The organism is Candidatus Liberimonas magnetica (assembly GCA_020523885.1).
In the GTDB taxonomy this organism is placed as follows: Bacteria; Elusimicrobiota; Endomicrobiia; order Endomicrobiales; family JAFGIL01; genus Liberimonas; species Liberimonas magnetica.
On the sequence record JAJAPY010000008.1, the window covers coordinates 1 to 114,280 of the forward strand.

111 protein-coding genes and 2 tRNA genes are annotated in these 114,280 nt (G+C 40.1%); 67 read left to right on the top strand and 46 right to left on the bottom strand.

Annotated elements, in window-relative coordinates; translation table 11 throughout:
• The 10 genes from LHV68_07775 to LHV68_07820 form a co-directional block, all read left to right on the top strand.
• Nucleotides 1–1,169 (top strand): tetratricopeptide repeat protein (locus LHV68_07775; GenBank protein ID MCB4791771.1); only part of this gene is annotated, 1,169 nt, incomplete at its 5' end.
• 462 nt (nt 1,170–1,631) lie between these two features.
• Nucleotides 1,632–2,987 carry a putative DNA binding domain-containing protein gene (locus tag LHV68_07780; protein ID MCB4791772.1) on the top strand — a complete coding sequence of 452 codons (1,356 nt, stop codon included), beginning with the start codon at nt 1,632–1,634 and terminating at the stop codon, nt 2,985–2,987.
• A 174-nt stretch (nt 2,988–3,161) separates the two neighbouring features.
• Nucleotides 3,162–4,691, top strand: a complete 1,530-nt coding sequence (gene istA, locus LHV68_07785) for an IS21 family transposase (protein ID MCB4791773.1) — start codon at nt 3,162–3,164, stop codon at nt 4,689–4,691.
• Nucleotides 4,688–5,476 (top strand): IS21-like element helper ATPase IstB, encoded by a 789-nt coding sequence (gene istB / locus LHV68_07790; GenBank protein ID MCB4791774.1) that lies wholly within the window; start codon nt 4,688–4,690, stop codon nt 5,474–5,476. Before istA ends, istB begins: the two co-directional genes overlap by 4 nt.
• 64 nt (nt 5,477–5,540) lie before the next feature.
• Complete coding sequence (locus LHV68_07795; GenBank protein ID MCB4791775.1) at nt 5,541–5,885, top strand: CsgG/HfaB family protein; 345 nt, start codon at nt 5,541–5,543, stop codon at nt 5,883–5,885.
• 171 nt (nt 5,886–6,056) lie between these two features.
• A tRNA-Leu gene (locus LHV68_07800) sits at nt 6,057–6,141 on the top strand.
• A 138-nt stretch (nt 6,142–6,279) separates the two neighbouring features.
• Entirely contained in the window at nt 6,280–7,158 is an 879-nt protein-coding gene (locus LHV68_07805; protein MCB4791776.1) for a hypothetical protein, read from the top strand.
• A gap of 18 nt (nt 7,159–7,176) precedes the next feature.
• Nucleotides 7,177–7,893: a metallophosphoesterase gene (locus LHV68_07810; protein MCB4791777.1), complete on the top strand. Its 717-nt coding sequence runs from the start codon at nt 7,177–7,179 to the stop codon at nt 7,891–7,893.
• 52 nt (nt 7,894–7,945) lie between these two features.
• Nucleotides 7,946–8,019, top strand: a tRNA-Met gene (locus LHV68_07815).
• 149 nt (nt 8,020–8,168) lie between these two features.
• Nucleotides 8,169–8,369, top strand: a complete 201-nt coding sequence (locus tag LHV68_07820) for a hypothetical protein (protein MCB4791778.1) — start codon at nt 8,169–8,171, stop codon at nt 8,367–8,369.
• Nucleotides 8,370–8,941: 572 nt separating this feature from the next.
• Here the strand turns inward: LHV68_07820 and LHV68_07825 are convergent.
• The 4 genes from LHV68_07825 to LHV68_07840 form a co-directional block, all read right to left on the bottom strand.
• Complete coding sequence (locus LHV68_07825; GenBank protein MCB4791779.1) at nt 8,942–9,346, bottom strand: biopolymer transporter ExbD; 405 nt, start codon at nt 9,344–9,346, stop codon at nt 8,942–8,944.
• A complete protein-coding gene (locus tag LHV68_07830) occupies nt 9,330–9,974 on the bottom strand; it encodes a MotA/TolQ/ExbB proton channel family protein (GenBank protein MCB4791780.1) in 645 nt (214 codons plus the stop codon). Before LHV68_07830 ends, LHV68_07825 begins: the two co-directional genes overlap by 17 nt.
• A 185-nt stretch (nt 9,975–10,159) precedes the next feature.
• The gene (locus LHV68_07835) at nt 10,160–10,756 is read right to left on the bottom strand and encodes an energy transducer TonB (GenBank protein ID MCB4791781.1); all 597 of its coding nucleotides are present in this window, start codon (nt 10,754–10,756) and stop codon (nt 10,160–10,162) included.
• Nucleotides 10,757–10,767: 11 nt separating this feature from the next.
• Nucleotides 10,768–13,080, bottom strand: coding sequence for a TonB-dependent receptor (locus tag LHV68_07840; GenBank protein ID MCB4791782.1), 2,313 nt, complete (start codon nt 13,078–13,080; stop codon nt 10,768–10,770).
• A 353-nt stretch (nt 13,081–13,433) separates the two neighbouring features.
• Between LHV68_07840 and LHV68_07845 the strand changes: the two genes are divergently transcribed.
• The 24 genes from LHV68_07845 to LHV68_07960 all read left to right on the top strand — a co-directional run bounded on the left by LHV68_07845 (nt 13,434) and on the right by LHV68_07960 (nt 41,435).
• Complete coding sequence (locus LHV68_07845; GenBank protein MCB4791783.1) at nt 13,434–14,024, top strand: RNA polymerase sigma factor; 591 nt, start codon at nt 13,434–13,436, stop codon at nt 14,022–14,024.
• Entirely contained in the window at nt 14,014–14,934 is a 921-nt protein-coding gene (locus tag LHV68_07850; protein ID MCB4791784.1) for a zf-HC2 domain-containing protein, read from the top strand. Before LHV68_07845 ends, LHV68_07850 begins: the two co-directional genes overlap by 11 nt.
• 456 nt (nt 14,935–15,390) lie before the next feature.
• Nucleotides 15,391–15,606: a hypothetical protein gene (locus LHV68_07855; GenBank protein ID MCB4791785.1), complete on the top strand. Its 216-nt coding sequence runs from the start codon at nt 15,391–15,393 to the stop codon at nt 15,604–15,606.
• Between the two features lie 268 nt (nt 15,607–15,874).
• A complete protein-coding gene (locus LHV68_07860; protein ID MCB4791786.1) occupies nt 15,875–20,254 on the top strand; it encodes a hypothetical protein in 4,380 nt (1,459 codons plus the stop codon).
• Nucleotides 20,255–20,503: 249 nt separating this feature from the next.
• Nucleotides 20,504–20,794 (top strand): GIY-YIG nuclease family protein, encoded by a 291-nt coding sequence (locus tag LHV68_07865; protein ID MCB4791787.1) that lies wholly within the window; start codon nt 20,504–20,506, stop codon nt 20,792–20,794.
• Nucleotides 20,795–20,962: 168 nt separating this feature from the next.
• Entirely contained in the window at nt 20,963–23,584 is a 2,622-nt protein-coding gene (locus LHV68_07870) for a PorV/PorQ family protein (protein ID MCB4791788.1), read from the top strand.
• A 316-nt stretch (nt 23,585–23,900) separates the two neighbouring features.
• Nucleotides 23,901–25,052 carry an AI-2E family transporter gene (locus LHV68_07875; GenBank protein MCB4791789.1) on the top strand — a complete coding sequence of 384 codons (1,152 nt, stop codon included), beginning with the start codon at nt 23,901–23,903 and terminating at the stop codon, nt 25,050–25,052.
• Nucleotides 25,053–25,194: 142 nt separating this feature from the next.
• Nucleotides 25,195–26,175 carry a tRNA lysidine(34) synthetase TilS gene (tilS, locus tag LHV68_07880; GenBank protein MCB4791790.1) on the top strand — a complete coding sequence of 327 codons (981 nt, stop codon included), beginning with the start codon at nt 25,195–25,197 and terminating at the stop codon, nt 26,173–26,175.
• Entirely contained in the window at nt 26,175–26,729 is a 555-nt protein-coding gene (gene hpt / locus LHV68_07885; GenBank protein MCB4791791.1) for a hypoxanthine phosphoribosyltransferase, read from the top strand. The genes tilS and hpt overlap by 1 nt, the downstream gene beginning before the upstream one ends.
• The gene (ftsH, locus tag LHV68_07890) at nt 26,719–28,662 is read left to right on the top strand and encodes an ATP-dependent zinc metalloprotease FtsH (protein MCB4791792.1); all 1,944 of its coding nucleotides are present in this window, start codon (nt 26,719–26,721) and stop codon (nt 28,660–28,662) included. Before hpt ends, ftsH begins: the two co-directional genes overlap by 11 nt.
• 162 nt (nt 28,663–28,824) lie before the next feature.
• Nucleotides 28,825–29,382 (top strand): GTP cyclohydrolase I FolE, encoded by a 558-nt coding sequence (gene folE / locus LHV68_07895; GenBank protein ID MCB4791793.1) that lies wholly within the window; start codon nt 28,825–28,827, stop codon nt 29,380–29,382.
• Between the two features lie 12 nt (nt 29,383–29,394).
• Nucleotides 29,395–30,597, top strand: coding sequence for a dihydropteroate synthase (gene folP / locus LHV68_07900; GenBank protein MCB4791794.1), 1,203 nt, complete (start codon nt 29,395–29,397; stop codon nt 30,595–30,597).
• A 108-nt stretch (nt 30,598–30,705) separates the two neighbouring features.
• Nucleotides 30,706–31,485 (top strand): diadenylate cyclase CdaA, encoded by a 780-nt coding sequence (gene cdaA / locus LHV68_07905; protein MCB4791795.1) that lies wholly within the window; start codon nt 30,706–30,708, stop codon nt 31,483–31,485.
• Between the two features lie 165 nt (nt 31,486–31,650).
• A complete protein-coding gene (locus LHV68_07910) occupies nt 31,651–32,379 on the top strand; it encodes a pyridoxine 5'-phosphate synthase (GenBank protein MCB4791796.1) in 729 nt (242 codons plus the stop codon).
• A gap of 77 nt (nt 32,380–32,456) precedes the next feature.
• Nucleotides 32,457–34,289: a glutamine--fructose-6-phosphate transaminase (isomerizing) gene (glmS, locus tag LHV68_07915; GenBank protein MCB4791797.1), complete on the top strand. Its 1,833-nt coding sequence runs from the start codon at nt 32,457–32,459 to the stop codon at nt 34,287–34,289.
• A 225-nt stretch (nt 34,290–34,514) separates the two neighbouring features.
• Nucleotides 34,515–34,847 (top strand): holo-ACP synthase, encoded by a 333-nt coding sequence (gene acpS / locus LHV68_07920; GenBank protein MCB4791798.1) that lies wholly within the window; start codon nt 34,515–34,517, stop codon nt 34,845–34,847.
• Nucleotides 34,848–34,852: 5 nt separating this feature from the next.
• Nucleotides 34,853–35,761 (top strand): NAD(P)H-hydrate dehydratase, encoded by a 909-nt coding sequence (locus tag LHV68_07925; protein ID MCB4791799.1) that lies wholly within the window; start codon nt 34,853–34,855, stop codon nt 35,759–35,761.
• Nucleotides 35,754–36,920, top strand: coding sequence for a M20 family metallopeptidase (locus LHV68_07930; protein ID MCB4791800.1), 1,167 nt, complete (start codon nt 35,754–35,756; stop codon nt 36,918–36,920). Before LHV68_07925 ends, LHV68_07930 begins: the two co-directional genes overlap by 8 nt.
• An 85-nt stretch (nt 36,921–37,005) precedes the next feature.
• Entirely contained in the window at nt 37,006–37,215 is a 210-nt protein-coding gene (locus tag LHV68_07935) for a hypothetical protein (protein MCB4791801.1), read from the top strand.
• Between the two features lie 8 nt (nt 37,216–37,223).
• Nucleotides 37,224–38,240, top strand: coding sequence for a thiamine-phosphate kinase (thiL, locus tag LHV68_07940; protein ID MCB4791802.1), 1,017 nt, complete (start codon nt 37,224–37,226; stop codon nt 38,238–38,240).
• A 22-nt stretch (nt 38,241–38,262) separates the two neighbouring features.
• The gene (gene tsaE / locus LHV68_07945) at nt 38,263–38,670 is read left to right on the top strand and encodes a tRNA (adenosine(37)-N6)-threonylcarbamoyltransferase complex ATPase subunit type 1 TsaE (protein ID MCB4791803.1); all 408 of its coding nucleotides are present in this window, start codon (nt 38,263–38,265) and stop codon (nt 38,668–38,670) included.
• Between the two features lie 90 nt (nt 38,671–38,760).
• Entirely contained in the window at nt 38,761–39,405 is a 645-nt protein-coding gene (gene tsaB / locus LHV68_07950) for a tRNA (adenosine(37)-N6)-threonylcarbamoyltransferase complex dimerization subunit type 1 TsaB (protein MCB4791804.1), read from the top strand.
• Nucleotides 39,406–39,512: 107 nt separating this feature from the next.
• Complete coding sequence (lsrF, locus tag LHV68_07955) at nt 39,513–40,304, top strand: 3-hydroxy-5-phosphonooxypentane-2,4-dione thiolase (protein ID MCB4791805.1); 792 nt, start codon at nt 39,513–39,515, stop codon at nt 40,302–40,304.
• Between the two features lie 99 nt (nt 40,305–40,403).
• On the top strand, nt 40,404–41,435 hold the full coding sequence (locus LHV68_07960) for a zinc-dependent dehydrogenase (GenBank protein ID MCB4791806.1): 1,032 nt from the start codon (nt 40,404–40,406) through the stop codon (nt 41,433–41,435).
• A gap of 10 nt (nt 41,436–41,445) precedes the next feature.
• Here LHV68_07960 and LHV68_07965 read toward each other — a convergent pair whose 3' ends face one another.
• From LHV68_07965 to tmk, 6 genes are all read right to left on the bottom strand, one after another.
• The gene (locus LHV68_07965; GenBank protein ID MCB4791807.1) at nt 41,446–42,459 is read right to left on the bottom strand and encodes an SGNH/GDSL hydrolase family protein; all 1,014 of its coding nucleotides are present in this window, start codon (nt 42,457–42,459) and stop codon (nt 41,446–41,448) included.
• Nucleotides 42,460–42,490: 31 nt separating this feature from the next.
• Nucleotides 42,491–43,249, bottom strand: coding sequence for a TatD family hydrolase (locus LHV68_07970; GenBank protein ID MCB4791808.1), 759 nt, complete (start codon nt 43,247–43,249; stop codon nt 42,491–42,493).
• Between the two features lie 55 nt (nt 43,250–43,304).
• Complete coding sequence (gene metG / locus LHV68_07975; GenBank protein ID MCB4791809.1) at nt 43,305–44,840, bottom strand: methionine--tRNA ligase; 1,536 nt, start codon at nt 44,838–44,840, stop codon at nt 43,305–43,307.
• A gap of 142 nt (nt 44,841–44,982) precedes the next feature.
• A complete protein-coding gene (locus LHV68_07980) occupies nt 44,983–45,795 on the bottom strand; it encodes a stage 0 sporulation protein (GenBank protein MCB4791810.1) in 813 nt (270 codons plus the stop codon).
• A 19-nt stretch (nt 45,796–45,814) separates the two neighbouring features.
• Entirely contained in the window at nt 45,815–46,753 is a 939-nt protein-coding gene (locus tag LHV68_07985) for a hypothetical protein (protein ID MCB4791811.1), read from the bottom strand.
• A 114-nt stretch (nt 46,754–46,867) separates the two neighbouring features.
• Nucleotides 46,868–47,548, bottom strand: a complete 681-nt coding sequence (gene tmk, locus LHV68_07990) for a dTMP kinase (GenBank protein ID MCB4791812.1) — start codon at nt 47,546–47,548, stop codon at nt 46,868–46,870.
• A gap of 248 nt (nt 47,549–47,796) precedes the next feature.
• On the opposite strand from tmk, the gene LHV68_07995 reads away from it, so the two are divergent.
• The 3 genes from LHV68_07995 (at nt 47,797) to LHV68_08005 (ending at nt 51,366) form a co-directional block, all read left to right on the top strand.
• Nucleotides 47,797–49,443 carry a hypothetical protein gene (locus LHV68_07995; GenBank protein ID MCB4791813.1) on the top strand — a complete coding sequence of 549 codons (1,647 nt, stop codon included), beginning with the start codon at nt 47,797–47,799 and terminating at the stop codon, nt 49,441–49,443.
• Nucleotides 49,444–49,607: 164 nt separating this feature from the next.
• The gene (locus tag LHV68_08000; protein MCB4791814.1) at nt 49,608–50,273 is read left to right on the top strand and encodes a response regulator; all 666 of its coding nucleotides are present in this window, start codon (nt 49,608–49,610) and stop codon (nt 50,271–50,273) included.
• A 178-nt stretch (nt 50,274–50,451) separates the two neighbouring features.
• Nucleotides 50,452–51,366 carry a response regulator gene (locus LHV68_08005; protein MCB4791815.1) on the top strand — a complete coding sequence of 305 codons (915 nt, stop codon included), beginning with the start codon at nt 50,452–50,454 and terminating at the stop codon, nt 51,364–51,366.
• Nucleotides 51,367–51,529: 163 nt separating this feature from the next.
• Here LHV68_08005 and LHV68_08010 read toward each other — a convergent pair whose 3' ends face one another.
• The 3 genes from LHV68_08010 to LHV68_08020 are packed head-to-tail and all read right to left on the bottom strand — an operon-like array spanning nt 51,530 to nt 56,399.
• Nucleotides 51,530–53,041, bottom strand: a complete 1,512-nt coding sequence (locus LHV68_08010) for a LysM peptidoglycan-binding domain-containing protein (GenBank protein MCB4791816.1) — start codon at nt 53,039–53,041, stop codon at nt 51,530–51,532.
• A complete protein-coding gene (locus tag LHV68_08015; GenBank protein ID MCB4791817.1) occupies nt 53,034–55,190 on the bottom strand; it encodes a HAMP domain-containing protein in 2,157 nt (718 codons plus the stop codon). The genes LHV68_08010 and LHV68_08015 overlap by 8 nt, the downstream gene beginning before the upstream one ends.
• 36 nt (nt 55,191–55,226) lie before the next feature.
• Nucleotides 55,227–56,399, bottom strand: a complete 1,173-nt coding sequence (locus tag LHV68_08020; GenBank protein ID MCB4791818.1) for a M23 family metallopeptidase — start codon at nt 56,397–56,399, stop codon at nt 55,227–55,229.
• 117 nt (nt 56,400–56,516) lie between these two features.
• On the opposite strand from LHV68_08020, the gene LHV68_08025 reads away from it, so the two are divergent.
• The 7 genes from LHV68_08025 (at nt 56,517) to LHV68_08055 (ending at nt 63,512) form a co-directional block, all read left to right on the top strand.
• Complete coding sequence (locus LHV68_08025) at nt 56,517–57,218, top strand: DNA alkylation repair protein (protein ID MCB4791819.1); 702 nt, start codon at nt 56,517–56,519, stop codon at nt 57,216–57,218.
• A gap of 62 nt (nt 57,219–57,280) precedes the next feature.
• Nucleotides 57,281–57,637 (top strand): hypothetical protein, encoded by a 357-nt coding sequence (locus LHV68_08030; protein ID MCB4791820.1) that lies wholly within the window; start codon nt 57,281–57,283, stop codon nt 57,635–57,637.
• A 24-nt stretch (nt 57,638–57,661) separates the two neighbouring features.
• Nucleotides 57,662–58,738 (top strand): hypothetical protein, encoded by a 1,077-nt coding sequence (locus LHV68_08035; GenBank protein ID MCB4791821.1) that lies wholly within the window; start codon nt 57,662–57,664, stop codon nt 58,736–58,738.
• 100 nt (nt 58,739–58,838) lie between these two features.
• Complete coding sequence (locus LHV68_08040; GenBank protein ID MCB4791822.1) at nt 58,839–59,318, top strand: lipocalin family protein; 480 nt, start codon at nt 58,839–58,841, stop codon at nt 59,316–59,318.
• 131 nt (nt 59,319–59,449) lie between these two features.
• On the top strand, nt 59,450–61,495 hold the full coding sequence (locus LHV68_08045) for a T9SS type A sorting domain-containing protein (protein MCB4791823.1): 2,046 nt from the start codon (nt 59,450–59,452) through the stop codon (nt 61,493–61,495).
• A 196-nt stretch (nt 61,496–61,691) separates the two neighbouring features.
• Complete coding sequence (locus LHV68_08050) at nt 61,692–62,267, top strand: hypothetical protein (protein ID MCB4791824.1); 576 nt, start codon at nt 61,692–61,694, stop codon at nt 62,265–62,267.
• Nucleotides 62,268–62,519: 252 nt separating this feature from the next.
• A complete protein-coding gene (locus LHV68_08055) occupies nt 62,520–63,512 on the top strand; it encodes a hypothetical protein (protein ID MCB4791825.1) in 993 nt (330 codons plus the stop codon).
• A 337-nt stretch (nt 63,513–63,849) separates the two neighbouring features.
• Here the strand turns inward: LHV68_08055 and LHV68_08060 are convergent, their stop codons facing one another.
• The 5 genes from LHV68_08060 to LHV68_08080 all read right to left on the bottom strand — a co-directional run bounded on the left by LHV68_08060 (nt 63,850) and on the right by LHV68_08080 (nt 66,417).
• A complete protein-coding gene (locus tag LHV68_08060) occupies nt 63,850–64,296 on the bottom strand; it encodes a hypothetical protein (protein MCB4791826.1) in 447 nt (148 codons plus the stop codon).
• Nucleotides 64,297–64,434: 138 nt separating this feature from the next.
• The gene (locus LHV68_08065; protein ID MCB4791827.1) at nt 64,435–64,872 is read right to left on the bottom strand and encodes a hypothetical protein; all 438 of its coding nucleotides are present in this window, start codon (nt 64,870–64,872) and stop codon (nt 64,435–64,437) included.
• Nucleotides 64,873–64,957: 85 nt separating this feature from the next.
• Complete coding sequence (locus LHV68_08070; GenBank protein ID MCB4791828.1) at nt 64,958–65,785, bottom strand: metallophosphoesterase; 828 nt, start codon at nt 65,783–65,785, stop codon at nt 64,958–64,960.
• Nucleotides 65,782–65,997: a hypothetical protein gene (locus LHV68_08075; protein MCB4791829.1), complete on the bottom strand. Its 216-nt coding sequence runs from the start codon at nt 65,995–65,997 to the stop codon at nt 65,782–65,784. The genes LHV68_08070 and LHV68_08075 overlap by 4 nt, the downstream gene beginning before the upstream one ends.
• Before the next feature lie 183 nt (nt 65,998–66,180).
• A complete protein-coding gene (locus LHV68_08080) occupies nt 66,181–66,417 on the bottom strand; it encodes a hypothetical protein (protein MCB4791830.1) in 237 nt (78 codons plus the stop codon).
• A 158-nt stretch (nt 66,418–66,575) separates the two neighbouring features.
• On the opposite strand from LHV68_08080, the gene lexA reads away from it, so the two are divergent.
• The 6 genes from lexA to LHV68_08110 all read left to right on the top strand — a co-directional run bounded on the left by lexA (nt 66,576) and on the right by LHV68_08110 (nt 73,117).
• Nucleotides 66,576–67,208: a transcriptional repressor LexA gene (gene lexA / locus LHV68_08085; GenBank protein MCB4791831.1), complete on the top strand. Its 633-nt coding sequence runs from the start codon at nt 66,576–66,578 to the stop codon at nt 67,206–67,208.
• Between the two features lie 12 nt (nt 67,209–67,220).
• Nucleotides 67,221–67,427 carry a hypothetical protein gene (locus tag LHV68_08090; GenBank protein MCB4791832.1) on the top strand — a complete coding sequence of 69 codons (207 nt, stop codon included), beginning with the start codon at nt 67,221–67,223 and terminating at the stop codon, nt 67,425–67,427.
• Between the two features lie 26 nt (nt 67,428–67,453).
• Entirely contained in the window at nt 67,454–68,560 is a 1,107-nt protein-coding gene (locus tag LHV68_08095) for a PDDEXK nuclease domain-containing protein (protein ID MCB4791833.1), read from the top strand.
• A gap of 59 nt (nt 68,561–68,619) precedes the next feature.
• Nucleotides 68,620–69,030 carry a hypothetical protein gene (locus LHV68_08100; protein ID MCB4791834.1) on the top strand — a complete coding sequence of 137 codons (411 nt, stop codon included), beginning with the start codon at nt 68,620–68,622 and terminating at the stop codon, nt 69,028–69,030.
• Between the two features lie 23 nt (nt 69,031–69,053).
• On the top strand, nt 69,054–69,269 hold the full coding sequence (locus LHV68_08105) for a hypothetical protein (protein MCB4791835.1): 216 nt from the start codon (nt 69,054–69,056) through the stop codon (nt 69,267–69,269).
• A 350-nt stretch (nt 69,270–69,619) separates the two neighbouring features.
• Nucleotides 69,620–73,117 carry a DNA polymerase III subunit alpha gene (locus LHV68_08110; protein ID MCB4791836.1) on the top strand — a complete coding sequence of 1,166 codons (3,498 nt, stop codon included), beginning with the start codon at nt 69,620–69,622 and terminating at the stop codon, nt 73,115–73,117.
• Between the two features lie 254 nt (nt 73,118–73,371).
• On the opposite strand, the gene LHV68_08115 is transcribed toward LHV68_08110, so the two are convergent.
• The 18 genes from LHV68_08115 to LHV68_08200 form a co-directional block, all read right to left on the bottom strand.
• A complete protein-coding gene (locus LHV68_08115) occupies nt 73,372–73,605 on the bottom strand; it encodes a DUF2442 domain-containing protein (protein ID MCB4791837.1) in 234 nt (77 codons plus the stop codon).
• An 11-nt stretch (nt 73,606–73,616) separates the two neighbouring features.
• Nucleotides 73,617–73,877, bottom strand: a complete 261-nt coding sequence (locus LHV68_08120) for a DUF4160 domain-containing protein (GenBank protein ID MCB4791838.1) — start codon at nt 73,875–73,877, stop codon at nt 73,617–73,619.
• A gap of 333 nt (nt 73,878–74,210) precedes the next feature.
• On the bottom strand, nt 74,211–74,516 hold the full coding sequence (locus LHV68_08125; protein ID MCB4791839.1) for a DUF2442 domain-containing protein: 306 nt from the start codon (nt 74,514–74,516) through the stop codon (nt 74,211–74,213).
• 8 nt (nt 74,517–74,524) lie between these two features.
• Entirely contained in the window at nt 74,525–74,785 is a 261-nt protein-coding gene (locus tag LHV68_08130) for a DUF4160 domain-containing protein (protein ID MCB4791840.1), read from the bottom strand.
• Between the two features lie 117 nt (nt 74,786–74,902).
• Complete coding sequence (locus LHV68_08135; GenBank protein MCB4791841.1) at nt 74,903–75,478, bottom strand: YdeI/OmpD-associated family protein; 576 nt, start codon at nt 75,476–75,478, stop codon at nt 74,903–74,905.
• Between the two features lie 223 nt (nt 75,479–75,701).
• Nucleotides 75,702–75,950 (bottom strand): hypothetical protein, encoded by a 249-nt coding sequence (locus LHV68_08140; protein MCB4791842.1) that lies wholly within the window; start codon nt 75,948–75,950, stop codon nt 75,702–75,704.
• Nucleotides 75,947–76,204: a toxin gene (locus tag LHV68_08145; GenBank protein ID MCB4791843.1), complete on the bottom strand. Its 258-nt coding sequence runs from the start codon at nt 76,202–76,204 to the stop codon at nt 75,947–75,949. Before LHV68_08145 ends, LHV68_08140 begins: the two co-directional genes overlap by 4 nt.
• Before the next feature lie 159 nt (nt 76,205–76,363).
• On the bottom strand, nt 76,364–76,834 hold the full coding sequence (locus LHV68_08150; GenBank protein MCB4791844.1) for a DUF2975 domain-containing protein: 471 nt from the start codon (nt 76,832–76,834) through the stop codon (nt 76,364–76,366).
• A gap of 97 nt (nt 76,835–76,931) precedes the next feature.
• Nucleotides 76,932–77,144: a BrnA antitoxin family protein gene (locus LHV68_08155; GenBank protein ID MCB4791845.1), complete on the bottom strand. Its 213-nt coding sequence runs from the start codon at nt 77,142–77,144 to the stop codon at nt 76,932–76,934.
• A complete protein-coding gene (locus LHV68_08160; protein MCB4791846.1) occupies nt 77,141–77,434 on the bottom strand; it encodes a BrnT family toxin in 294 nt (97 codons plus the stop codon). Before LHV68_08160 ends, LHV68_08155 begins: the two co-directional genes overlap by 4 nt.
• A gap of 90 nt (nt 77,435–77,524) precedes the next feature.
• Complete coding sequence (locus LHV68_08165; GenBank protein ID MCB4791847.1) at nt 77,525–78,241, bottom strand: hypothetical protein; 717 nt, start codon at nt 78,239–78,241, stop codon at nt 77,525–77,527.
• Nucleotides 78,242–78,307: 66 nt separating this feature from the next.
• Nucleotides 78,308–78,571 (bottom strand): hypothetical protein, encoded by a 264-nt coding sequence (locus LHV68_08170; protein MCB4791848.1) that lies wholly within the window; start codon nt 78,569–78,571, stop codon nt 78,308–78,310.
• A complete protein-coding gene (locus LHV68_08175; GenBank protein MCB4791849.1) occupies nt 78,568–78,765 on the bottom strand; it encodes a hypothetical protein in 198 nt (65 codons plus the stop codon). Before LHV68_08175 ends, LHV68_08170 begins: the two co-directional genes overlap by 4 nt.
• Before the next feature lie 183 nt (nt 78,766–78,948).
• Nucleotides 78,949–79,524, bottom strand: a complete 576-nt coding sequence (locus LHV68_08180; protein MCB4791850.1) for a YdeI/OmpD-associated family protein — start codon at nt 79,522–79,524, stop codon at nt 78,949–78,951.
• 116 nt (nt 79,525–79,640) lie between these two features.
• Nucleotides 79,641–80,267 (bottom strand): hypothetical protein, encoded by a 627-nt coding sequence (locus LHV68_08185; protein MCB4791851.1) that lies wholly within the window; start codon nt 80,265–80,267, stop codon nt 79,641–79,643.
• Between the two features lie 93 nt (nt 80,268–80,360).
• On the bottom strand, nt 80,361–80,969 hold the full coding sequence (locus tag LHV68_08190) for a hypothetical protein (protein ID MCB4791852.1): 609 nt from the start codon (nt 80,967–80,969) through the stop codon (nt 80,361–80,363).
• Nucleotides 80,970–81,146: 177 nt separating this feature from the next.
• Complete coding sequence (locus LHV68_08195) at nt 81,147–81,695, bottom strand: hypothetical protein (GenBank protein MCB4791853.1); 549 nt, start codon at nt 81,693–81,695, stop codon at nt 81,147–81,149.
• 64 nt (nt 81,696–81,759) lie between these two features.
• Nucleotides 81,760–82,485 (bottom strand): hypothetical protein, encoded by a 726-nt coding sequence (locus LHV68_08200; protein MCB4791854.1) that lies wholly within the window; start codon nt 82,483–82,485, stop codon nt 81,760–81,762.
• A 216-nt stretch (nt 82,486–82,701) separates the two neighbouring features.
• On the opposite strand from LHV68_08200, the gene LHV68_08205 reads away from it, so the two are divergent.
• The 17 genes from LHV68_08205 (at nt 82,702) to LHV68_08285 (ending at nt 102,711) form a co-directional block, all read left to right on the top strand.
• A complete protein-coding gene (locus LHV68_08205) occupies nt 82,702–84,030 on the top strand; it encodes an integron integrase (GenBank protein ID MCB4791855.1) in 1,329 nt (442 codons plus the stop codon).
• 66 nt (nt 84,031–84,096) lie between these two features.
• Nucleotides 84,097–84,252, top strand: a complete 156-nt coding sequence (locus LHV68_08210) for a type II toxin-antitoxin system HicA family toxin (GenBank protein ID MCB4791856.1) — start codon at nt 84,097–84,099, stop codon at nt 84,250–84,252.
• 451 nt (nt 84,253–84,703) lie between these two features.
• Complete coding sequence (locus LHV68_08215) at nt 84,704–85,534, top strand: transketolase (protein ID MCB4791857.1); 831 nt, start codon at nt 84,704–84,706, stop codon at nt 85,532–85,534.
• A 105-nt stretch (nt 85,535–85,639) separates the two neighbouring features.
• Entirely contained in the window at nt 85,640–86,593 is a 954-nt protein-coding gene (locus LHV68_08220; protein MCB4791858.1) for a transketolase family protein, read from the top strand.
• 164 nt (nt 86,594–86,757) lie between these two features.
• Entirely contained in the window at nt 86,758–87,945 is a 1,188-nt protein-coding gene (locus tag LHV68_08225) for a phosphopentomutase (GenBank protein ID MCB4791859.1), read from the top strand.
• Between the two features lie 53 nt (nt 87,946–87,998).
• Entirely contained in the window at nt 87,999–88,817 is an 819-nt protein-coding gene (locus tag LHV68_08230; GenBank protein ID MCB4791860.1) for a purine-nucleoside phosphorylase, read from the top strand.
• Complete coding sequence (gene recJ, locus LHV68_08235) at nt 88,814–90,901, top strand: single-stranded-DNA-specific exonuclease RecJ (protein ID MCB4791861.1); 2,088 nt, start codon at nt 88,814–88,816, stop codon at nt 90,899–90,901. Before LHV68_08230 ends, recJ begins: the two co-directional genes overlap by 4 nt.
• A gap of 90 nt (nt 90,902–90,991) precedes the next feature.
• On the top strand, nt 90,992–91,873 hold the full coding sequence (mtnP, locus tag LHV68_08240; protein ID MCB4791862.1) for an S-methyl-5'-thioadenosine phosphorylase: 882 nt from the start codon (nt 90,992–90,994) through the stop codon (nt 91,871–91,873).
• Nucleotides 91,874–91,988: 115 nt separating this feature from the next.
• Entirely contained in the window at nt 91,989–92,891 is a 903-nt protein-coding gene (locus LHV68_08245; GenBank protein MCB4791863.1) for a PfkB family carbohydrate kinase, read from the top strand.
• A 190-nt stretch (nt 92,892–93,081) separates the two neighbouring features.
• Nucleotides 93,082–95,133 carry a Na/Pi cotransporter family protein gene (locus LHV68_08250; GenBank protein MCB4791864.1) on the top strand — a complete coding sequence of 684 codons (2,052 nt, stop codon included), beginning with the start codon at nt 93,082–93,084 and terminating at the stop codon, nt 95,131–95,133.
• 160 nt (nt 95,134–95,293) lie between these two features.
• Nucleotides 95,294–96,844, top strand: a complete 1,551-nt coding sequence (locus LHV68_08255) for a hypothetical protein (GenBank protein MCB4791865.1) — start codon at nt 95,294–95,296, stop codon at nt 96,842–96,844.
• Nucleotides 96,844–98,088, top strand: coding sequence for a LysM peptidoglycan-binding domain-containing protein (locus tag LHV68_08260; GenBank protein ID MCB4791866.1), 1,245 nt, complete (start codon nt 96,844–96,846; stop codon nt 98,086–98,088). The genes LHV68_08255 and LHV68_08260 overlap by 1 nt, the downstream gene beginning before the upstream one ends.
• A gap of 57 nt (nt 98,089–98,145) precedes the next feature.
• The gene (locus LHV68_08265) at nt 98,146–99,408 is read left to right on the top strand and encodes a hypothetical protein (GenBank protein MCB4791867.1); all 1,263 of its coding nucleotides are present in this window, start codon (nt 98,146–98,148) and stop codon (nt 99,406–99,408) included.
• Nucleotides 99,409–99,519: 111 nt separating this feature from the next.
• Nucleotides 99,520–100,656 carry a hypothetical protein gene (locus tag LHV68_08270; protein ID MCB4791868.1) on the top strand — a complete coding sequence of 379 codons (1,137 nt, stop codon included), beginning with the start codon at nt 99,520–99,522 and terminating at the stop codon, nt 100,654–100,656.
• Nucleotides 100,657–100,714: 58 nt separating this feature from the next.
• On the top strand, nt 100,715–101,050 hold the full coding sequence (locus tag LHV68_08275; protein MCB4791869.1) for a PilZ domain-containing protein: 336 nt from the start codon (nt 100,715–100,717) through the stop codon (nt 101,048–101,050).
• Entirely contained in the window at nt 101,010–102,128 is a 1,119-nt protein-coding gene (locus LHV68_08280; GenBank protein ID MCB4791870.1) for a hypothetical protein, read from the top strand. Before LHV68_08275 ends, LHV68_08280 begins: the two co-directional genes overlap by 41 nt.
• A 109-nt stretch (nt 102,129–102,237) precedes the next feature.
• Entirely contained in the window at nt 102,238–102,711 is a 474-nt protein-coding gene (locus LHV68_08285) for a hypothetical protein (protein MCB4791871.1), read from the top strand.
• 65 nt (nt 102,712–102,776) lie between these two features.
• On the opposite strand, the gene LHV68_08290 is transcribed toward LHV68_08285, so the two are convergent.
• The 10 genes from LHV68_08290 to LHV68_08335 form a co-directional block, all read right to left on the bottom strand.
• Complete coding sequence (locus LHV68_08290; GenBank protein MCB4791872.1) at nt 102,777–103,505, bottom strand: glycosyltransferase; 729 nt, start codon at nt 103,503–103,505, stop codon at nt 102,777–102,779.
• A 25-nt stretch (nt 103,506–103,530) separates the two neighbouring features.
• Nucleotides 103,531–104,766, bottom strand: a complete 1,236-nt coding sequence (locus LHV68_08295; GenBank protein ID MCB4791873.1) for a hypothetical protein — start codon at nt 104,764–104,766, stop codon at nt 103,531–103,533.
• Between the two features lie 2 nt (nt 104,767–104,768).
• A complete protein-coding gene (locus tag LHV68_08300) occupies nt 104,769–105,500 on the bottom strand; it encodes a hypothetical protein (GenBank protein ID MCB4791874.1) in 732 nt (243 codons plus the stop codon).
• A 121-nt stretch (nt 105,501–105,621) separates the two neighbouring features.
• Nucleotides 105,622–106,086: a hypothetical protein gene (locus LHV68_08305; protein MCB4791875.1), complete on the bottom strand. Its 465-nt coding sequence runs from the start codon at nt 106,084–106,086 to the stop codon at nt 105,622–105,624.
• Between the two features lie 68 nt (nt 106,087–106,154).
• Nucleotides 106,155–107,771, bottom strand: a complete 1,617-nt coding sequence (locus LHV68_08310; GenBank protein ID MCB4791876.1) for a FecR family protein — start codon at nt 107,769–107,771, stop codon at nt 106,155–106,157.
• Between the two features lie 153 nt (nt 107,772–107,924).
• Nucleotides 107,925–109,028: a sn-glycerol-3-phosphate ABC transporter ATP-binding protein UgpC gene (gene ugpC / locus LHV68_08315; protein ID MCB4791877.1), complete on the bottom strand. Its 1,104-nt coding sequence runs from the start codon at nt 109,026–109,028 to the stop codon at nt 107,925–107,927.
• Nucleotides 109,029–109,153: 125 nt separating this feature from the next.
• On the bottom strand, nt 109,154–110,053 hold the full coding sequence (locus LHV68_08320) for a transposase (GenBank protein ID MCB4791878.1): 900 nt from the start codon (nt 110,051–110,053) through the stop codon (nt 109,154–109,156).
• Between the two features lie 90 nt (nt 110,054–110,143).
• Complete coding sequence (locus LHV68_08325; GenBank protein ID MCB4791879.1) at nt 110,144–111,514, bottom strand: GGDEF domain-containing protein; 1,371 nt, start codon at nt 111,512–111,514, stop codon at nt 110,144–110,146.
• Between the two features lie 196 nt (nt 111,515–111,710).
• Nucleotides 111,711–113,132 carry a sensor domain-containing diguanylate cyclase gene (locus tag LHV68_08330; protein ID MCB4791880.1) on the bottom strand — a complete coding sequence of 474 codons (1,422 nt, stop codon included), beginning with the start codon at nt 113,130–113,132 and terminating at the stop codon, nt 111,711–111,713.
• 157 nt (nt 113,133–113,289) lie between these two features.
• Nucleotides 113,290–114,138, bottom strand: coding sequence for a deoxyribonuclease IV (locus LHV68_08335; protein MCB4791881.1), 849 nt, complete (start codon nt 114,136–114,138; stop codon nt 113,290–113,292).
• Between the last annotated feature and the right edge of the window lie 142 nt (nt 114,139–114,280).

Genomic DNA, 114,280 nt, shown 5'->3' on the forward strand with positions numbered 1-114,280 from the left:
CTCAAGGCAAGGCAATAGAAACTGAAGAGATGTATAAGAAGGCATTAGAGATAAACCCTAAGAATGAAGACGTATATAAAAATTTGGGTGATATTTACTGGGCTCAGAGCAAGATAAAAGAAGCCGAAGAGATGTACAAAAATGTATCGGTAATAAATCCAAAGAATGAATGGGCATACAATATTTTGGGTAATATTTACCGGTCTCAGGGCAAGATGAAAGAAGCCGAAGAGATGTACAAAAATGTATCGGAAATAAACTCAAAGAATGAAGTCGCGTACAATAGCTTAGGTGAAATTTACCGTGTTCAGAACAAGTATAAAGAAGCCGAAGAGATGTACAAAAAGGTGCTGGAGATAAACCCGGAGAATGAAGGCGCATATAATTTTTTAGGAAATATTTACCGGGCTCAAGGCAAGACGAAAGAAGCCAAAGAGATGTGGGAAAAAGTGATACAGTTAAACCCGAAGAATGACTACGCCTACGTTGGCTTAGGTGATGCTTACCGGGCACAGGGAAAAGCAAAAGAAGCGGAAGAGATGTGCAAAAAAGTACTGGAGTTAAATCCGAGTAATGGAGACGTCTACACAATTTTAGGTGATATTTCTATCGATCTGGGCAAATATACGGAAGCGCTGGATTATTATAAAACATACCTTGTGAAAAACTCGGCAAATGCACTAGCGGTATATAACCTTGCTCGAGCTTTTATGTTTTTAAAAAGATACGATGAAGCAGTAACATATTTTGAATCTGCAATAGCAAATAATCCGCCGGTTAATTTTGATGCCCATCTGTATCTTGCCGAATGCTATGAAAAGCTCGGCAAAAATGAACTTGCGGAACAACAGAAAACTTTATATTATAATAGTCTTTTTAATAAAGCTTTGAGCGAGCATAAAGCCGGTAAATTAAATGAAGCAATCAGTTTATACGAGACAATCCTTAAACAATACCCGGATGATATCCGTTCATATTTCGCTATGGCCTATGCCTTTATGGATTTAAAAAAGTATAATGAAGCTATCACTTATTTCAATAAAACTCTGGAATTAAAACCTGATTATCATGAGGTACATTATTATTTGTCTGTTTGTTACAAAGGACTAGGTGACGATAAAAACTCTAACATGCAGTTGGAGCTTTTCAATAAACCTGCTCAGCAATAAACAGAAAAAATTAACTATGCTTAAATATTTGATTAAATCTGTGTAAAATTGACACAATCTGAAAACTTGTTGTATAATAAGACGAATTTAATAGATGCCGGGGTGGCGGAATGGCAGACGCAACGGACTTAAAATCCGAAAAACAACATAATTGCTCACCGATATAAAATCATAAAACCTCTGAAAATACATACAAATCTTAGTTTAATCAATTTTAACCTATTTTAACGAATTTGAACCCAAAGTGGACACTTTTTGGACACTTTAAACTAAGCATTTATTTTCCTGCATCCAGCTGTTTCAAGACACTTCAAACCTACTTTAAATAAAAATATTACTATTGCCTTATAGTTATTAATAATGAAAGGTATTTATGATCATGTGGCTGGCATGACACGGGATTATATAAACTTGGTATAAATTGCAAAAAACGTTTAAAAAATATAAAATTATCATTAAGATATGACAAAAATCAAAGAATCTGAAACTATTGAACTTAAAAAATCAACGGGAACTCTGAAAGAGGCAATTATTTCCATTGCTGCAATTCTTAATAAACATGGTAAGGGCACTCTTTATTTTGGTATCGAAGACAACGGCACCGTAGTAGGACAGCAAATAGGCAAATCTACAATAAAAGATATTACTAAATCAATTTCTGACCATATTGAACCTAAGATATTTCCTGATGTTAAGATTCAAAAAATCGAAGATAAAGATTGTATTGTTGTAGAATTCAGCGGCCATGAGGGTTTGTATTCTGCGTATGGCCGGTTTTATATCCGCTCCGGGGATGAAGACAAAAAGCTTTCTACTAAAGAAATAGAGCGGTTGATTGAAAAAAAGAAAAACTATGTTTACTCATGGGGGGCGGGTCTTTCCGAAATCCCGATTACTAAGGCTGATATCGCAACGCTGCGTTCCGTTATAAAAAGAGGCAACGAAGCAGGCCGCATAAGCTTTTTGTTTGACTCTGCAAAAAATGTTCTTAATAAGCTGCATATTGTAAAAGATGGTAAACTACTAAACGCAGGATGTGCCCTTTTCTGTAAAGAAAGCGGTATTGAAGTTCAAGCAGCGGTTTTTGCCACTAATGACAAGTTAACATTCCTGGACATCCAAAAATACAGCGGAAATCTTTTTGAACTTATTGCAAAGTGTGAAGCGTATGTGAGTGAACATATCAATTGGCGTGCGGATCTTTCCGGCAGCCGCAGGGTTGAAATACCTGAAATTCCAATACGCGCAATAAAAGAAGCAATAATTAATTCGTTATGCCACCGGGATTTTACAAATCCCAAAAGCAATGAAATAGCCATTTACCGAAATAGAATAGAGATATATAATCCTGGACAGTTCCCTTATGAATATACTCCCGAAGATTTTATCAAAGGAACTGAAGCAAGTATCCCGCGCAATCCACTAGTTGCAGAAACTCTTTACCTGTCAGAAGACATTGAAAAATGGGGTTCCGGTCTTAAGCGCATTAGCCAGGAGTGCAAAGCTGCAGGAGTAAAAGTAGTATTTTCTAAAATTAAAAGTGGTTTTATGGTAACCTTTTATCGCCCTGACATTTCTTCAGCGCAGAAAGAGGTTGGTATGAGTACCCAGAAAAGTACCCAGAAAAGTACCCAGAAAAGTACCCAGAAAATATTAGATATAATACGCAAGAATAACTCTGTTACAAGAGTAGAACTTGCTCAACTGACAGGAATGAGTGACGGTGGAGTAAAAAAACGGCTAAAGAAATTACAAACAGATGGTCTATTAAAGCGGGTAGGTCCCGATAAGGGCGGACATTGGGAAGTATTGCAATAATCGAAATGAGGAGATTATGAGTACCAAGACAGAGTGGACTATCTCTATCTTGGTATTGATGGTGTAAAGTTGCAGGCAATTTTGACCCAGTAGTTGCAGTGAATTTTGACCCTCCCGAAGTTAAGAAGTATCCTGTGTGGATAAGTTTTAAGAAATCCAACCAGGAGGGAGGTAATGATGAGCGTAAGACAGATAAAAGAAGTGAGGATGATGAGGCAGGAAGGTCTGCCGATACGCGATATTTGCCGCAAGGCAGGAATATCCCGTAATACAGTAAGAAAGATATTAAGGGGCAAAGAAGCGAAGTTCACCTACCACAGGGAAGAAGCCGACCAACCCGCACAAGAACCAATCAAAGATCAAATAGAAAGCTGGATAAAGCAAGACAGTCTTGAGGGTAAGAAATACCGCAGGACAGCCAAACGTATGTATAACGAGCTGCGTAACGATAAGTACGGTTACGCTGGGAGCTATGCGTCTGTCTTGAGGTGTTTTCAGGAAGTAAAGGAAAGGCTGGGCAAAGATCCAGCGGAAGTCTTTATACCCTTGGAATTTGACAATGGAGCAGCCGCGCAGTTTGACTGGGGTGAAGTAAAGGCCGTTATAGGCGGCCAGTTAACTATTTTAAATGTAGGGGCGATGCAATTGTGCAAGAGCCGCAAAAGCTTTGCACGGGGATATCCAAGCCAGAAACAAGAACTGTTGTTTGATATTCACCGCAGGGCATTTGAGCATTTTGGAGGTGTGCCAAGAAGGGTTATATACGACAATCTAAAGACAGCGGTAAAGAAGATATTGAAGGGCAATCACAGGAACCTGCAGGAACGTTTTATTGAATTTAGTTCGTTGTATTTATACGAGGCAGATTTCTGCAATCCAGCCCGTGGCAATGAGAAAGGCCGCATAGAAAACTTTATAGGATTTATCCGGGAGAACTTTTTTGTACCGATCCCGAAGTTTACAACGCTTGACGAACTAAACGACCGATTATTGAGTTTTCTTATATCAGTGGCGCGGACAAAGATGCACCCTAACATTCCGGATAAAACACGGTATGAGGTATATGAAGAAGAAAAGGGTTCATTGATCCCACTTCCTGCACATGGGTACGAGTGCTGCCGTGTTACACACGCTGCGGTGACCAGTTACAGCACAATACATTTTGAGACGAATCAGTATTCCGTCCCCGGGGAGTATGTTGGAAAGACAGTTCAGGTGAAAGGGTATGCGGATGAAGTAGTAGTAAGTTTAAAAGGTGTTGAGATAGCAAGGCATAAGAGGCTATATAGCTTTAAGCAGCAGTCGCTTAATCCCTACCATTACCTGGAAGCCTTGTCTAGGAAACCGAGGGCGTTTGCGGATGGATTGCCGTTCAAAGAATGGCAGCTGCCGGAAGTATTCCAGCAGTACCGTAGGATGTTAAAGGAGAAGTTTGAAGATGGTGACAGATATTTTGTTAAGACGCTTTTGTTAGTGAAAGAATGGCCGATAATGGAAGTTGCTGAATCGATACGTCAGGCAATAGCTGCTAACGCTTTAGGTGACAGCTATGTGCTTACGATATTAAGGCGTATGCGCAATCCTGGCTACGAGCCAAGGGCAATGGATATCCGTGAAGAGTTAGCCAGGTATAAGGCAAAACAACCGCCTTTAAGCAGATATGATGAGGTTTTGTACGGTAAAAAGGAGGTGGTAGTGTTATGAGTGAAAGCAGACGTGATAGAACGATGGGGCACCTTAAAGGGCTAAAGCTTGGCGCTATAAGGCGTATGTATGATGAAGTGCTCGACAGGAATCTTAAAGGCAGAAAAGGGCCGGAGGAATTCCTTGGAGAATTGCTTGACCAGGAAGTTGCGGCCAGAAAAGTATCGGCATTAAACAACAGGATAAAGAAGGCGAAGCTGCCGCAGGTTAAGGATTTGGATGTCTTTAAGTTTGAGGAGTCCGTAATTGACGAATCCGCGGTGCGCCGGATTTATGACGGGGATTTTATCAAGGAACATAAGAACGTGGTGTTTATGGGTGGAAGCGGAACAGGCAAAACCCATCTTGCCATAAGCATCGGGGTGAACCTTATCCGGCAGGGATACAAGATCCGGTTCTGGAATCTTGTAGACTTGGTAAACGAATTGGAACGGGAGAAGGAGCAGAATAAAACCGGATCGTTACAGCGTAGGATGAAATGTTTTTCACTTATCATTCTTGATGAGCTCGGGTATTTACCTTTTACAGATCAGGGGGCGCAGTTGTTGTTTCACCTGATGAGTTCCTGGTATGAAAATCTTCCGGTGATTATTACAACGAACCTTGAGTTTAAGGAATGGGACAGCATGTTTCATAACCAGAAGATGACCATAGCCCTTTTGGACAGGCTTACGCATCACTGTGAAATCATTGAAACGGGTATGGAAAGCTATAGGTTGAAGACACGGCAGCAGGAATCTTCCGGAAAGGAGAAGGCTGTTAGTAAGTCTTTACAAAAAGCCTGAATATTTGGTAAAAGAAGTGCTGTAGGTGGGTCAATTTTCGTTGCAACTAGAGGGTCAATTTTGGTTGCAACTTTACACATCTATAGTATCAGATTTTTTAAGGACCGAGCTCGTTTCAAGCAGAAGATTCAATATACTTGAAAGGGCAAATATGGAAATGATCCTTGCTGAGCAAAAATTCCAGGTCTCGGGATGTACTAGCCAGGAATGTGCGGTTAAGATGGGTAAAATACTTAACGTAAAAGTTGTGCTATTAGGTTCCTTATCAAAGCTTATGGATACTTTCTATATTACAGTTTCACTAATAGATGTTGAAACCGGAGAGATATTGCAATCCATAGATCAGAAAGCAATGACCCCAGATGAGTTAAAACAAGCCTGCAATCAAATCGTAGAAAAAATAAAATAGTTTTCTGCCACCTTTAAGACACCCCTTCTAATTCTGCTGAGACAGTCCATGACTATTGGGTTACGCTGTAACAATGTGGACACTTTTTGGACACTTTTGGTTTCCAGCTCACCTTCCCGAAATTGACAATAAATGAAAACTTGTTGTATAATAAGACGGATTTATGTAGATGCCGGGGTGGCGGAATGGCAGACGCAACGGACTTAAAATCCGTCGAGCCTCAGGGCTCATGCGGGTTCAAGTCCCGCCCCCGGCATGTTGTATTTGTAAATAAATTTGGAATAAAGGGGCTTGAAGACGATCCGAACCATGTTCCACCTCGGAAGTGGAACATGGTCTTGACAGGCTATGAAAGGAAGAATAAATAAATAAAATGTTATTATTGGAGAGGATAATGGTATCTGAAAATAAGGATACTCTGGTTGATTTTAGTTCCATAGAAAAAAACCTTGAGCACGTAAACCTGGTAAATCTTAATGTCCGGCCAATCCCTATAGAAAATATACTAGGAAGCCTTGGCAGGTATCAGGATTTTACGGAAGGGTTTATACCTCAAAGCGGGCACACGAGCCCCAAGTATGAAAGCGTAAAGATGGCCATGCTTGCAGGCAAGATACTTCCGCCTATTAAGGTTTACAAGATACTCGATAATTATTTTGTTATAGACGGGCATCACAGGGTTACCATAGCCAAGAATGAGATCCATGCCATTGACATCGATGCAGAAGTAATAGAAGTCCGGTTTGATTTTGAGCTTTCGCCGGAGAAAAAATACACGTATAATACTGGCCAGGCAAGGGATTTTTTGATCCTTCTTGAAGAAGATGTTTTTCAAAAAAGGACTCATTTAAAGAATGTAATCTTAAAATACCCTTTAAAAGTAACTGAGTTGACGTCTTATGGCAAGATATATGAAGAGATATACGATTTCAAGCAAAACTATAACAATAAGGAATTTGCAAGAAAAGACATCATCCATGCAAGCTTCATCTGGTACGAAAAAAGATTTTTGCCTGCGGTCCAGATTATACTTGACGAAGGTGTGCTTGAAGATTTTAAGTCTAGGACCTATACCGACCTTTATGTGTGGATACAACAGCATAAGTACTACTTAAGTCAAAAAGTCGGTTATGATGTGGGGTTTGATTTTACAATGGACGATTTCGTCAGTAAATTCAAAAAAGCAAAATTCCTTGACTTGATACCTCAAATGATGAAAGATATAGTGGGGATTATAAAAAAAGAGATAAAGAAAATACAGCCTGGCCAATAAAATCTTCGGAGGAAGCCCTTGAAGATACTGGCAATATCAGATATTCCGAGCAAAGGACTAGAACGTATCGCAGAGGAATCGCCTTCCGAACTTAAGAACCTGAATGTTATAATATCCTGCGGCGACCTGGACAAACAATATATAGAGTTTTTGGTTGACGGGCTTAACAAGGATCTTTTTTTCGTGTGCGGTAACCATGATATTGAATTTGGGAAAATATATGATGAAAAAGACGATATATGGAATGATGAACCCAACTATTCTATCGCGGGAAAATATGACTTGCACGGGAAAATAGAGCATTATAAAAACTATTACCTGGTAGGTTTCGGAGGTTGTCTGTGGTATGGAGGCAACAGCAATGAGTATAAAGAAAATGAGATGGCAAAAATAGTCGCAAAAGTAAAAAGAAAACTTAAATGGAATCAAATAAAAGACAAGCTTGCAGGCAGGGCAAAAAAAGACTTGATAGTGATTTCCCATGCACCAGTATACCGCGTACACGACACACATGATACCACACACACCGGTTTTAAATGTTTCGGGGATTTTATAAAAAATGTGTCGCCGCTCTTGTGGATACACGGGCATGTTCATTTGGATGACGTGCATAAAAATCAGGTTACCTTTATTGACAAAACAACCGTAGTTAATGCCTATTGTTACAAATACATTAATATAAAGCCACAAGAGATCAAAATATCCTATAGACCAGGCATCCTTGACACCCTATAAATTAAAGAGTATAATAACGCTTCAACTTGGTCTGAAACTATATTTAGAAGATCGCGGGGTGGAGCAGTCTGGTAGCTCGTCAGGCTCATAACCTGAAGGCCGCAGGTTCAAATCCTGCCCCCGCAAGTTTTAAGAAAAGACTTCATTTTTCAATGAGGTCTTTTTCTTTTTTAGATGTTTTTTCGAGTTTGCAGAATTTATGGATTTGCAAGTTAACTGAACATTTCCACTCTGGTTGGAGAGAAGTTAAGAATTGGCAGTGCTATTTAGACAGTTTGCCTATAATAGAAGATGAGTTGAAAAATCTCGTATGCCATCAGATATATCTTGTTGAAGAACGGGAAGGCAAATTGTACGGTTACGAAATCAAGTGGTCAAAGGCAAAGTCAAAACCGACTGCGGATTGGCAATCAACTTACAAAGATGCAAAGTACGAATCTATTATAAAAGAGAACTTTTTGCATTTTGTAACTTAACCAAATAATAAGGGACATCGCTATGGGGCATGCTACTATGACACTACTGTAACATCGTACTGTGGCAAGTGTGCCAAAAGTGGGCCAGAATCGGTGTCCAAAGACAGCCAAGTTAAAGCAAAGGAAAACAGGCAAAAGTCAGTAAAAACAAACCCTGTTTCCGTCTAAGAGCAATGGATTTAGTGGTTCCATTATTTTCGTCGAAGGAAAACGTAAATATCGACGAAAATCAGCTCGTAACCTGAAGGCTGTAGGTTCAAATCCTACCCCCGCAACCACATTGAAACAGAGATAGCATCTTTACTGGTGCTGGCTATTTTCTAATAAGTTAGGGCTTACTGAAAAATGAAATTACTTATTGAATATTCAATTAATTCATGCGACATGAAATCCCCCAACTCCTGTCGGGGGACGCCCGGCCTTCGTAGCCATAAAGGCTACTACGGCGGAGTAGACAATGCAGATGATGTCGCAGTAGGTAGCGTTATTAAAGGAGCCTCCGGCTCCTGCCAGAAGGGCTCCAATAGTTTTATAAAAATGTAGTTATAAGTGCACGGTTTTTGTAATACAGGTCATTTTTTTAATTCCACGCCGAGCGCGAATTTTTTTGCGCCTGATTGTTTAGCCGCATCGATAACTTTTATTACTATATCATATTTTACGTCTTTGTCGGCTTTAACGACTACCGCGCTTTTAGGTTCATTGGAAATAAGGGCCGTTAAGCGGCTTTGTAATTCCTTTACCCCTATTTTTTTGTCGTTTACAAAAACATTTTCTCTCTGATCTATCATAATTATAATACTTTTGTCTTCCTCCATGTCTGCATTTGTAGCATTGGGGAGCTTTACTTTTATGCTGGGGTGGACGAGGAGAGGTGTGGTTATCATGAATATAATCAATAGAACCAGTACCACATCAGTAAAAGGCGTGATGTTGATTTCCGAAGCTATCCTTCCGCGTTTAATCGCTTGTTTCATTATATTTCCTTGATATCAATAAATCTGCTGTCTGAGAAGCACAGTACTCCATGTCCGTAATAAAATTATCAACTCTTTTTACGAAATAGTTATAAGCCACAACAGCGGGTATTGCTACTAAAAGCCCTGTTGCAGTGCAGGTCAGGGCTTCTGCTACGCCTCCTATCACTATGGATATATGCCCCGAGCCTAACGTAGATATGTCGTGAAACGACCTTATTATTCCAAGCACAGTTCCAAATAATCCGATATAAACCGCGATATTTCCTATAGTTCCTACTATGCTGGTATATTTTTCGAGCTTGACGGTTTCTACCATTATTTCTCTTTCCATAGCGCTAATTATCGCTTTTTCATCATGCCCGTGCATTTTTAAACCGGCAAGTACGACCGCAGATATCGGGGAATAGTTCAGTTCACATAACTTTATGGCTTTTGCGATGTCTTTTTTTTCAAGCTCTGCCCTTATTATGTTCATGAATTCTATTTTGTTAAGAAAAGATTTTTTAAAATAGCTGTAGAGCCTTTCAAATATTACAGCCAGGGAAAGGACAGAACAGAATAACAGGATATACATCGTAAATCCGCCCATGCTGAATATTTGCCAAAGAGATTTGCCTTGAAACATAGTATTTGGTTCTCCTTTATTGGAATTTTATATTATAATACCATTGATTATATTTTATGTCAAGATGGAGCTCCTCTAGAGAAAAAGTCACGTAACAATGTGACTCTGAATAAAGCGACATCCCGCCGTGGCGGGATGGAATTCTCCCAGACGTTATTATGCGGCGGCCAGCGTAAGCTCATTAACTATTCAAGTTCAAACTTAAAAGGGATCCTTACCCGTACAGGCACTGCCTGCCCTTCTTTTGATATGGCAGGAGTGAACTGAGAGTTAGAGACGGCTTCAATGGTGGCCTTGTCAAAATCATCCCCTCCGCTCTTTATAATAAGGGCTTTTCTTGGCCTGCCCTGTGCATCTATATAAACCTCGACTATGACCATAGCTTCAACATTTGCAAGTTTTGCCTTTGCCGGATAAACGGGTTTTATCTGGACCTTGAACTCAGGAAGCCTGAGTACTTTAAAAAACGGAAGATAACCGGAATAATCGGTTTCTTCGGTTCCTTCCCCTGAATCTTCATCATCGCCGATTTCCTGTACAGCCTGTGCAGGCTGTGCGGGTTCATTCTTTACAGTATTTGTCATAGATATATTTTTAATTCTTTTTGCCGTCCTGGGTTTCTTTGTGCTGTCAACAATGTCCACAAGGGTATAATCTTTAAAACCTTTGTTTTTATCTATAAAAATAGAAGGTCCCGCGATAACACAGAAATGGACAAAAACAGATATAAAGACAGCGTTAGTTATCGGGTCCGGGTTATAGTGAAATAATTTTATCGGCATATAATACGTTTTTAAAAGTTGTATTTAAATCCTACTATAGGCAAAAAAGGAAGCATCTGGCCTGTATATCTTTTTTTGTAGTCGGCGCTGTAATAATAGTTATTAACGTTTACTGTGTTAAATACATTGATTATCTGTACGTAGAATTCAACGTTTTTAACTTCCCTGCCGAACCCGAACCAGTTCCTGTAAGGCATGGTCAGCTTGATATCAAGCCTGTTGTAATCAGGTATTCTGTCATCCAGGTATTTGCCGTGAACAGGCACATAGGTTGTTATGCCGGTAGCAGGATCTACTCCGGCTATAACTCCGAGTATATCTGTATAAGGTGTCCCTGTGGAAAACCTGTACGTAGCAGCAAGCTTATATTTTTTGTTGAAATCATAGTTAAAAACGACTGAAATATTATGTGTCCTTTCCTTTTCAAAAGGGAACCACTGGCCTACAGGGGACAGGTAATCGAGTGTACTCTTGCCGGCAAAAAGCGCCGGGTCGCTTCGCTCTTCTATAAAGTCTCTTGCATAGAGATAAGAATAAGCGAACCATCCGTCCCATCTTTCGCCTGTTTTTTTCTGAAAGAATAAATCAATCCCTTGAGCTTTTCTCTTGCCGTTGTTCGTGAAATCAAGGCCGGGGTCAGGGTCGTTTACCACCCTGTCATAATAATCTTTAATATAAGTCTCCAGTCTCAGGAAAAAATCCGCAGGCAGTTCATGTTCATAACCGAGCACGTAGTGTATCGCTTTCTCCGACTTTATACTGCGGTTCTGAAAGATCGGCGGCGGGCCGTTAGCCGCGTTAGCAGGAAACTGGGTATAAAGCCCTGTATTGAACTTGAGGGCTATTTTTTCGCTCAACATGTACTTTACACCGCTTCTCGGGCAGAAAGTATTGTCGTGTGTCGTGTCAAGGTATTCATACACCCCGCCGATATTAAAAAAAAGTTTTTCTTTAGCCAGTTCAATGTCGTCTTGAACGTAGGTGCCGCCGGCTGTGACGGATAGAAGGTCATAGTCATAAGTTTTCTCATTATTAAAATAAGTATTGTCCGGCATAAGCACTCTGTACTTATGTATGACGTCGGCGTCTATGGTAGTCCTGAAAAGGTACACCCCTTGTTCAATTGTGTGCCTGCCCTTGATATAAGTGAACCTGTTTTTAATGTAGCTGTCGTACTCTCTTGTCCTTGAAGTAGAATTCGCATCCTCGTTTGAGAACTCGTAGGTCCCGTCTTCATACCTTAAAGATAGGGTGGAGTTCATCGACAGCTCGTCGTTAAAAACCTTGTCGTAGTTAAGGGCAGGGAGAATCCTGGAGTTCTTGTAAGAAAACTTGAAAGTTTTTTCATCTATATCCGGGTCCCTGGTCGCTGCAGAATTAAAGTTCATGCCTTCATAGGAACCGATGAGGTTTAACGAGATCTTGTCTTCGCCGTTAAGCTTCCATGTGAACTTTGCCTGGCTGTCGTAAAAATATGGGAACTCAATTCCTTTGTACTTGTCTCCATAGGCCAGGTTCATAAGCAAGTCGTAGTAAGTCCTTCTAAATCCATAGACGAATGATGATTTATCCTTCTGCATAGGGCCCTGCGCAAATAATTCAAGGGTTGTAACGTTGAGGTCGACATAACCTTTTTTCTTTTCGTAATCGCCTTCGATATTTTTTACATCAAGCACACCCGAGAGCGCCTGCGGGTATTTTGCGGGAAACCCTCCGGAATAGAAATCTATCCTGTCTACAAAAGCCGGGTTAAATATGCTCTGGTTGCCGCCCCACATATATGGCTGAAGAATGTAGATGTTGTCAAGGAAGCAGGCGGTTTCGTAAAACTCACCTCCGCGCACATACATAAGGGACGAGAAGTCATTGCCTGTTATTACTCCGGGAAGAGTCTGGATGATCTTTATGCTGTCGGAGAAAAGATGGGTAGTGGCCTTGTTGACCTGCTCGATCTGTATTTTTTGTTTTGTCCCTTCAACCCGGCGCTTTTCTTTAACATGTACTTCGCCCATAGTAAAACTTGAAGAAAGTTCAAGTTCAAGCACTATGTTTTCATAAGGGACACCGAAAGAATCGCCCGCCTCTTTATAGCCGGGCAGCCTGGCGGATATCGTTACTTTTCTTCTTTGGGTCTCAAATGAAAAACCTCCAGTTCCATCCGTCTGCACGTATCTTTTGTCTTCTTTTACGTACACGGCTGCCCCTTCAAGCGGTTCTTTTGTTATAGAATCCAAAACCTTGCCGGAAATTCTATAGGACTCCGTGCAAAACCCTGCAGCATTTAAAAATAGCGATAAAAAAAGTATTATTATTCTGTTTTTCATATAGTGATTAAAGATTATAATAAAGATAAAATAGGAAATCAAATAATTGAATTAAATAAGGTCCATCCTCGCAATTGCAAACCCGCTTATTCTTTTCCGTCCCTGTCATTTCGACCGAAGGGAGAAATCTTTAAGATCCTTCACCTTCGTTCGGGATGACAACCGAGGGAGTGCTTACAAATGCGGAGATGCACCCAATTAAATAATAATGAGTTGTTAAATTAAATTGCTATGTATTATTATAATTTATATAATTATAAAATAATCCTGTAAAAGCGCTATCTTAGCAGTGTTAAATAAAATAGATTCAATATGGAATAAAATATAAAGTTATTTGTCTAAAGAGGTAGAAAGTGGCAGAGTTAACAGATGAAGAAATAGTCCAGTCAGTCTTAGCCGGCAATACAGAGATGTTTAAGGAAATAGTAAGAAAACACGCTGCAATGGTGTATAGCGTATGCTACCGGCTGATGGGCAATGAGCATGATGCCAGCGACCTTGCTCAGGAAGTATTTTTAAGCGCTCTAAAATCTATAAAAGATTTTAAAAATCGATCATTAATTTCAACCTGGCTCTATTCGATAGCTGTAAATAAGGGAATTAATCTATGTAACAGGAGAAAAAAGGTTAAGTTCTATTCGATAGATACAAAAACCGATGCTTCTGAAAATATGACACAACGAAACCTCGGGGATTTAAATACAGATGTTGAGAATATCGTTCATAACAAGAATATGAAGGATATCTTGGAAAAACAATTGTCGAAGTTAAACCCTGAGAAACGAGCAATTATCGTTCTTAGATATATAGAAGATAAATCGTATGAGGAAATCGCTGAAATTTGCGATTGTCCGATAGGTACAGTAGGTTCACGCTTGGCACGGGCGCTTGATGAACTAAGAGAAAATTTAAAAGAAATATTTGGAGAAAGATATGCCCTGTGAAAAAATAAAGCAGGTTATTGTTGACTATATCGAAGGCAGGCTCGATAACAACCAAAAAACGGAAATTGAAAAGCATTGTGCCGAATGCCCCCAATGTGCGGCATCGTTGGAACAGTACAAAGGTTTGATAGGTTCGTTAAAGAAGTTAAAAACGAACAAAGTTCCTGAAGGCCTTATTGATAGAATATGCAGTGCAGTTGATGAGGTTAGTATATCAACAAAAAACGAAACTATACGGGAAAAGCAAAAACCGATAATTGAAAAGGCGTTTTCCGTGAAAAATATATTAGTGGTTGCGGTTTTTGCAGTGTGCTTTATTATAGTTGGTATAAATTATAAGAAATATAGCCATGTTAGAGAACAGGTTATAAAATCTGTAGAAATTGCAGCTACGGCAAAAATATCAGAAGCCGCAAAACAAGAGCCAGGAATACCGGCCGGGTTTAAAGATGATATAAACAAAGTTGAAACAATAGTTGTCGCATCCGCAAAATTGCTGAATGATTCACAAAAAGATAGCTCGGTATTTCGCGGTACAAAAAGCGAAATTAACAATGAGCTGAAATCAAAAATTAATTCAAATTTAAATGCAATTAAGTTAAACAGCATAGTAATTAATAAGCAAATTGAACAAATTTTATACAGAAGGGCTTTGAGATTAAATGCTATTAATAAGCTTAAAAAAAGAACACTGGTTTTTGAAAATAGCCGAAGTTTGCTTGAATTAAAACACGGTGCCGCTATTTCGCTGGCAGATAAAATAATGGTTGAAGAAGAAAACAACGATACAGAACTCCTTGCCGAAATTTATGCAGAAGCCTTAAGGCTTAATAAGGATTTTGAAGATACCTCAATTCTTGAGCTAAAAGAAAAAATTATAAGCATTATAGGAGCAAAAAGCCAGGAATAAATGTGTAAGCTTGAAAAATGTACATGGAATTGTAAAATTGCCTTGATAAATGTACATAACGGCCCCAAAAGGATATAATCAGACAGATATATTAATTGTCTGCTTAAATATCGACTCAATAATATACTGGTGTCATTTCGGCCAAAGGGAGAAATCTAAAAGATCTCTCATCCTGCCGTGGCGGAATTTGAGATGACAGCAATAAAGAGATTAATATTTCAATGTGTTTTAATATTCGGAATTTAACCAGAAAGCGGTGATACGGCATATAGCTAATGGAAGAAAATCAATAGTTAATTGTCATATGTAATACAAGAGAAAAGTAAGGAGAAAGGGTTGGTGGAAAAGGGGGTAGAAAGGCTCTCTGAAAACGAAATAGTAATTTACCACTTAATTAAAAATGAATCAAGGATTAGTCCGCCACGTTAAACCCCCCAGCTCCTGCTGGGGGATGGATTGGCGGTCGCCGAAGGCGACTCGCAATCTTTTGGCGAATTAAAAGAAGCCGCCAGCTTCAGCTGGCGGAGTTTCACTAAGAAAGGAATAATGAGAAAAGGTAAATTGTCCAAGAAGACAGTTGAATATAATATAGAAAAGTTAAAGAAAAAAGGCATTTTAAAACATATCGGCCCGGACAAAGGCGGCTATTGGGAAGTTCTAGAAAAACCATAAACCTTAATATAATATAATTATGGAAGAAAATTAGCTGTTATTTGTCTAATTTAGTATAGGAAATTCAATGTTGCCTGTCATTCCGAGTGAAACGAGGAATCTTAACTTTCGAAAGATTTCTCCTCACTTGGTTCGTCGAAATGACAACATCAAGTGCGGGGAGTTACCTTTGGTTCCACCTACGCGGTGGAACATGGTTTTGTCATTGATAAGAATAAAATATGTTGTCATTTCGACCGAAGGGAGAAATCTTTAATCACAGGGAAATATGAAAACATCAATGTTCAATATAAAATGCATTATGTTTGGTATCGCGATGGGGATATTTTCTTTAGCCCAAACAGGGTATGCTGCTGAGCCGACTTTGCAGATTGACTCTATCGTTGGTTCAAGCGGCACGATACGGATAAATTACACTGCTTATGATGTTGACGGGGACTCTGTAATAACATCCGGCTGGCAGTATTCCCCGGATAACTCAAAGTGGTACGATATTGATCAATCTCAAATCGGCAATAATGTTTATAAATCTCCCAGTACATCATATATTACATGGGACACCATTGGCAACTTTCGCGGAGTTTATGGTAGTTCTGTCTGGTTTAAAATGAAAGGTACTGACTCCAGCGGAATTGGCAAAATCAATTCATTTAACACCTCATCTAATAATATCCCTATTGGTTTAAATAACCATTCCAGCGTAGTTTACAATGGTTATTTGTACATTACCGGTGGATTAAACGGCAGTAGTTATCTAAACAAGGTTTATTACGCAAAAATAAACAGTGATGGAAGTATAGGTAGTTTTTCAACTTCATCCAATAATATACCTGTAACTTTAGCTTATCATTCAAGCGTAGTTTATAACGGCTATCTTTATATCACCGGTGGATATAGTAATGGCAGTCCTATAAGTAAGGTTTACTACGCAAAGATAAACAGTAATGGAAGTATAGGCAATTTTTTAACCTCGTCCAACAATATTCCCAATGAAATATATACCCATTCAAGTGTAGTTTATAACGGATATTTGTACATCACTGGTGGATTTAGTAGTAACTTTTATGCTACAAATAAAATTTACTATGCTAAGATAAACAATGACGGCAGTATAGGCACTTTTACAACTTCATCCAATAATATCCCTATTAATTTACGTGCCCATTCCAGTGTAGTTTACAACGGTTATCTTTACCTCACTGGCGGGGCTGGCGGTGTTAACAAGGTTTACTATGCTAAAATAAACAGTGACGGCAGTATAAGTAGTTTTTCAACCTCATCTAATAATATCCCTGTTAATTTATATTACCATTCCAGTGTAGTTTATAATGGTTTTTTGTATATTACCGGTGGATGGACTGGTAGTAGTTATTTAAACAAAGTTTATTATACCAGGATAAACCCTGACGGAAACATAGGCAGTTTTTCAACCTCATCCAATAATATACCAGATACTGTATGTTATCATTCAAGTGTATTTTATAACGGCTATCTTTACATCACGGGTGGAAGCAACGGCAGCCCTAAAAACACGGTATACTATTCTTCTTTTTCTGATATATCCAGCGATTATGCCACGCCTTTATCTTTTCAAGTTTATAGCAATGACCCTCCAATTGCGGCAATAAATACTCCTTCAGGAGTCCAATTGCCTGATGTGCCACTTTCCTACAATTTATCCAATATAGATTGTCATCCGTTATCGATCTTTTGCCAGTACTCAACAAACAACGGTGTAACCTGGTCGCCTGCTACTGTAATTGGCTCAACATCAAATGTAACCAGCGCAGTAAACTATTCGGGCACTATAACATGGAATTCTCAGGCAGACATTGCATACAGTTCAGCAACCGTTAGGTTCAGGATAACACCTTCAGACCCTTATACAGCAGGTACAGCAGGTGTCACATCTTCATTTTTTGTTGACTATCGGCATAACCCTCATTTGGTAATTAATAGCTTAAGCGATAATACTGATGAGCCGAGCGCTCTTGTTAAGATAAGCTACACTGCTTCTGATGCTGACGGAAGCAATATTCAGACAAGCAGTTGGCAGTACAGCCGAGACAATCTGGTGTGGTACGATATTTCGGCATCTGCTATAACAAACAATGATTTTAAAGGATGCGGTAGCTCCTATATCTGGTGGGATACACAATCAGGTACAAACAACCTTAACCTTATTGAAGACAACTCTGTCTGGTTCAGGATGAAACTCTTTGACGGGGTATTTAATTCGTCAATGAAAATAATCGGGCCTTTTGCCATAGATAACTATGTAAAACCAGTCATTTCTTTGTCAAACATTTCAGGTGAAGTCACAGCTAATACACTTACAATAAACTACACAATAACCGCAGCTCCGGATGAAAACATATCATTTCTTTGCCAATATTCAAACGGCGGAATAAACTGGTCAAACGCAACTGTTACAGGTTCAACATCAAACATTACAAGCAGTGGTTTTTCCGGCAGTCTTATCTGGAACAGCCTTACAGATATAGGTGACGGCACAGATGCCGGCAGCGTTTATTTTAGAATAAAGCCTATCGGCAGAGTTCTTGGCAATGCAACTACCACAAATGCTATTCATATTGATTATAATGACAAGCCGTCAGTTGTTTTGTCTGATATATATACAATACAAAGGGATACTGTGGCTATTTCATACGTTTTATCAGATACGGAAAATGATGCGTTAAGTATATTTTGCCAGTATTCAAAAAACGGCGGTACAACATGGAATAAGGCGACTGTAACCGGTTCGACGTCTAATATTACGAGTGCAAACTATATCGGTTCTCTGATATGGTATTCAAACCTTGACGAGCAGGACATTAACTGCACTACTGTAAAGTTCAAAATAACCCCTTATGACAATGACTCTGGCACAGCAGATGATAACATAAACTTCCAGTTGATAAATAAAGAAGAAGCCCCGTCGATATCCCTTACAAGTGTTGAGGGAGACAGTTGTATAAAAATAAATTATACTGCAACAGACCCGGATGCTGGCGAACAGATAACAACAACCGGCTGGCAGTATAGTTTAGACAACTCAACGTGGCATGATATTGATGTTTCTGCTATTGGAAATAACAGCTATAAAAACAGCGGTTCGTCATATATTCTGTGGTACTCTACAAAAACACTTCCCGTAATCACTGATAGTTCTGTCTGGTTTAAAATGAAAGCTGTGGACTCGAGCGGAAACGCTGGTTCATCCAGCGGCTACGTGACTTCTCCATATTTTGCTATAAACAACTATAGCGAAGCGCCAACTTTACTTTATTCTGGTGAAACCAACTATACTTCATCTTTTTTGTATCCTTTGGTTGGGAAATCAACAACGACATTTACGTATCGTGTAAAATACGCGGATGCGCATAATAAAGAGCCATTAACAGGCTATCCCAAATTACATATACTAAAAAATGGTAATGAAATTTTAAATAGTCCGTTCATTATGAGCGAAACAGATACAAGTGACACAACATATAATGATGGGAAAATATATAACTATTCTCTATTATTGAGTTCAGCAGGCATAGGCTATTCTTATTATTTGGAAGCATATAATGTAAATGGCACATCAGGAACCGTGACAACTGCTAATACCGGCCCTATTGTATTAGCTATTCTACCAAGTTCGCCGACAATAACCTGCCAGACTCATCCGGATCAAACACAAGAGTATGCTTGTGATGCTCCGGTTTTTACAATTTCCGGGCCAACTAGTACTGTAGTCATTGCAGGGTACTACTATATTTTCAACCAAACCAGCCAGGCAGTGCCATGCCAGAGCAGCGGTACGTTTACGGCCAATTCAACGATTACATTTTCTTCGGTCCCTGACGGCACCTGGTATTTACATGCGGTTGCAAAAGATGGGGACGGAAATATCGGAGTCCAGGCAGGGCATTTTAAAATAAATATAAAAACAACGATAAATCCTAATACTACAAACACATTTTTACTTACAGACGGCACAAAAATCGAACTGCCTGCCGGTTCAGTAAATGGCACAACTAAAATAAATGTAAATCAGCCTTCTTGTATCCCTGATTGTGCCTATTCCTCTAACTTGAAAGCAACATCCTGCGCGCGTGAGATCAAACTTACAGACAGTTCGCAAACGCTTCAAAAAACTATTACGATAACGATCCCTTATACGGATTCAGATATTACAGGTATGAATGAAGCAAACCTCAAGGTTGCCTATTACGACGAATCTAAGGCACAGTGGGTTTTAATTCCGGGTTGCACTGTCTATCCCAACGACAAAAAAATAGTGTTTTCTGTCAACCATTTGACATTGTTTAGGATAGTTGAATACAAAACGCCGTCAACGCCGGTAGCTGATTTGAGCAACTATCCAAACCCGTTTACAGCAAGAAGCGGCGGTAAAACCAAGATACGGTATGACCTGTCCGGTAACACTGATACCGAGGTTTTTATATATGATTTGATAGGGCAAGCTGTGATGCACATGAGTTTTGCCGCAGGAAACTACGGTGCAAAAGCCGGGCCGAATGAAGTCGAGTGGGACGGCAAGAACGAACGGGGCAATTATGTAACAGCTGGCGGATATATATGCGTGGTAAAATCGAACGGAACAACGATGAAAACAAAAATTGGAGTTAAATAGGGGGTAATTAAATGCTCCTGAATAACATATCTTGATGTTGTCATTTCGACGAATCCCGCCAAGGCGGGATGAAGAGAAATCTTTATACATTCGAAAACCAGGATCAGGATTTCTCCCTTCGGTCGAAATGACAGCCAAAACCAAAGATATGTTGGACGCACTACACTAAAACGTAAAATTGTATTTTAAACAAACAACTGATATCCCGTAATCTTTGTCATTTCGACGAATAGAATGAGGAGAAATCTTTTGAAAAGCCACAATTATTATCTATATATTCTTACTAACTGGAACAATAAAGTAATGTATATAGGGATGACAAATAATTTAGAGCGCAGAATTTATGAACATAAAAGTAAATTGGTGCCGGGATTCACTTTAAAATATAATATCAATAAACTGGTATATTCCGAACATACGACAGATGTAAACGCTGCTATAATACGCGAAAAAGAAATCAAGAAATGGAGAAGAGAAAAAAAGAATAACCTTGTATGTTCGGCTAATCCTTCATGGAAGGATTTGAGTAAAACATTTTAGGCGCTGTCATCCCGAATCCCAGTTTTTTTGGGTGAGGGATCTTTGTACTGATGGGAAATAAGATTTCTCCCGTTGGTCGAAATGACAGCAAATCTGCGAAATGACAGCAAATCTGCAAATGACAACAAATGTACGAAATGACAGGAAATGGGCAACATGAGAAAATAAATGAAAAATTATTATATTGTTTCAACAATTATTTTAGCTTTCTTATACGGTGTTCTAATACCGTCCGGTGTATATGCCAGCGGTGACGGTGGGGCTCCGGGGTATATACTTTCAGAAGGTATCGGGGCACGCTCTCTAGGGATGGGGCGTAGCTTTACAGCAGTAAGTGATGATGTATCAGCTCTATTTTATAATCCGGCAGGGCTCTACCAGTTGCAACAAAAAGAAGCACAGTACATGTATATTAAACTTTTTGAAGATACAGGGTATAATGCTATAGGGTATGTGCACACGAACGGTTCGCCTTTGACTCTTGGAGCGGCTGTTACACAGCTGCAATCTGATAACTTTGTAAGCCGAGACGCACTTAACCTGCCGGGCCCTGCATTTTCCGATACTGAACTCACTATGCTGTTAGGCGGGTGTTATGAGATAACCGATAAATTGGGCATAGGCACGGCGGTAAAATCTATTGATAAAAAAATGGAAACGCTGCACAACTCCGCTATTGATTGTGATGCGGGTGTATTATACAAACCTATGAAAAATCTATCCTTTGGTTTTGATTTACAAAACCTCTTAGGTGCGTCATTTCAGCAGGATGATAAACTGCCGCTCACGTCAAGATTGGGTACAGCGCTAAAACTGTTAAACGGGTCTTTAACGCTTGCTGCGGATTTTGAAGAATCCAGCCAAACTTCGCTAAGGGTACATTCCGGAATGGAATATTCGTTTAAGAATTTATTTGCTGTCCGGGCCGGGTATGACGTTGATACCGTAACAACAGGCTTGGGGGCAAGGTTTAAAGATTATTATTTTGATTATGCGCTATATTCAAATACGAACCTTGGTTTAAGCCACAGAATGTCTATGGGCATAAAATTCGGGAAGGAGAAAAATGAACTTAAGAAAATATCAGAAAAACAGAGGCTGGCAAACGGGCTTAAGAAGACTATTAAAACATGCTTGGCAAAAGCCAGGAAATTTGTTGCGGATGAAAACTGGTATAATGCAATAAATGAGGTTAGCAAGGTGTTAGAATTAGCACCCAATAATAAAGAAGCCCTGGAACTAAAACAGCAAGCAGAAAATATAAAAAACAAAAAAGGCAGTAAGATTAATATAGCCATAATAGATTTCGGCACGCGCAATGTTTCTTCCGCTGATGCTATGGTTGTATCCGACCTTCTCAGGTCTGAAATGGTAAAAAGAAATGTTTTTAATGTCCTTGAAAGAAGCAATATGGACATGATACTTAGTGAACAAAAATTTCAGAATTCAGGTTGTACAGAACAGGCTTGTGCTGTAACGCTCGGGAAGATATTAAACGTGCATAAGGTTATTATGGGCACTGTGTCTAAGCTTTTGGATGCTTATTACATAGTGGCTAATGTAGTTGATGTTGAGACCGGCGCGATTACTTTATCGGAAAAAGAAAAAGCGCGGAGCGCCGATGAGATATCCAGCGCATGCCGGAAAATAGCGCGCAAAATAGAAGCCGGCCTGTTGCCCCAGCAGGGTAAAGCTGTAAACCAGGAAATGTTTTTAGCCGAGAACTATCCGGTTAAAATAAAAGTGATGAAGGACGTGCCGTCAGCCATATACGGGCTCTTGGAAAATTATAATGCTGCACCGATATCGGTTTCAATTGAGAATAATACGGAGTTTGAAGCCAGGTTTAAAATAATATACAGGTATGAGCCAAAGACTCAGGAACAAATATCTTCTGTTAACATAGAACCGGGCGATATAGCTGATGTTAATCTATACCCGCAATTACCGTCCCAGGTTATATCCGGCATAAAAAAACAGGAAAGCCAGTTAGTGCGGGTAAGCCTGTATTATATTGATTCAAAGGGCACTGCAATAAAACTAAGGGATGATTTTACGGATTATGTAACGCTTTACCCGTACAACCAGTTCTTTACCAGCGTCTACACCGCCCTGGGAAATGAAGTCCCTGTAATAGAAACGCTTGTTGCCTGGGTTACTTATAATGACCCGGCGTTGAATGAAGTTTTACTAAAAGCAAGCAAACGCGGAGCTGAACTTAAGCCGCAGGTAAAAATTGTCGGCGGGCAGGACCCGAGGATATTCTTAAGGGCTGCTGACCAGCTGGATAAAGATTTCCTGCATCAGATAGAGCTTATATATAACACGTTAAAAGAAGATTATAAGATAGACTATTTGAATAACCCTATCGTCTCGGATACAGGTAAACTGTTAAAAACGCAGAGAGTAAAATTTCCCAGTGAAACCCTGAAATTTAAGGGAAATTGTATTGATTTGGCGGTACTATTTGCAACAATACTTGAAAGTATTGAAATTAACCCGGTTATAGTCCTGCTTCCCAATGACGGCCATTGTGTGGTAGGGTGGGAAGTTCCGGGTACTGATAAATATATGTATCATCTGCTTGAAACAAATAACTTTGGCCAGGATTTTTATAAGGTATTGAACAATGGTAAAGTATGGGTGGATAAATACGGCTTGACGGACAAATTCAACTCCGGCATAGACTTTGACAAGAAAGGGATTTACAAGCAGAACAATGATGTTATAATTTTCAATATTAAGAAGATCAGAAAATTTGTCCCTCCTTCCAGCTGCATTGTAGAATAAAAACCTGAATCTGATAAATTAAACCCTTATTTTAGTAGTGTAATGTTATCAATAGATCTTTATATTTGATTGTCCTTTCGGCCAAAGGGAGAAATCTTGATTTTTCAAATATATAAAAGATTTCTCCTCATCCCGACTTGGCGGGATTCGTCGAAATGACAACATCAAGATATATTATCCAACTGTAAAGGAATTTCTGAAACATAACGCTATATTATTTCCTGGATAATTTTGTCTTATATAAAAACTTGCGTCTTATATTCTATTCTGGTATAATTCATTAGGGAGTTAAGAAATATCGGAGGTGCAGCAATTTATGGAAGCAGATGACAAAAAATCATGTTTGCCTGATACTGATAGAAGGCAAAAGGATATGCTTAGCAAAGAAAGGTTCAGCAAGTATTTTCTTTTAGGTGTATTTATCATTTCTTTGTTGATTTTTTTGTATATAATTAAAATATTTATTTTAGATATAACTCTTGCAGTAGTTTTAGCCACTTTTTTTTATCCTTTATTCAAAAACATTCTTCGTATTTTTAGAAATAAGCATGGGATCAGCGCTCTGTTAACATGCGTAATAATATTGCTTGTATTCTTGATACCATTAGTTATCATTTCAAATATAATAGTAATTCAAAGTAAAGAGTTTTATCATTTGTCCGCTCCTCAGATAAAAGAAATAATAGAACGCAAGGTGGCTTTTTTTGCCAGGCTGCAGGAATCTGCTGTCGGGGATTTACTGTCGGATTATGGCTTCGATTGGCAGAATGAGCTAAATGACGTGATGAAGTTTATAGGCACACACATCGCTACTGTCGTAAATAAGACATCACAAAAAGCTTTCAAGATAATATTTGATCTATTTATAATCCTATTTGCCACATTTTATTTTTTAAAAGACGGGCAAAGGATCCTGGTCAGGATAAAGAACAGCATACCGTTAAATGATGAGTACAAGGAAAATATTATTTCGAAGTTTTCATCTGTGTTGGATGCAACAGTTAAAGGTGTTTTTTTTATAGCCATATTGCAGAGTTCTTTGGCTACAGTAACCCTTTGGGCTTTCGGGATAAAAGCCTGGCTGTTATGGGGAGGTGTGATGCTTGTGCTTTCCACCATACCTTTTGTGGGTACGGGTTTTGTACTGGTTCCTACCGGTATAATAAAAATAGTAAACGGCGATATAGGTTCCGGGATAGCTATTATCATAATAAGCTTATTTTTTATCTCATTGATAGATAATTTCATCAGGCCCCGTATAGTCGGCCATTATGCGGGAATGCACGACCTGGTGACTTTTTTTGGCATAGTAGGGGGTATCAGCGTATTCGGCCCTGTCGGGATTATTATAGGCCCGATTATAATCGCGATATTTGTCACGATACTTGAAATATACAATATTGAATTTTATGAACATATAAATTACTCCAAGCGTAAAACAAACAAAAACGAAATCATTCCAAAATAATTGGAGTAAAAACTCTCCTGCCTTATGATATTCCCCAAAATTCTTTGATAGTATTGTTTTGTTGTTCTGCCTGCGGTTTATCACGTTTTCTATTTGAATTTTAAATCATTTTTTTGTAAAATCACCTACCTGGGAGTTACGTATGGACGCATGGGAAAAATTCAAAATAGCAATAAAAAAAGACGGCCTTGTGAATGAAGGAGACAGGATAATTTTAGCTGTCTCAGGCGGGCCGGATTCTGTTTGTCTGACGCACCTTTTCTGGAGGCTGGCAAAGGCCCTGGATTTAGAACTGGTGATCGTTTATTTTGACCACGGCTTGAGAGTACAGGCAAAGAAAGAAATATTTTTTATTAAAAAGTTAGGCGGAAAACTAAATATACCGGTACAAGTCCGGGTATTGAAAGTAAAAGAACATTCAAGCCAAAATAAAGTATCTATAGAGACCGCAGGCAGGGATCTGCGTTATCAGGAACTGGATAATGTCGCAAAGGAATTGAAGTTCAATAAAATCGTGACAGGGCACAATGCAAATGACAATGCGGAAACTGTCCTTATGTGGCTGATCCGGGGGACCGGGGCAGAGGGACTCTCAGGTATACCTCCCAAGCGCAAAACAAAAGGGAACATTGAGGTTATCAGGCCGATTTTATCTGTAACAAGAAAAGAGATATTAACTTATCTCAAACGCCAGAAGATGTTTTTTTGCATAGACCGTTCAAATTTTGACATTGACTATACAAGAAATAAGATAAGGCACGAGCTTATCCCAATGTTAAACAAATATAATAGTAACGTAGTAGAGCATCTTTATAATCTTTCAAGAATAGTTTCCCGTGAAAATACGTATTTAAATATGCTTTCACAAAAGGCGCAAAAGAATCTGGTTTCGGTATCAAAAAACAAAATCTCACTTGATTTAAAAGGATTTTTTGGATATAATAAGGCAATACAAAATCGAATTATAAAAAATATTTTGCCGCAGAAACGGTCGCAACTCCAAATTGAACGTTTAATGGATTTTTTGTCCGCCCCTCATAAAAAAAATATTCATTTTTCCAGTAATTGGGAAATAGAGAAGTCCCCCGGGAAACTGGTAATAAAAAAGTTAGTGCAGGCATAATGGCGAAAAACAAGAGCATAGAAGTTCTTTTAACCGCAGCACAAATCAAAAAAAGAGTAAAACTCCTTGCCAAAGAAATCTCGAGAGATTACAAAGGCGCAAAATTAACCGTAGTTCCGATACTTAAAGGAAGTATTTTATTTTTTTCTGACCTGTTAAGGAATCTGAAAGTTGATTGTGTGATAGATTTTATTTCGGTCTCTTCGTATAAAGCCGACAGATCAAAAGGCATAGTCAGGCTGTTAATGGATTTAAGGCAAAGCCCGCAAAATAAACATATATTGATCGTAGAAGATATAGTCGATACAGGGTACACGCTGGATTATCTTTGTAAGAATTTAAAGCAGAGGCGGCCGCTTTCTGTCAGAACCTGCGTACTTCTTGATAAACCTTCTTTAAGAAAAGTGCCCGTAAAGATCGATTATAAAGGGTTTAAAGTGCCGGATAAATTCGTTGTAGGCTACGGGCTAGATTACAAAGAAAAATATAGAAATTTACCTTTTATAGGAATATTAAGGGAAATTAATTCGGAGGTTGTTAATAATGAAAGATAAGAATCGTTTAGGCCTGGTTGTCTGGATAGTGATTTTCGGCATTTTACTTTATTTTATCCAATCTGTACGGAAAATGAACCTTGAGCAGGAACTCCCTTACTCAACTTTCAAGAAGTATTTAAAATCGAACCAGGTGCTTGAAGTTACGGTCGCAAATGAAATGATCAAAGGCAAATTCAAAGCTCCGGACGGGAAAACCTTAAATTTTAAAACAATTCCGCTTAATGATCCGAAACTCGTAGAGGAACTTGAATCATATAATGTTTCGCAGTTTTCAGGCACTATAGAGCGCAACTGGCTCATGGCTCTTCTTCTTAACTGGGGCCCTATGATACTCTTGATCGCTTTTTGGCTTTGGATGATGAAAGGGATGCAGAGCGGCGGAAGGCAGGTAATGTCTTTCGGCAGGAGCAAGGCAAAACTGCAATCGTCTAAAAATATGAAGATAACTTTTGCCGATGTCGCGGGCTGCGACGAGCCTAAAGAGGAGTTAAAAGAGATCATTGAATTCTTAAAAGACCCCGCAAAATTCCAGAAACTTGGCGGAAAAATACCCAAAGGTGTACTGGTATACGGCGCTCCGGGCACTGGAAAAACCCTTTTAGCTAAAGCTGTCGCAGGAGAAGCGGGTGTGCCGTTTTTTTCATCAAGCGGGTCTGAGTTCGTGGAGATGTTCGTAGGAGTCGGTGCGTCCCGTGTAAGAGACCTTTTTGACCAGGGAAGAAGGAGCGCTCCGTGTTTGCTTTTTATCGATGAAATAGATGCCGTAGGAAGGCACCGTTTTGCCGGCATAGGCGGCGGGCATGACGAAAGAGAACAGACGCTTAATCAGCTCTTAGTTGAAATGGACGGGTTTGATACGAAAGAAGGGGTTATTTTAATAGCGGCCACGAACAGGCCCGATGTGCTTGACCCTGCATTACTTCGGCCAGGCCGGTTTGACAGGCATATAGCTGTTCCTACGCCTGATCTAAGAGGAAGGGAAGAAATATTGAACGTACATACCCGCACAGTCAAAGTTGCCAAGGAAGTTGACTTGAAGGTAATAGCAAGGCGCACTCCAGGTTTTGTAGGTGCCGACATAGCGAATTTAGTAAATGAGGCTGCGCTCCTTGCTGCAAGAAAGAACCGGCCCAGTGCCATAATGGAGGATTTTGAAGAAGCTATCGATAGGGTATTAGCAGGGCCTCAAAGGAAATCAAGGTTTATATCTGATTACGAGAAAAAAATAATAGCTTATCATGAATCAGGCCATACGCTTGTAGCAAAGTTCACCCCGGGGGCTGACCCTGTTCATAAGGTCTCTATCATTTCAAGAGGCCCGGCTTTAGGCTACACTTTACAGCTCCCGCTGGAAGACAGGTACCTGACCACCAAGAAAGAGATACTTTCAAGGCTTGCGGTTTTCCTCGGAGGCCGCGCTGCTGAACAGATGATGTTCAAGGAAATAACCACCGGTGCTCAAAACGACCTATCCAAGGCGACTGAAATGGCGATGAGAATGGTAGTAGAGTTCGGCATGAGCGATAAAATAGGCCCGGTGTCGCTTAAAAGACCGAATGAAGAAATATTCCTGGGCCGCGACATTTCGCGCGAGCCAAGGTTTTCAGATAAAACCTCGGAGATAATAGATGAAGAAGTAAAACGCATAGTTGAAGAGGCGGAAAAGCGGGCTGAAGACATATTAAAAAAACATAAAGATAAACTGCAGGCACTTGCAGAAAGGCTCATAGAAAAAGAGATCCTGGACGGAGAAGAAGTCGAGCTCCTGGTAAACGGAAAAACAGAAAAAGCCGAAAAACAGGAGAAAACAGAAAAACCCGAGAATATCGACAAAGCCGAAAAACCCGAGCAAAAAAAGGAAGCCGTAAAAGAAGATAAAACTAAAAATATAAAGCAGGACGATAATACAACAGGAGACCTGTTCGGATAAAAAAATCATTGAAAAATGAAAAATTCAAAATTAATGTGCCCACTCCGGCGGATTTATTTAAAATAATCCCGCAAAGCGGGATACAACAATTTTGCATTTTACAATTTTCATTTTTCATTTAAGTTAGGTCGCTTTTGGCGATATAGTTTGCGGGAGTTAACCTTGAATAAAAAGAAAGCTGAAAAGGCTATTTCACTGCTTCTCGAAGCGTTCGGAGAAGATATAAACAGGGAAGGTTTAAAGAATACTCCCTGCCGGGTCGCAGAATTTTATGAAGATGCCCTTTCGGGGATGAAGCTCAAACCTGCCGACGTCCTGAGCGTGTACTATGAAAAAGAAGGGCATGAGGAAATAGTTTTGGTCAAGGACATCCCTTTTTATTCTTTATGCGAACACCACCTGCTCCCTTTTTTCGGGAAAGTACATGTTGCTTATATACCTAAGAAAGACCGCCTTTTAGGTGTGTCAAAACTCGTTCGTGTAGTCGATATGTTCTCAAAGAGGCTGCAGCTTCAGGAGAGGATGACCAAGCATATCGCCGATACGATAATGCAGATAGCAAAGCCTTACGGGGCTATGGCGGTAATAGAAGCTGAACATTTATGCCTGACCATGAGGGGAGTAAAAAAGCCCGGCTCAAAAATGATAACCTCTGCGATGAGAGGCATCTTTTTAAAGGACGCGAGGACAAGAAGCGAAGCTATGGCGCTTTTAAGATAGAGGGATTTCCGGTTGAAAGCCAGAATAATAGAGATCAATAAAGAATCAGATGCGATAGAAAGAATAAAAGATACCGGTGCAGATTTGAGTTCTTTGAAACTTATGTCTTCTAAAACGTTGTTCAGGAATATCCTTTTAGAAAAGATAGACAACAGAGCTGCGAATTTAATCAAGCAGGAGATACTTTCTCTCGGAGGGGATGCCGCTGTAAACTGGCAGGTCAGCAGGTTTTCTAAAGGGGTTTCCGATGTCTTATTGATGGCAACGGAAAAACAGTTAAATTCTCTCATTAAAAAGTTTGAGAAACAGCCTTTCGGGTTAAAATTGCTGGCTAAAGAGATAGGGGCCGTTATCCTAAACTACAAAAAAGAGGAGTTTCGCTCAGGGGGCATAAATATCTCTAGACAAGGCCCTCTTGTCATGGGGATACTTAATGTAACTCCGGATTCTTTTTCCGACGGGGACATATATTTCGATGTAGAAACCGCACTAGAACACGGCCTTGATATGGTAAAAGAAGGCGCAGGGATAATTGATATCGGCGGCCAGTCAACAAGGCCCGGGTCAAAGCCCGTCAGCGCAAAAGAAGAGATAAGAAGAATAGTGCCTGTAATAAAAAAGCTGGCCAAAAAGATAAGGATACCTATTTCCGTTGATACATACAAGCCTGAAGTCGCACAAGCAGCGATAGATTCCGGCGTAAGAATGATAAACGATATTACCGGTTTAAGATATAAAAACGGGCTTATGGCAAAAGTTGCCGCCAGGAACAAACTTCCTGTTATCATAATGCACATGCAGGGAAACCCCTCCAATATGCAGGATAACCCGAAGTATAATGATGTGGTAGCAGATATAGCTGATTTTTTTGACAAAAGGATAGATTTTGCGGTGGAGAGTGGAATAAAAAGCGATAATATTCTCCTTGACCCGGGTATTGGTTTTGGAAAGACCCCGGATCATAACCTTCAAATATTAAAAAGGCTAAGAGAATTTACTTCTTTTGGAAAACCTCTTGTTGTGGGGACTTCCTTGAAAGCTTTTATTGGAAAAATCCTTGGCGGGATACCCGCAGGAGAAAGGCTGTCCGGAAGCCTGGCAAGTTTTGTCTGGGCGAGCTTGAACGGTGCAGGTATTTTAAGAGTGCATAACGTAAAAGAAGCAGTTCAAGCTTTAAAAGTTATTAAAGCAATTAACGAATTACAAACAAAATAATGAAAAATATAAAATGAGTGTATTTGAAATTTTGGATTTGTTCGGCCGGGATTTGACGTTTTGGGATTTTGTCATTGTTTTGTTGGGATTTATTCAGCGGAGCTAACAATGGAACTGATCAGGTTTTTGTGGTTGAATTATGTGGTAAACATTATCGATATACTGATGGTAGCCTATATATTTTACAGGCTTCTTCTGATTATAAAAGGCACAAGAGCTGTCCAGATCGTAGTCGGAATACTCATATTGGCTGTTGTAACGGTGCTCGCAAAAGAGGTTTTAGGCCTTAAGGCCTTAGGCTGGCTCCTGGACAAGTTCTGGCTGGGTGCTGTTGTAATACTTGTCGTGGTTTTTCAGCCTGAGATACGTTCGGCTCTTGCGCTGCTCGGCAGCCACAGATGGGGAAGGATACTGATATCAAAAGAATTGAGTTTTATTGAAGAAATAATTGAAGCCATAAAAGACTGCAGCAAGAAACAAATAGGAGCGCTGATAGTCTTAGAACAGGACGTAGGATTAAAAACCTATATAGAAACAGGGATATTCATAAATGCGCAGGTCAGTAAAGAGCTTATAACTACTATTTTTAACCCGAAATCTGCCATGCATGACGGAGCCCTGGTACTGCGAAACGAACATTTGATAGCTGCCAGATGTATACTCCCGTTAAGCCATGAACCGATAGTTTCTATCCTCGGCACGAGGCACAGGGCAGCTATAGGGCTTAGCGAGATATCTGATTCAATAATAATCGTGGTCTCTGAAGAGACCGGCAAGGTCTCCACAGCGTACAAAGGAAGGCTTGAGTCGGATATTGACCCGGAAGACTTGAGAAAGAGGCTGATAGCATTATACAGAAAACGCGGAGAAAGCGTTTTGTTCGGCTAGCGCAGCGTACCGTAACAGAGGATCTTATGGGAAATATATTAAGAAAGATAAAAGAGAATTGGCAGTTGAAATTAATAGCATTGTTCCTGGCATTGATACTGTGGTTTATTTTAAATAATGTAAGGTAAAAAGGGTCTTTCAAGACCCGATAAGGAGACGAAATAAATGCCTAAATTAGGCGTAAATATCGATCATATAGCCACGCTCAGGCAGGCAAGGAAAGAAAAAGAACCCGACCCTGTAGAAGCTGCGGTTATCTGCGAACTTGCAGGTGCAGACGGAATAACCGTTCACTTAAGGGAAGACAGGCGGCATATCCAGGACAGGGATGTTCAACTGCTTCGGCAGACCATAAAATCAAAACTTAATTTGGAGATGTCTATAGCAAATGAAATAGTCGATATTGCACTTCAAGTAAAACCGGATGATGTCTGCCTGGTCCCTGAAAAGAGGCTGGAACTTACCACTGAAGGCGGTATAGACGTAGTCAGCCAGAAAGAAGTTTTTGAATCTGTCATAACAAAATTAAAAAATGCAGGTATAAGAGTAAGTCTTTTCGTCGACCCGGACGAGGCTCAGGTAAGTGCGGCAAAGGTCGTAGGAGCCGATGCTGTCGAGCTTCATACAGGCAGATATGCTCAAGTATTTAACTATAGGCCCAGAGATAACAGGCTGGTTATAGAGGAAATTGAAAGGCTGAAAAAAGCCGCGAAAATAGCCAGGAGTTTCGGCCTGACGCTGAATGCCGGGCACGGGCTTGATTATAAAAACGTTGGGCCTGTTGCAAGTATCCTTGAGATGAATGAATTGAATATAGGTTTCTCTATAATAGCGCGTGCGGTGTTAGTGGGACTGGACCGAGCGGTTAGAGAGATGAAAGAATTGGTAAGATAGACTTCAGACCTCAGACTACAGACCAAAAACAAGTTAGGCTTTTAGTCTGTTGTCTGTTGTCTGTAGTCGGAGGTAAAATGTGCGGGATAGTGGGGTACATAGGTTCTAAACAGGCAAGTGACGTTATAATCGACGGATTAAGTCGCCTTGAATACCGCGGGTATGATTCTGCCGGGGTTGTAGTTATTTCCGGTGACAAGATAGAGCTTAGAAGAAGCGAAGGAAAACTGGAAAAACTGCGTAAGATAGTAAATAAAATGCCTGTAAAGGGGAGCTTGGGTATCGGCCATACCAGGTGGGCTACCCACGGTAAACCGAGTGAAGAAAATGCCCATCCTCATACTGATTGCACGGGGAAAATAGTAGTTGTTCACAACGGTATAATTGAAAACTATGTAGAATTAAAAAAGAAATTAATAAGTGAAGGGCATAGATTCAAATCCGAAACGGACACGGAAGTTGTGGCACATATCGTAGAAAAGTATTTTAAAGGCAATTTACTTGAAGCAGTATTTAAAGCTTTAAACGAGATAAGAGGCTCTTATGCTTTAGGCATAATATCGGCAGACGACCCGGGGCATATCATAGCTGCAAGGCAGGATGCGCCGCTTATAGTGGGTTTTGGAAAGGGCGAGAATTTTATCGCATCCGATATACCGGCTCTTTTACCCTACACAAGAGACATGGCCTTTTTAGAAGAAGGAGATGTGGCGGAACTCACAAAAGACCGCGTCAGGGTATTCGGGAAGGATAGGAAGGAAATAAAAAGAAAGGTCCATAATATAACCTGGGACGCTATCCAGGCTGAAAAAGGCGGGTATAAGCATTTCATGCTCAAAGAGATCCATGAGCAGCCGCAGGCTATCAGGGAAACATTTCTGGGCAGGCTGTACCCGGAAGAATCACGCGTAAATTTAAAGGAAGAGATCGACCTAAGCGAAGCAGCACTCAAGAAAATTTTTAAGATTTATATTGTCGCCTGCGGAACGTCGTACCACTCAGGGCTTGTAGGGAAATTCCTTTTTGAAAAACTTGCCGGCATACCCGCAGAAGTGGATATAGCTTCGGAATTCAGGTACCGCTCACCGGTGCTCGGCAAAGATACGATGGTAATAATAATCACGCAGTCCGGAGAGACCGCAGACACGCTTGCCGCACTCAGGCTTGCAAAAGAAAATAAATGCCAGACCCTTGCCATATGTAACGTCGTGGGCTCTACTGCCAGCAGGGATGCGGATAATGTAATATATACGAGGTGCGGCCCCGAGATAGGTGTAGCTTCAACAAAGGCTTTTACCGGACAGTTGACTGTGCTGTACCTATTGGCTATTGACTGGGCCATAAAGAAAAAAATGCTCTCCAATTACGAAATAGATAGATTGATCAATGAATTCTGGGAAATCCCTTTAAAAGCAAGTGAAGTGCTAAAGCTTGAAAAAAATATTGAGGAGCTTGCCAAAGAGTTCATGAACAAAAGGGATTTTTTGTATCTCGGCAGACATTTAAATTACCCGATTGCTCTTGAAGGAGCTTTAAAGTTAAAGGAAATATCCTATATTCACGCCGAGGGCTACCCCGCAGGCGAAATGAAACACGGGCCCATAGCCTTGATAGATGAGAACATGCCTTTATTGGTAGTTGCCACGCAAAGCAGTATTTATGAAAAGATATTGAGCAATATAGAAGAAGCAAAGGCCAGGGGCGGTATTGTGATAGCGTTGGCAACAAAAGGGAACAACGATATAAAAAACAGGACTGACCGGCAAATATTCCTGCCTGAAGTCGATGAAGTTTTTTCGCCTCTCCTGAACGTTATCCCGATGCAGTTATTTGCTTATTATGTAGCTGTATATTTGGGATGCGATGTCGACCAGCCTAGGAACCTGGCAAAGTCAGTAACTGTGGAGTAAAGGAGTTTGCCCAACTGGTTCTTGTTTCGGCTGCGGAAACTGTATTTTTGGCTGCAACTTCGAAATCTTTTCCTAACGTAGCTCTGCTACGCTTCGTCAAAGATTTCTTTGTTTCGCTCAAAAATCCTGCTTCCTCGCTGCGAAACCGGATCAGCTGGGCAAACTCATTGATATTGGCAGGAGCAATGATAATTACATCACTAAACATGATAAATAGGAAATAAAATGAGAGTGGGCATAGACATAGTTGAAGTAAAACGTATAGAAAAACTTATTAAGAACAGGAAATTCCTGAAAAAGATCTATACAAACCAGGAAATCGGTTATTGCAAGGACAAAGTCAATAAAGGGCAGCATTTTGCCGTAAGGTTCGCCGCAAAAGAAGCTGTCTGGAAGGCGTTAATGGAAAAGAGTATCACACATAAAGATATAGGCATAAAGAACCTGGCCGACGGAAGGCCTGAGGTTTTTATTAAAGGCAAAAAAAGAAGAAATATAGATATTTCGCTTTCTCATACAAAAGACCATGCGATAGCCTGTGCAATTGTTGATAAATAAATCCAATGTCTGAAAAAAAAATAACTTCAAGTTTTGTAAGGTCTTTGATATTAAAAAGAAAAAGGGATTCGCATAAAGGCGATTACGGCCATGTCCTTGTAATAGCAGGGTCTCTTGGCCTGGCCGGTGCAAGTGTGCTTTCTTCTTTTGGGGCGTTACGCTCAGGTGCCGGGCTTGTGACAGTTGCTCTGCCGGAAAGCCAGCAGCCTATAGTGGCAAAAAAACTGCGGCCTGAAATAATGACGCTTTCTTTAAGCGAGACGAAATATAAGACAATAAGTTTGAAGGCATTTGATAAGATACTTGGGTTTATTGATAGAAGAAAAATCACTTCGGTTGTCCTTGGCCCCGGGCTTGGAGTAAACGATGAGACGGCGGCTTTAGTAAAGAAGCTTTTGTCTAATATTAAACTGCCCGTGATTCTTGATGCAGACGGGATCAACTGCATCAAAAACGGTAAGCAAGCACTTAAGATACCTGTTCTTAAAAATGCGAAAGCGAATATAATCATAACACCGCACCCGGGGGAAATGTCGAGGCTGACAGGGATCCCTGTAAAAAAAATAAATAATAACAGGGCTTATATAACAAAGGCATTTGCTAAAGAAAACAAAGTTATCTGTATCCTGAAAGGCAACAGGACCGTTGTAAGCGACGGGAACAGCTCTTATATTAACGCTACGGGAAATCCGGGTATGGCAACTGCCGGGTCAGGCGATGTTTTAAGCGGGATGATAGCTGGTTTTATCAAGCAGGTCAAAGAACCAAGGTTGTTGAATGCAGGGCTTGCTGGAGTATTTATACACGGACTTGCCGGAGATATAGTTGCAAAAGAAGAAACTGAGATAGCTTTGATAGCCGGAGATATAGTTGAAAAGATACCTGATGCAATAAAAAGAATTATAAATGGATAATAAAATTAGTAAAAATTTGATCTCTATAAGAAGGCAGATACATACAAACCCGGAACTCAGTTCTTGCGAGTTTAAGACCGCGGCTTTTATAGAAAAAAAATTAAAACAGGCAGGGATAAAAACCATAAGGCTGGCTAAAACCGGTGTCATAGGAATAATAAACGGCACAGGGACGGCAAACGGCAAAAAGAGGTCTTTTGCACTGCGGGCCGATATAGATGCGCTGCCTATCAAAGAAGAAACAAATAAACCCTATGCTTCTAAAAATTCTGGAGTCATGCACGCTTGCGGGCATGACGCAAACACTACTATCGTTCTTGGCGCAGGGTTTTTGCTTAACAGGGAACGAAGAAGTTTTAGCGGCACGGTTAAACTGATTTTTCAGCCCAGCGAAGAAGACGGCAATGGGGCTGCGGCGTTGATCAAAGCAGGAGTGCTTTTAAACCCCAGAGTAGAAGCCATCGTAGGCGTCCATGTAAACCCCTGGCTCAAAACCGGCGAGATCGGGCTTAAATATGATGAAATGATGGCTGCTGTGGATAAATTCAACATTGAGATACTCGGCAACAGCGGGCACGGGGCATATCCTCATCTCGGCAAAGATGCTGTAGTAATAGCAAGCCAGGTCATTAATTCTATCCAAACGGTAGTTTCAAGAGAAACAGACCCTACTGAGCCGATAGTTATTACAATCGGAAAAATACAGGGAGGGAACAGGTATAATGTTTTGTGCGGAAAAGTTGAACTGGAAGGCACGGTAAGGACTTTGAATGAAAAACTTCACAGGTTGGTCCCTAAGATCATAGAAAAAAAGATAAAGTATATAACAAAAGCTTATGGGGCAGGATACAAGTTCAACTATGAAGTAGTGGGCTACCCGCTTCGGAATACAAAAAAGATATTAGAGTTGTGCAAAAAAACCGGGGAGAATATATTGGGGAAAAACCGGGTAAAAATACTTAAAAAGCCGTCTATGGGCGGTGAAGATTTTTCAGAATATCTCCGCCAGGTGCCGGGATGTTTTGTGTATTTAGGTAGTTCGAAAAAAAACTCATATTCCTGGCATCACGAAAAGTTTGATATAGATGAAAATGTCCTATCAAACGGAGCAAATCTCCTGTTTGAAATAGCTAAAGAATTTTTAAATAGTGATAAATGATAAATAAAGCCCGTAACCCGTAACCCGAAACCCGTTCTTGCAGGTTGCTGGTTACGAAATACGGGTTACGAATTTGGAGGTAAAAATGTTAGCGGTTATTTTTGGTTTATTGTTTGCAATTATGGGTATCTGGGGAATTGTCACATGGTGGTCAGATTATATAATAGTTTTAAAAGGACTTGTGCCGTTCATGCTTTTTTGCGGGGGTATTATATCGATAATAGTTGGTATAAGTGCCATCTCGGATTCCTTGAAATCAAAAGAATCTCCAGGTAGAGAAGAAAATATAGAATAACAAAAGCTATGTTAAAAAAGAAGTTAAAGATAAATAAAATAGGAGAATTTGAACTTGTAGAAAGAATAAAGAAAATAATTTATCCCGCCAAAAGGGGTAACGGCAGGTTAATAATTGGTCCGGGTGACGATGCTTTTGTTTCTAAAATATCCCCGGATTTTTTGCTGGTTGTAACAAAAGATCTTTTGATAGAAGACGTGCATTTTAAGCTTGGCTGGACAACTGCGCAAGACCTGGGTTATAAAGCAATAGCAGTGAATTTAAGCGATTTAGCAGCCATGGGTGCGGTTAGACCGTTATATGCCCTTGTGGGTATAGCACTCCCTGGGGATATCTCTGTGGATTTTGTGGAAAAGTTGTATATAGGTATGTGCAAAATTTCTGATAAATATGGTTTAAAGATAGCCGGCGGCGATACGACATCATCTAAAAAACACATTGTAATATCAATCACTTTGTTAGGTGAAGCAAAGAAAAAACACATATTGTTACGTTCAGGCGCAATGCCTGGCGACCTCATAATGGTTACAGGCACGTTTGGAGATTCTGCAGGAGGTCTTTTTTTGCTTAAAAGAGGCATTAAAAAGCCTAAAAATTATCAAAAATACCTAATAAACAAACATAGACTTCCGGAGCCAAGAATAAGCCAGGCCCATAAAATAGCAGGATCCGGGCTTGCTACAAGCATGATAGATTCCTCTGATGGTTTAGCGGCCTGTGTTAACTTTTTATCTAAGGAGAGCAAGTCTGGGATGCGTTTAGATCTTGAAAAAGTGCCTGTTTCAAAACAATTAAATGAACTGAAAAAAGATTTCAACGAAGTTGATTTGCTTGATTATGCTTTAAAAGGCGGAGAAGATTACGAACTTGTTTTTACTGTTAATCCTAAAAATCTGAAAAAGGTAAATAAAATCCTGCCCGGTGCAAGAGAGGTCGGTGAAGTTACAAAAGATAAGGGTATAAAGTATTGTCTTTATAATAAAGAAATAAAACTGGAAATTTCAGGGTACCAGCATTTCAATTAAAAGGATCAAAGACAGCTCTTTTATAAGCTCTTCTGCCAAACAGACCATAAAGGTCGGCAAAGATTTTTCAAAACTTCTGAAAACCGGTGACCTGGTCTGTTTAAGCGGAGAGCTCGGCTCAGGCAAGACGACTTTTGCAAAGGGTATAGCCAGAGGTTTCGGGATAAAAGAGTTTGTAAGAAGCTCAAGTTTCGTTATAGTTAACGAATACAAAACAAAAAATATAAAACTTTATCATATAGACCTTTACCGTTTAACTGCGAAGAGCCTGAAGAATGTAGGGCTTGAAGAATACTTGAACACCGACGGGGTCAGTATAATCGAGTGGGCAGAAAAGATAAACTATAAGAAATTACACGGTTATTGGGATGTCAAAATAACCTGGCTTGGTGATAAAAAAAGGAAAATAGCGGCAAGTTATAACAAATGATCCCAGCCCCTCCTGGAAATTTCTTAATATCAGGGGTGCCAGGGAAATAATAAAAATATTATTTTTGCTTAAATTCTTAGGAGGAGCTGGGTGACCATTCTTGCAATTGAAACATCAGGGAAAACGTTCAGCATAGCTGTCGCACAAAACGGAGAGTTAGCCGGCGAGGTTTTTTGGAATTCGGATTTTACCCATTCTGAGAAGCTTATCCCTGCTATCAAGTGGTTGTTAAATAACCTAAATTTAAAGATAGAACAGGTCCAAAAAATAGCTGTTTCAACAGGCCCAGGAAGTTTTACAGGGATACGGGTAGGAATGTCCTGCGCAAAGGTCCTGGCGCAAAACCTGGATGCGGAACTTGTTTGCGTTGATACATTTGACATATTGTCAAAAAGCGTGAACGCGGACGGTTGCCTTGTAATCCCGGTCATAGATGCCTTAAGAGGCGAAGCCTTTGTCAAATTAAACAATAAGGCAGCTCTATATACAATAGAAGGCCTTGCTAAAAAAATAAACAGCATAAGCTCAAAAGTAGCACTGGCAGGAAGCGCTCTTGTAAAAAATAAAGATAGATTAAAAAAACTTATGTCTAATAAGAAAAAAGTGATCTTTTCAAATGTCTATTTTCCGAGAGCCGGTGTTCTTGCATTGATGGCAGGAAAATTAAAAAGTATAAATTATAATATGGCAAAACCGCTCTACATAAGACAGTCTTGGGCGGAAGAAAATAAATAGCGGATAGCGTGCAGCGGATAGCGTATAGTTTACGGCAAAAACATAAAAGTTTATGGCTTTTCTATACGCTAAACGCTATACGCTCTACGCTAATTCGGAGGTTCAAAATGGATTGGGGAATGGAAAACCGTTTAAAAGGGCTGATCAAAAGCGACGGCAGATGTTTTTTTATGCCTATTGACCACGGGTATTTCCAGGGGCCGACAAGCTGCCTGGAAAAACCGGGTGAGACTATAAAACCGCTTATGGAATATTGCGATGCTTTGTTCGTTACAAGAGGTGTCTTGCGCTCGGCTGTCCCGGGTTCCTTAACCAAACCTGTCATATTAAGAGTTTCAGGCGGGACAAGTATGGCCGGAAAAGACCTTGCAAACGAAGTTATTACTACTTCCATAGAAGAAGTAATAAGGTGCAATGCAAGTGCGGTAGGAGTATCAGTATTCGTAGGCAGTGATTATGAAAAAGAAACTCTTCTTAATCTTTCGAATATGGTTAACGAATGCGAGAAATACGGCATACCTGTCATGGCAGTAACGGCCGTGGGAAAAGAGGTTGAAAAAAGAGAGGCAAGGTATCTTGCCTTGGCCTGCCGGATAGCTGCGGAACTGGGGGCCAGGGTAGTCAAGACCTATTGGTGTGAGAAAGATTTTGAGAAGGTAGTTTGTGGATGCCCGGTTCCTGTTGTTATGGCAGGCGGCCCGAAATGCGAGACTGAAAAGCAGGTCTTTGAATTTGTCTATGACGGTCTCCAAAAAGGTTCCATAGGCATAAACCTCGGAAGGAATATATGGCAGAGCAAACATCCTGTTGCTGTGGCTAAGGCACTTGAAGCGATAGTCCACAAAAAAGCAAAAGTTAAGGATGCGGTTGAAATATTTGAAGAAACAAAAAAGAAATAACAAATAACAGACTGCAGACCACAGACCACAGGAAGGCACAAAAAGGTTTTGAGTCGGAAGTCCGCAGTCTGTGGTCTGAAGTCTGATTCTGGAGTTAATATGCATGTAGCGATGTATTATAACAATAAGGACGTACGGCTTGAAGAAATGCCGACCCCTAAAATAAAAGAGGGGGAGATCTTAGTTAAGGTCCAGGCAAGCGGCATTTGCGGCAGCGATGTGATGGAATGGTACAGGATAAAGAAAGCGCCTCTTGTCTTAGGCCATGAAATTTCCGGTGAAATAGCTGAGGTTGCCCCGGGCGTAAAAGGATATAAGGTAGGTGAAAGGGTTTTTGTTTCGCATCATGTCCCGTGCAACGAGTGTAAATACTGCCTGAACGATCACCATACCGCCTGCCAGACCCTGCATACGACAAATTACGACCCGGGCGGTTTCTCGGAATATATAAGAGTCCCAAAAGTCAATATGAAGTGCGGTGTTTTTAAACTGCCTGATTCGGTTTCCTACGAAGAAGGTACGTTCATCGAGCCTTTGGCCTGTGTAATACGGGCACAAGAAAAGGCAGGTTTTAAAAAAGGACAGAATATAGTTATTCTTGGTGGAGGTATATCCGGTATTCTTCATTTAATGTTAGCCCGTGCAAACGGGGCAAATAAAATAGTAGTAACGGATGTCAATAAGTACAGGCTGAAAATGGCAAAGGAGTTAGAAGCGGATACTGTTTTAAATGCAGCAGAAGATGTGCCTTCCTTGATAAAACAAGTTTTCGGCGGAAATCTTGCCGACCAGGTGATAGTCTGCGCAGGTGTGTTGACAGCTTTTGAACAGTCGTTAAAATGTGTTGACAGAGGAGGCGTAGTCCTGTGTTTCGCCACTACGCAGCCGGGTATAAACCTGGCCCTCCCATTAAATGATTTTTGGAGAAATGAGATAACAATAATGCCTTCTTACGGGGCAGCCCCTCAAGACATAGAAGCGGCTATCGGGCTATTAAAAGCTAAGAAAATTGACGTAAATAAAATGGTGACTCAGAGGCTTGAGTTAAAAGACACCGGCCTGGGTTTCAAACTCGTAGCTGAAGGCAAAGAGTCTTTAAAGGTCATCATTGAGCCACAAAAGAAAAGTTGATACAGAGACTTCACGTGCGGGTGTTCATCTTAAGCCTGTTCAGTTCCTGAAGCATCCAGTTATAAATAACTTCAGATTTTAGTTTATTTGCATCATCGCTAAAGTGTATCTTATCATCTTTGTGTAATCTAAACCTTGTTATATCTTTTCCGAATTTATTAAAATAGCCCGTCAAGTCCAAATACCTTATCCCTGCCTGTTCCAGGCTATCGATTGTTGCCTTGTACTCTCTTTTCTCCGTATCATTATATTCATTCAAAGGTTTTAGATAAGGGAAAACAATGCCTAAGACCCTGTCCCCGCTAAAGTCTTTGACCTGATTTAGCCTGCTTACGGAATCGAAATCCTTTGAATTTTTGGTGTTTTCAATTATTTTATTGCTTATATAATTTTTTACATAGAATCTATACAGGTATGAATTTTGAAAGAGAAACGGGTCAATACTGAGAGTTAACAGAGACAATGCCTTGCCATCATTTACTTTTATGGCATAGGCTGTCCTCTCTTCCCATAAATCGTCTACTTTAGTTAAAAATGCGATATTAGAACCTTCCATATCATTAAGACAAAACCCTATAAGTGTCAGGTCCGGTTCAAATTGCCGGGCTTTATACTTCATATACGCAAAGTAATTGTACAACCCCCATCCTCTGACCGCACAATTCAATATTTCATATTTTCCATTTCTGTTTAATTTGTCTTCAACGTATTGGCTCCATTTGCCGAGCTCTGTTATGGAATCTCCCAACAAAAGTATCCTGAAAGCATTTTTGGGTTTTGTCAGGGCATATTCTTTATCTTTCATGCCGAATGAATTTATTTCCTTGTTCGCATTGGGGATAAATTCATATCCGAGGGTTTTTGAATTCCTTAATACGTTATAATCAGGCTCTTTGTTTGTGAAATTGATGGTCATGGCATCAAAGCTGTATTCTTTGTTAAAATGTAACAGGATTTCTGCTAAAAAAAGAGAGGTTAAAACCGCAAGAAGTAAGGATATGGTTATAAAAAATATTCTTTTCATTGTAAAATCAGTGAGATGGTTTAGACTTAGCTCATAATGCAAAAAGTCCCAGAGCATTTTGTGTAGTAATAGTGGAAACTTCATCAATAGAGACAGACTTTATATTTGCTGTTTCTTCTGCAATTTGTGCTAAGTACGACGGCTCGTTCCTTTTACCCCTGAATTCCTGCGGAGGAAGGTACGGGCTGTCCGTTTCAAGGACCAGCTTATCAAGCGGGATTTCTTTTACAACGTTTCTTAGGACAGCGGCTTTCGGATAAGTAATAGGCCCGTCTATCCCAAGTAAAAAACCCATTTCTATAAGCCGCAGCGCTTCATTGACATTGCCGGAAAAACAATGTATGACGCCTTTTATGCTTGGGTATGGCCCGAGAATTTCGATAAGGTCTTTATAGGCGTCCCTGCAGTGGATTATGACCGGTTTACCGGTTTTTACGGCAAGCTCGATATGAAGTTTAAGGACTTTCTGCTGGACTTCTTTTGGTGAATGGTTATAGTAATAGTCAAGACCGGTCTCGCCTACTGCAACTGCTTTCGGGTATTTTAAAAGATCTTCAAGAGTTTTTAAAAGCTCCGGGGAAGCTAGTTTTGCTTCATGAGGGTGTATGCCAAAAGCGCAAAAAATACCCGGGTTCAGCTTGGCTAAGCGGAATGAGTCCTTCCATATATAGGGCTCGCAGCCGACCTCGACAATTTTGTTTATGCCGTTTTCAGAGGCTCTTTTGATGACAAGGTCCCTGTCTATAGAGAACTTCGGATCGGAAAGGTGTGCATGGGTATCAATTAACATACTGCAGACTACAGACCACAGACTAGAGACTAAAGAAGAGTCTTCCGTCTATAAATCAGCCTTTTAATAATTTATCTTTTCTTGGAAAAAGGTTCCCGGCTTTTTTTGTGGCATTTCCGGGCTTGGGGCCGGAGATCCGGATGCCATTAAAAAATTCTTTAGCAGAGTTTTCAATGTTTTCGTTTTCTCCTATCTGTTCCCATATATTAATGCTTATTTGGGGCATGAACGGATACAGAGCCACTGCCGCAGTTTTTATGCTTTCAACGAGGTACCATAATACACCAGGCAGCTGGGGATCATTTTTTTTAGCCATTTCCCATGGTGCATTATTTTGAATAAATTGGTTGGCAGAAGTTATGTGTTTTTGTATGACTTCTATTGCATAATGGAATTGAAGGTTCTCTAAATATTCGTTAAACTCTGCAATATTTATTATTTCTTCCATTCCGCCTGAAGGCGTGTATTTAGGGATTATTCCATTACAATATTTTTCGACCATCGTAAGGGTTCTTGAAACGAGGTTGCCCAGGTTGTTGGCGAGGTCCGTGTTATATCTTTCTGTCAGCGCCTGCCAGGAAATATCGCCGTCACTACCGAACGGGAACAGTGAAACAAGAAGGTACCTGGTTGCATCAACGCCGAATTTTTCGATCAACTCTCCTGGTTTTATGACATTGCCCAGGGTTTTAGACATTTTCTCGTTATTTATCGTAAAAAAACCGTGGGCGAACAATTTTTTAGGAAGCGGAAGTTCAAGCGCAAGTATCATGGCGGGCCAGATCACGCTGTGGAACCATAGTATGTCTTTTGCCATTAATTGGACGTTTGCCGGCCAGTATTTTTTGAATTTTTCCTCGTCCGTGCCGAAGCCTATCCCTGAAAGGTAATTTAGCAGGGCGTCTACCCATACGTAAACGGTCTGTTCTTTGTCAAAAGGAAGCGGGATACCCCATTCAAGAGCAGCCCGGGAAATGCTTATGTCTTCAAGGCCGAGTTTTAATTTTCCTATCGTTTCGTTCCTTCTTGTTAAGGGAAATACCGCGATATGTTTTGGGTGGTTCTCGTTCGAGAGCATTTCAAGGAGTTCATCCCTGAATTTTGACAGGCAGAAGAAGTAATTCTCTTCAGAATGTTCTACGGGTTTCTGCCTGTGGTCTGGGCAGCAGAGGTTTTCGTCTAAATCTGTTTTTGACAGGAATTTTTCGCACGGCACGCAATAAAGTCCTTCATATTTTTTTTTATAAACCATTTTTTTATCGAATAAGTGTTTTAAAAATATCCCAACCGTCTTTTCATGGTTCAAGTCCGTGGTGCGTATAAACGAATCGTTGGTAATGTTCAAGCTCTTCCAGGCATTCTTAAACTCACCCGATACCTGATCGCATAATTCTTTTGGTGTCCGGTTTGAGTTTTTTGCCGCCTGCGCTATCTTTGCGCCGTGCTCGTCTGTCCCTGTAAGGAAATAAACATCGTCGCCTATTAACCTATGCCATCGTGCAAGGATGTCCGCAGCTACGGTAGTATAGGCATGCCCTAGATGAGGCAGGTCGTTTACATAATAGATGGGTGTAGTGATATAGTATTTCATAGTTACAAATTCAATGTAAAATTATCATTGCAAAATTAGCATTTCAAAATTAAAATCAAAAGCTTTATAACTTTTGCATTGCTAATTGTTAATTTTGCATTTTGCAATTAAATCATGTCGCCTTTGGCGACATGATTTGTAGTTACAACCCAAGCTTGTCAAGTATCGTGTGGGAAATCTTTGAAAGCGGGTATGTTTTTGTTTGCTTGTCTTTTAATTCAACGGTAACTTCTTCTTTAAGTCCCATAACCGACACTACGGTACCGGGGCCGTCGGGAGTGCGGACCTTGCTTCCGACTTCAGGGACTTTCTTTTTTATTTCCGTGTAGTTCTGCTGTTCATAAGCAAGGCAGCACATGAGCCTGCCGCAAAGGCCGGAAAGTTTTGTGGTGTTCAAAGCCAGATCCTGTTCTTTGGCCATGTCGATTGTAACAGAAGAAAAATCTTTTAGGAACCCTTTGCAGCACAGTTCCCTGCCGCAATGGCCGAGGCCTCCTATCATTTTCGCCTCGTCTCTAACACCTATCTGTACCATTTGTATCCGCGTCTTAAGGATATGCCCCAGGTCTTTTATTAATTCCCTGAAATCGACCCTTGTTTCAGCAGTGTAATAAATGAAAAGCTTTGACCTGTCGAAAGTATACTGCACGGTCGTCAGCTTCATGTCAAGCTCATGGTCTTCGACTTTCTGAAGCACCATTTTCTGAGCCTGCAGGTTCTTTTTTTCATTTTCTATCAAACGGTTCCTGTCTTCAGGCGTAAACTTCCTGATAATCTTTACTATGGGGTCTTTCGGTTTTTCGATCAACTTTTCTTTTTCAAATATCGTACCGGTCTCTTGCCCGTGTTCTGTCTCAACTATCACGCAATCTCCGATATTCAAATCAAGATGGCCCGGGTCTCCCAGGACCTTGTCTTTAATCCTTCGCATTATCAAGCCTGTGACTACTGGCATAATTTGCTCCTGTCTACATTTATTTCATATTGTTTTTTAATTTCAAAAAAGCCAAATCCAGCGCCATTTGTCCGTTCACATTAGCCTCTAAGAGGTTCAGGGAATTCAGCACAGTTTCCACGCAGGACCTGAAATAGGAAGGGTCCTGCCTGAAATCCTGTTTTACAAGCATAAGCAGCTGTGACAAGAACTCAAAAGGAGTTTTTGAGTATTTCTGGCTAAAAGACATGGCTTCAATGGTTGAAAAAGATTTATTTTTTATCTTTTGCCAGACCAGGCTGGTTTCTTCGAGGTCTTCTTCCATATGAAATACCGCATCCGCAATAGACCCTTCGCAGATTCGGGCTAAATTACCGGCTTTTTCTATAGAAAGAGAATAATTTTTTATGAGGAACCCGGAAATTTCCTTTTCGGATAACGGATTGAATATGACTATCTGTGTCCTTGATACTACAGTAGCCGGAAGGTTGTCTTTATGCAGGGCAAGAAGTATTATAATAGTCCACTGCGGAGGCTCCTCCAGGGTTTTTAGAAGGCAGTTGGCAGCATCCGTCGTTATCTTTTCAGCGGGTTCCAGGATAAATATTTTCCACTTGCTTTCAGAAGGCTTTAAGGATACTTCCTTCTGCACGGCTCTTATGGTGTCTATCTTAAGGGCTTTTTGTTTTTCGATGTCTTCGTCTTCAAGCCTTGCCTGCCAGTTGAAGTCTATGATCTGAACGTCAGGGTGCAAGGAATTATTTATTTTATTGCACGGTATACAAGTATTGCAGGCCTCGATTTTGCCTTGGCTGTAACCCTTGCAGTTAAGGATCTTTGCAAGTTCCAGGGCAAACTTCTTGCGTCCCACGCCGTCGGGCCCCAAAAACAGATAAGCATGCGGTATCCTTTTTGATCCCAGCTGTCCTAGGACTATTTGTTTTGCCTTGTCTTGGTTTATTATATTATTAAAGCTCATTATTGCCACCAGGGTCGTATCAAAACCCTAAATACTAAATCCCCGCCTCGCCGGCGAGGCGGGCGAAACCCTAAAAAATTTCAAAAGCACAAAATTAAAAACTCAAAAACTTTTTTAGATTGCACACTTATCTTTAGTTTTAGATTTTAGCAATCTATTTACTACAGACACTATTTTTTTATGAGTTTCATTTATTTCTTCTGCCACGTTAATAACTTTTATCCTTTCAGGGTCGCTTTTTGCAAGCGTTAAAAATCCATCGCGTACTTTGTTATGAAAACAAATGTCCTCTCTTTCGATCCTGTCGCCGTTTTCATAAGATTCTTTCCTTAAACCGCGAGCTTTTTGAAGCGCGTTTTTTATGGGGAAATCAAGGTATATTGTTAAATCAGGGATTATCCCGTGAGCAGCGATAGTGTTCAGGGTTTTTATCATCTTCAGGTCAAGGCCGCGCGCATAACCCTGATAAGCCAGGGTTGAATCAGTGAACCTGTCGCATATTACAATTATATTATTTTCCAGGTTCGGGATCACGCAATATTTTACGTTCTGCGCCCTGTTTGCTTCATACAAGAGCAGTTCAGCCAGCGGATCAACTGAATATTCCGGGTTTAAAAGGATCTTTCTTATATTATCCGAAATATTGCTTCCGCCCGGTTCACGTATTGAAATTACGCCGTTATAACCGAAATTCTTTTTATCTTTTATATATTTTACCAATAGCTCAAGCTGTGTGCTTTTCCCGCTTCCATCGCCGCCTTCAAAGGTTATAAACAGCCCTTTTTTTATGTGCATGGAGTTAATCTTAACAAAATAATATTATAGTGTCAAAGTTTCCTCGGATGGAGCTTCACTTGAATGATAATGCAGATTTTGTTATAATTTTACAAGTTCCTTCGGAAACTTATCGATCATTCAATTTCACTCACGATGTTGAGTCCTTCGGCAGGGATATTCGGCTAAGCTCAAGCGAAGCCCTCAGGACAATAAGTGCAGTCGAATTGCAATGTCGAACCATAGAGTATTCCTATAGTATAAATTAAATGAATAAAAAACCTAATTTCTATCTTTTATTCCTTGTTATGTGCTGTCTTGTAAAAGCAAGCGCTTTTGAAGGCCAAAAAGCCGGGAAAAAAGCGGTTTTTTTTGCTGATTGGGGCAATGACCCTGTTCCTCAGGAAATTGTCAACGTTTTATATGAACACCCGGTCTTAAAACTCGCGGCCTCTTTGCCAAAGAATACACAAAACACCGAATCATTAAAACCTTTGATCGATAACGGACAGCTTGAAGTGGCCCTAACATTGCCTGATGAGCCCATACTTCCTTTGATCTACGAAACGGTCATATCCACAACTGCAATTGTTAAATTCGCATGGCAGCAGGACGTCTGGGATATAATAGCCAATGCAGGACAGAAATTTTATCAGGACTATTCCCTGCCTGCACACGGTTTATATATGCGCTCGGGTATTTTTTCAGATGTGCTGATACAGAAGTTACATTATATGGGATTACGCTGGGTAAATATGAACAAACCTGACGGTTTTGAGGACAGTGTATGTTTTAAAGATGATTTTGTGATTTTTATAAATAAAAAAGATAAATATAAAAATGCAAATGAATGCATAAAACTGATATACTTAAGTTCAGGGCCCGTAACCTGTGTTTTCTTTGATAAAGATACCCCTCTAACGCTTAAGTTCTTACTGGATTTTGCCAAGGAAATAGAAAAGGAAAAAGACGTAACTGAAGACAATATCGTCATGTCAACCCCGTGGCAGTTGTACTCTGACATGAAAGATATAGCAGCCAAAGCTAAAGCCCCCGCTATAAGTTCAGATCTAAAGCCATGGCTTCAAAAGCCCATTATGTGGTATTATCTAAACGAAGCAAGGAAGGTTGTAGAAGACTACAGGAATTCCGGCCAGGCCACAATGGACATGCTTGAGAAAATGAAAGGCGAAATATATCAATTATACAGGTATGAATTGATCGATGCGATACAGAAAAACCCAAAACCTGGAAACGAAGAATTGTTCCGGGCAGGCATTGCAAATGTTTACGGGCTGGCTAAGCTTCCTTTGCCGGCTTGGATAAATAATTCTCTCGATTACTGGTCTGCGGCAGCTGAAAAGTCATCCTACTCAATAGGCCTGCAAGAAGAGACATTAGAAATAAAAAATTCAGATTCCTCAAACGCAGGGATACATATAAAAAACTTCAAAGTTACGATGGGAAACGAAAACGTAATCTATTCTATCGGCTTGGACAGCGCTCCGGCTAATGCCTCTAACAGGATAGAGATATACATAGATTTAAATAATAAATACAGAGTAGGTTCAACAGATATGTTAAATGAAACCAATGCATTCCTGGACCCTGACGATGCCTGGGAACTTGCCTTAAGAGTGGAAAATGGAGTTGCCTGTCTATTCCGTTCAGGCAGGGATAAGCCGAAATTAATAAGAAAACTAAATGCTGAAGATTTAAACCATATAAGCATATCAAGAAACATCCTGAGAGGCAACCCCTTAAAATGGGGGTATCAGGCAATAATTTTAATGAAAAATCAGGGGTCAGAGACATGGGTAATTTCAGATTTTCTATCGCCTGATAAAAATACAAAACATAAGTTAATGAAGAAACCCGTGATTAATTTACCGGCATTAAGGTATATAGAAAAGTAAAATTCAAAATGCAAAATGAAAGATGTAGAATTAAGGTGCCTGCTATGGCGGACTTATTGAAATTAATCCCGCCATGGCGGGATACAACAATTTTGCATTTTACAATTTTCATTTTGCATATAAGTTAGGGCGCTTTGGAGGCCCTAACTTATATGGGAGCATTTATGTCAAAGGTATTATTTGTTTCAAGTGATGTCAAAATGGTTTCTTCATGGCAGGATGTGCTGCTTCTTGGAGGTTATAAAGTTGATGCCGCAATAACAGGCGAAGAAGCCGTAAAAAGGGCTTTGTCCGGAGCACCTGATATAATCCTGATAGATGAAAAAGACAGTTCAAGAGATATAATAATAAAACATCTAAAGAAAGAAATTAAAACGCGTGCCATCCCGGTGATGGACATAGAATCATTGGATATTACAAGGTCCGATATCGTTTTAAAAAATATCAGCGAAATCCTAAAGAAGAAAAAAGTACTGATAGCCGAAGATGACAGGCAGATGTCCAGTATCTTAAAGGCTGTCCTTGAAACTAGAAATTATGATATTAAGGTTACCTACGACGGGGCAGAGACTTTAAAAGAAGTCAAGTCCTGGCAGCCTGAGCTTTTAGTGCTGGACATAATGCTCCCGATAATTGACGGGTTTCATATTTGCCAAAACATCAACGAGGACCCCGCATACGAGTTAAAGCCAAAAGTCTTGATCATTTCGGGGAGAGAGAGCGACTGGGATAAGAATTTGGGCGAAGTATGCGGTGCCGAATGTTATCTTGTAAAACCGTTTGATAACTTGTATTTTTTGGAAAAGGTTCAGGAAATCCTGAATAATTAGCAGTATAGACAATTAAAAATGCAAAATGAAAAATTCAAAATTAAGGTGTCCGCTGCAGCGGACTTATTTAGATCAAACCCGCCGTGGCGGGATACAATAATTTTGCATTTTGCGATTTTCATTTTTCATTTAAGTTAGGCTGGCTTTAAATGGCCTAACTTGTATAAAGGAAAAAAAGATGGCAAAAGTACTCATAGCAGATGATGACCTGGAAATATTAGAACTCCTAAAATTTACTTTTGAAAATGAGAATTATGAGGTTTTGACGGCCTGTGATGGAGAAGAAGCCGTTAATTTAATCAATATTAATAAACCAGATATTATTTTGCTGGACGTTAATATGCCGAAGCTTACCGGTTACGAAGTGTTGGAAAAGGTGCGCCAAAACAGTGCTACCAGCCTTACCCCGGTGATCATGCTCACCTCCCTTACAAAAACGAAAGACAAGATCACCGGCATAAAGCTAGGGGCAGATGAATATGTCGGGAAACCTTTCGAACCATTTGAAATAGTTGCCAGAGTAGAAGGGTTGTTGAAAAGAATCAAAGTCTCTTTATCCGCAAACCCGTTGACCGGCATACCCGGCAACATCTCAATAGAGAACGAAATTAAGAAAAGGCTCGAAAACAATGAAGTTTTTTCAGTGGCTTATGTTGATGCAGATAATTTCAAATCTTTCAATGATAAATACGGTTTTGAAAGAGGAGACAGTGTAATAAGGCTCATAGGCGTGATACTCCGCAGCGCGATAGCCGAGTTGGGGAATAAAGAAGATTATATCGGGCATTTGGGCGGCGAGGACTTTATTTTGATATCTTCAAAGGACAAGATCCGCCAAATAGTAGAAAAATCTATAGAAGTTTTTGATTCTCTGATACCATGCCAGTATGATGCAGAAGAACGGACTAAGGGGTACATGATAGCGCTGAACAGGCACGGTAACACTGAAAAATATCTTTTGATGAGTATTTCAATAGGGATAATCTCGGTAGATCCCGCTTCGTACAAAAATTATTCTCAAGTTGTTGAAAAAGTCAACGAAGTACTAAAGTCCGCAAAAGCGATCCCCGGAAGTGTTTATAAGATGGAATAGAACGGGCCTCAATATTACCCCGCCGCACGGAAATTTATCTCTTTTTTGCCGATACTGTAATTAGTGTCCCAGGCCCGGTGATTCGATCGAAATAATATTTAAAAAGCCATCATCTAAGGTTTGATCTGAGCGTTCAGGATATGATGAGTTTTTTAAGCAGTCCCTACTTTACGATGATTACCAACACGCCGAGTATTACTATAATTGTCAATACTGCCAGGGAAGCGCTAAAGAATGAAGAGCCTTTTTTCCTTATGGTTTCGATAGGTTTTTCTTTAACTTGTTTCTGGGTTATTTTATGCCCTTTTACTACTACTTCTTCAGTGGTTATATTGCCGGCATAGTCCTGTGCAGTCACAGTGATAACATCGTAAGCTCTTTTAGGCAGTATGGCAGAGATGAACCTGCCATTTTCATCTACGGGGACAGGGTTATCATTTACTTTCAGCAGGGCGCCCGGCTCTGTCTTTCCCTCAATATGTATGAATTTGTCAGCGGTATCTGCTTTTTTTTCAGGGTATATCTCTAAGACCGGAGAAACATTGTCGATGCCAAATTCTATAGGGAGGGTATATCTTCCCTCGAAGTCTAAATTATCGATATAGGCATACCTGTAGTAATAAATCCCGTCTGGTAAGTCGTAATCTGCGAATCTAATATTAACTTTTTCGCTGAAACTATGTATCTTGTCAATCAGCACGGAATGAAAATCCGAACCTGACGATATTTGAAGATGGTACCTCGTCACGTTTTTATTTGCAACTACAGGGGCTCCATATTCGGCTTTTGAGCTTCTTGAAACATTTGTATCCGGAGGGGGTATTACACTTACATCAAGAGAACTTGAAACAACTTTTTTCACAGGGTGGGAGGGGGTGGCAGAAGGCCCGGTTTTCGACATATTTATCGAGATATCTGTTTTAGGTTCCGGCGGTAAAGCATGGGGGAGTGAAGGGGGTTCTTTAACCTTTACTTCAGTCCCAAAACCTTTTGTCAGCGTAACTGTCCTTCCCTGAGAAGTAACATCAACTATACCTTCAAAGACTTCAACGATAGTGGTCATGTCCTCTTTTATCTTTGTTTTAAAATCCGGGGGTATCCCTCTTGCGTCAATATGCGGGTCGACTATAGTGCTGGCTGTCAGGATCTTGGTCCTGGAACTGCGGAGCCCGCCCGAGAGCAGGCTTGCTTCTTCGCGGACCTTTTCAGGCCGTAAAATAACCAGGGAATTTTCATCGAGTTTTAAGATCTCTCCGGACGGGAATTTTACCTGTGCTATCGACTGCTGTAGTGTCCTCAGCCCGTCTTCGTTGTATAATTTCATATCTTTCCAGGCAGGGTTCCATTCCGCATCTTTTTGCCTCCGGTAACGGACATCATTTACTACTTCTATCAGGGACGCTGTCCTTAAGTTCTCTTTTATTAAAAGGATGGGCACGTTCAACTTCATTCCCGGCAGGATGAGGTTCGGGTCGCTTGAAGGGAGTTTATTGTATTTTAAGATCTCAGGCCACCGTTTGGGGTCTTTTAAATAATAATTAGCGACGCCCCATAAGGTGTCGCCTTCTTTAACCGTGATTTCCTGCAAAACTTCTGCGTAAATTATTGAACAGAATATCACTAATAAAAAGAAAGGCGTTAAGTATATTTTCGCGAATTTGATTATACTAAGCATTAAGAGTCTCGGTAGTTTCCTGATTTTCTTCCGGTTTCAACGTTTTTGAAATAGTAAAACAAAATTTTGACCCTTCTCCTATTTTTGATTCTGCCCAGATAGTCCCGTTATGTGCTTCGACAATATGTTTACATATCGTAAGGCCCAGCCCCGTGCCCCCTCTCCGCTGGCCGGCGACCTGCTGGAACTTATCAAAGATCTTTGATGTATATTCCGGAGGTATCCCTTCACCAGTGTCCGTTACTACGACCAGTATATGGTCCTTTTCATCAGTTATATTTACAGTGATCTGGCCGTTATCCGGGGTGAACTTTAAGGCATTTCCGATAAGGTTTCCGAAAACCCGTTCAAGAAGCCTTGAGTCTGCCAAGACTGGCTCAAGACCTTCCGGGGCGTTAACGGAAAGCTTTATGGATTTTCTCACTGCGTGTGGTTCCAGGAACTCGATCATCTTTTGTGCGACGGAATAGATATCGGTTTTTTCAAGGTTCAAATGCATCCTGCCGGCCTCAAGTTTTGCAATGTCCAATATATCGTCTATAAGCCCTATGAGTCTTTGAGTTGCGCGGTTCATAGTATCAAGCATCTTTTTTTGTTTCTCGTTCACTTCCCCGCCGACCCCGTCAATAAGGAATTTCAAGAACCCCCTGATCGAGGTGACGGGATTCCGCAGGTCGTGCGTGATGGAATGGAGGAAATCATCTTTCATTTTTTCAAGTTCTTTTTCGAGTGTGATATCCCTTATAAGGATCAAAACACCGAGCTTTTCATTTTTTTCCCGGGTTACGACGTCTTCAGCCGAGATCTCATAGCATTTGGTCAAGGCGTCGGAAGATAGACTGACCTGTTTGGGTTCTTTTCTTTTCGCCATGTTTACCACTTCAAACAGAACGTCTTTGATGAGGGGGTTTTTTACGAGGTTCCAAACTGCCTTGTTTTGCCAGTTTTCCCCTGCGGGCAAGCCCAACAATTCTTCCGCTTTCCTGTTTACGAGCTGCAGCCTTCCTTCCTGGTCTATCAACAAAAGCCCGTCGGAGATAGAGTGAACGACCGATTCGGTCTTTGTTTTTTCCGTTATTACTTTATCCACCTGCATTTCGTCATAACGCCTGAGTTCCATAGTCATATTGTTGAAAGTCTCTGCAAGGTCCTGCAGTTCATCCCTTGTATGGACGCTGACATGCACATTAAAATTCTTTTCGGCAATAAATTGCGCCGCTTTTGTAAGGCTGACCAGGGGCTTTGTAAAGTCCCGCGCGATAAAAAAAACCAGAGCTGAAGCTATTACTAAACTGATAAGGATAAGGAATACCGCCTGTTTCTGCATTCGTTTTACGGAAATGTAAGCTTCGTCTTTATCCTGCTGGATTATTACAGCCCACTTTAAGCCTTCTATCGGAGCATAGGCTCCTACTACCCCCTTACTGTCGGAAAGCCTTGTATATTCTTTTGAACCTACAGATACGGCCTTCAAGGCTTCGTTCACTATAGGGAGGTCTTTAACGGGTGTCTTGGTTTTTGCAAGGTTGACCTGCGGGTGTGCGATTATTTCACCCTTGCTGTTCACCAAAAAGGCATACCCTGTAGATGCGATCCTTGTATGGGTTATTTTTTTCCAGAGGTTATCCAGGGTGACCGTAACATAGAGGCAGTATTGAAAGTCAAGCGGATAAACGATATTTATCCTGGGCTCGTCATTAACAAAATATACTTCGCTTAACGATGAAAGTTTGGGGCTCTTCCAGAAAGAAATAAAAGTCTGGTCTTGTTTCATCGACAAAAGGCGCGGATTCTTTTCAAGGGAAGCATTATAGGCTTTCAGGAACTCACTCCCTTTCTTCTCTACGATAGAGACAGAAACCAGGTTTTCATTGGTATTTAAGAGGGCTTGGAGCACCGACTGTCGGTCGTTCCATGTCATCTGCGAAGACAAAGTTTGTATAACATATTGTATTTCCCTGTCCAGGTTTTTTAAATACTCGTTGACGCTGTCAGCAAGGGATATGGCCATGTTCGTGTGCAGTTCCAGGATAGCGGCCTGCATCCCTTCTTTGTTGATATTTACCGTTCTCCAGCCTACGATGGCGGCAGGAACGACCGCAAGGATCACAAGAATTATGAAGAATTTTGGAAAGAGTTTTAATCTCATGTATATCCTAATTTTAGCCAAATCTATGCTTAATTGTCAATGTATGCGTGCCAGTTCAGAGAGAGCTGTTTTTGCCGTTTTGGTAAAATCATCCTTATATTTGGCCTCGATGCTTTTAACCACAGGGAATTTCATTGTCATAAAGTTCATGAAGCTCCCGTCTTTTTTCATCCTGAAGTCAAGGTGCGGCCCGGTAGCAAGCCCTGTGGCGCCCACATACCCGACAACCTGCCCCTGCCTGACACTTTCTCCGAGCCGCAGGCTTCTTTCAAAATGGGAAAGGTGGCCGTAATAGGATTCGTAGCCGTTCGGATGACGGACCCTCACGAGGTTGCCGAAACCGCCTTCCCTGGCTCTAAATACCACATGCCCGTCACCTACCGACGATACGGGCGTGCCTGCAGGCGCTGCATAATCGATGCCAAGATGAGGCCTGAATATTTTTAAGATGGGATGATACCTCCGTCCTGTAAAAAAGGAGCTTATGCGCCTGTACTGGAGAGGAGCACGCAGGAATGCCCTGCGCAGAGAGTCGCCCTTTATACTGTAATAATCGCTTTTACCGTCCGGGTAAAGGAAATATATCGCCGTATAAGTCCTGCCCCTTGATATGTACTGCGCACCGGTGATAGTATCCTTGATTATAGTCCCGTCGCCAGTCTCTTCTCTTTGCCAGACGGCTTTATAGATGTCACCGACCCGCGGCTCGGTCAGGAAGTCTATCTGCCAGGAAAAGACCTCGGCAAAGCTTACTATCAATTCCGGGTCGATCCCTTTTGCTATCATTGATTCCCACAAAGATGTTTTGATGGCCCCCTGTGTAGTATATGTTTTGTGAACGATTTCCTTAGTCTTTTTAGCCGAACTTATAACTCCACTCGAGCTTTTTTCAACTATGTAAAAATTCAAGCCCGAAGGTTTATAGGTGAACCTTGACCAGTTGTTTGAAGTGTCGGTTTCAACTTCATACTTGTCCCCTGCTTTACAATACCTGGGGTTAAATACCTTTGAAAGGCTCGAAATTATCTTATCGTTTTCTTGCTGGGGCAGGTTTGCAGATTTCAGGCTCTGGCCCAGTGTGTCTCCGGCTTTTAAATTAAAGGATTTTACAGGTGTTTTTACTTGTACCGGTTCAGGGTTTTTGCAGCCGGAAAGAATGAATACTGATATTAAAAGAAAGAGATTTAAATATTTGACAAATTTGACCATAAATATTTCAGTATTTTAGCAGATTTTTTACGATTTAACAATTTTATTAGAACGTTCAGGATAAATTGACTATATCTTCTCTTAATAATATAATAATATATATAAATAAAAAATTATATGAATAGATATTATGAATTGATAAAAGAACTGGAAGGTCTGAAAAACCCTGGGAAAGCTAAATTATTATCCAGTTTTTTTAAAACCGGCAAAGGCGAGTACGGCGAGGGAGATGTTTTCCTTGGTATCACGCTGCCTGAACAAAGAATAGTGTATAAAAAATACCTTGATCTTGGAACGGCGGGTTTAAAAAAACTCCTTTCAAGCGGTATCCACGAGCACAGGCTTGTTGCATTGTTGATACTCGTAGAAAATTATAAAAGATCCGGTGAAGCAAACAGAAAAAAAATAGCAGAGTTTTATATAAAGAACAAAAAAGGGATAAATAACTGGGACCTGGTGGACCTCTCAGCGCCTTCTATCCTGGGCCATTATTTTTTTAACAAAGACAAAAGCCTCTTATACAACTTTGCCCGTTCAAAAAACCTGTGGGCAAAACGGATAGCGGTCCTTTCATCGTTTTATTTTATCAGGAATAGAGAGTTCAAAGATGCTCTTAAGATATCTGCTATACTGCTCCATGACAAGCATGACCTTATACATAAAGCTGTAGGCTGGATGCTGAGGGAACTGGGAAAAAGGGATATAAAAGTTGAAGAATCATTTTTAAAAAAGTATTATAAAACAATGCCCCGGACAATGCTCCGCTATGCGATAGAAAAGTTCGCTAAGGACAAAAAATTATTCTATATGACAAAATAAGCCCCTCTGCTTTGCTCATCAAAAGCTAGCTTGGCAAAAAAGGGCTAAGGAGAGAATTCAACATGAAAAAGTTTATTGTTGTTAGCTTGATGTTTTTTTTGTTTGCCGGCATCGGTTTTGCCAAATCAAAACCCATTACGGTAAAAGGGTATATCCTGGACAATGTGTGCATAAAGCTTAACCAAAAAGACCTCCCTGGCTGTGCTGCCAAGCATACGAAAGAATGCGCTCTTACGCCTGCCTGTTATGAGAGCGGGTACGCTGTCTATACAGACGAAGGCAAACTTATCCCTTTATCCAAGAAAGCCACTGCAAAAACCAGGGCATACTTAAAAAATACTGAAAGTTCGATCAAAGTAATGATATCGGGAGAAAAATCCGGTAAATACCTGGACATCATCACTATCCAGAACCAATAATTATGATAACAAAGGTCAAAATTAATGAGTAAATTACCTAAATTGACGGGTTTCTTGGTCGTGTGGGTGTTTCTTTCTATAGGCACGGCGTTCTGTGAGGATTATTTCATTTCAATTCTGGCAGGAGGGGGCACTCTTTTAGGGGACGGAAATAATGCATCTTTTGCCCGGTTCAACCACCCTGCGGGTATCGCTCTTGATACTTACGGGAATATCTATATCGCAGACACCTGGAACCAGCGTATAAGAACAATCGACTCCTCTGGCTTAGTAACTACTATAGCAGGAAACGGAACAAAAGAGTTTTCAGGAGACTTCAATTCAGCGGCCTCAGCCAGCCTCAATGACCCCTCAGGAGTAACGGTTGATGCATACGGGAATGTTTATATAGCAGACACGGCGAATAACAGGATAAGAAAAGTAGACGGCACAGGCAATATAACTACTATAGCCGGAGGCACCGGGGTTGAACAGGGAAACGGCGGGTCTGCGGTGTCCGCAGTACTTAGCTTTCCTTTGTGTGTCGCGGCCGGCCTTTCAGGCGATCTTTATGTAGCTGATACAGCGAATAACTGTATAAGGAAAATCGATAGTTTAGGCATTATAAGTGCTGTAGCCGGAACAGGGACCGCAGGCTATTCCGGAGACGGCGGGAAAGCAGCTGCCGCCCGGCTGAACCAACCTTCAGCAGTAGCTGTAGACAGGTTAGGGAATATATTTATAGCAGACACATTAAATAACCGCATAAGAAAGATCGATAAGTACAAGCAAATAACAACTGTGGCCGGCAACGGGAAAACAGGTTTTCAGGGAGACGGCGGTACTGCAACTTCAGCCCAGCTTAACAGCCCTTGTGGCGTAGCAGTTGACGAGCACAGGAACGTCTATATAGCCGACACTTTAAACGACCGTATTAGAAAAGTAGATATATTTGGCGTGATAACAACGATAGCCGGGAACGGAGATGCAGGAAGAGATGTATCATCTACGCAGCTTCGCGCACCGTTAGGAGTTGCGGTAGACACTTCCGGCAATGTCTATATTGCCGACACGGGCAATAATCTTATAAGAAAACTAACCCCGAACAGCTCTCAGGAATAGAGAAATCCCCGTTCTTTAAAACCTTGGCGAAAAAGAAGGCTGGTCGGGAGTATAAAGCTATATTAAATCTCTCAATAAATAGTTTTAACCCGGGGTATGTATGACGAAAAATATGATAGAACCGGTAAGCGGTTTTGAGACCTCGAAGTATCTTGGCAAATGGTATGAGATCGCCCGGCTTCCTAACTTCTTTGAAAAAGACCTGACTGATATTACCGCAGAATACAAATTCGGAGAAAAAGGCAGGATAGTTGTCATAAATTCCGGGTATGATATGAAAAAACAGCAGCGGGAAAATACTCTCGGCTATGCCAGATTTGCAGGTGTTCAGGATGTTGCAGACCTAAAAATAAGGTTTTTCTGGCCGTTCTATGCACAATATAAAATAATTGCCCTTGATAAAGTATCATATTCGTGGGCGCTTGTTTGCGGCTCGAAGTTCAATTATCTATGGATACTTTCCCGTACACCTCAAATGGACAAACAGCAGCTTGAACAGCTTATTCGATTTGCATCGGATAAAGGTTTCAACACCGGCAAATTAGTTTTTGTAGACCAGTCAAGGAATATTAATTCATGAGAATAAAATCCCTCCTTCGTCCCGCAAAGCGGGACTACGGAGGACAAGCCCCATTAAAGAAATTGGGGACGTGTGCGTCGAAGCTTTGTGCGAAGGCTCATGAATGTGGAATTCAGTTTCTAATATAAACCATGAACCCAGCTCAAAAATTACCAAAAAACGTTATTTCCCCGTTGTTTGCTCTTACTATTTTCTTCTTATTTGCAAATAAGGCTTTTGCCAGCAACGAAGTTCATGAAGGCAGTTTAACAGTTTCCACAGGGCAAGAATACCTGGTGGAAAATAAAACGTTCCAGGTAAACGGCGATTTGACGGTGGAAAAGGGTGCGAGGTTTGTCCTCCATAATTCAACGCTTGTTATTTCCACTGCAACAAAGATCAGTTCATCAACCGTCGCATTCATATACTGGCTTCCGGGTTCGGATTTTGAAATAAAGAGCAGTACGGTAGGTATTTTTGTATTTTTCCTGACCGATACAAAAAAAGAAACAATAGAATTTAGCGGGCTTTACAAGAAAGGGATTGTAAATTATTCTGTTTCCATGGCCGGAGGAAAACTTAATATCGAAGGTTCAATTATTACAATAGGATTGCAGTTTTGTTTTGACTGGTGTACACAGAGGGATGTTACCATAAAAGATTCTAACATATCGCTTATATGGACAAGGTACCCGCCTACAAAAGAACGCATAAAAGTATTTGACCTGCCTAATGGGCATATTGATAATTTCACGCTCAGCCAGCATATCACAGGCCTGACTCTTCCCTATGACGTACATCTCATTAATACTGATTTTGAAGACGGTTTTAAGCCTGAATTTCTAGGGACAAAGGCTGAAATAACCAATTCGCGTGCCATGGTCCATCCATACGATTTTGCAGATGTGATAGCAAGCAGCTGTACTTTAATAAGCATGAATTGTTATGGGTGCAGGCGGGCGGAAATCATAAACAGCGATATAAAATATACCCTGCAATTTATTGACAAGCCCGGTTTCCATCAAGTTATTTACGGAAGTACTGTTGGGGTAGGCGGGTATTTTGATTTTATATTCCGGAATTCAAAAATAACTTCGCAGGAAGTGATTGTCGCCTGCGCAACCGGAACGATCAAAGGCGATGTGGAAATCGTATCTCCGCAGGATATAGCAAAGGTCAGCTGGGTTAAAGGTAGTATTTTGCGGACGTATCCCTTGAAGCTCAGGAAACTGGATGGCACCCCTGTCCCGGGGGCAGCTGTAACGCTTCTTAGCTCCGGCAAAACGATATCTTCGGGAACAACGGATGCAAACGGAGAATATTCGTTTGACATATCATTTGATTCCAATACATATACCAGGGAATATACAGTAGATCTGCAAAATGTGCCTGTAGTTAAAAAGATAGGGTTTCTTACTACCACTCCGGTCGTTTGTTATGCAACGGCTCAAGGGCAGAGTTATGTCTATGATTCAAGCGGTACAATAAAGGAGATAGATACACCGGCCGGTAAGGTTAAAGTAAAGCTGCCTGCCGAAAGCATCACGGGAAACTATTATCTTGAAATTTCAACCTCGCCTTCAAGCCAAAGCATCGATCTGGCAAACCAGTCGGATGAGCTTGATAAAACTTTAAACAGGCTAGGCCAAAGCATCGTTGAAATAAAGGTTTTAAACTCTACAGGAACGGTCATTAACGCCGTATTTAACCAAAACGCCGCTCTTACCCTGCCTTATCCTGATACGGATAACGACGGTATAATTGACGGTACAGATCCAGAGATCAATGAAAATACTTTGGAAATATATACCCTGGCAAACAACCGGTGGCAAAAAACCGCAGGAAGCAGTGTGGACCCGGCTAATAATCAGGTAACGGCCGGTCTCAACCATTTTTCAGTTTTTATTCTGATGGGTGCTCCGGCAGCAGAAAACCTCAGCAAGGTTTATGTATACCCATCACCTTGCAAAAGTGACAGCGACACTGTTACTTTTGCAAGGATCAGTAATAATACGGAAATAAAAATATATAATATCGCCGGCGAGCTTGTTAGAACACTGAAAAACAACGGCGGCTATGATCATCTAAAATGGGATTTAAAAAATGAAAATGACAGAAAGGCAGCAAGCGGTATTTATATTTATACAGCTTCAGACTGCAAATCAGTACAAAAAGGAAAATTCGCTATAGTCAAATAAAAGAAAGAGAAAAGGGGGAGTTAGTTGATTTGTTATATTAAATCATTGCTGTCCAAATTAGGTGTCATACCCGCGAAAGCGGGTATCCAGCAGTTAAAACTTGTGCCGCTATGGATTCCTGCTTTCGCAGGAATGACAACCAAGGCTATTTCAAATCTAAAAAAGCTAATCCGACAAAACTGCAAGCCCATCTTTATTGGGTTATATCGACAAGAGGATATCCTTTAAACGGTTAAAAGATACCCTCCGCTGGACACACGAAGCCGGGATTTGGACAGGGCTTGAAACTATATGCGGTTTTCCTTATGAGACCCAGCAGGATGTTGAGTTAACTGCGGAATTTTTAAATGAGAACAGAAAACATCTAGATACGGTCTACTATAACGTATTTTACCTGGAAAACAACTCTAAAATTTACCTTTATCCTGAAAAATACGGAATTACCAATATATGCGATTTTGACCCGCAAAGCCACCCTGAAAAAGAATTATTGAACCTGCTGCGGTATAGTTTTGATGAAATATCCGGATTGAAATGGAAAGAAAAACTCGATCAGTCAATTAAAAGCTACTATTATTTATACAATAACACAAACGGCGATGAATATTTATTTCCATACTATGAAATTGAGCACTTTTTATTTTACCTGTATAAACGTTTTAAAAATAAGGCAAGCATAACCGAAGCATTTAAAAAAATCAATAAAGATTTTGTTAAATCGATAAAAGATAGCTCCTTCGGCCGGCGCGAACATAAAGTAATGCTGCCCTGACAAGAAACCGGTGCCAACGAGCATTGCCCAGCTGCACAGGAACCCATTTCCATCCATGCGGGACCATACAGGACAAGCTGTATTAAAGAAATCCTGAAAATATCGGTGTCAGACTTGAGTCATTAACGATAACTATAGCATCATATTAATATTTATTTCTTTCCATCCGCATTTCATTTCACCTGCCTGGGACAGGGTGCGGAGAACTTAAGGGGTCTTGATTTATAACGCATAATGTATTATATTTTAAGTATGAAACAAAAAATCGCTGGGATTTTATTAATTATCGTATCGTTGACCCTTTACGGCTGTGCCGGAGGCAGGATAAAGCTCTCTTCCGATACTGCGCACGTCAATAATGTTTACTCCTCTATCAGAAAGATGCTTGAACATGGGGACACGGTCTGCGTGAGGGTGAGCTACAAAAGTTCTTTTAAAGGCCTCCCAGAAGATGAAACTCCAGAGGACTACGGGTGCGAGACGGACCCGAAGACAATAGTAGAGACTGAAAAATATCTTCTCTTGGAGGCCTTTTCAAAGTTCCCGAACTTCAGCGTAGTAGACCGTACCACTCTTGACGAAACATATAACGAGATGAAGCTCTCCATGGACGGCGCAACCTCATCGAATCTTGAGCCTGGGCAGATTAAGAGTGCCACACACTTGCTGCTCATAGATTCAAAAGACTATTTTATCACTTCTAATGACGAGACAACTGATAATTTCTTCGAAGTAAAAAAACTAATGGACCTCAAGAAAAATGTTCTTATCGCGATGAACAAGTTTGCCGAGTCGCGTGTAGTTCATCTGATATTCGAGGAAGACGACTCCCGGGATTCCGATGAAGAGGAGCCCCGTTATTCAGTGTTGATATCGGGCCCGTCTATGCCCGGCAAAACCGAACAGGAAAGCGACAATAACGCCCCATATACACCTCCGCAATCACAGCTTAAAGAAAACGAAATGATTTCTATTACAGGAATAAGGCCTAGTGATTCCGACCCGGCTGCATCTAACAATACTGACACGAGTTCTGATGCAATGAAGGTGCCCAATTGGCCGATCGCAAGGGTAATAAGGCAGAGTTATCCTGAATTCAGCGGACAGAGCGACAGCTATGTAGTGAAGCATTTTATAACAAGCCATCCCGGATACACCCGGAGAATAACTCCCGAATCACATCCGGAAAGCCAATTCCACGGAAACCTCCCTAAATACGGGCCCTCACAGTTTTTTAAACAGTAAGGGGGCCTAAACATTTCACCCTTGACCCTGCTTTACTTTGCTTAGTGGTCACTTATTTTTTTCATTTTTCCAAATTGATAAAGACTTACCAATATAATATAATCATTGAAGATCTAAAGAAAAGGGGCGTAGCTTATACCTTAAAAAGGTCGTAACTTATACTATAAAAGTCGCAGCTTTTACTTTAATCGACATTTTGTAAGGCACAAAGAATGATGGCACTGGGTTACAAGCTCTTTCGACGACATAAGTTGACACTCCTTTTTTGTTAAGAAAAAATATTCCAATCAAAGTTGGCATTCCCTAACAAATTCTAAAGAATAGTGACATTGCCTTTTTATGGGTTTTTCGCGTGTTTAAGGAAGCGCAGCTTATCCCATTTAATATGTTTAAAATACTTTTTCTTGTCGAATTTGTCGCCATAATATGATAAATCCCGGTCGCCGCCCTGGTTCACAGTAAAATCAGTCTCGCCGCAAATATAATCTAATATATCATTTAGTTTCCATGCAATGAAAGGCGTATTAGTATCTATAAGGCTTTCCAGCATTTTGAGAAAATAAGGGATATAGTCATCTTGAGAAACGTTAAGTATATATTTTTGTTCCTTATTGTATGGCGGAAATAAAGTGATTCCTATAGATTGAAAATGGAATAATATTTCAAATGGATGCGATCCTGACCATTTTTCACTGTGATACCATTGCTCAAATTCCTTACGGCTATCAAAATCCTTGATATCAAGCATATATCCATCACGTCTATCAGCATGAGCTTTATACATTTGGAGAGGCGTATTTCCTCTTTCTTTTGGGAAAATTGCTCTATAACAGGTTGCACAACTGTTTAGATATTCATTTAAGGAACATCCTTCTATAGGAAGAACATTTTTCTGGTAGTTGCTATATTCTGACAATATTCTTTACTTTTCTTTTCTTGGAAGAATTCCCTCTAATGCATACTTACCGAGTATCTTACCTGTACGAAATATATATGGAACGTGTTTTTCAATATAATCGGGGTTAAAGTTATTAGAATGAGTGAACTCTAAAGCGCTTTTCAAAAAGGTGTATATGTCATTATAAAATGAAGTTCCCTTTTCGATATCCAGCCTGCCATGTTGTCCAAGGAAACAAAAATATCGGTTATTATATTCGGACATACTAAAAGGAAAAAGAACAATACCTTTTCCTTTTTTTAAAGGCGTGTAAAGATATTCCCAGAAGATATCGGGTTTTGTCTCTGAAGGAACGGCAGATTCAGATAATTTCTTTGCAATATTATAAATATCATCATCAGGAACTGTTTTCCAGCTTGAAAACGTATTGCGAAATTGGTCGATAGTAAGTAGTTTATTCATTTTCATATAATAAGAAAAAACATGAGCTGATTGGGCATTATAATGCAATTATTCATATAGTATGAAAGTATTTTGCATTGTATTTTTATATAGTTTTTCTTTCTATGTTCATTTTTTCTAAATTTACCGTTATATACACAAAATCTCCCATATGATCGCCCTGCCCAGGCTGAACGCAGACAGTTTCCCCAAGTTTTGTTTTCCATGTTTCTGACATAACAGGAGATTCATGAATATGTCCGTGTAAAGTTAGCATGGGCTGGTTTTGTTTTATAAAGCGATAAATGGCTTTAGAACCCACCTTTTCACCATTTGAACAGACATCGAGCCCGAGATCGGCCGGAGGCATGTGCATTACATATACTGCTTTTAAGTAATCTGCCGGTTTTTCAAGGCGCTCAAGTTCTTCTTCTATGGTAGGAAGCTTTTCAACATATATTTTCCAGTCAGGTATATCTTCAAAGCCATTTTCTCTTGAGAAAACACCTTCACCTTTCTGAAACCCGATTTTATAATCCTTGTCATCTTTCCGGCAGCGATCCTTAAGTAAGAACGGAAAGTCGACACAAAAGTTCATTCCGATAAAATCATAGTCTCCAATCTTAATCTTCTTTTGAGCAAGGTATTTTACAAAAAGGTATTTGTTGCATGTCTCTTCAAAAACATTGTCAAAAGCCATTAAATCATCATTGCCCGGGTAACAAAGATAGTATATCTTCATTTCGTTAAATACTTTAAAGTGCTCAGATAGATTAAAAAGTATATATTCCTTTTGCCTATGAAGGTTATTGTCATTGGTCAGCATATCCCCGCCGTTTATGACAATATCGGGTTTGTATTCTGAGGCTGCTTTAACAAGCTGTTTGTACTTCCATGCATTGCCATGCAGGTCTGTCGTATAGATTATTTTCATGATTTTTCATCCCCTGCCGGATTAAAAAGGATATTTCGCATATCTTCTGGCAGCCCTTCTAAAAGGTTATTTACCTTGATTACTTCAGGTTCGATAGAAGAAGCAATTTCGCGGATATTTGTAAGCACTGTATTAATATCCTCAAAGAGATTTTCATAAGTATTTAAGGTTTCTTTGGGTACTTTATTTCGGGTAAGCTCTAATTTAACCATTAGGCGGGTATAATACCGCTGCAATTTCTTTATTTTTTCTGAGGCATTGAGTATCTCTCGCATCTCTTTAAATACTTTTGATTCTTCCTTGACTATTTCTATTGATATTTTTGATGCAATACGGTTTTTTCTTAAATCAAAAGATAAAGAAATGATGCCTAATTGGTTGAAACCATAAATCTTTTAGTTGTTTTTTCCGGTTATTTCCCGTTTGCTGAAGATATCTGCGACTTCTTTTTTATTTAAAACAATTTTATCGTTTTTTAGGTACTTCGCTTTATGTTTGGAAGCAGTAAAAAGCAGATATTTTTTATCAACTCCAAAGAATTCGGCCACATCAATATCAATGGCGTAATAATCGCCCCTTACTTTGTAAAGTTTTAATTTCTTGCCTTGAAATGAAAAATATTTAGTTTCCATAATGCCTTATGTGCTCGATTTCCCGAGTAAATACTCATTTTAATGAGTATGATTCTTTGCCATATAACACCAAGTTGTTATATGCTGTTATATACACCTAAGTGTTATGTCCGCATTGCTTGACAAACTGTATATACATACAGTATAATATATTTGCAATGGAAAAGCAAGAACTTACGAATCGTCAGCAAGAAATATTGGGTTTTATAAAAGAATCCATAAATTCTAAAGGATTTCCACCTTCCGTTAAGGAAGTCCAGGTTTACTTTGGTTTTAAGTCTCCGACTGCTGCTCAGGATCATTTAAATATGTTGGCAAGGAAAGGCTATATTTTAAGGCATCCATATATTTCCAGGGGTATTGAGATCGTTGCTGAGAAAGAACGAAAACAGGAGAACATTGATTCGTCCTCTATCCCGGTTGTCGGTCATATCTCTGCTGGAACCCCTATACTTGCTCAGGAAAACATTGAATATAACATATCAGTGGACAAATCTTTATTTGGGAATGCTGAATCTCTATTTGCGCTGAAAGTAAAAGGCGACAGTATGATAAATGCCGGTATATTTAACGGCGACTTCGCAATAATACATAAGCAAGCGGCTTTAGAAAGAGGCGAGATTGGCGCTGTACTAATTGATGATGAAGCAACCCTGAAAAGAGTTTTTATTTATAAGGATACAATGCGATTAGTGCCCGAAAACAATTTAATGAAACCTTTATTAATAAAAAATGGAGAAAAGAATATATCAATAGTAGGCAAGCTTAAAGGAGTTATTAGAAAAATTTAGGAGGTTGGAATTATGTTTACTAAAGAAGAGCTGCAAGAAAGCGTAGATACATCGATAAAGATGATTAATGCTATGCTTGATACAGTAAAAAAGAAAAAAACATTAGAAAAACTTGCAAGTGCATCAAAAGCCTATTATGATGAGCTAATTAAAGTAGGTTTTTCTGAAGAAGCAGCAATTAAAATTGTTTCTAAATTCAACATAATCGGAAAACAGTAGATGTTAGTTTTATTAGAATGAAGCAATTGTATTTCTATGAATATGAAGGCAGAGGTTTTGTATGCCTAATAAATCAAAAGCTTAAAGAAAATAGTTGGTTTATTCAAGGGGGTAATAAGGAAAACATGAAAAAGTTAATTAAATCTGATTACATTACTTTTTTGAAAGGAATAATTACCGAGGTTAGAAAATCTCAGTATAAAGCTTATCAATCAGTTAATCGTTACACCGTTGAATTATATTGGTCTATAGGAAAACAATTGCATGATAAAATTGAAATTGCGAAATGGGGCGATGGGGTAATTGATATCCTATCAACGGATTTAAAGAAAACATTCCCAAATATGAGTGGGTTTAATAGAAGAAACTTATACCGCATGATACAGTTTTATAAAACTTACAGTGATAATGCGTTTGTGTCAGAGGCTCTGACACAAATCAATTGGACCAATAATTTGTTGATAATATCAAAGTCCGATACCTCTCAGGAGCGGGATTTTTATATAAATATGTGTATAAAGGAAAGATGGTCGTCACCTGAGTTAGAAAGGCAAATGAACAATCATCTCTTTGAAAAATGGTCATGTTCCGGAAAGAATAATAGGATTATTCCTCATTCCGGAGAAACAGAACCGTCCTCTCATTTTAGAGATGAATATAACCTTGCTTTCCTGGGGCTAAAAGAACCTTTTGATGAAAAAGATTTAAGGAAGGCAATAGTACACAATTTGCGCGATTTTTTTCTTGAGTTTGGCAAACATTTGGCATTTGTCGGGGAAGAATATCCTGTAACAATAGGTAATAGAGATTTTAAAGTTGACCTGTTATTCTACCACAGAGTTATGCAACGATTAATCGCAGTGGAATTAAAAATTAGCAAATTTGTGCCTGAATATATCGGTAAAATGCAGTTCTATCTGAACGCTCTGGACAAAAACATAAAATTAGAGCACGAGAATCCATCAGTTGGCCTGATATTATGTAAAACCAAAAATGATGAAGTTGTCAAGGTTGCAGTTGGCAGTTTAAATAAATCCATGAAGGTAGCTACATACGAAATAATTGATCAAAAACTTCTAGAACATAAAATGCATTCTCTGCCATGTTTGGAAAACAAAACAGAAATAAAATAACAGGGGAAATATAAAGTTCAGATTTAAAAAAATGACATAGTCAAAACGAGGTGTGAATTATGGAATATACTAAAAAGCACAAGATACTAATAGCAAAATATTTAAAAAATGCTGGAATGATTAAAGAGGCGAGAAAAATATTAACTACTGATAAGTATAATTTCAAAATTAGTAACGCCATTAGAGATGCTGCTGAAAAAACTAGAATAGGCATAGGAAGAAGCCCTGCTTTACTGGATGCGGTAAGACGGTATGAAAACAGGAGCTGCGCTATTTTTGAAGAATGCCCTTTACCTCGATGTGAGGGAGGTGTATGGTGCAGCATTTACAATCTCGGTGGAAGTCACGGCCAAACAGGTGAGAATTACAGATATTTAGCAAAAAGTGCAGTATTAGTGCCTTTGAGAAAAAGGCGCGAAATAATGTTTCAAATGCTGGAACATAAAACTGGACATAAATTTAAGAAATGATTAAAAATAATAAATTTAATAAGTTGGCAACAAGAATTCGGGAGATTATTGCTCAAGCAATAAAGATATATTCCCACGAAGTCGAAGTTATTATAGTTTCCCGATCTACGGATGAAAACCGTATTCAGAACATTCTTGACGGGATGCTTGATTTCTGTTATGACGAAAATATGCTTGAACTGTACAAAAAACTTTGTAGATACTACTATAAAATAAATCCATCTGTAACAGTTATATAAGCTGTCATGGGGATGTCCGTGGGGTGATGTTCCAGCTGTAAAAAAGAATTTAATAAAGCCAGGTGGTTTGCATCAAAGAATATCCCTTTTGAAAAAGCAGGGTAGATTAAAACCAATAACAGCCGCTTTGCTTGAAATAATATCGCAATGTTACTATGATTAATATTTAACTTCGGTGCCTGAAGACTTAATTGAACCTTGTCAGAGTTGGTTGTTGGAGTTGGTTTGATTGTTCACTGCTTTAAATGTATAATTGTACAGTCAGAAAAATCTAATAAAGGATCGGGAAAAGATGTTTTTGACATCTTTTGCTGCAAAAATTGACATCTTTTACTGAAAATGACACATTTATGCCAAATACTGAATTTGTGCATCTTCATAACCATACTGAATATTCTCTTTTGGACGGGGCCTGCAGGATACTTGATGACAAAGGAAAGCCCGCGGACATGATCCGTACCATGGCGGCGCATTTTAAAATGCCGGCTTTTGCTATTACAGACCACGGCAACATGTACGGCGCGATAGAATTTTACAATGCGTGCAGGGAATCGGGAATAAAACCTATAATCGGCTGCGAGGTTTATGTAGCTCCGGGGTCAAGGCACGATAGGAAGTCAAACGGTATGGGGGACTACTATCACCTGACGCTTTTGGCAAAAGACCACACCGGTTACCAGAACCTGATGAACATAGTAAGCAAAGGGTTTCTTGAAGGGTTTTATTATAAACCAAGGGTGGACAGGGAGCTTTTAGCAGGTTACGGCAAGGGTATAATAGCTCTTTCAGGATGCCTGAAAGGAGAACTCTGCGGCGCTCTGTTGAAAGACGACTTAAAGCTTGCAGAAAAAATTGCCGGGGAACATCGCGATATATTCGGGAAAGAATTTTACTATATCGAAATCATGGACCACGGCCTGGAAGAACAGAAAAAAGTAAACCCTAAGCTTATAGAGCTTGCCAAAAGGATGAACATACCTCTTGTGGCGACAAACGACTGCCACTATTTAAAAAAAGAAGACTCATATAACCACGATGTGCTCCTGTGCATAGGTACCGGAAAAACCCTGGATGAACCGGACAGGATGCGTTTTTCAACTGACCAGTTCTATTACCGTTCACCGCAGGAAATGGCAAAACTATTTTCTCATATACCTGAGGCAATAAAAAACACCGTAGAAATCGCCGAGAAAACTTCGCTTGAGATAGGTTTTAACCAGCTTCTTTTGCCGGACTATCCCGTGCCCGGAGGTGAAACTGCGGAAAAGTACCTTGAACGGCTCTGCCGTGAAGGTTTGAAAAAAAGGTACACGGATATAAAAGAAGAACATGAAAAAAGGCTCCAACATGAACTGGGCATTATAAAACAGATGGGTTTTGCAACCTATTTTCTGATAGTCTGGGATTTTATACATTACGCCAAAAAGAATAGTATACCGGTAGGCCCTGGCCGCGGTTCCGGAGCGGGGTCGATAGTAGCATATACACTCGGCATAACCGATGTGTGCCCGTTAAAGTACGGGCTGTTGTTCGAACGGTTCTTAAACCCGGACAGGCGTTCAATGCCTGACCTCGACATAGATTTTGCAGATACCGGCCGAGACAGGGTGATTGACTACGTACGCAATAAATACGGGCATAACAACTGCGCTCAGATAATCACATTCGGCTCCATGCAGGCGCGCCTGGTCTTAAGGGACGTTGCGCGTGCCATGGGTTTTACCCCGAGCGAAGGAGATAGGATAGCAAAACTTATCCCGTTCGGCATGAACATTTACAATGCCATGCAGACAGTCCCGGAGATAGCGGCTCTGGCAAAAAGCGATGAGCGGATGAACAAGCTTATTTCAAGCGCACAGAGCCTTGAGGGCTTAAAGAGGCACACCGGTGTCCATGCAGCAGGCATGGTAATAGCAAAAGAGGAAATAACGAAGTATGCACCTCTTGCAAAAGGCAGTAAGGACGTGGTTACTACGCAGTATAACGATAAATGCATGTTAAAACTCGGCCTGTTAAAAGTCGACTTTCTGGGGCTCCGTACCCTTACTATCATAGAAGATACCGTTAACCTTATAAAGAAAAGCCTTGACGCGAAGTTCGACATAAACACTATACCCTTGGACGACAAAAAAACATTCAAACTTTATCATGACGCAAAAACCCTCGGGGTATTCCAGCTGGAAAGCCGCGGTATGCGCGACCTCTTAAGGAAATTAAAACCTACTGACATAGAAGATATAATAGCTCTGATATCTCTTTACAGGCCCGGCCCCATGGGCTCAGGCATGATAGACGATTTCGTCTCGCGCAAACACGGCAGGACAAAAGTTGTTTATGACCACCCTGTGCTTGAACCCATATTAAAAGATACGCACGGCGTCATCCTTTACCAGGAACAGGTTATGCGTATAGCTCAGGATATGGCTGGCTTCAGCGCTGGCGAAGCGGACGGCCTGCGCCGCGCTATGGGAAAAAAGATACCCGAGGAAATAGAAAAAGAAAGAGCTCATTTTATAAACGGCGCAAAAAAGAAAAAGATAGAACACAGGCTTTCCGAGAAAGTCTTTGACCAGATACTGCATTTTGGAGGGTACGGATTTAATAAATCGCATGCTGCAGCTTACGGAATCCTTGCTTACCGCACGGCATATTTAAAAGCAAATTATAAGATACAGTATATGGCCTCGCTCCTAAATTCCGAAATAGGCCGTTCCGCTGTAGGGAAAGAAGAGGAGATTTCAAAGATCGTGAGCTATATCCAGGACGCTGAAACTCTGAACATAAAGATCCTGCCTCCTGACATCCAGAAGTCGGAAATGCTGTTTTCCATTGAAGGTGCTAACATCAGTTTCGGGCTTCTGGCAGTAAAGAATGTAGGCGAAGGCGCGTGCGAATCCATAACTGCGGCAAGAAAAGCGAACGGCACGTTCAAGTCCTGGGACGATTTTATGACCAGGGTTGACATGCACTGCGTAAACCGGAAAGTCCTTGAATCCCTTATTAAAGCAGGAGCGTTCGACAGTTTCGGGGAAAGCCATATTTATACTCGCTCCGAGCTCATAGCGAAAATGGACGAATCCATCGGGTGGGCAAGCAAACACCAGAAAGATGTTTCTATCGGGCAGGAACTCCTGTTTGAAATAAACGACGTGGCGAACAACGGCACGCAATCCAGCATAAAAGTCGAGCCCTGGTCAGAGCACACGGCGTTGTCTTACGAAAAAGAAGTGCTCGGTTTTTACCTTTCAGGCCATCCGCTTGCCCAGCACACGCATGACCTTTTGATGTTTTCGCAGTACAGGCTGGACAAACTGCCCCAGCCGACTTCAGGCAGGGACCAGGCTTTGATAAGGGTTTCGGGTATGGTATCTAACGTTAAAAAACTTGTGACAAAGGAAAAGAAAGAGCAGTATGCCAGGTTCAGGCTCGAAGATCTTTACGGGGAAGTAGATGTAGTGGTATTTCCAAAAAATTTCAAGAAGATGTTAAAATACCTGGAGCTGAATACTCTGGTGGTGGTAAAAGGCCGGCTTTCGGACAGAAGCTCCGAAAGCGAGATACTGGCAGAAGAGATGATGACCATTGAAGAGGCAAAGGAAAAGATGCCTGCTTTTACGGGATCCGTGCATCTTAAGATATCCTCTCTAGGCCTTGAAGACGAGGTCCTGGACAGGATAAAAGATATTATCAAAGAACATCCGGGAAAGTCGCCGGTATACCTGGACGTATCTTCATCCAGCCAGCATGAATACGTGGTTGAAACCTCTCTCAGGGTCAAACCGGAAGTCAATTTCTTTAAGAACATAGAAAAAATTTTAGGGCCTGAAGCGCTTGAACTAAGGTCTTGACCTGAAAACTATGTTAACACAACGACTTAGCATAAGGCTTTTTCTGTTTGCAATTAACGCCTTATCTCAACATCCCAGAAGGCCTATATACTTTCCCGTATTTCATGCCAAGGGACTCCAGCATTTGGATTTTGATGATAAGTATTAAGCCTATTATCTAACTCCTTTTTTTATTCTTCTGATAATTGTACCATAAAAAATCAGCGGATTTGCCTTTGGCAAATCCGCTGGATTGTTTTGTTAGAGTATTTATATTATTTCCCGATTTCATATAGAAAATCAGGTGAGAAGTCCGCATTGTTTGGCCATACAATCGTATCTATATCTTTATTCAATCTAACCTTTCTAAAATAAGAAATATTTTTTAGTGGTTTAAATACTTTCCCTTCAAGATGATTTTTTAAATCAACAACTTTTGTTTTTCTGTTTCCAAATACTATTTTTAATTTGTAATCTTCAAGATAGTCAAAATCTTTAATCCAGTACATATAAATACCTCCTAAACCAATGGCTTTATTTTCTTTAAAATATCGTGCTTTTGAGCACGTTCCCAATCCTCAAGCAACTCTTTTCTGTGTTCAAATGCCCACTCCAAAACAAGAGAAACGATTCTTTTTGGTAATTTCCCTTCAATAATTTCTAAATCATTTATAGAAAATGCAGCTCTTTTTCCTGCATATTTTGCATGGAAATGAGGGGGAGCATGCTCTTTAAAGTACATTGATATAATAATTCCTAAAAACCTACTAATCTCTGGCATCGTTTATATCCTTTCATGTTCTATTATAGCAGATTTACTTACATTTTTCTAACGCATTTTTTGTATTGATTTGTTAGATAATTTTATTAAATTGCCACTCTGCGATTGTAAATTCGTTTATATGAAAACCGCATTTAATTGCAGCAGAAAGCCAATTAATCTGTGTTTGTCTGATTTTGTCTTTGGATTTCCATTTTGACTCAATGAATTTAATATCAGAACCTTTCCAGCAAAATAAATCAAAAGCGCTATGCGTGCTTTTTGCCAAAATCACCTGCCGTGCGGAGCACGGTCAGGTGGATTGCTTTGTTAGAAATTTATTTGTTGTTCTATTCAATATAAAGATAACTGGTTTTTTTCGTGATGAATAGTAGAAAATGCTCGGCTGGTTGTCTGATTAAGGGTTAATTTCTCGTACAATGTTTCAGGGGCAATATCTACGCCATTAGGCCAGGCTATTGTGCCGCCGTCAATAGTTGCTTTTTTGAAGATTCGCATATCTTTTAATGCTTTAAATACAGGGCCTCTATTTATATAATCTGAAAAATCTATATCGCCTTTTGTTCCGTCATCAAATACGATATGGTAAATATAGTTGCTCTTGTATTTAATTTTTTTAACTTCATTCATATTCCACATGTTTCACCTCATTTTAATGGGGCAATTTTCTTTATTTCTTTGCCGGCTTTTGATAGTTTCCAATCCGCTTCAAGTTCTGTTACATGAATGTCGATCCAATCTCTGATAAGTTTTCTTGCAGTTTTGGATTGTATGTTTCCTTTGAGTATGTTTCCCTGTAGATCAAAAACGGCTTTTTCACTTTGATATTCCGCATGCAAATGCGGCGGATTATGCTCATAATAGAACATTCTTATTACAATTCCAAAAAATTTAGAAATTATCGGCATTTATATCTCCTATCTCTTTGTTAATTTATTATAGCAAATTTTATTAGATTTTTCTAACACTACAGTATTTGTGCAAAAGGGGACGTCCCCTAAGCCCCTGTGTTTTTTATTAATCAGCTAATAGTATTTCTCTATCCCACCAAAGCCTATTTGCTTGTTTTCTTTTGTCTTTGCAATAAAATTTGTAAGTCTCTTTTGAAATTCTTCTGGGCGATTCCGCGCTGCTTCAATGTAAGCAATACGTATTCTTCTATATGAGTCGGAAAACCTGTGATAATTCTCCCATGCCAAATGATCGCTTTTTATTGCATTAATTATATCTGGAGAGAAAATAAACTTCTCGTCAATAATCCTTTTCGCAATATCTAGTATTGATGGATGCAGTAAATTCTCCTTAAGAAGCCATTTTAACCTCTCTTTGTTAGCTTGTGAGTAACCACTCTTGGGGTTTCTTGGTGAGAATCTTTGTGCGCTACTATTTTCGCTAACAGATTTCAGTTGGCTATCAATCCAGCCGAAACACAAAGCTTCTTCCACAGCGTCGTTATATGATATACGCGGTTTTCCTGAAGACTTGTTTGGATAGACCAGCCAGACCTCTTTCTCTTTACTAGAGTTTAGTTCAAGCCATGCACGCCAGTCTTTTCTGTTGACTACATACAGCGTTTTAAGTTTATCCACAATAACAACCATTCTGCGTTAACTAACCTAACTCAGGCACAAAAAGCTATCGCTATTTTCTTTCCAACATCCGAAATCAGCGGAATTGCCAGAGGCAATTTCCGCTGTATTGATTTGTTAGAAAATTTATTGTCGTATAGTTCAAATTGTTAAATTTAACGAATACCGTATTACCTAACTACGTCCCCTAAGTCCGCTGGATTGTTTTGTTAGTATTTAGATTCTATTTCTATCATTATAAGGCAACTTTATGCAGTATCTCAGATATAAACGTTTGATATTTAACGCCTATATTTCTTGCTTTTTGTTTTATGCTTTCAAGGTCATGACTATTAATTCTTATGTTTAATACCGAATCTTTCTTTCTTCTGGCTATAGCTTGCGAGATAACATGAAAATCTTGCTTGTTGACAGGAGTATAAGTTCCTTCTAAAAGGTCTTTTTCAATTTCTTTTTCTTGTAAATTTAATTTTATTCTTTTCATTTGTTTGCTCCTTTAAATATTTTGGTATATTTTCTACTGGGGTAAAGAGTTTTGAGAAAATAGTAGTTTTCTTCTTCTACAAAAGGGACTACCCATATGTATTTTTTATATTCAAACAGCATTATCTTTTGGTTCTCTTTGATCGGATGTCTCAATATGTTAATAAGCTTTGAATTAACTAACTCATCAAAAGAAACGCCTCTGGTTTTTATTAATCTTTCATTTTTAAGCAAGTTCCAGCGAAGTTCTTTCATTGTTTTAATTGTAGCATATTACAAATGTATATACAATATGTAATTCAATATAATTTTATGCTAACATAAAAAATCAGCAGCTCCGACCGAAGCGTCGGAGTCGGCTGTATTGTTAGAAATTTAATTGTTGTTATCTTAATATCTTAAGACCGCCCCTAGTTACTCGTGACCTTCTTTCCCTATTCTCCTTTGTAAAAGTCTTTCAAACACGGCCGCGGTAGTAGCGATTACAACAGAGACAAAAATCATAAAGAGACCCAAAGCAACACCACCCGCTATGTCATCCTTGCCGCGCACAGCTATAAATAGGTAGGCTTCTGCAGCTACAATAAAACCAACAAGAGATATCGCACAGTATTCTATTGTACGTAAAGCTCTCACGGATTTTAGTGAGAATACTTTATTTTGTCCGAGGTATCCGAGCAACACAAACGATTGATATAACGCCACGAAAAATGAAATGGACGCTATATACGCATACGCCAGAAAAGGATCTTTAAAGTAAATCTCAAAGAGCGTGGCGTGCACGTTCCTGCCCTCAATATGGGGTTCCCAAAGCATAAAGGCAAGAGCGCCGATGCCGATGACTACAATGATTACCTGAAGAAATATTGTTGAGTTCTTTTTCATAGATAGTTTTTATAGGATATCTTAACATAAAAAATCAGCTGCCCGCCTTGAGTGGGTCAGCTGTATTGACTTGATAATATAAGGGCAATTAATTCTATTAAGCAGCCCATTTGAATAGAAGTTTTTTGTGCGAATGAGCACATTCGCTAAGATACAAATTAATTAAATTTTGGTATGGCATTCCATACTCATTTGCTAAACCCTTGAAATAACTAATGGTTTCATGGTCAAGACGAATGGTAATTTGTTTTTTCAGTTTTTTGAAGTATGGATTCTTTGTTGCATTGCTAAAATCGTATTGTTTATTCATGACAATTTCTCCTTATATTGTTTTTGTTCTTTTTTGTTTGCTTTTCTAGCTGAAATAATTCTAATTATCTCATCATCTTTTCTATAGCAATGGCAAACAACTAACAATCGTAAAATACGGCTTACGCCAAGCATAATAAAACGGTCTTCATGGTCAGAATGTGATGGATCATGTATCAATAAAGCATTGGGGTCATAAAATATTGTTTTTGCTTCTTCAAAAGATATTCCATGTTTCTTTTTATTGCTATTATCTTTTTTCTTGTCCCATTCAAATTCAATGTGCTTCATAATTATATTGTAATTATATTCTAATTATTTGTCAAGTCTAACATCCGAAATAAGCTACTCGACCTGAAGGGGAGGGTCAGCTGTATTGTGTTAAATATCAGTTTCTTTTGATTTTATAAATTCATAAAATTGATAACTAAAACTTGTGTATGCAAAACCAGTACCTAAATCCTGGCTTTTTCTATATTCTCCAAGCTCGTATTTATACCATTCTGTTGTAGAACTAAATATTCCTAAGGATTTCATTTCTTCTATGGCAGAATCAACTAAATAGGGCTCAAAGACATTTTTCAAATTATTTATTATTCTACGTTTATCAATTTGTACAGGTTGGCAAGAGCTTTTATTAAGATATTTTATTAATGGTTCTCTATAAACTTTATCAATTTCTATTAAAACTAATACAGCAGAACAAGACATGTTTCTTAGAATATCAATAAATTTCAATTTTTTCATAATTGGTATCTTTTTATTATTAATGCCGTTTATCAGTGCGTTTACAAATAATTCTTGCTTTTCTTCTATTTGTGCATCCATCGCAGAAGCAAAGATTTTATTTACAAATAAGTTGCCATCCTTAGTTTTTAACCATTTGTCACATAATAATTTCTTTACATCGGCAACTTTTAATTCTAAATGATTTGTAAATGTTTTAGCATTTCTATCAAATACGTGTTTTTTAAATACATCATAGCCCAATACTATTGGTAATAAAATAGGATATTCCGATAGCAATACTGTCCTTGAAACAGTTTTTAAAGAATTAAAGAGACTTTTTGTTTGTTTTGTTATTTTTAGTTTTGTCATTTCTTTACATAAAAAATCAGCGGATTTTGCCGAAGGCAAATTCCGCTGTATTGATTTGTTATCTTTTTATTTGCCTAATAGTCGTTCGTATTCGGAATGTGAACCAATCCAAAACCAAATAATACCTTCTTTCTCTGGAATACTAACACCTAATGCTCTTATATACAAGCTTGAACGTACTGACCAATATTTACCAATTCGTTTTAGTCGTAATGAAGGATGTTTAGGATTATTTTTAAGAAGTTCAAAACTTGTGTTTGCAGAGTTTTTTTCTGTTGCAGATAGCTTGATATAAAATTCCCAGAATGCCGGTGACGTGAAATGTTTCATAATTCTTTGCATTTCCCTGCTTTGTAAGTATTCAATGCTTTTTCTGCAATTTGGTCCAATTTGCCTTTTGAAACATCTACTTCAATTTCTTTATCCCATTTATCTTCTTCGATTTTATGGAACCATTCTGATAAGGAAATTAATTCCTTTTCTTCAAGATGTTCAATTGCATTTTTAATTTCATTAATTGTCATAATAACCTCCGAACATATAACATATTTCGTTATAAGTATAATCAATAATTATTTAATTTTCAAGATAACATCCGAAATCAGTGGTTTTGCGGAGCAAAATCCGCTGGATTGTGTTAGAAATTTCATTGCTAAAGTTGTCAAGTTGACTTCGTCCCCTAAGTCCCTGTGTTTTTTATTAATCAGCTAATAGTATTTCTCTATCCCACCAAAGCCTATTTGCTTGTTTTCTTTTGTCTTTGCAATAAAATTTGTAAGTCTCTTTTGAAATTCTTCTGGGCGATTCCGCGCTGCTTCAATGTAAGCAATACGTATTCTTCTATATGAGTCGGAAAACCTGTGATAATTCTCCCATGCCAAATGATCGCTTTTTATTGCATTAATTATATCTGGAGAGAAAATAAACTTCTCGTCAATAATCCTTTTCGCAATATCTAGTATTGATGGATGCAGTAAATTCTCCTTAAGAAGCCATTTTAACCTCTCTTTGTTAGCTTGTGAGTAACCACTCTTGGGGTTTCTTGGTGAGAATCTTTGTGCGCTACTATTTTCGCTAACAGATTTCAGTTGGCTATCAATCCAGCCGAAACACAAAGCTTCTTCCACAGCGTCGTTATATGATATACGCGGTTTTCCTGAAGACTTGTTTGGATAGACCAGCCAGACCTCTTTCTCTTTACTAGAGTTTAGTTCAAGCCATGCACGCCAGTCTTTTCTGTTGACTACATACAGCGTTTTAAGTTTATCCACAATAACAACCATTCTGCGTTAACTAACCTAACTCAGGCACAAAAAGCTATCGCTATTTTCTTTCCAACATCCGAAATCAGCTGCCCGACCCGAAGGGGCGGGTCAGCTGGATTGATTTGTTAGATGTTTTATTGGTTTCTTAAAATAAAATCTTGTATACCTTGATACATAATTTTTACCTGCTCTAAAGTATATTCGTTAAAACAACCATGTGCTGCCTTATTTCTTAAGTCTAACCAGCTTGTTATTGATTTTTGGTCCAGTTTAGAGTAAGCATTAGCTTTATACAGTTCTGCATTCATTGTATCTGCTTTTATGGGTTTATCATTTTGTGTTGTTGGAATATTGTTTGTGCTACATAATAACCTAAGTTTTTCTTCTAATACTGCACCGACAATAACAGCCGCAGGGTCTTTGTAACTATTGTCTATTAAATACTGGGACATTTCTAAAAAATCAGTAAATATATCTCCTTGAACTATTGTTTCAACTGTTTTTAAATATCCAGCTTCATAGTCTGCTCGCAAAGCTTTTAAAGCACCAACAATAAATGCTGGACTAAATTCTATTTGACTTCTGTATGGCGATCCTTTTGGAGCTATTCTCGTTAGGCATGATGTTAATCTTACTCTTACCTCTGTTTTAACAGCATCCTCTAAATCAGAAAGATCATCATATTTTGCTTTTTTCCTATACTCTTCATAAAAAAGTAATAATGAACTAATTTCATCAATAATCTTCTTTGCATTTATCATTTTAATTCCTCATCTAACATCCAAGCTCAGCGGCGCCGGAACGGCGTCCGCTGTAGCGTTTTGTTAAACTCTTTTAGCCCAATTAACGAAAATCTACTTTTGTTCACTAGGATTAATAATATCTAATACTTTAAATTCTGTATATTTTAGTTTTTCTACTTTTTCGGGTTTGTTTGATGTTAATAATAAATTATAATAATTTAATGTAATTATATCATTAGGTTCAATAAACTCATACGGCAAATCAACTGTTACCATATACTTATTGTCTTTAGTAAAATATATAAACCTTCCAGTAGGTTCAAGTTCTATCGTTTTTTCTTTAATAAGATCATAATAAGCTAATGTTTCTATTTTTAGTTTTCCACCATAGGTAAAATGCTGTGAAAATAAAAAGTATCCTTTTTTATCTAGTGTTTCAAAAGCATCATGATATATAAGATAGCTATCCTTAAATTCTTCGTGTATTTTGTCATTTTCATAAATATTGTACTTTCTATATACCATTGGATAATATTCTTTTCTATGTTTCTCCTTTGTGTTTCCATTCCATATAATTTCATAATCGATTATTAATGGTTTTACATCATTTAAATTTACATTAGGATGATTAATTTTAGTAACTTGTCCACCAATTATTGAATCAGCCGATATAAAATGCACATTAAATAAAATTACCAAAAAGGTGATAAATATTCTCATATTCTTTCTTTCTCCATTTTTTCATTTGTTTAACATCCGAAATCAGCGGTTTTGGCACGCGCAGCGTGACAAAATCCGCTGGATTGACTTGTTAGAATATTTATTGCTTTTTAAGCTAAACTAATCAACTAACCCCGCCCACTATTATTTAAGGTTTCGAATTAAACAAAACTTATTTCACATTTCTCTGCCGTATATAAGGGTATCGTAAGGATTTGTATCAAGTTTTCCCATAGATCGTTTATAGGCTATACAAGCGGAAGGAGAGTTGAATTGTTTATGAATAACAACATACTTGTTTTGTCCATTTGTATCCATAAAAGCATAAGTTGGCTTTGCGTTGGTGTTAGTATTATAGGATAGTAATGCTATTTTGGTTTGATAGCGATTATTTGTTACTGGATAATTTTCAAAGCTATCTTTTATTGTATATAAATGTGTATAAGTTATGGTTGTTGGAGCTTTTATCCAAGAATCGTAAGCTGTTTGTGTGGATTTAATTACTATATATACTTCTATTAAATCTGTATTTTTATCGAATCCTTTTGATAAATAAAATTCAAATGGATTTGCGTCTGCATATCCTGAAAATGTTTCTGAATAAGCTACGGACGGAATCCCTTTTTCACCATCTTTACCTTTCAACTGGTCGCACCCACAGAAAACCATTGAACAAATCACAATAGCCCAAAAATACCGCATTTTTTCTCCTCCTTTTTCTAACATCCGAAATCAGCGGCCCGACCCGCAGGGGAGGGTCAGCTGGATTGACTTGTTATATTGGTAGTATTTATGACAAATCTCTGTATAAAATATGTAATACTTCCAGTGCTATTTTGGCTTCCTCGGTGTCAAATGTTAACTTGTCTCGAATTTCTCGCCCAGGATGTACTAAATTACGGTATTCACGTAAAGAGTGTGACAATTTTTCAATTCCTGAACTTACTAATTTTAAATCTACGCTGACATTTATTAAATCTGAAAAATCCCATTTTGTGATATCAGGCTTATTAGGTGCTTGTGATGAACTCTTTGCCGATGATTCATTAACCAAGAGTAGGTCCATTAATATTGCTTCTATTGAGCCACCCGAAAGTATAATGACTGATTTCCAGCACTCTGATACATAAGCTCTTTGTATTTCTAAATAATCTCTTTCAAGTATTTTTCTTAGTTCTGTATTACTAATGAAAGAAAATTCTTTTAATTCAGTTATTGGAGTTTGAGTAGGTTCGTCAATCGCTACTTTTAATCTTGATATGGCAGTTGATAGATACGAACGAACCCCGGTACGGTTGTATATTAGATTTCCAGCTTCGTCAACTTTGTAATACTCTTGAGGGTTAAATGATGGTAATAATTTGGGGAACGAACTATCGATTTCCTTTAATTCTTTAATTAGAACATTAGCAGGATAAGCAGAAATATAAATACCTCTTTCTTCTTCAATAACTTTTTGCTGCCCTAGAAGAGAATGATAATATTGTCGCAATTGTTTTAATTCAATTTTGGTCATTAAATTCTCCTTTGCTATATAACAGTTATTATACGTAATGCCTGTTTATTTTTTGTTTCGACCTTTATAGCGGTATTTTACTATTTTAAATAAGTAAATGCAAAGAATTATTACATTAGTAATAAATACATTTGACAACAACTGGATAAATAACATACAATAGCACAAAATACGAAACGCTGGATATTGAATATATTTAATAAATCGAGGTTTTTTATGGACAAAACAATTTTGCCGGAATTTCAGGCGTTTTTGTTGTTAAAAAGGCTTGTGAAAGAAAAAAGTGTGAGTTATTATGCGTCTTGGGTAAGCAAATTCATTGGATTTTCTAACACAAATGAAAAACTTAATGATACAGGAAGCATAGATTCTTTGATAGGCGAGTTTATAAGCTCTCTTGGCAACGGGAACAAAATTGAAGAGTGGCAGTTGCAGCAGGCAAGGGACGCAGTAAATCTGTATATCAACAATTATCTCAAAGGTGACACTTCAAGCGTCCTGCCAAACAGAACGCTTGAAATGCTGCATGCTGCTATGGATTATTCAGGTGTACTTAACCGCATGAAAACTGCTTTAGAAGTAAAACACTACGCTTATAAAACGGAACGGTCGTACCTGGACTGGGCTAAAAGATTTTTTGAGTATGTATCTAAAACAAACAGAAAAGATGCGGCAATCAGCGCGATAAGCCAGAATGATGTAAAGGACTATTTAACCCATTTGGCGCTGCATCATAAAGTTGCCGCTTCGACACAAAACCAGGCTTTTAACGCTCTTCTTTTTCTTTTAAAAAACGTGCTTGATGCGGACACAAACGATCTTGCTAAAACTGTGCGCGCCAAACGCGGCCCAAAACTTCCTGTTGTGTTGAGTGTTGAAGAGGTGCAGAAGCTGCTTGACGGGATGGAAGGGGAAAACAAGCTTATAGCCCAGCTTCTGTATGGTGCTGGCTTGAGGCTTATGGAAGTAGCGCGCTTAAGGGTAAAAGACATTGATTTTTCATCGAATTTGCTGTTTGTGCGTAGTGCCAAGGGTGATAAAGACAGAACAACTGTTTTGCCGGGAATGATTAAGGAAGACTTGCAGCTGCAACTTCAAAAAGTGAAAGAGCTGCATGAGAAAGATATCGCGCTAGGGCACGGTGAGGTTTATATGCCCGATGCCTTAAGCAGAAAATATCCCAATGCAGGGAAAACCATTGGCTGGCAGTATGTGTTTCCGGCAGCAAAGCTTTCGGTTGATCCGCGCTCCGCTAAGGTGAGGCGTCATCATATTGGCGAAAAATCAATCCAAATTGCAATTCAAAAAGCAGTCAGGAATGCAGGTATTGTTAAACCCGCCTCTGTGCACACCCTGCGCCACAGCTTTGCAACGCATCTATTGTTGAACGGAACTAACGTTCGCCAGATACAAGACCTGCTTGGACATAAACACCTTGAAACAACTATGATATACACCCATGTTGTACGCAACATGTACAATGCTCCACAAAGCCCGCTGGATGTGCTGCAGAATAAATTAAAAAGTGAAAATAAACAAAGTTAAGCTAGATTCCTGCTGGAGTTTACCCTCGAACGCCCTAATCGGGGGCAGGAATGACGGGATTTTGTAATGATACGTCAAAAAGGAAGCCATACTTTTTGGGAACACAATGATGGCAGATGTACGGTGGTCCCTATTCATAAGGGCAAGGATATCGGAAGAGGTTTATTGAAAAGTATTTTAAACGATATAGATATTGAAACGGAAAATTTTTTTAAATTATAAATATGGATTTTACGGGTATAGCCCGTGTTGTATATAACTGCGTGTTAGTGCCACGAAGTCTGAAAGATGAAGTTTCTTCATCATAAATAGCTTCAAACAGGAAGGTCTTTGGTACGCGAGCTGTTGGGACATAAGTGTCCAATAAGGAACTGCTCGTGCATTGAAAAATTAATGAAAAATTGATTTCTATGATGAGTGTAATGGGAAAATGATTCAAAAAGAATAGGGATTCTCGGAAAGCAGGACATAGTATTGAATATGTCCTTGATAAATTTAAGAAAGAAATGATGCGGTCCCGCCACTCAAAAAAACCTTGAAAAAACTTCAAAAAACAGGCAAAAATTGACAAAATAATATCAAAAATGTAAACTATATCTTCAATAAAGAAATTTTGAAGATAGAATAGCAAAACTCGAAAAAATATTAGCCCACCTCTTCGGTGGGCCCGCCGATGAGGCGGGGAGGCTTAGTGGAAATTTCCGCACTTGAACAATATGCAAAAAAGATAAGGCGCAGTATAATAAATATGCTTTTAGATGCCGAATCCGGCCACCCGGGAGGCAGCCTTTCAGCCGCAGATATAGTTACAGCTTTATATTTTAACGAGATGAATTTTGACCCGAAAAACCCGAAAGATCCCGGCAGGGATTTTTTTATTTTGTCAAAAGGCCACGCATGCCCTGCCTTATACGCTGTCCTGGCTGAGCTGGGCTGTGTAAAAAGCGAAGAGCTGTGCACCCTGCGCAGGCTCGGGAGCAGGTTGCAGGGGCATCCAGGGTCCGACAAGGATATAGCGGGTATTGAAGTTTCGACCGGGTCTCTTGGTTACGGGCTTTCAATAGGAGTAGGCACGGCTCTTGCTTCAAGGATAGAAAAAAGGCAAAACCGCACGTATGTGCTTATGGGCGACGGGGAACAGCAGGAAGGCTCGGTTTGGGAAGCAGCTATGGCTGCAGGACATTATAAGCTTGATAACCTTTGCGCTATAGTCGACAACAATAGGCTTCAGATAGACGGCAATACAAAGGATATTATGAACGTCGAGCCTTTAATTGATAAATATAAATCGTTCGGCTGGAGCACTATTGAAATTAACGGCCACGATTTTAAAGAAATCCTCGATGCTTTTAAAAAAGCGAAAGAAACCAGGCTTAAACCGAGCGTTATAATAGCAAGGACCGTAAAAGGCAAAGGTGTTTCTTTTATGGAAAATATTTGCGATTGGCACGGAAAAGCCCCTACGAAAGAATTGGCACAAAAGGCGCTTAAAGAACTGGAGTAACGGCAGAATTGAGTAGTGAGTCATGAGTTGTGAGTAACTGCATAGACCTTGACAAAGACTCAAGACCCAAGACTCAGAACTCAAGACTATTTTTTAGGAGTTATAATGGTTGAAATTTACGGAAAAAAGGCTACACGATACGGGTACAGCGAGGCGCTTGTTGAGTTAGGCGAGAGTAACCCCAAAGTCGTTGCCCTGGCAGCGGATACAGCCTGCTCGGTCATGGTGCATCTTTTTGCACAGAAATATCCGGAGCGGTTTATTCAACTCGGCATAGCAGAACAGAACATGATAGGTGTTTCTGCAGGCCTTGCAGTTGCAGGGCTTATCCCCTTTGCCACTACTTACGCGATGTTTTCTACAGGCCGTCCGTGGGAAAACATAAGAAACACAATATGTTATTCTAATCTTAATGTAAAGATCGGCGGTTCGCATTCCGGGATAACGGTCGGGCAGGACGGGGCTACGCACCAGGCTCTTGAAGATATAGCGATAATGAGGTGCATCCCAAGGATGACGGTCCTTGTCCCCTGCGATATGATACAGACAAAAAAGGCAACGATAGCGGCTTCGAAAATGTACGGCCCCTGTTATATCCGTTTCGGAAGGGAAACGGAGCCTATAATTACAAAAGAAGATACGCCGTTTGAAATAGGAAAAGCCCAGGTGCTAAAAGAAGGCAAAGACATTGTCATATTTGCCTGCGGTTATATGGTTTATGAATCGCTTATGGCTGCAGAGCTTCTTGAAAAAAGCGGAATATCGGCCAAGGTCATCAATATCCACACCATAAAACCATTAGATGATAAAGCAATATCTGCGGCTGCAAAAGAATGCGGCGCTGCAGTCAGCGTTGAAGAACACCAGGTTATCGGCGGGCTTGGCTCAGCTGTGGCAGAAGTCCTGGCAAAAAACTATCCTGTTCCAATGGAAATGATAGGCATAAACGATGTTTTCGGGAAATCAGGCATACCTCAAGACCTCATAAGATCGTACGGATTAAAAGACGTGGATATAGCTAAAGCCTGTGAAAAGGCAATAAAACGTAAGAGCCGCTGAAGCGACTCTTTGATTACGGTGATTAACTGCAAATGCAGATTACAGTGATTAAGAACCAAAATAAAGAAATAAAATCAAAAGAAAGCTATCCTTGCAGTTATTGACGTATCACTGGAATCGCAGTTATCTATCGCTGTAGTCAAAGTTAGCGAAGCTAACTTTAAATGATAAACCGTTTTGTCGTAATCGTTATTGACAGTTTAGGTATCGGTGCAATGCCTGATGCCGGCAAATTTAATGACCTGGGAGCCGATACTTTCGGGCATCTACTATCCAACACTAACTTATCTTTTCCAAACCTTGAAAAACTAGGGCTTTATAACCTTATATTTCCGCCGTCCGGTAAAAGAGTTTTGGGATCCTACGCAAAAATGATGTGCGCTTCGCCTGCGAAAGATTCGATTGCCGGGCATTGGGAACTTGCAGGCCTTATCCTTGATAAGCCGCTTATTACATATCCGAACGGATTCCCAAAACCACTGGTAGAAGAATTTGAAAGAAGGATAGGGTCAAAGACCATAGGCAACAGCGCAAGTTCCGGGACAGAGATAATAAAACGGCTGGGCGAGGAACATATAAGGACGCTGTGCCCGATAATTTATACTTCGGCCGACTCGGTTTTCCAGATAGCAGCGCATGAAGAAAAGTTTGGGTTGAATAAATTGTATAAGATTTGTTGTATAGCCAGAAAGATGCTTACCGGAAAGAATTCCGTAGGCAGGGTGATAGCGAGGCCTTTTACCGGTTTGCCGGGAAATTTCAGAAGGACTGAAAACAGGAAAGATTTAGCGCTTTCTCCTTTTAAACCTACTTTGCTTGATAAGATAAAAGGTTTTGGCGGCGAGGTTATAGCGGTAGGAAAGATTACGGACCTTTTTAACGGCGAGGGCATCACAAAGAGCGTACATACGGACAATAATATTGAAGGGATGAACACAGCTCTCGCTGAAGTTTCAAAGAGCCCGAAAAAAACTCCTTCGCTTATTTTTACAAATTTAGTGGATTTTGACATGCTCTGGGGGCACAGAAGGGATATTGCAGAATATGCCAGAGGCTTAAAATATTTTGATGATTTTCTGCCGAAATTACAAGATGCATTAAAAGATACGGACGTTCTTTGCATCACCGCTGACCACGGCTGCGACCCGGCGTATTTAAAGCATACTGACCATACAAGGGAATACGTGCCCCTTCTTTTATACGGCAAACAGATAAGAAATGGAATAAACTTAGGTATTCGAAATAGTTTTTCAGACCTTGCGCAGACTATTGCGGATATCTTTAATATCGGCAAGCTTGAAAACGGCAAAAGCATGAAAGCTGAGCTTGTTGGGAAACTCAACAATCTCTGATTACAGTGATTACAAAATAGATTACACAGATTAAATTTAATAGGAAAGACAGCATGATCAGCAAACTTAAAAAAAGCGAAAGGTTCATTAGAAGTAAAGTAAAAGAGATACCCCAGGTAGCCGTGATACTCGGTTCAGGCATGGGGAATGTTTTTAAAAACATAAATATAATAAAAGAATTTAATTACAGCGATATCCCTTATTTCCCAGTCACTTCGGTCAAAGGCCATAGCGGGAAACTCGTTTTCGGGGTTGCCGGCGGAAAGCCCGTGATGATAATGCAGGGGCGGGTACATTATTACGAAGGGCTTTCCATGCAGGAGATAACTTATCCGGTCCGCTTAATGAGCTTTTTGGGGACAAAATATCTGATACTTACAGCTTCCGTAGGCGCAATAAACAGCGGCTATGATACCGGGGACCTGGTCGTTTTAAAAGACCATATAAATTTGATGGGGGACAACCCGCTTAGAGGGGCGCATTTTGAAAACATGGGCGAGCGTTTTGTAGATATGTCGGATGCCTATAACCTGAATCTGCAAAAAATTGCACTTGATGCAGGAAAGAAAAACGGCATAAAGCTTCGTCGGGGAGTGTACATAGCTTTGTCTGGCCCTAGTTATGAGACGCCTTCGGAAATAAAAGCTTTTAAAAAGCTCGGTGCAGATGTGGCAGGGATGTCTGTGGTGCCTGAAACTATCGTTGCAAGGCAGATGGGCATAAAGGTGCTGGGTATTTGTAATGTCACAAATAAATTATCTTTCAGCAGAAACAGGAAAATATCACATAAAGACGTAATAAAAGCTGCGGGTTTGATAGAAAATAAATTGTTTAACCTTTTAAAAACTATAATAGAGAAAATAAATACATGAAAAACTGGATCTACAAATCACCATCGCCTGAGCTGGTCAATGAGATAGCGTCCGGCCTTAAGGTATCCCGGGCCTGTGCGGCTGTCCTTGTAAACAGGGGCTTTTCTTCGGTAAAAGAGGCGAACGAATTTTTGAACCCCGGCCTTGCAGGCCTTAAAAATCCGTTTTTACTGCCTGATATCGAGAAAGCCGTTGAAAGGATAAAAAGGGCGCTAGACAATAAAGAAAAAATACTTATTTACGGTGACCGCGACGTAGACGGTGTCACGTCGGTATGCATAATGCTAAGGACCTTAAGGTCGCTCGGCGCAGAGCCCCTCTGGTACGTGCCCTCGAAAGAAGGTTATGGCTTGAATACGGAAGTGCTAAATTCCTTTAATCTTCAGGGTGTTACTTTGATAATAACCGTAGATTGCGGGATAACTTCAAGAATAGAAACAGCGCATGCAAGCAAGTTGAATATGGACGTTATCGTAACCGACCATCATGAACCGTCCCCTGAATCGTTTCCCGAAGCTTATGCCGTAATAGACCCTAAGCTGAAGGGTTCAAAGTATCCTTTTACAGACCTTGCCGGATGCGCCGTAGCATTCAAGGTTTGCGAAGCGTTAATGCAGTCCTTCGGAAGATATTATAACCAACAGCTGGTCTTCTTAAATATCTCTACAAAAGAAAACAGCGCTGACCCTGAGGATGTCTTGAAGCTTGGCCTCATCAAATTCAGGAACACTTTAATAGAAGAAAAGCTTGAGTACGACCTTCTAAAAGAAAGCGTTACGGCAGGGATGCTTGATAAAATAATTGAGTTTATCGGCTCTAAAAAAGTTATCTTAAAAAATGCAGGCCTTGATATTAAAGTACTGGACCACTTCTCCAAGAAATTCGGCAAGAAGCTCAAGATAGATTCTTTCATCGACCTTGCCGGTTTCAAAGACGAGCCGGCAGGCATTTCTCAAGAGGAGACGGATGCAGAGCTTGCTTTTGAGAAGTACCTGGACCTTGAAAACAAAAAAGACCTTAGGATGGGCTTTTTTATAAAGGACAACCTTGATATGGTGTCTCTGGGCACTATAGCGGATATCATGCCTTTAACCGGAGAAAACAGGGCGTTTGTGAAAGAAGGGTTAAAACACTTAAAAGAAACCAGGAATTCCGGGATTTCCGTTCTTTTGGAAAGGTGTTCAAGGAACAGGGATGAGCTGACGGCTAAAGCCATCTCGTGGAATATTACGCCTATACTTAATGCAGCAGGAAGGCTCGGCAAAGCCGACCTTACGGCAAAGCTTCTTCTTAGCAAGGATATTTATGAGGCGCATGCCTTTCTTGACCAGATCTTTAAATTGAACGAACAAAGAAAAAAAGTACAGGCAAAGAACATCGAAGCTTTCTCGTCTCTTGTCGAGGAACAGTGCGATATAGAGAAAGATAAGATATTTGTAGTAACTGCAAGCGGCCTCGAACACGGGGTGACGGGCATTGTTGCTTCCCATATCGTAAGACAGTATTACAGGCCGGTCATACTATTTATCATCGAAGGCAGGGAAGCCGTAGGTGCTGTCAGGTCTATTGAGGGTGTTGATGTTATAAAGATACTTAACCGGCTGAGCGATATTTTGATAAAATATGGGGGGCATACAAAGGCGGCAGGGCTTACCATAGATGTTGATAAACTCGGCGAATTCAGGCAGCGTATCAAAAAAATAGCCCAGGAAGAAATAGACGACAGCCTGCTAGTGCCGAAAATAGAAATAGATGCCGAACTTGATGCTTCTGAAGTTGGCCTGAAATTAGTAAAAGAGATCAGCGAGCTTGAACCTTTTGGGAATGAAAACCCGCAGCCGGTTTTTTCTTTGAAAAAAATGCAGCTCGTTGAAACGAATATTATGGGAGTAAGCGGAGACCACGTAAAACTGAGCGTTAAGAAGAACGGCAGTTCAACTTTAAAGGTCCTAGGCTGGGGGCTCGGGAAACAAGAGTTCAAGGTGCAAAGCCTGTATGATATCGCAGTCTTATTGGAATTAGAAGTTTATAACGGCACAAAATCGCCGAGGCTTGTGATAGTAGACATCAAAGAAAGCGTTTAGCGGATAGCGTAGAGCGGATAGGACTTCAAAGCTTTTGACTTTTCTATACGCTAAACGCTATACGCTTTACGCTAGAAAATGGAGAAATTTATGGCTAAAAAAAATGAAAAGACAGAACCGGTAAAGGTAGCTATAATCGGCGGCAGCGGTACATACGAGATAGACGGCATCGAAAATCTAAAAGAAGTCAAGGTAAAAACTCCGTTCGGGGACCCATCGGACGCTATTGTAGTGGGCAGGCTTGAGGGAGTTATGTGCGCATTTTTGCCGCGCCATGCAAGAGTCCACAGGATATCTCCTTCGGAGCTTAATTCCAGAGCCAATATTTATGCATTAAAATCTCTAGGTGCCCAGCAGATAATCTCTGTCTCTGCGGTCGGTTCACTTAAAGAAGAGATCAAACCCAGGGATTTTGTAATACCTGATCAGCTGTTCGACAGGACAAAAGCAAGGCCGTGCACATTTTTCGGCGACGGTATAGTGGCTCATGTCGGTTTTGCCAACCCTTTTTGCAATGATATAAGAGCGATTATACATAAAGGTGTGGAAGATATGGGTATAAAAAGCCATTTCGGCGGCACGTATGTCTGTATCGAAGGCCCGCAGTTCTCCACAAAAGCCGAATCAGAGGTGAACAGGAAACTGGGTTTTAGCATAGTCGGAATGACGGCGATACCCGAGGCAAAATTAGCAAGAGAAGCAGAAATTTGTTATACTACAGTTGCGCTTGTCACTGATTATGATGTCTGGAAAGAAGGGGAAGAAGTAAGCGTAGAAGCTGTTATCGAAACATTGAAAGCAAATACCGCAAACGTCAAGAAGCTGATAAAAAATATCGTACCAGTCCTTGCAGGCTATCCGGGAAACTGCGCGTGCAGGAATGCCCTGCAGTTCGCGATAATGACAAAGATAGACAAACGAAATAAAAAGACGTATGAGAAGCTAAAACTGCTCATAGGCAAATATGTATAAAATGATAGACAACAGACTACAGACCAGAGACGACAGACTAAACCCAAATCTTTAATAGCCTTTAGTCTGTAGTCTGATGTCTCAAGTCTGTAGTCTGATTTACGGAGGTTTTATAATGAGTATCCTCGTAGTTGGTTCTATCGCTCTTGATTCTGTCCAGACGCCTTTTGGGAAAGTAAAAGATGCGCTGGGCGGTTCTGCGACGTATTTTTCCGTTTCAGCTTCCTATTTTACAAAAGTCAACCTTGTGGCTGTTGTAGGCAGGGATTTTCCCGAGAGGCATGTCGGGCTTCTAAAAAAGCACAGGATAGACGTAAAGGGTCTGCAGAAAGTGGAAGGAAAAACCTTCAGGTGGGCCGGGCATTATATGAAAGACCTAAACCAGGCAGAGACAACGAAAACGGAACTAAATGTGTTTTCAAATTTCAAGCCGCAGATACCGGAAGAATATATGGACAGCAAATATGTCTTTCTTGCCAACATCGACCCGGAACTTCAGCTTGAAGTATTAAAACAGGTCAAAAAACCGAAACTTGTGGCCTGCGACACTATGAATTTCTGGATATCAAGCAAACCCGATGCGTTGAAGAAGCTTTTTAAGCATATAGATTTCGTGGTAATAAACGAAGCAGAAGTCAAACAGCTTGCCAAAGACAAGAACCTTATTACAGCCGCAAAAAAGATCCTGGCTTTGGGCCCGAAAGCGCTTGTCATAAAAAGAGGAGAGTACGGCTCGATGTTTTTTGAAAAAAGCGGCGTATTCTGCGCTCCGGCCCTTCCTTTAGAAAAAGTAAGCGACCCGACAGGAGCAGGAGACACTTTCGCAGGCGGGTTCATGGGGTATCTTGCCAAATGCAATAAATTGGATTCTAATAATTTCCGGAAAGCCATTGTTTACGGAAGCGTGATGGCGTCTTTTAACGTAGAGGGCTTCAGCCTGAGTAATCTGGATAAACTGACCTGGCCTAGGATCCAGAACAGGTTCAAGCAGTTTGAAAAGCTGACAAGTTTCAGGTAAAAAGCAAATCCGAATTTCGAAATCCGAAAAAATATTCAATAACAAAAACGGCAAACGACAAAAGAATATAATTTAAGCATGTGAGTTGATGTTCTTGGAATTTAGATATTTGATATTGTAGTTTTTTTCGGATTTCGAGATTGTCTTTTCGAAATTACCTCATTTGAGATTGTTGTTTCGAATAAAATATATGAATATAAAAAGCTTCATCACATTGATTTTAATAGCGTTGTCTATTCTGCCCGCTCTCTTTGCTGAGCATAAAGTTGTCAAGGTCTCTGGCGACAACCAATGGGGTATGAGGGGTTATCCTCTTAAAAATGATTTTGTAGTAAAGGTTTTGACCCTGAAAAATGAGCCTTTGGCAGATACGCTTGTATCCTTTGTAATAGTCAAACAGCCCGAATCTAATTCCGTAAATAAACTAGAAAGTACCTTAAGCAGCCAGGCGGTTATTAGCGATAAGGACGGTTATGCCGGGACCAGGCTTAACCTCGGTTACCCCCAAACCGGAGAAATCATTGTGAGTGCCACAACAAATGATTCTATCGGTAACCCCGCTGTGTTTAATGCTACTTCTCATTCCAAATACTGGATCCTGTTGATGATATTGGGCAGTATCGGGGGGCTGGGTGTATTTCTTTTCGGAATGGCCTACCTGAACCTTTCTTTAAATAAGATTGCAGGCCAGAAGCTGCGCGAGATATTGATAACTTTGACAAAATCTCCGGTCAAGGGGGTCTTTACCGGATTTTTTGTGACGATGCTTAATCAGGCAAGCTCGGCAACAACGGTTTTAGAGATCACTCTTGTAAATGCCGGGCTTTTGACGTTCTATCAGGCTATGTCTATAACCATGGGAGCCGAGATAGGTTCAACAATAACTGCACAGCTCGTTGCGTTTAGAGTCTCTGATTATGCGATACTGATAGCAGGCCTGGGCTTTTTTATTTCCGTGCTAACGGATGATAAAAAGTGGAAAAGCATCGGCGAAAGTATCATAGGCATAGGGTTTCTTTTTATCGGCATAAAGATCATGTCGGATCTTTTCAGCCCTCTAAAAACTTATGAGCCGTTCGTTGATTTTATGAAAAATCTTGATAACCCTTTCTATGCGATATTGACAGGCCTAGGTATAACCTTAATAGTGCGTTCAAGCGGGGTAACTTCCGGGATAATCATTGCTTTTGCCCTGGCAAAAGTCTTGACCTTAAGCCAGGCTGTCCCCGTAATCCTTGGCGCCCAGATGGGGACTTGTTTTACAGGGATTATTGCATCGGTCGGGAGAAGTACGGAAGCTAAAAGAGTCGCGTTATGGCATACTATCCACCAGGTTTTAGGGGTAGTTTTTATAGTGCCTCTTTTGTTCGTATTTACTTTTGGGGGAGAGCCTTTATGGCTGTATTTTATTAAATGGTTTACGCTGAAATTTACCGGTACTAATGACGTTGCACGCCAGATCGCCATGTCACACACATTAACCGCGATACTTAATACGGCAATATGTTTTCCTCTTTTGCCGGCACTGTATAAGCTTTGCAACCTTATCCTGCCTTCAAAAGAAAAAGAAAAGCCCTTCGGCCCGGTATATATTGACGATGAGTTTTTAAGTACCCCTTCGCTCGCCCTGGAACAGGCGCGCAAGGAGATAGTACGGGAAGGCGAGATAGTTTTAACTATGATGAAGGAGTCTTTGAATATTTTTCAAACACAGGAATTGAAACTCACTGAATCCGTAGCCCTAAAAGAGATACATGCCGATATGCTCAGAAACGCTATTGTCCCGTATCTTACAAAACTCGGGCAGAGGGACCTTACCCAGGAACAATCCGAGCAGGAAACACGGTTGTTGTTCATAGCGGACGATTTAGAGTCCATCGGAGATATTGTCGATAAAAATATTATACCGCTTATAAGAAAAAAACTCAGCAATAACCTGTGGTTCTCGGATGAAGGCTGGAAAGATATCTTTGATTTTTATACTCTGGTGACAAAAAACATGGAACAGTCCGTGGCCGCCTTAAAGAACAATGACCTTGATATCGCCAAACTGATAATCGAAGAAAAAAATGATACGAACATCTATCAGTTCGAGCTTAGAAAACGCCATATAGCAAGGCTGCATTCCGGAGTGCAGGAATCGCTGGAGACTTCCGGTGTCCATCTGGACCTGATAGACCAGTTAAAAAGCATAAATTCGCATGTAACTTCAATCTGTTTTACGCTTGCCAGCGATATCTAACAGATAAGTCAATATAGAAATACAATTGACAATTAAACAAAATTTATATATATTTTCAATAATAATCCATTGGAAATTTTGCCGCTCAGGTTCTTGATCAAAAATAACGGCATGCAGCCCAAAAGGTTTGCTGGGTTTCTAACCGGGCAAAGAGAAAAATTTGAAAAATACGGCTTTATTCATTTTAGCCTTTTTGATCTGTAAGGGGACTGGTTTTGGAATCGATAAATTCTCAGATATTGACTCTATGTATTACTGGTTTTACTTAAGCCAGAACCAAGAAGGCCTTGTAATCTCTGAAAATAAAGATAATTTTACGGTAGAAGAAGAAGCGGCCGCAGCGCTGGTTTTTATAAAAAGAGGGCATTATCACAGAGCTGAGAAGATATTGGAATTTTTTCAAAAACTAAAGACAAAAAATTCAAAGTCCGGAGAATTTAAGGGGTTTTACAGGTATTATCAGGTAAACGGCGAACCTCTGTCAACCGAAATACTTACCGGCACGCAGTTGTGGCTGATATTAGCCGCAAATGAATATTCCCTTAGCACGGGCGATAAAAAGTTTTTGCCTATGGCAGAAAGCCTGGCAAAGATCATTTTGTCGATGGAAGGGCTTGAACACGGCATAGCCGCGGGTTATTGGGAAACTACGCCCTTGCTCTATTTCACGTCCAATGATAACCTTTTTGCCGTTTCAGTATTCCCTAAACTTTGGAAATTATCAGGTTCAAGCGAGTACCGTTTTGCTGCCTGGCGCACTAAGCAATTTTTAAGTAAGTTCCTGTGGAGCGATGAGAATAAGAATTTCAAAAGAAAAAGCTTTAAAAATGAGTTTGACATAACGGACAGTTTATGGACGACCCTGATCCTGGGTGATAAATATCAGGGCTGGACAAATTTTTCGACGCCTACGGATTTTTATAACCAGATACTTCTTTCTCTGGTTTATTCAACTGTCTTTGCAGAGAAAGAAAAAAGCCTTGACCTGTTAAGTAAGATCAAAGAAAGCCTGCTATGGTCCAAGAAACATCAGGGATCCGCGGGGCTTCCTGTGGTGCAGGGCGGCAATGAGATAGATATATTCGTCAGCGCCTGGTATCTTTTGGCTCTAAAAAAGTATAATCCGTTTTTTATTGACCCTGATTTCTGGAAAAACAAGGTAATGCTTCCTCCGAGCGAAAGACAGTTTAAGGGAGATAATTTTGAAGAAGGGCTTTTAAAAACGATGCTTACTTACCCGCCTGAACTTTTTGAAGAAACGGAATGCCGGATAAATTTAGATATCGAAAAAGAAGATGTTAAGTCCGGAGCCGGCGCTCTACGCATATATTTTGTCCCTTCTGAAAAGGCAAAAAACCCTTCAGCGGTCATAAACAGGGAATTCGTAGAATGGCAGGATTTTTCCACTTTTTCAATGTTAAAAGTATGGATTAAAGCATCTACCAATACGAAAATCTTTATTTATGACATAAAAATAAATATGGGGATGCTTGATTCTGACGGAGAATTCTGGGTGTCGCCAAACCTTTCTGTAACAGGAAGAAAAGGGTTCCTTAACAGCCTGTCATTCCCTAACGGATGGGCCCGGGACCCTAAAAGCCGCGGTAACGGTGTGTTCGACGTCCAAAGGATAAGCGCTATAAAGATAATGATAGCTCAAAACGGCGATATTCCCTGGAATATATATCTGGACGATTTAGGTTTTGAATAATGAACAAAAAATACGGGTATTTACTTTTTGTTTTGTTATTTTTATCGGGTAGTGCGTATACCGTTGAGTTTACAGGCACCAGGGCTGCCGGTATGGGCCAGTCTTTTATAGCTGTCAACGGCGATATAGGCGGTGTGTATCATAACCCGGGAAGCCTCGCCGGCTGCGATGTTTCTGAGATAGGCTTTAACATAGGGAGTTTATATAGGGACAACAAACTCGGTGCTATGACGGGAATGATATTTACCTGGCCGTATGCGGACCAGGACCCGAAACGGCTTGCAGTCCATTGGAACAATTCCGGAATGGGAGAACAAAGCGTACAGGAGACAGGGATCACCCTGGCAAAGAATTCTATTTTTTTAAAATATCCGTTCAGGTTCGGGGGTACACTTAAATGGCGTTCAGATACTTTAGTTGGAAAGCAGGGTGTAATGCTCGATGTTGGCGCTCAATCGGATGTAGTAAAGCAAAAGGTTACGGTCGGTATGGCGATAAATAATTTAGCGTCCCCTGACAAAGATATGGCAGAAACTTCTCTTGGCTGCGGGGTATTTTATAATTCAGTTTACGGTAAATTGACCAGCGATATTAAATGGCGGACTGACAGGTTCTTTATGTCTTTAGGCTTTGAAAACGACTTTTATGAAGGGCTAGTGGTTACTCGTTACGGGGTATTAAACGCTCCTGATTCGTATATAACGTGCGGGGTAAGCACTTATCTTTGGCCGCTCGGTTTTGACATAGCTTTTTCATTCCCTTACAACTCTACACCTGGTTCAGGGTATTTTCAGGCAGGGTTCAGGTACCGTTTCGGCGGGCCGCATTTTTCAGAGATTTATCTTGACAGGTCGATAGAAAAAGCAGCTTCTTTGAGGCATTCGATCAAGAACCTTGAAAAGAAGAAATCAAAATTGGACAAAGAAATAATACAGTTGGATGAATATAAAAAACACCCCGACGGTAATATCCTGGGTTTACCCGGTGTCAGCCAGGAAGCAAAGAAAAAGCTCATAGAAAAACCAAAAGATGCAAAAAAAGAAGAACAAAGGCCGTCTTATGAAAAGAAAGCCGTTACCTGGCCTCAGTACCACAAAGTAGTGCCCGGAGACACCTTGAGGTCTATAGCACAGAAATATTATGACGACCCGAATAAATGGCAGTTTATTTACAATGTAAATAAGGATAAAGTTGAAAGAGGTCAGCCCAGGCTTGGCGAAGAACTCATGATACCGAAGCCGTAAACAACATTGCAAAATTAAGGAATTTATTTAAATAAAACCTTGACCATAACTTGTAAAATGAAAAATATAACGAAGGAATTCGATAATTTAAAGAAAGTTTTTGCAGAGCGTCTGTCCGTGCATGCGGGAGATGGGACAGTGAGCGCATTGGTTTCGCTTCTGGAAAATTACCAGGATGATGTAGTAAAGGTTTTAAAGGAAACAGAGTTTAGGATAAGTGAATTGAAAGATGAAAATGAGCTTCTCCGCTCGATATCGGGTGCTTCAGAAACAGCTGTCCGCGCAAAATTAATAGAACACGGAGAAGAAGTGCGTTTCTTAAGGAAACAGACCCTGGATGCCCAAAAGAGCATCGATGCGCTGAAAAAAGAGAAAGATGAGCTCAAGGTCAAGGTAGAAGAGAAAAAAAACGAACTCTCGGACAGTTATAAACAGCGGGAAAAAGACAAAAACATTTTCCAGAAACAACTAGAGGCATTTCAGGCTAATATGGATAAAATGAAATTGGAAATAAAAAGCAAGGAAGAGGAAATGGAAAAAGCGGAAGCAACCGCAAAATTAAAATACCTGGATTTTGAAAAAGAGATAAGGGAAAATGTTAACAGGGAAATGGTAGCCCTTATAAATAAATTAAGGGACTATTGCGGAGTTTCTTCGAGCACTTCACAGTTTTGTTTGGAAAGATGGGGCAGTATCAAGGGCAAGCTGGCAAAAGAAAAAAAGGACACAGGTTTTTCATTGTTTGAAGGGAATAAGGAAAAGCCTCTGGCAGAGATAACTTCTGACCTTGAACTGTTGAATCAGTACAGCCGTGAAGCGGTGAATACGCTGGATATTTTTTTGGAGTTGTCATCAATAGTCAAGGCAAAGATCGACAAGATGTCCTGGCAGGTATTCTGGGATAAATTAAAGAGGAAATATTTCGATGTCCTGGTAAAACATAAAATAAAAATAAACTGGCCGGACCAGAAAAAGTATCCTGATTTTGCCAGTGATGAAAAAATGCTCCTTGAGATAGCTGAAAATATCATACAGAACTCGATAGAAGCTTTGCCGGAGAACGGCGAGATTACGATAAGCGGAGAGTTTAGCAGGGAAAGGGCGGCTTTAAGGTTTTCAGATAACGGGCTGGGCATTAAAGCCGAAGACAGGCATAAGATGTTTTTGCCGTTTTTTACTACAAAACCCGGGCATAAAGGCATGAACCTTTACAAAGCTTCAAAATCCATGACCGTCTTAGGCGGCAGCATAAAGTTTGAAAGCAAAAAACCTGGCAGTATATTCATTCTTGATATACCGGGATACGCTATTAACAAATAGAGATTGTTTACAAGCCAACAATCTTTGATTACACAGATCTAGGTTCGTCGATGTTTCTGTGTAATCGATATAAAAAATCTGTGTAATCATGGCCCAAAATAAAAGGCTATTATGAGTAAAATACTATTATTGCTTAATGACCCGAAGGTAAGAGAGGAATTTGCCACGATCCTCAAACTTGAAGGGCACGAGACTGTCGCCGATAAGGATGAAATATTTAACATAAGTATCATAAAAACTGAAAATCCCGACCTTGCGGTCATCGATACAGCTAAAGGCGATGCCCTTATAAAGAATGTCATAAGGCAGTTCCCGCGGCTTCCCGTTATATGCTGGATGTTCGAACGCAATGCACACGCAGCAATCGAATTGTTGCATGAAGGTGCCATAGATTGCCTGAATGTGCCGCTGCGTGCCGCAGAGGTAATAGGTGTTGTTAATCATATACTCGGTAGGCCTCAAACTTCAAAAAGCGGGACAAAGTTCATATTGCCGTATTTTACTATTTGGCAGTATAGAAAATTCTTCAGGATATTTTTAAGTTTTATTTTTGTGATGTTCCTCTTTAAAGCCGTCCTGGGAAAGAAGAATATATCGGTTTTTGATATTCCCCATAAAAACCCGACCAGCGTGTCATTAAGCGCTGATAATATCTGGGTAGCGGACTGGTATACCCAGAGCATTTATGAGTACAAATTAGACAAGAAGTTAAAGCTCATTGATAATTACTATTTTTCTAATTTTGGCCCTTTGGCGATAGCCTTGGACAATAAATTTTTGTGGTCATGCGGGAACGACCTTGTACTCCGCAAACATGTTATTGATGAAAAGTTAGAGGTGGTGAACAGCTATAAATTAAATGAACATTCCCCCAGCGGCCTAGCGGTTATAGGGGACTATTTATGGATCAGTGATTCTTCCGAAAGAAAAATATTTAAATATATCATAGCTCAGGAGTTGACACCTATTTACAGTTATGACTGCAGTTTCGCTGTCCCTGTAGGTTTGTCCTGGGACGGCAGTTTTATTTGGATCGCCGATGCTAAGGAAAACAGGGTGTACGTCTATGCAGAGAACCTTAAGGCCCTTGATCTAAAAAGAATATACAGCCTGCCCGAAATCTCCGGCTGCCAGTTAGCCAGTATCTGCCCCAAAGGCAAATGGCTTTATGCAGTTTATGCCGGTGACCGTGGTAAGCTTTACAAATATAAAATATCAAGCCTGAAAAAGAAAGAAATAAAACAATGAAGAACCGTAACTAGGTGACTTCATTTAAGTCCTGCAGCGGCAGGCTAAAGAGAGGAAAATGATAAATAACCGTAGAGCTGATCGTATAAACTGTTCTGTTCCAGTGCTGCTTCAGATCCCGGAATCCAACATTCAAGAAAGCTGGGGTGTTATTCATAATATAAGTTCCGGCGGAGTAAAGATGGAAACCCCTGCAGAGTTAAAGCGTAATCAGACGATCTTCTTAAGTTTCGTGATCGGGAATAAATTTCATTTTAAAAACCTTATGGGGCTTGTGGTCAGGATATTGCCTGAAGGGCATTCGTATCTGGTAGGCATTAAGTTTGAGTCTGTAAACGACAAAAAATCGTTAAATGAAGCTATCGCCTCAATTGAGGCTGCAAGAAATAGATAAAATGAGCCTGCGTTCAAGAATATTTATCTTATTCCCTTTTGATATGGGCCTTGAGCTTGATTTTACAGGCAAGGATGCGGCCAGCTTTTTTAAAGAGATATCGGCAAGAAAAATGGGGAGCCTTTCGTTCGAAGGTGTAAATTTCGAAGAGGCTGAGTTCTCGACCCAGGTCTACCGCTTCGGCGTAGGGATGATGCAAATATCTTTTGAAACTCTGGGAGACCTGAATTATCTTGCACGTATCTCATGCAACGTAGAAAAAATAAAAGTCGGCAAAACCGGCATCATCTCTTATTGCCAGGCTTCGGTCGAAAGCTTAATGCAGAGGGCGAACAAGTACGCGACCTACCATTATGAATACAGGCTTAAGGACACGGAACTTTTCCCTATATTCTTATTAAAAGACCCGCCGAGCGAAGATGCGGATGCTTTTATTAAAAAGAACATCAAGCCCCTGTTCGGGCTGGTGGTGGGCGAAGCTGACTATGACAATCTCTCCAGTTTTGTGCTCGAACAGCAGGAGCTGATAAACTACGGATATTATGAAAATGACATCATATTGATTAAGAGGTTCGGTGCCGTTGTCTATTCTCAGGAAGCGGACGATATAGTTGAGATGATAAAACTTTCCTTCGCCCAGTACTGGTCAATGCGCTCGTACAACTACATCCTGGATCACGAGCTTGATATCAGCCAGAAGCACCTTGAAAACCTTCCTCCATACTATAAATTCTGGCTGATACCCAGTGCGTATCAGAGGCTTTCAAGCGAAGCTCTTGATTTTGACGGCGATAAAATAAGCATAGTTGATTCTTTATACAATGTCCTGGCAAATATACCGAAGGTTGAATCTGACTGGCACCTAAGGACCGTGTACCAGAACGTAAACACTGTCTTTGAAATAGAGGACCTTCATAAAACAGTTGAGACCAAGATCGATAAGATAGAAGAATCGTATAATTCCGCAAGAGATTTTCTTTCTACTAACTTTTTTATATTACTGGATATTATATTTGTACTCAGCCTTGTTTGGTCAATTATCGATACTTATTTCTTCTGGAAAATTTCACAGAAATGAAAGCAAAATATAGCGTACAGCGTTTAGCGTAGAGCGGATAGGAAAGTCATAATACATTGTGTTTTTTGTTTTTTCTATCCGCTATACGCTAATAAAAGGGAGTTTTAAAATGAATGCTTTATTTGAGAAAAAATGGGTAAAAACGTCTATTACCGTTATTTTATGTATTATTTCAGTTTATGTTTTGATCTATATCGATGTTGTTTTAAGGGCAAGGTCCGCCTATCTTGAAGGGGAAAAGTATTTTAGCTGGTATTCAAACCCCGAAATTAAAAAAACAGAGCTCTTAAAAGAGCTTGAAAAAGAAAAAGCCAAACTTGATAAAAAGCTCTCAAAAGGGAAAATCTCCCAGGAAGATTACAACAAAGAGCTTGAAATAATCAAGTTCGATAATGAGCAGAAACTAAATGACAGTTCCATAAAATATGCCTATGTCTGGTATCAGACCGTTGTAGAGCTTTTCTCTCCGCCTGAATCAAAATGGGTAAAACTTGCACGCGAAAAAATGCCCAAGGCAAAAGAACTGTGGAAAAAAGAATTGACGGATAAAGGGATACCGTTCGAAGATTACATGCTGGAGTAAAAATAGCGTATAGCGAATAGCGTTTAGCGGATAGGAGAAGTAAGGCCTTTGTTTTTCTATCCGCTCTACGCTCTACGCTCTACGCTAAATATTAGTACAAAATACCGGAATATAGTTTTAAATACCTTCATTTTACTTTTGCCCTGTTTTTTTGAGTAATCCAAATTAAGGGGCACTTCGCATATTTTACCGGTAAGTCCGCTTGCCTTAAGAAGTATCTCTAGAGAAGACGAGAACCCTTTCTCAAGAATAATATCTTCCCCATAACGCTGGAACAACGCCTTTAAGAGGCTCCCTTTATACATCCTGTAGCCGCACGAATAGTCGTTCACCCCGTTAATGGGCCAGACGATTTTTAAAAATATACTTGCGCACCTGCTCAAAATATTCCTTGAGAAAGATAGTCCCTCCTGGGTGCCGCCGGCAGTAAAACGAGAGGCTATAGTGATATCAAAACCTTCATCGATTTTGTTTTTCATATCCTTAATTAATTCTATAGGGTGGGTATTGTCTGCATCGAGCACTACAGCTGTATCATCCTGGCCGAGGGTAGTGTTAATGAATTTAAATCCGTCTAAAAGTGAAGAACCCAGCCCACAATTTACTGCGTGGTCTAGGATCGTTACCGGCAAAGTTTTCTGGTATTCTTTTGCAGTCCGGCTTGTGGAATCAGTTGAGCCGTCATTTACAAGAATGATTTTATACGGAAAGGTAAATGCCTGTTTTTGAATATCTTCAAAAATGAACGGGAGGTTTTTTTCTTCGTTAAAGGCAGCTAAGAGGATGTATAACATTTTTTTTAATCAGGTCAAATAGATATCAATAAGTGTAGTTAAAGTTGATACCTATGAAGTTTCCTTCATAGTTATAGGGCAGGTACTGTTCATATTTCATGTTTGATGTTTGTTTCTGATACGTATAAAAAAGAGTTGTCCTTGTAACTGCATTGGGTTTAAAAGTGAAGCCCGTGCTCATAGTAAAAAGATAATTGTGCTGCTTTCCGGTTAAATAGCTGCCGTCGCTGTCCCTCGGCGGCCGTTCCAGGTAATCCTTCCAGTCGTATTCAAGGTTGTAAAACAAGTCCCATTTCTTGCTTAATAAAAGCGAACAGGGAATTCCAAAGTAGTATTCGGTATAGGCGTAATAATTTGCGATATATCTTTCCGGTATTGTGGCAAGCGACGAGGTGCCGGAGGACTTAAACTCCCAGAAATTCTGATTAGACCCTTTCAGTTTCCAGCTTATCGAAGGGGTTATCAATAAAAAGTTATGTATTTTATGTGTATGGTCAGCTCCGAGCGTTAAGACTGCGTCTTTTTGGAGAGTAGAACTGTACAGGGTACCGTCCGGCTGGGTTGTTTGTGTTATGACTTTTTGTTTTTCATAGGCCATTAAGGAGTAAGCAAAGAACACCCTTGACTGTCCGTACTTGAGGTTTAAGTTGTACTGCGTAAGGGCATGGTTCTGCTTTCCGGCAGAAGATTCAGAAGTCGATCCGCTGGAAGCCTGGGCTTCATAAAGGAGGTCCGTATAGTTCGGGAAATCAAGTTTGCTGTACCCAACACTTAGTTCTGTATCCAGCTTCTCAAAGAATATTCTGCCCACGCCGAACTGAAAACCGTTGCTGTCATAATCATACAAACCTTTGCCCCAGACTTCATTAGTCCCCGTACGTTTATATTCGGTCGTATGATTGGCCTGTATTTTTATTGAAGTATATTTATCGATATAATAATTATACCTCAAGAGCCCTATATGGTCCATCCACCTGTCGGAGAATTTCTCTCCTTCCACTTTATGCATACCCGGGCCCTGGTATTTAAGTTCATAAAAACCCAGTATCCTGTGGTTGCTTTCCTTTGACGGGCTCAGCAGCAAGCCTACATCATTGGTCAGGTTCAAACCGAACATCATGTCTCCTTTATTAGGGAGCACCACTCCTTCGGTGACGTTCATTGAATAATACGGGACTATTTTTACTTCAGCATTCAACCCAACAACTGATGATGCCAATAGAATAGAGATAATGATGATATACTTTAATCTATTTATCATTTCTAAAAGTACCAATGCCAGGCCATAAAAGGCTGAATTACCAATAAGCCTTCAGGAAATATATCCATGCCTATTTCAAAATGTTTATGCCCTGCCATAATCCTTGAAATTATTTTTTTATAAGTAAACCCGTAACCTGCCTGGGCAACAAGATAATCGTTTTCTGTCGTTTGATGATAAATCCCTGTAAAAAGAAAAGTATCTTTTACGTTAAAATCTATATGGTCAAGCCTGAAAGCCCCTTGTTCCACTACGCTTGAAGACGATAATTGGACCTTCAGCTGTACAGTAGATATTTTACAGCCGCCGAATATCTTTGTGTCTTCATTAGCCTGTTTGCTTACTATTGCTCCTATAGAGTAATCCGAAAAGGTAGGTTTTACATCGCCTAAACTTGACTGGATTGCGTGAAGGGCCAGCAGGTCTCCGTACATGCCGATGAGGTCTATCTGGGGCGACGTGCCGTTATCTTTTAGTACATTGAATTTTAAATTCAGACTCGTCCAGGTTAAAGGGAGAAAGGTCGGGAAGAAATTAAACCTTACAGACCCGTGCCGGTCTGAAGGAAGAGGGGAAAAATCTTCATTATTGGAATGCAGGTTAAAAAAGAAATCTCCCGGGTTATCGAGGAATTTCAGGCCGAGGTCTATCAAGGCCTGATCGTCAGCAAAGGCCTTAATAGTACCGGCAAATAGCAGGGATATGGTTAAGAATATAAGAAGAGCCCTTTTCACCCGGTTTCCTTGTATTTCACCCCGCCGTAATATAAGTCCGGCCAGAGCGGGAATGAATATTAATGATGGCTGGATGCCGCGTTATCAAAGGAGCCTTCGGCTCTCTTCAGCCGGAGGAGCTTCACTGCCTGTGCATCAACTTGTTGATCATATCTACCAAAGGTATGAACAATTTATCAGAACTTCTAACAGAGATATTTGTCTTGCTGTTCGTTTCAACGCAGGTTTTACAGGTCCGCGTTATTCTCAGAATGGGAAGAACGATATTGTGAAGAGCCAAATACAGCACCACAATGCTTAAAAGTATCATTAAAAAAATATTGACCAGGGCTATTATCAAATATGTAGAAATAAACTGGGATACGCTATGGAGCACCGATGCCGAGCTTAAACCGAAATTAGAAAACCCTGTCTTTTTAATTAAGAATTGAAAACCGAAGAATAAGACTATTAAACTGGTCGTTATTATAAAAACGATGGGGACTGCGGCTTTTACCAGAAGGGATACTAAAATATCTTTTTCTTCTTTGGATAAAGATATTTTTTTTCGTTTTTCAATGGGCTGCTGATCAAGGTTTTGATTCATCAATAGTTTTTGTACCGTGTACCGTATATTTTAAGGCAAAAATATTGTAATATAAATTTGCGCCTTTGTCAATTCGTGTCATTGGTCTTTTGCAGGTTGCTTATCTGGTTTGCAAGTTTCTGTGCAACAGCTATAATAAGGTCCGGGGTAAATATAAGGTCAAGGTTCCCTTTTGCAAAGAGATCGGGGTTATGCGCAGTGTCCGCAAACCCGTAGTAGTTTGAGCTGTCGGTTATTTCTCTGCAGAATGTTATTTGTTCGCCTGCGATGGTTTTTAATACGTTAAACGGATTATCCGAAGTGTTGGTAAAATTATTTAAGTTTAAAATAGTCCCATCGTTATTGATACCATAGCCTTCCGTGCCAAGCCTTACAAACTTTTCCTGTGACCCTTTATATATCCTGAACTGCGGGCTTACTCCCCAACCCCACAGGTCGCCGGAATCGCTTCCGTCTGCAGACTCTGTCCTTTTATACTGGTCCGCAACATTTGCATATTTGGGATCGGTATCAGTATAATTCGGGTCTATGGTCCAGCCGTTTATTGTGCCGGTAAACACGAGCCTGTCTTCAGATGTTACATCTCCTGTTTTTTCTGCAGGCTGGCCTTTAAGTTTCCATACGCCTATATTGCTTATTTCATCCGTCTGGTTCGATATCCTAAACAGCACTGTTTCCGGGTGAAGCGAATCGCCTTTTGAGTTTATAAATGAAGGCCATTCTGTGATCTGTTCGGGAAGTGGCATGTTCATTTTCATTTTTACGTCGACTACATCAAGGCGCGATCCAGCCGGGCCGTTGTATCCCCAGCCTGTCTTGTTCGAGTAGTTATAGCCTTCCGGCCTTTTAGTAATATTCAATATCTGTATAGTGCTCCTGTCCGGCCTTAACATGTTCTGCTCAACCCTTACCAGGTTGCCGTGTACATCGCGCAAAGTCCTTCCTGTTGAGAGGTCAGCTTCTTTTATTTCATTGGTCAATTCTCTTGCCTCACCGATCTGAACCTTTACTTCATTAACAAGGTCGCGGAGTTCCTGGCGCAGGGTATCTGTCTTGGCTGTATCTTTTTGCTCATCTTGGTTTTCTGTTTTTTGCCCATCGCCCCCTTTTCCCAGGTCTTTTATTGCTTCCCACTCTACCTGAATAGCGTTTAGCTGTTCAGGTGTTAACTGCTGCGCCATAAGCTTTCCTGCTGCATCTATCATCCCCAGGAAGCCCTGTGCTACATCTATGGCATTCTGCTCGTTTACATCGCTGTAAGCGACATTGCCTTCTAAGACAGCCAGTTCGCCTTCAGCCGAAGTTATTAGTTCAGTCCCTCTTATAGAAGCCACTGAAACGGGTGTTTTTATCTTAAATTTTTTATTTGATTTGAGTTTTTCGACTTTGGCCCTGATCTTCCCGAAAAAGAGGTCAAAATAACTTTCGTTTCCGATAGAGATGATATGCATCTCTGAATCTTCTTTTACCCATATCCTTGAATTATTGTCCATTACAAGGACTGCGAAACTGGCATCGTAAGTTTTGACTTTGTCATTTACTGCAAGGGACATCCCTTTGGCAGCGTCCTGCCACTGGTCATTGCGAAAGACCTCAACTGTTCCTGAAAAATAAGATATCTTTAATTCAGCAAAAAGGGGTAAAGCCAGGGTAAGGCAGGCCATTACTAAAAGTAATTTTTTCATCTGGAGCCTCCGGGCAAATAAAAATCGATGAATTTAATACAAAACACAGAAGATTCTTTTATTCGTGATTTTTTTCTTTGCAATAAAAGTATATCAGTAATAAGGGGAGTTGTCAATAATTTCTCGGCGTGCTTTTAGTCACATGGACGGGTATTAAATAATCGTATTACCGCTTTCGATCTCAAAAAGGTGTATTTTTTTTAGGTTTACCACTAATTCCATTACCTGGTTCGGTTTTGCTTTGTTATGCGAGTCGACCTTGGCAATCAACGTATTCTTGCCGGTGTTTAAATGCAGGTATATCTCGCTGCCCAGCGGTTCAACTACTTCTACGGTTGAACCGAACGAGTTTCCTTCTTTGGGCCCCATAGTATAAAACAATTTATCATAAATATCTTCTGAACGTATCCCCAATACAACTTTTTTATTTTCGTAGGGGGAAACATTTTCTTTATGCTCGGCAAGGAGTTTTAATTCGAACATCCCTTCGTTAAGATAAAGCGCCCCGTCCCTTGAAATGACCTCCGCTTCCAGAAAATTCATCGGAGGGCTGCCTATAAACCCGGCCACGAACTTGTTTGTGGGATAATCGTAGAGGTTGATAGGCCCGTCAACCTGCTGTATAAGCCCGTCTTTCATTACGCATATCCTGTCTCCCATCGTCATGGCTTCGGTCTGGTCATGCGTAACATATATCATAGTACTTTGCAGGCGGTCATGGATCTTTTTAAGTTCCGCTCTCATCTGTACCCTTAATTTTGCGTCAAGGTTGGATAAAGGCTCATCAAATAAAAATACTTTAGGTTTTCTTACTATAGCCCGGCCGACAGCGACTCTTTGGCGCTGCCCTCCGCTCAACTGTTTAGGCCGTCGCTCCAGCAGGTGGCTTATATCAAGGATATCCCCTGCTTCACGCACCCTGATATCTATTTCATTCTTACTATACCCTCTTAGCTTAAGGCCGAAAGCCATGTTCTCATAGACCGACATGTGCGGGTATAGGGCATAGTTCTGAAAAACCATGGCTATATCGCGGTCTTTCGGGGCAAGGTCGTTGACAAGCTTGTCGGCTATATAGATTTCGCCGGAAGTTATCTCTTCAAGGCCTGCTATCATTCTGAGAGTCGTGGTTTTTCCGCATCCGGAAGGGCCCACCATTATGCAGAATTCCCTGTCCTGTATATCGAGGTTAAAATCATTTACTACTGCCAGGTCCCCGAATTTTTTTGTTATATTTTTTAATTCAACCCGCGCCATTTTATTTCCTTACCACAATAAATTAAAATATCCCGTAACTTTACGGGATGTATTTAAGAGAATTTTTGGATTTCTTATTAAAATTATACTTAATTTACGAAAGATAAGTCAAGCGTATTGTGGTGTCAGGCTTCTCTAACTTCACTAACTATTTTTGTAATGTAGCTCTGCGCACAACCTATGAAACCCGCAATCTCTGTGCTTTTATATCCCGCATCAACAGCTTTTCTTATAAATTCTTTTCGGGCATTTGATAATTCTTTTATTCTTATTTTCCCACAAAGCGATTCAACCGACACATTGAATTTATCTGCAACATTTGAGGCTATTTCATTTAATGAAATCTTTACTTTTAACTCGCGTTTAGGAATATTTCTATTTGCCAACTCTATGTGTTGAAACATTAAATCTTCTTTAAAACTATCACAGCCAAGATATGGCATATTTTCTTGCGGATAATAATCCCTTCTCTTGCCCATCTGACTGCCATCTTGTACAAATTCAGAATACTTTACTACAGCCTGCTTGAAATTACTACTTAACATCCCCAGCACTTCATTAATATCCAACGTCTTCTTGTCACCTGGCCCTAAATATTCTTTATGTCCGCTCCAACTCCATTCAACAGGCTTTTTTACCAAACCGGCTCTGTATGGATTGAGGTGTATATATCTGACAAGTTCTAATAAGTAGCTGTCCTTCTCGCATAGGATCGCTTTGTAACGTCCTTGAAATAAATGGCCTATTTTCTTGTATTTCCTGTTGTAATACTTCGTATAAGATGTTAATAACCTCTGCATTATTACAGAAGTGCTTATTGTCTTAACTCTCATTAGTAAATGAAAATGATTAGGCATCAGGCAATATGCATATAATTTAAATGAAGTTTTTTCTTTTATTTTTAGGAGGGAATCTTGAAATGCTGAATAATCGTTATCTTCTTTAAATATTTCTTTCCGATTATTGCCTCGGGTTATAATATGATACAATCCGCCTTCTATATGCAATCTTGGTTTTCTTCCCATGAACAATATATTACTATTTCAAACGTACACTGTCAAGTTAGTGAAGTTAGAGAAGCCTGACACCATTAGCAGCAGGGAGGTTTTGGCAGGTTAGGGGTTTTGGGAAAACTCTTTGATGTTATTTCTTCCGTGGGTTTTCACCCAGTAAAGGGCGTGGTCGGCGGCGCTTAAAAGGTCTTTAACTTTATCGCCGTCGTTTGGGTAATGGCTTATGCCGATACTCAAGGTTAAATGAAAATTAGAATTGGCAGATCTAAAGGTGTGGTCAGTGACGGCTTTGTTTATTTTTTTTGCGATGTTCAGGCTGTCCTGAGGGGATAAAAGGAGAAGAAGGACCACAAATTCTTCGCCGCCGTACCTGCTGACGAGTGCGCTGGGCGATGAGTTGCTCACTAGTATCTGCGCCAGCTTTTTTAGGACTTCGTCCCCCACAAGATGGCCGAAGGTATCATTGATCTTTTTAAAGAAATCTATATCCGCCATAAATATGGAAAATACGGACGAATACCGTTTTGCGCGCTGGATCTCAAGATAGAACCTTTCCAGAAAATAGCGCCTCAGGTACAGCCCTGTAAGCCCGTCTATGCGCGAACGTTCCTGGACTTCGGCAAAAAGGTTCGTGCGTTTTAACCCCAGGGCTATCTGCGGTATGAATATCTCTCCTTCTTCAAGGTAGAAATCCGCCATCTCGTTCGTGGTCGTAAGGATTATCGCAGCAAGCATATCTTTTTCGAGCCTCGCAGGCCAAAAGACTACGGACCGGTTGTTCAGCCATCCGGGGCTTGGCAGGACCCTGAATTTTTTTTTCATTAAAAGAGGTTTGTTGTTTTCTATATAGTCAAGCCACTTTTGTTTATATTTTTCTTGAGAAAAATATACGGGTTCCCAGATGTTCTTGTCCAGGGAAAATATAGACACGGACTCGATCCCGGGGCGGCTTAAGATGACCCTTTGAAGGTTATTTATCACTTCGTTCATATTCATATGCACGACCAGTTCCCTGCCGAGGTTATAGAGCCTGTTTATCCGGTCGATCTTCTTTTCAAGGCCGTCAAGCCTTGTTTCATGCCCGGTAAGGTTGTTTTGCAGGGAATCTATCAGTTCTACTTTGGGTTTCCGCCTCTTTCTGAAACTGTCCTGCTCTAAATGCCGCGCCCAGCCGAAATAAAGCGGTATACCTGTCGTAGACATCAGAAGAAATATCAAAGGGATGCTTATAGCCAAATTTTCAAGGAATCCCGATGCGCATACAAGGGCTATCCCCGCAGAGTTTATTACGAATGCAAGCTCGGGTGTTTTAAATGAAAAATACAGGCTTGCCAGAACCAGGAAATAGATCAAGGTGTAACGCAGCCCGGCGAAAGGAACATAGAAATAGAATAGTATGAATAAAAGCAAAAAAATAGTTATTTTAATATACTCCACTATTTTTTCTCTGATCTTAAGAATTATCGGATTCATTTGCTTTTTATCCTTAATTGTATAGGAATTTCAATAACAGAGAGATTGCTTCGTCCCGCCACTGCGGGACTCGCAATGACACTTCTGCGGGATAGACTCTGCGACGCTTATTAACCGTTTTCACACTTCGCAGGAGTTCCGCCTTTGGCGGACCACCTCCGAAGTGGCTAAAACAAAAGTTGCGAGCGAAGCGAGCCTAACTTGGTCCTTGTTCTTTTTTCTTGTGTTTTAACGGCCGGGCCATCTCAACTCTGTTCCTGCCGCCTTTTTTGGATCTATAGAGCGCCTCGTCAGCCAAGTGCAGCAATTCTTCAGGTGTCTTTATCCTGGGGTTGAGGCCCGAGGCCCCTGCGCTTATGGTCACTCTTACCCGGACAGGCTGAAAACTTTCCACAGGCAGGTAGAACCTTTCGACCTCTATATTATTTCTTATTATCTCGGCTATGCGGAATGCTTCGTTCAGCTCTGTCTGAAGCATCAGGATAGCGAATTCTTCTCCTCCGTAACGGCTTATCAGGTCTGTTTCACGCAGGCAGTTCCTGAGAATGTTCGCTATCTGCCTTAAGACAGCATCGCCTGCCGCATGGCCGTACGTATCGTTGAACTTTTTAAAATGGTCTATGTCAAGAATAATAACGCTCAGAGATAGTTTGTGGTCCTGCGAACGCAGTATTTCTTCCGCAAGCCGTTCCTTAAAATAACTTTGTACATAAAGGCCGGTTAAACCGTCGGTTATGGCTAGTTCCTGGGTCCTTTCGTAGAGGTTTGCGTTATTAAGGGCCAGGGATGTTATCCCGCCCAGGATCGATAAAAGGCGCAGGTCGCTTTCGTCGAACGTATTTTTCTGCAGGGATTCTCCTCTTAGGACTCCCCACAGCTTCTCGTTTATCTCTAAAGGCACTGCTACGAGAGACCTAAATACCGGGTCAGTAATATAGAACCTGTTATCGGCTTCGATATCATTTATGATGAGGGACAGGCTGGTCTCTTTTACGTATTTAGTTATGTCGTCGCCTTCTAAATTTGTCCCGATGCTCCAGGTCCCTTTAGCTATGAATTTTCTTGAAAGGTCTATTACAAGCGGGATTATCTTATCTTCATCAAGGGTAGACCCGAGGATCTGGACCATCCCTCCAAGGAGCTGGTAATTGGCGATGCGCTGGGCTATGTTCTCGCATAACCTCCGGTTTTCTTCGACCCTTGAGTTTAACAGGGTTATCTTTGTATCCAGGACCTCTTCTTCTTCGCGCACGCGGTTCAGTTCGTTCTGATAGCTTTTCTGGTAGCGTTCCAGGAAAAAGAAAAGGCTCCAGAGCCAGAAGATCTCAAGAAAAAAAATAAACCGTGAAAGGCTGGAAGGGATCAAAATTATACTTAAAAGGCCTATTAGGGTGAGTATCCCAAGGAGTATGCCGCTGTAAAACGCTTCGGAGAAAAAATACAGCAGGATAAGCAATATCCCGCTTAAAGGAAAAATATAGATGTTTTCATAGGAGCCTCTGATGAGGCTGTAGGCCCAAATAATGAACAGCAGGCTTGAGGCCATAGGTATGCCGATGGTCTTGATTATTTCTTCGGTGACTTGTTTTTTTATTTCTACATTATCTTTTATTATCATAAAAATTCTTATCTAAAAGGTGTCATTCCCATGAAAATGGAAATCCAGAAAGTACAATTTGTACGGAAGGATAGATTCCTGCTTTCGCAGGAATGACAAAGTCAGACTTATTAGAATAGACTCAATACTGTTATACTAATATTTTTACTAGAGGGTGTCAATTTTTTCTAAACCCGAATAAAAGCCTTAAATTCTTTTTATCCGAGCCTACAGGTTCTTTCGGGGTTTCTAAAATACCGGCTTCAACCTTTTCTTTTAAGGACCTGATTATATATTTAAAACCGCTCAGGCCTATGAACCCTTTACCGATATGCTGGTGCCTGTCTTTCCTGCTTGATAACGGCACCAGGGAATCGTTAAAATGAATGACTTTCAGCCTATCAATCCCTATCATAGTATCAAAGTCTTTTATTGTCCTGGCTATCCCGGCAGGGTTTGAAATATCATAGCCCGCGCCGAACGCATGCGCAGTATCAAAGCAGACAGCTATCCGTCCTTTTGCTTTGATGCCTCTGATAATCTGTTTTAATTCAACAAAAGAACTCCCTAGCCTTCTTCCGCCGCCTGCGACATTTTCAAGCAGGACAACTAATTTGCCCGGGACTTCATCCAGGGCTTCGTTCAGTGCTCTTGTTATGTTAGCTATCCCTTTTTTAACGTTTGAGTTTTCCGAATAGGACCCCGGATGTATCACTATATAATCTGCGCCCAGTTTTTCCGATAAAGCCATATCCTCTTTGAGAAGTTCTGTTGATTTGGCATAAAGCCATTTGTTGGAAGTCCCTAAATTAGGCAGGTAAGGCGAATGCACGACAACAGGAAAGATGTTGAGTTCCTTTCTCGTCTTCTTGAATTCTATTATTTCACGGGCTTTCGCGGGCCTCATTTTCCACATTCTCGGGCTTCTTGTAAATATCTGTATGGCCTCGCACCCTTTTTCTTTTGCTTCTAAGAGAGCCCCGGCAAGGCCGTCTCTTAACGAACAATGAACCCCGAACCGTATCATAAATTCCTTATTATTTAAAATTATAAAATTAGCCGGTTGCTGAACCCTGTTTTCTGTCATTGCGAGCGTTAGCGAAGCAATCTCAATAATATATTATCGTCGTAAAGTAGATTGCCACGTCGTCCTTTGGACTCCTCGCAAT

Coding starts and splice junctions, on each gene's coding strand:
- LHV68_07780 (MCB4791772.1), top strand. CDS start 1,632: ATGACAAAAATCAAAGAATCTGAAACTATTGAACTTAAAAAATCAACG.
- istA (MCB4791773.1), top strand. CDS start 3,162: ATGATGAGCGTAAGACAGATAAAAGAAGTGAGGATGATGAGGCAGGAA.
- istB (MCB4791774.1), top strand. CDS start 4,688: ATGAGTGAAAGCAGACGTGATAGAACGATGGGGCACCTTAAAGGGCTA.
- LHV68_07805 (MCB4791776.1), top strand. CDS start 6,280: ATGGTATCTGAAAATAAGGATACTCTGGTTGATTTTAGTTCCATAGAA.
- LHV68_07825 (MCB4791779.1), bottom strand. CDS start 9,346: ATGAAACAAGCGATTAAACGCGGAAGGATAGCTTCGGAAATCAACATC.
- LHV68_07830 (MCB4791780.1), bottom strand. CDS start 9,974: ATGTTTCAAGGCAAATCTCTTTGGCAAATATTCAGCATGGGCGGATTT.
- LHV68_07835 (MCB4791781.1), bottom strand. CDS start 10,756: ATGCCGATAAAATTATTTCACTATAACCCGGACCCGATAACTAACGCT.
- LHV68_07840 (MCB4791782.1), bottom strand. CDS start 13,080: ATGAAAAACAGAATAATAATACTTTTTTTATCGCTATTTTTAAATGCT.
- LHV68_07850 (MCB4791784.1), top strand. CDS start 14,014: ATGCCCTGTGAAAAAATAAAGCAGGTTATTGTTGACTATATCGAAGGC.
- LHV68_07860 (MCB4791786.1), top strand. CDS start 15,875: ATGAAAACATCAATGTTCAATATAAAATGCATTATGTTTGGTATCGCG.
- LHV68_07870 (MCB4791788.1), top strand. CDS start 20,963: ATGAAAAATTATTATATTGTTTCAACAATTATTTTAGCTTTCTTATAC.
- LHV68_07875 (MCB4791789.1), top strand. CDS start 23,901: ATGGAAGCAGATGACAAAAAATCATGTTTGCCTGATACTGATAGAAGG.
- tilS (MCB4791790.1), top strand. CDS start 25,195: ATGGACGCATGGGAAAAATTCAAAATAGCAATAAAAAAAGACGGCCTT.
- hpt (MCB4791791.1), top strand. CDS start 26,175: ATGGCGAAAAACAAGAGCATAGAAGTTCTTTTAACCGCAGCACAAATC.
- ftsH (MCB4791792.1), top strand. CDS start 26,719: ATGAAAGATAAGAATCGTTTAGGCCTGGTTGTCTGGATAGTGATTTTC.
- cdaA (MCB4791795.1), top strand. CDS start 30,706: ATGGAACTGATCAGGTTTTTGTGGTTGAATTATGTGGTAAACATTATC.
- LHV68_07910 (MCB4791796.1), top strand. CDS start 31,651: ATGCCTAAATTAGGCGTAAATATCGATCATATAGCCACGCTCAGGCAG.
- glmS (MCB4791797.1), top strand. CDS start 32,457: ATGTGCGGGATAGTGGGGTACATAGGTTCTAAACAGGCAAGTGACGTT.
- acpS (MCB4791798.1), top strand. CDS start 34,515: ATGAGAGTGGGCATAGACATAGTTGAAGTAAAACGTATAGAAAAACTT.
- LHV68_07925 (MCB4791799.1), top strand. CDS start 34,853: ATGTCTGAAAAAAAAATAACTTCAAGTTTTGTAAGGTCTTTGATATTA.
- LHV68_07930 (MCB4791800.1), top strand. CDS start 35,754: ATGGATAATAAAATTAGTAAAAATTTGATCTCTATAAGAAGGCAGATA.
- LHV68_07935 (MCB4791801.1), top strand. CDS start 37,006: ATGTTAGCGGTTATTTTTGGTTTATTGTTTGCAATTATGGGTATCTGG.
- thiL (MCB4791802.1), top strand. CDS start 37,224: ATGTTAAAAAAGAAGTTAAAGATAAATAAAATAGGAGAATTTGAACTT.
- lsrF (MCB4791805.1), top strand. CDS start 39,513: ATGGATTGGGGAATGGAAAACCGTTTAAAAGGGCTGATCAAAAGCGAC.
- LHV68_07960 (MCB4791806.1), top strand. CDS start 40,404: ATGCATGTAGCGATGTATTATAACAATAAGGACGTACGGCTTGAAGAA.
- LHV68_07965 (MCB4791807.1), bottom strand. CDS start 42,459: ATGAAAAGAATATTTTTTATAACCATATCCTTACTTCTTGCGGTTTTA.
- LHV68_07970 (MCB4791808.1), bottom strand. CDS start 43,249: ATGTTAATTGATACCCATGCACACCTTTCCGATCCGAAGTTCTCTATA.
- metG (MCB4791809.1), bottom strand. CDS start 44,840: ATGAAATACTATATCACTACACCCATCTATTATGTAAACGACCTGCCT.
- LHV68_07980 (MCB4791810.1), bottom strand. CDS start 45,795: ATGCCAGTAGTCACAGGCTTGATAATGCGAAGGATTAAAGACAAGGTC.
- LHV68_07985 (MCB4791811.1), bottom strand. CDS start 46,753: ATGAGCTTTAATAATATAATAAACCAAGACAAGGCAAAACAAATAGTC.
- tmk (MCB4791812.1), bottom strand. CDS start 47,548: ATGCACATAAAAAAAGGGCTGTTTATAACCTTTGAAGGCGGCGATGGA.
- LHV68_07995 (MCB4791813.1), top strand. CDS start 47,797: ATGAATAAAAAACCTAATTTCTATCTTTTATTCCTTGTTATGTGCTGT.
- LHV68_08000 (MCB4791814.1), top strand. CDS start 49,608: ATGTCAAAGGTATTATTTGTTTCAAGTGATGTCAAAATGGTTTCTTCA.
- LHV68_08005 (MCB4791815.1), top strand. CDS start 50,452: ATGGCAAAAGTACTCATAGCAGATGATGACCTGGAAATATTAGAACTC.
- LHV68_08010 (MCB4791816.1), bottom strand. CDS start 53,041: ATGCTTAGTATAATCAAATTCGCGAAAATATACTTAACGCCTTTCTTT.
- LHV68_08015 (MCB4791817.1), bottom strand. CDS start 55,190: ATGAGATTAAAACTCTTTCCAAAATTCTTCATAATTCTTGTGATCCTT.
- LHV68_08020 (MCB4791818.1), bottom strand. CDS start 56,399: ATGGTCAAATTTGTCAAATATTTAAATCTCTTTCTTTTAATATCAGTA.
- LHV68_08025 (MCB4791819.1), top strand. CDS start 56,517: ATGAATAGATATTATGAATTGATAAAAGAACTGGAAGGTCTGAAAAAC.
- LHV68_08030 (MCB4791820.1), top strand. CDS start 57,281: ATGAAAAAGTTTATTGTTGTTAGCTTGATGTTTTTTTTGTTTGCCGGC.
- LHV68_08035 (MCB4791821.1), top strand. CDS start 57,662: ATGAGTAAATTACCTAAATTGACGGGTTTCTTGGTCGTGTGGGTGTTT.
- LHV68_08040 (MCB4791822.1), top strand. CDS start 58,839: ATGACGAAAAATATGATAGAACCGGTAAGCGGTTTTGAGACCTCGAAG.
- LHV68_08045 (MCB4791823.1), top strand. CDS start 59,450: ATGAACCCAGCTCAAAAATTACCAAAAAACGTTATTTCCCCGTTGTTT.
- LHV68_08055 (MCB4791825.1), top strand. CDS start 62,520: ATGAAACAAAAAATCGCTGGGATTTTATTAATTATCGTATCGTTGACC.
- LHV68_08060 (MCB4791826.1), bottom strand. CDS start 64,296: ATGTATAAAGCTCATGCTGATAGACGTGATGGATATATGCTTGATATC.
- LHV68_08065 (MCB4791827.1), bottom strand. CDS start 64,872: ATGAATAAACTACTTACTATCGACCAATTTCGCAATACGTTTTCAAGC.
- LHV68_08070 (MCB4791828.1), bottom strand. CDS start 65,785: ATGAAAATAATCTATACGACAGACCTGCATGGCAATGCATGGAAGTAC.
- LHV68_08075 (MCB4791829.1), bottom strand. CDS start 65,997: ATGGTTAAATTAGAGCTTACCCGAAATAAAGTACCCAAAGAAACCTTA.
- LHV68_08080 (MCB4791830.1), bottom strand. CDS start 66,417: ATGGAAACTAAATATTTTTCATTTCAAGGCAAGAAATTAAAACTTTAC.
- lexA (MCB4791831.1), top strand. CDS start 66,576: ATGGAAAAGCAAGAACTTACGAATCGTCAGCAAGAAATATTGGGTTTT.
- LHV68_08090 (MCB4791832.1), top strand. CDS start 67,221: ATGTTTACTAAAGAAGAGCTGCAAGAAAGCGTAGATACATCGATAAAG.
- LHV68_08100 (MCB4791834.1), top strand. CDS start 68,620: ATGGAATATACTAAAAAGCACAAGATACTAATAGCAAAATATTTAAAA.
- LHV68_08110 (MCB4791836.1), top strand. CDS start 69,620: ATGCCAAATACTGAATTTGTGCATCTTCATAACCATACTGAATATTCT.
- LHV68_08115 (MCB4791837.1), bottom strand. CDS start 73,605: ATGTACTGGATTAAAGATTTTGACTATCTTGAAGATTACAAATTAAAA.
- LHV68_08120 (MCB4791838.1), bottom strand. CDS start 73,877: ATGCCAGAGATTAGTAGGTTTTTAGGAATTATTATATCAATGTACTTT.
- LHV68_08125 (MCB4791839.1), bottom strand. CDS start 74,516: ATGTGGAATATGAATGAAGTTAAAAAAATTAAATACAAGAGCAACTAT.
- LHV68_08130 (MCB4791840.1), bottom strand. CDS start 74,785: ATGCCGATAATTTCTAAATTTTTTGGAATTGTAATAAGAATGTTCTAT.
- LHV68_08135 (MCB4791841.1), bottom strand. CDS start 75,478: ATGGTTGTTATTGTGGATAAACTTAAAACGCTGTATGTAGTCAACAGA.
- LHV68_08140 (MCB4791842.1), bottom strand. CDS start 75,950: ATGAAAAGAATAAAATTAAATTTACAAGAAAAAGAAATTGAAAAAGAC.
- LHV68_08145 (MCB4791843.1), bottom strand. CDS start 76,204: ATGAAAGAACTTCGCTGGAACTTGCTTAAAAATGAAAGATTAATAAAA.
- LHV68_08150 (MCB4791844.1), bottom strand. CDS start 76,834: ATGAAAAAGAACTCAACAATATTTCTTCAGGTAATCATTGTAGTCATC.
- LHV68_08155 (MCB4791845.1), bottom strand. CDS start 77,144: ATGAATAAACAATACGATTTTAGCAATGCAACAAAGAATCCATACTTC.
- LHV68_08160 (MCB4791846.1), bottom strand. CDS start 77,434: ATGAAGCACATTGAATTTGAATGGGACAAGAAAAAAGATAATAGCAAT.
- LHV68_08165 (MCB4791847.1), bottom strand. CDS start 78,241: ATGACAAAACTAAAAATAACAAAACAAACAAAAAGTCTCTTTAATTCT.
- LHV68_08170 (MCB4791848.1), bottom strand. CDS start 78,571: ATGAAACATTTCACGTCACCGGCATTCTGGGAATTTTATATCAAGCTA.
- LHV68_08175 (MCB4791849.1), bottom strand. CDS start 78,765: ATGACAATTAATGAAATTAAAAATGCAATTGAACATCTTGAAGAAAAG.
- LHV68_08180 (MCB4791850.1), bottom strand. CDS start 79,524: ATGGTTGTTATTGTGGATAAACTTAAAACGCTGTATGTAGTCAACAGA.
- LHV68_08185 (MCB4791851.1), bottom strand. CDS start 80,267: ATGATAAATGCAAAGAAGATTATTGATGAAATTAGTTCATTATTACTT.
- LHV68_08190 (MCB4791852.1), bottom strand. CDS start 80,969: ATGAGAATATTTATCACCTTTTTGGTAATTTTATTTAATGTGCATTTT.
- LHV68_08195 (MCB4791853.1), bottom strand. CDS start 81,695: ATGTTAGAAAAAGGAGGAGAAAAAATGCGGTATTTTTGGGCTATTGTG.
- LHV68_08200 (MCB4791854.1), bottom strand. CDS start 82,485: ATGACCAAAATTGAATTAAAACAATTGCGACAATATTATCATTCTCTT.
- LHV68_08205 (MCB4791855.1), top strand. CDS start 82,702: ATGGACAAAACAATTTTGCCGGAATTTCAGGCGTTTTTGTTGTTAAAA.
- LHV68_08210 (MCB4791856.1), top strand. CDS start 84,097: ATGATACGTCAAAAAGGAAGCCATACTTTTTGGGAACACAATGATGGC.
- LHV68_08215 (MCB4791857.1), top strand. CDS start 84,704: ATGAGGCGGGGAGGCTTAGTGGAAATTTCCGCACTTGAACAATATGCA.
- LHV68_08220 (MCB4791858.1), top strand. CDS start 85,640: ATGGTTGAAATTTACGGAAAAAAGGCTACACGATACGGGTACAGCGAG.
- LHV68_08225 (MCB4791859.1), top strand. CDS start 86,758: ATGATAAACCGTTTTGTCGTAATCGTTATTGACAGTTTAGGTATCGGT.
- LHV68_08230 (MCB4791860.1), top strand. CDS start 87,999: ATGATCAGCAAACTTAAAAAAAGCGAAAGGTTCATTAGAAGTAAAGTA.
- recJ (MCB4791861.1), top strand. CDS start 88,814: ATGAAAAACTGGATCTACAAATCACCATCGCCTGAGCTGGTCAATGAG.
- mtnP (MCB4791862.1), top strand. CDS start 90,992: ATGGCTAAAAAAAATGAAAAGACAGAACCGGTAAAGGTAGCTATAATC.
- LHV68_08245 (MCB4791863.1), top strand. CDS start 91,989: ATGAGTATCCTCGTAGTTGGTTCTATCGCTCTTGATTCTGTCCAGACG.
- LHV68_08250 (MCB4791864.1), top strand. CDS start 93,082: ATGAATATAAAAAGCTTCATCACATTGATTTTAATAGCGTTGTCTATT.
- LHV68_08260 (MCB4791866.1), top strand. CDS start 96,844: ATGAACAAAAAATACGGGTATTTACTTTTTGTTTTGTTATTTTTATCG.
- LHV68_08265 (MCB4791867.1), top strand. CDS start 98,146: ATGAAAAATATAACGAAGGAATTCGATAATTTAAAGAAAGTTTTTGCA.
- LHV68_08270 (MCB4791868.1), top strand. CDS start 99,520: ATGAGTAAAATACTATTATTGCTTAATGACCCGAAGGTAAGAGAGGAA.
- LHV68_08275 (MCB4791869.1), top strand. CDS start 100,715: ATGATAAATAACCGTAGAGCTGATCGTATAAACTGTTCTGTTCCAGTG.
- LHV68_08280 (MCB4791870.1), top strand. CDS start 101,010: ATGAAGCTATCGCCTCAATTGAGGCTGCAAGAAATAGATAAAATGAGC.
- LHV68_08285 (MCB4791871.1), top strand. CDS start 102,238: ATGAATGCTTTATTTGAGAAAAAATGGGTAAAAACGTCTATTACCGTT.
- LHV68_08290 (MCB4791872.1), bottom strand. CDS start 103,505: ATGTTATACATCCTCTTAGCTGCCTTTAACGAAGAAAAAAACCTCCCG.
- LHV68_08295 (MCB4791873.1), bottom strand. CDS start 104,766: ATGATAAATAGATTAAAGTATATCATCATTATCTCTATTCTATTGGCA.
- LHV68_08305 (MCB4791875.1), bottom strand. CDS start 106,086: ATGAATCAAAACCTTGATCAGCAGCCCATTGAAAAACGAAAAAAAATA.
- LHV68_08310 (MCB4791876.1), bottom strand. CDS start 107,771: ATGAAAAAATTACTTTTAGTAATGGCCTGCCTTACCCTGGCTTTACCC.
- ugpC (MCB4791877.1), bottom strand. CDS start 109,028: ATGGCGCGGGTTGAATTAAAAAATATAACAAAAAAATTCGGGGACCTG.
- LHV68_08320 (MCB4791878.1), bottom strand. CDS start 110,053: ATGGGAAGAAAACCAAGATTGCATATAGAAGGCGGATTGTATCATATT.
- LHV68_08325 (MCB4791879.1), bottom strand. CDS start 111,514: ATGAATCCGATAATTCTTAAGATCAGAGAAAAAATAGTGGAGTATATT.
- LHV68_08330 (MCB4791880.1), bottom strand. CDS start 113,132: ATGATAATAAAAGATAATGTAGAAATAAAAAAACAAGTCACCGAAGAA.
- LHV68_08335 (MCB4791881.1), bottom strand. CDS start 114,138: ATGATACGGTTCGGGGTTCATTGTTCGTTAAGAGACGGCCTTGCCGGG.